Annotated in this window: 109 protein-coding genes, 1 tRNA gene and 2 riboswitches; of the genes, 52 read left to right on the top strand and 58 right to left on the bottom strand. The window is 70.7% G+C overall.

Annotated elements, in window-relative coordinates; all coding sequences use genetic code 11:
- Positions 1-24: 24 nt before the first annotated feature.
- From ACYQ77_RS34075 to ACYQ77_RS34040, 8 genes are all read right to left on the bottom strand, one after another.
- Positions 25-870, bottom strand: a complete 846-nt coding sequence (locus ACYQ77_RS34075) for a trypsin-like peptidase domain-containing protein (RefSeq protein ID WP_459718856.1) — start codon at positions 868-870, stop codon at positions 25-27.
- Positions 867-1,583, bottom strand: coding sequence for a DUF6338 family protein (locus ACYQ77_RS34070; RefSeq protein ID WP_459718854.1), 717 nt, complete (start codon positions 1,581-1,583; stop codon positions 867-869). The genes ACYQ77_RS34075 and ACYQ77_RS34070 overlap by 4 nt, the downstream gene beginning before the upstream one ends.
- A gap of 921 nt (positions 1,584-2,504) precedes the next feature.
- Positions 2,505-3,938 (bottom strand): MBOAT family O-acyltransferase, encoded by a 1,434-nt coding sequence (locus ACYQ77_RS34065; RefSeq protein ID WP_459718852.1) that lies wholly within the window; start codon positions 3,936-3,938, stop codon positions 2,505-2,507.
- Positions 3,939-3,971: 33 nt separating this feature from the next.
- Positions 3,972-4,934 (bottom strand): 23S rRNA (guanosine(2251)-2'-O)-methyltransferase RlmB, encoded by a 963-nt coding sequence (rlmB, locus tag ACYQ77_RS34060; protein WP_459718849.1) that lies wholly within the window; start codon positions 4,932-4,934, stop codon positions 3,972-3,974.
- A gap of 4 nt (positions 4,935-4,938) precedes the next feature.
- Positions 4,939-6,321 carry a cysteine--tRNA ligase gene (cysS, locus tag ACYQ77_RS34055; RefSeq protein ID WP_459718846.1) on the bottom strand — a complete coding sequence of 461 codons (1,383 nt, stop codon included), beginning with the start codon at positions 6,319-6,321 and terminating at the stop codon, positions 4,939-4,941.
- Positions 6,322-6,365: 44 nt separating this feature from the next.
- A complete protein-coding gene (ispF, locus tag ACYQ77_RS34050; RefSeq protein ID WP_459718843.1) occupies positions 6,366-6,833 on the bottom strand; it encodes a 2-C-methyl-D-erythritol 2,4-cyclodiphosphate synthase in 468 nt (155 codons plus the stop codon).
- On the bottom strand, positions 6,830-7,498 hold the full coding sequence (gene ispD / locus ACYQ77_RS34045; protein WP_459718841.1) for a 2-C-methyl-D-erythritol 4-phosphate cytidylyltransferase: 669 nt from the start codon (positions 7,496-7,498) through the stop codon (positions 6,830-6,832). The genes ispF and ispD overlap by 4 nt, the downstream gene beginning before the upstream one ends.
- 40 nt (positions 7,499-7,538) lie before the next feature.
- A complete protein-coding gene (locus ACYQ77_RS34040) occupies positions 7,539-8,030 on the bottom strand; it encodes a CarD family transcriptional regulator (protein WP_075129788.1) in 492 nt (163 codons plus the stop codon).
- A 286-nt stretch (positions 8,031-8,316) separates the two neighbouring features.
- On the opposite strand from ACYQ77_RS34040, the gene ACYQ77_RS34035 reads away from it, so the two are divergent.
- Positions 8,317-9,030, top strand: a complete 714-nt coding sequence (locus ACYQ77_RS34035) for a hypothetical protein (RefSeq protein WP_459718838.1) — start codon at positions 8,317-8,319, stop codon at positions 9,028-9,030.
- A gap of 46 nt (positions 9,031-9,076) precedes the next feature.
- Complete coding sequence (gene radA, locus ACYQ77_RS34030) at positions 9,077-10,459, top strand: DNA repair protein RadA (protein WP_459718836.1); 1,383 nt, start codon at positions 9,077-9,079, stop codon at positions 10,457-10,459.
- 6 nt (positions 10,460-10,465) lie between these two features.
- On the opposite strand, the gene ACYQ77_RS34025 is transcribed toward radA, so the two are convergent.
- From ACYQ77_RS34025 to ACYQ77_RS34005, 5 genes are all read right to left on the bottom strand, one after another.
- Positions 10,466-11,548: a CU044_5270 family protein gene (locus ACYQ77_RS34025; RefSeq protein WP_459718833.1), complete on the bottom strand. Its 1,083-nt coding sequence runs from the start codon at positions 11,546-11,548 to the stop codon at positions 10,466-10,468.
- On the bottom strand, positions 11,541-12,152 hold the full coding sequence (locus ACYQ77_RS34020) for an RNA polymerase sigma factor (RefSeq protein ID WP_459718830.1): 612 nt from the start codon (positions 12,150-12,152) through the stop codon (positions 11,541-11,543). The genes ACYQ77_RS34025 and ACYQ77_RS34020 overlap by 8 nt, the downstream gene beginning before the upstream one ends.
- A gap of 40 nt (positions 12,153-12,192) precedes the next feature.
- Positions 12,193-14,721, bottom strand: coding sequence for a trehalose-phosphatase (otsB, locus tag ACYQ77_RS34015; RefSeq protein ID WP_459718827.1), 2,529 nt, complete (start codon positions 14,719-14,721; stop codon positions 12,193-12,195).
- A gap of 147 nt (positions 14,722-14,868) precedes the next feature.
- Entirely contained in the window at positions 14,869-16,326 is a 1,458-nt protein-coding gene (locus tag ACYQ77_RS34010; protein WP_459718824.1) for an alpha,alpha-trehalose-phosphate synthase (UDP-forming), read from the bottom strand.
- Positions 16,327-16,428: 102 nt separating this feature from the next.
- Positions 16,429-16,842, bottom strand: coding sequence for an OsmC family protein (locus tag ACYQ77_RS34005; RefSeq protein WP_459718821.1), 414 nt, complete (start codon positions 16,840-16,842; stop codon positions 16,429-16,431).
- Between the two features lie 111 nt (positions 16,843-16,953).
- On the opposite strand from ACYQ77_RS34005, the gene ACYQ77_RS34000 reads away from it, so the two are divergent.
- From ACYQ77_RS34000 to ACYQ77_RS33980, 5 genes are all read left to right on the top strand, one after another.
- Complete coding sequence (locus tag ACYQ77_RS34000; RefSeq protein WP_459719410.1) at positions 16,954-18,366, top strand: threonine/serine exporter family protein; 1,413 nt, start codon at positions 16,954-16,956, stop codon at positions 18,364-18,366.
- Positions 18,367-18,405: 39 nt separating this feature from the next.
- Positions 18,406-18,478, top strand: a tRNA-Thr gene (locus tag ACYQ77_RS33995).
- Positions 18,479-19,461: 983 nt separating this feature from the next.
- Positions 19,462-20,097, top strand: a complete 636-nt coding sequence (locus ACYQ77_RS33990) for a peptidoglycan-binding domain-containing protein (protein ID WP_459718818.1) — start codon at positions 19,462-19,464, stop codon at positions 20,095-20,097.
- 111 nt (positions 20,098-20,208) lie between these two features.
- Positions 20,209-20,574 (top strand): YciI family protein, encoded by a 366-nt coding sequence (locus tag ACYQ77_RS33985; protein WP_459718815.1) that lies wholly within the window; start codon positions 20,209-20,211, stop codon positions 20,572-20,574.
- On the top strand, positions 20,571-21,779 hold the full coding sequence (locus ACYQ77_RS33980; RefSeq protein ID WP_459718812.1) for an RNA polymerase sigma factor: 1,209 nt from the start codon (positions 20,571-20,573) through the stop codon (positions 21,777-21,779). Before ACYQ77_RS33985 ends, ACYQ77_RS33980 begins: the two co-directional genes overlap by 4 nt.
- A 47-nt stretch (positions 21,780-21,826) precedes the next feature.
- On the opposite strand, the gene ACYQ77_RS33975 is transcribed toward ACYQ77_RS33980, so the two are convergent.
- Positions 21,827-22,642, bottom strand: coding sequence for a class I SAM-dependent methyltransferase (locus ACYQ77_RS33975; protein WP_459718809.1), 816 nt, complete (start codon positions 22,640-22,642; stop codon positions 21,827-21,829).
- 166 nt (positions 22,643-22,808) lie between these two features.
- Here ACYQ77_RS33975 and ACYQ77_RS33970 point away from each other — a divergent pair, with 166 nt between their 5' ends.
- Complete coding sequence (locus tag ACYQ77_RS33970) at positions 22,809-24,059, top strand: cytochrome P450 (RefSeq protein WP_459718806.1); 1,251 nt, start codon at positions 22,809-22,811, stop codon at positions 24,057-24,059.
- A 1,290-nt stretch (positions 24,060-25,349) separates the two neighbouring features.
- Here the strand turns inward: ACYQ77_RS33970 and ACYQ77_RS33965 are convergent.
- Positions 25,350-25,703 carry an ArsR/SmtB family transcription factor gene (locus tag ACYQ77_RS33965; protein ID WP_459718804.1) on the bottom strand — a complete coding sequence of 118 codons (354 nt, stop codon included), beginning with the start codon at positions 25,701-25,703 and terminating at the stop codon, positions 25,350-25,352.
- 24 nt (positions 25,704-25,727) lie between these two features.
- On the opposite strand from ACYQ77_RS33965, the gene ACYQ77_RS33960 reads away from it, so the two are divergent.
- Both ACYQ77_RS33960 and ACYQ77_RS33955 read left to right on the top strand, forming a co-directional pair.
- Positions 25,728-26,225 carry a metallophosphoesterase family protein gene (locus ACYQ77_RS33960; RefSeq protein ID WP_459718802.1) on the top strand — a complete coding sequence of 166 codons (498 nt, stop codon included), beginning with the start codon at positions 25,728-25,730 and terminating at the stop codon, positions 26,223-26,225.
- An 86-nt stretch (positions 26,226-26,311) separates the two neighbouring features.
- Entirely contained in the window at positions 26,312-27,472 is a 1,161-nt protein-coding gene (locus tag ACYQ77_RS33955) for an AMP-binding protein (protein ID WP_459718799.1), read from the top strand.
- Here the strand turns inward: ACYQ77_RS33955 and ACYQ77_RS33950 are convergent.
- The gene (locus ACYQ77_RS33950) at positions 27,469-27,852 is read right to left on the bottom strand and encodes an SSI family serine proteinase inhibitor (RefSeq protein ID WP_459718797.1); all 384 of its coding nucleotides are present in this window, start codon (positions 27,850-27,852) and stop codon (positions 27,469-27,471) included. The genes ACYQ77_RS33955 and ACYQ77_RS33950 overlap by 4 nt on opposite strands.
- A gap of 100 nt (positions 27,853-27,952) precedes the next feature.
- Between ACYQ77_RS33950 and ACYQ77_RS33945 the strand changes: the two genes are divergently transcribed.
- Both ACYQ77_RS33945 and ACYQ77_RS33940 read left to right on the top strand, forming a co-directional pair.
- Positions 27,953-28,447, top strand: a complete 495-nt coding sequence (locus ACYQ77_RS33945; RefSeq protein WP_459718794.1) for an N-acetyltransferase family protein — start codon at positions 27,953-27,955, stop codon at positions 28,445-28,447.
- On the top strand, positions 28,444-28,881 hold the full coding sequence (locus ACYQ77_RS33940) for an RpiB/LacA/LacB family sugar-phosphate isomerase (RefSeq protein ID WP_459718791.1): 438 nt from the start codon (positions 28,444-28,446) through the stop codon (positions 28,879-28,881). The genes ACYQ77_RS33945 and ACYQ77_RS33940 overlap by 4 nt, the downstream gene beginning before the upstream one ends.
- 723 nt (positions 28,882-29,604) lie before the next feature.
- Here the strand turns inward: ACYQ77_RS33940 and ACYQ77_RS33935 are convergent.
- Genes ACYQ77_RS33935 through ACYQ77_RS33925 form a run of 3 tightly spaced genes read right to left on the bottom strand, consistent with a single transcriptional unit; the run spans position 29,605 to position 31,731 of the window.
- On the bottom strand, positions 29,605-30,585 hold the full coding sequence (locus ACYQ77_RS33935; protein ID WP_459719407.1) for an aldo/keto reductase: 981 nt from the start codon (positions 30,583-30,585) through the stop codon (positions 29,605-29,607).
- A gap of 2 nt (positions 30,586-30,587) precedes the next feature.
- The gene (locus tag ACYQ77_RS33930; RefSeq protein WP_459718788.1) at positions 30,588-31,166 is read right to left on the bottom strand and encodes a DJ-1/PfpI family protein; all 579 of its coding nucleotides are present in this window, start codon (positions 31,164-31,166) and stop codon (positions 30,588-30,590) included.
- 4 nt (positions 31,167-31,170) lie between these two features.
- A complete protein-coding gene (locus tag ACYQ77_RS33925; protein WP_459718785.1) occupies positions 31,171-31,731 on the bottom strand; it encodes a TetR/AcrR family transcriptional regulator in 561 nt (186 codons plus the stop codon).
- 37 nt (positions 31,732-31,768) lie between these two features.
- On the opposite strand from ACYQ77_RS33925, the gene ACYQ77_RS33920 reads away from it, so the two are divergent.
- From ACYQ77_RS33920 to ACYQ77_RS33910, 3 genes are read left to right on the top strand one after another with little or no spacing between them, the layout of a single operon-like run.
- Positions 31,769-32,710 (top strand): DMT family transporter, encoded by a 942-nt coding sequence (locus ACYQ77_RS33920; RefSeq protein WP_459718782.1) that lies wholly within the window; start codon positions 31,769-31,771, stop codon positions 32,708-32,710.
- Positions 32,629-33,396 (top strand): 2-keto-4-pentenoate hydratase, encoded by a 768-nt coding sequence (locus ACYQ77_RS33915; RefSeq protein ID WP_459718779.1) that lies wholly within the window; start codon positions 32,629-32,631, stop codon positions 33,394-33,396. The genes ACYQ77_RS33920 and ACYQ77_RS33915 overlap by 82 nt, the downstream gene beginning before the upstream one ends.
- A 26-nt stretch (positions 33,397-33,422) precedes the next feature.
- Positions 33,423-33,815: a hypothetical protein gene (locus ACYQ77_RS33910; RefSeq protein ID WP_459718776.1), complete on the top strand. Its 393-nt coding sequence runs from the start codon at positions 33,423-33,425 to the stop codon at positions 33,813-33,815.
- Here ACYQ77_RS33910 and ACYQ77_RS33905 read toward each other — a convergent pair.
- Positions 33,812-34,207, bottom strand: a complete 396-nt coding sequence (locus tag ACYQ77_RS33905; RefSeq protein ID WP_459718773.1) for a nuclear transport factor 2 family protein — start codon at positions 34,205-34,207, stop codon at positions 33,812-33,814. The genes ACYQ77_RS33910 and ACYQ77_RS33905 overlap by 4 nt on opposite strands.
- Positions 34,208-34,265: 58 nt before the next feature.
- Here ACYQ77_RS33905 and ACYQ77_RS33900 point away from each other — a divergent pair, with 58 nt between their 5' ends.
- Positions 34,266-34,793 (top strand): TetR/AcrR family transcriptional regulator, encoded by a 528-nt coding sequence (locus ACYQ77_RS33900; RefSeq protein WP_459718770.1) that lies wholly within the window; start codon positions 34,266-34,268, stop codon positions 34,791-34,793.
- Here ACYQ77_RS33900 and ACYQ77_RS33895 read toward each other — a convergent pair.
- The gene (locus ACYQ77_RS33895; protein ID WP_459718767.1) at positions 34,782-35,186 is read right to left on the bottom strand and encodes a pyridoxamine 5'-phosphate oxidase family protein; all 405 of its coding nucleotides are present in this window, start codon (positions 35,184-35,186) and stop codon (positions 34,782-34,784) included. The genes ACYQ77_RS33900 and ACYQ77_RS33895 overlap by 12 nt on opposite strands.
- 332 nt (positions 35,187-35,518) lie before the next feature.
- Here ACYQ77_RS33895 and ACYQ77_RS33890 point away from each other — a divergent pair, with 332 nt between their 5' ends.
- Positions 35,519-37,171 carry a sensor histidine kinase gene (locus ACYQ77_RS33890; protein WP_459718764.1) on the top strand — a complete coding sequence of 551 codons (1,653 nt, stop codon included), beginning with the start codon at positions 35,519-35,521 and terminating at the stop codon, positions 37,169-37,171.
- A gap of 1,043 nt (positions 37,172-38,214) precedes the next feature.
- On the opposite strand, the gene ACYQ77_RS33885 is transcribed toward ACYQ77_RS33890, so the two are convergent.
- Complete coding sequence (locus tag ACYQ77_RS33885; protein ID WP_459718761.1) at positions 38,215-38,862, bottom strand: response regulator; 648 nt, start codon at positions 38,860-38,862, stop codon at positions 38,215-38,217.
- A 145-nt stretch (positions 38,863-39,007) separates the two neighbouring features.
- On the opposite strand from ACYQ77_RS33885, the gene ectA reads away from it, so the two are divergent.
- The 5 genes from ectA to ACYQ77_RS33860 all read left to right on the top strand — a co-directional run bounded on the left by ectA (position 39,008) and on the right by ACYQ77_RS33860 (position 44,307).
- Positions 39,008-39,496, top strand: a complete 489-nt coding sequence (gene ectA / locus ACYQ77_RS33880) for a diaminobutyrate acetyltransferase (protein WP_459718758.1) — start codon at positions 39,008-39,010, stop codon at positions 39,494-39,496.
- A gap of 38 nt (positions 39,497-39,534) precedes the next feature.
- Positions 39,535-40,785, top strand: coding sequence for a diaminobutyrate--2-oxoglutarate transaminase (gene ectB, locus ACYQ77_RS33875; RefSeq protein ID WP_459718756.1), 1,251 nt, complete (start codon positions 39,535-39,537; stop codon positions 40,783-40,785).
- A 16-nt stretch (positions 40,786-40,801) separates the two neighbouring features.
- The gene (locus ACYQ77_RS33870; protein ID WP_459718753.1) at positions 40,802-41,200 is read left to right on the top strand and encodes an ectoine synthase; all 399 of its coding nucleotides are present in this window, start codon (positions 40,802-40,804) and stop codon (positions 41,198-41,200) included.
- Positions 41,197-42,057: a phytanoyl-CoA dioxygenase family protein gene (locus ACYQ77_RS33865; RefSeq protein ID WP_459718751.1), complete on the top strand. Its 861-nt coding sequence runs from the start codon at positions 41,197-41,199 to the stop codon at positions 42,055-42,057. Before ACYQ77_RS33870 ends, ACYQ77_RS33865 begins: the two co-directional genes overlap by 4 nt.
- Before the next feature lie 132 nt (positions 42,058-42,189).
- Positions 42,190-44,307, top strand: coding sequence for an AfsR/SARP family transcriptional regulator (locus ACYQ77_RS33860; RefSeq protein ID WP_459718748.1), 2,118 nt, complete (start codon positions 42,190-42,192; stop codon positions 44,305-44,307).
- 191 nt (positions 44,308-44,498) lie between these two features.
- Here ACYQ77_RS33860 and ACYQ77_RS33855 read toward each other — a convergent pair whose 3' ends face one another.
- Entirely contained in the window at positions 44,499-45,299 is an 801-nt protein-coding gene (locus tag ACYQ77_RS33855) for an SGNH/GDSL hydrolase family protein (RefSeq protein ID WP_459718747.1), read from the bottom strand.
- 175 nt (positions 45,300-45,474) lie between these two features.
- Positions 45,475-45,969, bottom strand: a complete 495-nt coding sequence (locus tag ACYQ77_RS33850; RefSeq protein WP_459718744.1) for a hypothetical protein — start codon at positions 45,967-45,969, stop codon at positions 45,475-45,477.
- A 288-nt stretch (positions 45,970-46,257) separates the two neighbouring features.
- Between ACYQ77_RS33850 and ACYQ77_RS33845 the strand changes: the two genes are divergently transcribed.
- Positions 46,258-46,905 carry a DUF3159 domain-containing protein gene (locus tag ACYQ77_RS33845; RefSeq protein ID WP_459718741.1) on the top strand — a complete coding sequence of 216 codons (648 nt, stop codon included), beginning with the start codon at positions 46,258-46,260 and terminating at the stop codon, positions 46,903-46,905.
- A gap of 76 nt (positions 46,906-46,981) precedes the next feature.
- Here the strand turns inward: ACYQ77_RS33845 and ACYQ77_RS33840 are convergent, their stop codons facing one another.
- From ACYQ77_RS33840 to ACYQ77_RS33830, 3 genes are read right to left on the bottom strand one after another with little or no spacing between them, the layout of a single operon-like run.
- Positions 46,982-47,935, bottom strand: coding sequence for an N-acetylglucosamine kinase (locus ACYQ77_RS33840; protein WP_459718738.1), 954 nt, complete (start codon positions 47,933-47,935; stop codon positions 46,982-46,984).
- On the bottom strand, positions 47,932-48,387 hold the full coding sequence (locus tag ACYQ77_RS33835) for a winged helix-turn-helix transcriptional regulator (RefSeq protein ID WP_459718735.1): 456 nt from the start codon (positions 48,385-48,387) through the stop codon (positions 47,932-47,934). The genes ACYQ77_RS33840 and ACYQ77_RS33835 overlap by 4 nt, the downstream gene beginning before the upstream one ends.
- Before the next feature lie 32 nt (positions 48,388-48,419).
- Positions 48,420-49,448, bottom strand: a complete 1,029-nt coding sequence (locus ACYQ77_RS33830; protein ID WP_459718732.1) for an SIS domain-containing protein — start codon at positions 49,446-49,448, stop codon at positions 48,420-48,422.
- 159 nt (positions 49,449-49,607) lie between these two features.
- Here ACYQ77_RS33830 and ACYQ77_RS33825 point away from each other — a divergent pair, with 159 nt between their 5' ends.
- Both ACYQ77_RS33825 and ACYQ77_RS33820 read left to right on the top strand, forming a co-directional pair.
- Positions 49,608-50,363: a GntR family transcriptional regulator gene (locus ACYQ77_RS33825; protein ID WP_459718729.1), complete on the top strand. Its 756-nt coding sequence runs from the start codon at positions 49,608-49,610 to the stop codon at positions 50,361-50,363.
- On the top strand, positions 50,360-51,856 hold the full coding sequence (locus ACYQ77_RS33820) for an MFS transporter (RefSeq protein WP_459718726.1): 1,497 nt from the start codon (positions 50,360-50,362) through the stop codon (positions 51,854-51,856). Before ACYQ77_RS33825 ends, ACYQ77_RS33820 begins: the two co-directional genes overlap by 4 nt.
- Here ACYQ77_RS33820 and ACYQ77_RS33815 read toward each other — a convergent pair.
- Positions 51,840-52,793: a threonine ammonia-lyase gene (locus ACYQ77_RS33815; protein ID WP_459718723.1), complete on the bottom strand. Its 954-nt coding sequence runs from the start codon at positions 52,791-52,793 to the stop codon at positions 51,840-51,842. The genes ACYQ77_RS33820 and ACYQ77_RS33815 overlap by 17 nt on opposite strands.
- Positions 52,794-52,915: 122 nt before the next feature.
- Here ACYQ77_RS33815 and ACYQ77_RS33810 point away from each other — a divergent pair, with 122 nt between their 5' ends.
- The gene (locus ACYQ77_RS33810; RefSeq protein ID WP_459718720.1) at positions 52,916-53,641 is read left to right on the top strand and encodes a hypothetical protein; all 726 of its coding nucleotides are present in this window, start codon (positions 52,916-52,918) and stop codon (positions 53,639-53,641) included.
- Positions 53,642-53,861: 220 nt separating this feature from the next.
- Positions 53,862-54,992, top strand: a complete 1,131-nt coding sequence (locus ACYQ77_RS33805) for a S1 family peptidase (RefSeq protein WP_459718717.1) — start codon at positions 53,862-53,864, stop codon at positions 54,990-54,992.
- 589 nt (positions 54,993-55,581) lie between these two features.
- Here ACYQ77_RS33805 and thiE read toward each other — a convergent pair.
- Positions 55,582-56,229 carry a thiamine phosphate synthase gene (gene thiE / locus ACYQ77_RS33800; protein WP_459718714.1) on the bottom strand — a complete coding sequence of 216 codons (648 nt, stop codon included), beginning with the start codon at positions 56,227-56,229 and terminating at the stop codon, positions 55,582-55,584.
- 21 nt (positions 56,230-56,250) lie between these two features.
- A riboswitch (TPP riboswitch) is annotated at positions 56,251-56,359 on the top strand.
- Between thiE and thiO the strand changes: the two genes are divergently transcribed.
- From thiO to thiG, 3 genes are all read left to right on the top strand, one after another.
- On the top strand, positions 56,356-57,435 hold the full coding sequence (thiO, locus tag ACYQ77_RS33795; RefSeq protein ID WP_459718712.1) for a glycine oxidase ThiO: 1,080 nt from the start codon (positions 56,356-56,358) through the stop codon (positions 57,433-57,435). Its footprint overlaps the riboswitch before it by 4 nt.
- A gap of 4 nt (positions 57,436-57,439) precedes the next feature.
- Positions 57,440-57,640 carry a sulfur carrier protein ThiS gene (gene thiS / locus ACYQ77_RS33790; RefSeq protein ID WP_459718709.1) on the top strand — a complete coding sequence of 67 codons (201 nt, stop codon included), beginning with the start codon at positions 57,440-57,442 and terminating at the stop codon, positions 57,638-57,640.
- Position 57,641: 1 nt separating this feature from the next.
- Complete coding sequence (thiG, locus tag ACYQ77_RS33785; protein ID WP_459718706.1) at positions 57,642-58,397, top strand: thiazole synthase; 756 nt, start codon at positions 57,642-57,644, stop codon at positions 58,395-58,397.
- Between the two features lie 156 nt (positions 58,398-58,553).
- Here the strand turns inward: thiG and ACYQ77_RS33780 are convergent, their stop codons facing one another.
- From ACYQ77_RS33780 to thiC, 3 genes are all read right to left on the bottom strand, one after another.
- Complete coding sequence (locus ACYQ77_RS33780) at positions 58,554-59,366, bottom strand: ion transporter (protein WP_459718703.1); 813 nt, start codon at positions 59,364-59,366, stop codon at positions 58,554-58,556.
- A gap of 1 nt (position 59,367) precedes the next feature.
- Positions 59,368-60,213 (bottom strand): bifunctional hydroxymethylpyrimidine kinase/phosphomethylpyrimidine kinase, encoded by an 846-nt coding sequence (gene thiD / locus ACYQ77_RS33775; RefSeq protein WP_459718700.1) that lies wholly within the window; start codon positions 60,211-60,213, stop codon positions 59,368-59,370.
- Between the two features lies 1 nt (position 60,214).
- Positions 60,215-61,864 (bottom strand): phosphomethylpyrimidine synthase ThiC, encoded by a 1,650-nt coding sequence (gene thiC / locus ACYQ77_RS33770; protein ID WP_459718697.1) that lies wholly within the window; start codon positions 61,862-61,864, stop codon positions 60,215-60,217.
- Positions 61,856-61,985, bottom strand: a riboswitch (TPP riboswitch). It overlaps the preceding gene by 9 nt.
- A gap of 84 nt (positions 61,986-62,069) precedes the next feature.
- Between thiC and ACYQ77_RS33765 the strand changes: the two genes are divergently transcribed.
- Positions 62,070-62,636, top strand: a complete 567-nt coding sequence (locus ACYQ77_RS33765; protein WP_459718694.1) for a hypothetical protein — start codon at positions 62,070-62,072, stop codon at positions 62,634-62,636.
- Here ACYQ77_RS33765 and ACYQ77_RS33760 read toward each other — a convergent pair.
- The 4 genes from ACYQ77_RS33760 to ACYQ77_RS33745 form a co-directional block, all read right to left on the bottom strand.
- Positions 62,613-63,200: a LysE family translocator gene (locus tag ACYQ77_RS33760; protein ID WP_459718692.1), complete on the bottom strand. Its 588-nt coding sequence runs from the start codon at positions 63,198-63,200 to the stop codon at positions 62,613-62,615. The two genes, ACYQ77_RS33765 and ACYQ77_RS33760, sit on opposite strands and share 24 nt — an antisense overlap.
- Before the next feature lie 575 nt (positions 63,201-63,775).
- Positions 63,776-64,687: a S1C family serine protease gene (locus ACYQ77_RS33755; RefSeq protein ID WP_459718689.1), complete on the bottom strand. Its 912-nt coding sequence runs from the start codon at positions 64,685-64,687 to the stop codon at positions 63,776-63,778.
- Positions 64,688-64,760: 73 nt separating this feature from the next.
- The gene (locus ACYQ77_RS33750; protein WP_459718686.1) at positions 64,761-65,657 is read right to left on the bottom strand and encodes a threonine ammonia-lyase; all 897 of its coding nucleotides are present in this window, start codon (positions 65,655-65,657) and stop codon (positions 64,761-64,763) included.
- Between the two features lie 3 nt (positions 65,658-65,660).
- A complete protein-coding gene (locus ACYQ77_RS33745) occupies positions 65,661-66,230 on the bottom strand; it encodes a peptide deformylase (RefSeq protein ID WP_459718684.1) in 570 nt (189 codons plus the stop codon).
- 123 nt (positions 66,231-66,353) lie between these two features.
- Here ACYQ77_RS33745 and ACYQ77_RS33740 point away from each other — a divergent pair, with 123 nt between their 5' ends.
- Together ACYQ77_RS33740 and ACYQ77_RS33735 are read left to right on the top strand one after the other, a co-directional pair.
- Entirely contained in the window at positions 66,354-66,659 is a 306-nt protein-coding gene (locus ACYQ77_RS33740) for a DUF3263 domain-containing protein (RefSeq protein WP_459719405.1), read from the top strand.
- Entirely contained in the window at positions 66,656-67,285 is a 630-nt protein-coding gene (locus ACYQ77_RS33735) for a LytR C-terminal domain-containing protein (protein WP_459718681.1), read from the top strand. The genes ACYQ77_RS33740 and ACYQ77_RS33735 overlap by 4 nt, the downstream gene beginning before the upstream one ends.
- Before the next feature lie 107 nt (positions 67,286-67,392).
- On the opposite strand, the gene ACYQ77_RS33730 is transcribed toward ACYQ77_RS33735, so the two are convergent.
- The 5 genes from ACYQ77_RS33730 to moeA all read right to left on the bottom strand — a co-directional run bounded on the left by ACYQ77_RS33730 (position 67,393) and on the right by moeA (position 73,067).
- Entirely contained in the window at positions 67,393-69,609 is a 2,217-nt protein-coding gene (locus ACYQ77_RS33730; RefSeq protein WP_459718679.1) for an AAA family ATPase, read from the bottom strand.
- A gap of 10 nt (positions 69,610-69,619) precedes the next feature.
- On the bottom strand, positions 69,620-70,564 hold the full coding sequence (gene pssA, locus ACYQ77_RS33725; protein ID WP_459719403.1) for a CDP-diacylglycerol--serine O-phosphatidyltransferase: 945 nt from the start codon (positions 70,562-70,564) through the stop codon (positions 69,620-69,622).
- A gap of 76 nt (positions 70,565-70,640) precedes the next feature.
- Positions 70,641-71,354, bottom strand: a complete 714-nt coding sequence (locus tag ACYQ77_RS33720; RefSeq protein WP_459718676.1) for a phosphatidylserine decarboxylase — start codon at positions 71,352-71,354, stop codon at positions 70,641-70,643.
- A gap of 207 nt (positions 71,355-71,561) precedes the next feature.
- A complete protein-coding gene (locus ACYQ77_RS33715) occupies positions 71,562-71,837 on the bottom strand; it encodes a GlsB/YeaQ/YmgE family stress response membrane protein (protein WP_459718673.1) in 276 nt (91 codons plus the stop codon).
- Between the two features lie 9 nt (positions 71,838-71,846).
- Complete coding sequence (gene moeA, locus ACYQ77_RS33710) at positions 71,847-73,067, bottom strand: molybdopterin molybdotransferase MoeA (protein WP_459718670.1); 1,221 nt, start codon at positions 73,065-73,067, stop codon at positions 71,847-71,849.
- A 66-nt stretch (positions 73,068-73,133) separates the two neighbouring features.
- Between moeA and ACYQ77_RS33705 the strand changes: the two genes are divergently transcribed.
- The 3 genes from ACYQ77_RS33705 (at position 73,134) to groL (ending at position 76,919) form a co-directional block, all read left to right on the top strand.
- On the top strand, positions 73,134-73,781 hold the full coding sequence (locus ACYQ77_RS33705; protein WP_459719401.1) for an AIM24 family protein: 648 nt from the start codon (positions 73,134-73,136) through the stop codon (positions 73,779-73,781).
- Between the two features lie 77 nt (positions 73,782-73,858).
- Positions 73,859-75,121 carry a serine/threonine-protein kinase gene (locus ACYQ77_RS33700; protein ID WP_459718667.1) on the top strand — a complete coding sequence of 421 codons (1,263 nt, stop codon included), beginning with the start codon at positions 73,859-73,861 and terminating at the stop codon, positions 75,119-75,121.
- A 172-nt stretch (positions 75,122-75,293) separates the two neighbouring features.
- The gene (gene groL, locus ACYQ77_RS33695) at positions 75,294-76,919 is read left to right on the top strand and encodes a chaperonin GroEL (RefSeq protein WP_459718664.1); all 1,626 of its coding nucleotides are present in this window, start codon (positions 75,294-75,296) and stop codon (positions 76,917-76,919) included.
- A gap of 210 nt (positions 76,920-77,129) precedes the next feature.
- On the opposite strand, the gene ACYQ77_RS33690 is transcribed toward groL, so the two are convergent.
- The 8 genes from ACYQ77_RS33690 to ACYQ77_RS33655 form a co-directional block, all read right to left on the bottom strand.
- A complete protein-coding gene (locus tag ACYQ77_RS33690; protein ID WP_459718662.1) occupies positions 77,130-77,831 on the bottom strand; it encodes a DUF4393 domain-containing protein in 702 nt (233 codons plus the stop codon).
- A 1-nt stretch (position 77,832) separates the two neighbouring features.
- Positions 77,833-79,128, bottom strand: a complete 1,296-nt coding sequence (locus ACYQ77_RS33685) for a hypothetical protein (RefSeq protein WP_459718659.1) — start codon at positions 79,126-79,128, stop codon at positions 77,833-77,835.
- Between the two features lie 46 nt (positions 79,129-79,174).
- On the bottom strand, positions 79,175-81,823 hold the full coding sequence (locus ACYQ77_RS33680) for a CHAT domain-containing protein (protein ID WP_459718657.1): 2,649 nt from the start codon (positions 81,821-81,823) through the stop codon (positions 79,175-79,177).
- Between the two features lie 84 nt (positions 81,824-81,907).
- On the bottom strand, positions 81,908-82,066 hold the full coding sequence (locus tag ACYQ77_RS33675) for a hypothetical protein (protein ID WP_459718655.1): 159 nt from the start codon (positions 82,064-82,066) through the stop codon (positions 81,908-81,910).
- Between the two features lie 115 nt (positions 82,067-82,181).
- Positions 82,182-82,646 (bottom strand): carboxypeptidase regulatory-like domain-containing protein, encoded by a 465-nt coding sequence (locus ACYQ77_RS33670; protein WP_459718652.1) that lies wholly within the window; start codon positions 82,644-82,646, stop codon positions 82,182-82,184.
- The gene (locus ACYQ77_RS33665) at positions 82,643-83,245 is read right to left on the bottom strand and encodes an RNA polymerase sigma factor (protein WP_459718649.1); all 603 of its coding nucleotides are present in this window, start codon (positions 83,243-83,245) and stop codon (positions 82,643-82,645) included. Before ACYQ77_RS33665 ends, ACYQ77_RS33670 begins: the two co-directional genes overlap by 4 nt.
- 141 nt (positions 83,246-83,386) lie before the next feature.
- Positions 83,387-83,716 (bottom strand): hypothetical protein, encoded by a 330-nt coding sequence (locus tag ACYQ77_RS33660; RefSeq protein ID WP_459718646.1) that lies wholly within the window; start codon positions 83,714-83,716, stop codon positions 83,387-83,389.
- Between the two features lie 9 nt (positions 83,717-83,725).
- Positions 83,726-83,920 carry a PspC domain-containing protein gene (locus ACYQ77_RS33655; RefSeq protein WP_459718643.1) on the bottom strand — a complete coding sequence of 65 codons (195 nt, stop codon included), beginning with the start codon at positions 83,918-83,920 and terminating at the stop codon, positions 83,726-83,728.
- A gap of 79 nt (positions 83,921-83,999) precedes the next feature.
- On the opposite strand from ACYQ77_RS33655, the gene ACYQ77_RS33650 reads away from it, so the two are divergent.
- The 3 genes from ACYQ77_RS33650 to ACYQ77_RS33640 all read left to right on the top strand — a co-directional run bounded on the left by ACYQ77_RS33650 (position 84,000) and on the right by ACYQ77_RS33640 (position 87,546).
- Complete coding sequence (locus ACYQ77_RS33650; RefSeq protein WP_459718640.1) at positions 84,000-84,875, top strand: AAA family ATPase; 876 nt, start codon at positions 84,000-84,002, stop codon at positions 84,873-84,875.
- Positions 84,876-85,325: 450 nt separating this feature from the next.
- Positions 85,326-86,435 (top strand): vWA domain-containing protein, encoded by a 1,110-nt coding sequence (locus ACYQ77_RS33645; protein ID WP_459718637.1) that lies wholly within the window; start codon positions 85,326-85,328, stop codon positions 86,433-86,435.
- The gene (locus ACYQ77_RS33640) at positions 86,428-87,546 is read left to right on the top strand and encodes an XdhC family protein (RefSeq protein WP_459718634.1); all 1,119 of its coding nucleotides are present in this window, start codon (positions 86,428-86,430) and stop codon (positions 87,544-87,546) included. Before ACYQ77_RS33645 ends, ACYQ77_RS33640 begins: the two co-directional genes overlap by 8 nt.
- A 105-nt stretch (positions 87,547-87,651) precedes the next feature.
- Here ACYQ77_RS33640 and ACYQ77_RS33635 read toward each other — a convergent pair whose 3' ends face one another.
- The gene (locus ACYQ77_RS33635; protein ID WP_459718631.1) at positions 87,652-88,017 is read right to left on the bottom strand and encodes a DUF4406 domain-containing protein; all 366 of its coding nucleotides are present in this window, start codon (positions 88,015-88,017) and stop codon (positions 87,652-87,654) included.
- A gap of 48 nt (positions 88,018-88,065) precedes the next feature.
- Here ACYQ77_RS33635 and ACYQ77_RS33630 point away from each other — a divergent pair, with 48 nt between their 5' ends.
- A complete protein-coding gene (locus tag ACYQ77_RS33630) occupies positions 88,066-88,797 on the top strand; it encodes a DeoR/GlpR family DNA-binding transcription regulator (RefSeq protein WP_459718628.1) in 732 nt (243 codons plus the stop codon).
- Here ACYQ77_RS33630 and rarD read toward each other — a convergent pair.
- Positions 88,794-89,735: an EamA family transporter RarD gene (gene rarD / locus ACYQ77_RS33625; RefSeq protein ID WP_459718625.1), complete on the bottom strand. Its 942-nt coding sequence runs from the start codon at positions 89,733-89,735 to the stop codon at positions 88,794-88,796. The two genes, ACYQ77_RS33630 and rarD, sit on opposite strands and share 4 nt — an antisense overlap.
- Positions 89,736-89,922: 187 nt before the next feature.
- Here rarD and ACYQ77_RS33620 point away from each other — a divergent pair, with 187 nt between their 5' ends.
- The 7 genes from ACYQ77_RS33620 to ACYQ77_RS33590 all read left to right on the top strand — a co-directional run bounded on the left by ACYQ77_RS33620 (position 89,923) and on the right by ACYQ77_RS33590 (position 97,978).
- Positions 89,923-90,441 (top strand): (2Fe-2S)-binding protein, encoded by a 519-nt coding sequence (locus tag ACYQ77_RS33620; RefSeq protein ID WP_459718622.1) that lies wholly within the window; start codon positions 89,923-89,925, stop codon positions 90,439-90,441.
- The gene (locus tag ACYQ77_RS33615; RefSeq protein ID WP_459718619.1) at positions 90,438-92,882 is read left to right on the top strand and encodes a xanthine dehydrogenase family protein molybdopterin-binding subunit; all 2,445 of its coding nucleotides are present in this window, start codon (positions 90,438-90,440) and stop codon (positions 92,880-92,882) included. The genes ACYQ77_RS33620 and ACYQ77_RS33615 overlap by 4 nt, the downstream gene beginning before the upstream one ends.
- Positions 92,879-93,733 (top strand): FAD binding domain-containing protein, encoded by an 855-nt coding sequence (locus ACYQ77_RS33610; RefSeq protein ID WP_459718618.1) that lies wholly within the window; start codon positions 92,879-92,881, stop codon positions 93,731-93,733. The genes ACYQ77_RS33615 and ACYQ77_RS33610 overlap by 4 nt, the downstream gene beginning before the upstream one ends.
- Positions 93,734-93,796: 63 nt before the next feature.
- Positions 93,797-94,612 (top strand): SRPBCC family protein, encoded by an 816-nt coding sequence (locus ACYQ77_RS33605; RefSeq protein WP_459718615.1) that lies wholly within the window; start codon positions 93,797-93,799, stop codon positions 94,610-94,612.
- Between the two features lie 956 nt (positions 94,613-95,568).
- Positions 95,569-96,699, top strand: a complete 1,131-nt coding sequence (locus tag ACYQ77_RS33600; protein WP_459718612.1) for a CapA family protein — start codon at positions 95,569-95,571, stop codon at positions 96,697-96,699.
- An 18-nt stretch (positions 96,700-96,717) separates the two neighbouring features.
- On the top strand, positions 96,718-97,527 hold the full coding sequence (locus ACYQ77_RS33595; protein WP_459718610.1) for a serine hydrolase domain-containing protein: 810 nt from the start codon (positions 96,718-96,720) through the stop codon (positions 97,525-97,527).
- Between the two features lie 13 nt (positions 97,528-97,540).
- Positions 97,541-97,978, top strand: coding sequence for a PPOX class F420-dependent oxidoreductase (locus ACYQ77_RS33590; RefSeq protein ID WP_459718607.1), 438 nt, complete (start codon positions 97,541-97,543; stop codon positions 97,976-97,978).
- A gap of 275 nt (positions 97,979-98,253) precedes the next feature.
- On the opposite strand, the gene ACYQ77_RS33585 is transcribed toward ACYQ77_RS33590, so the two are convergent.
- On the bottom strand, positions 98,254-99,915 hold the full coding sequence (locus tag ACYQ77_RS33585) for a DNA repair helicase XPB (RefSeq protein WP_459718604.1): 1,662 nt from the start codon (positions 99,913-99,915) through the stop codon (positions 98,254-98,256).
- An 88-nt stretch (positions 99,916-100,003) separates the two neighbouring features.
- Between ACYQ77_RS33585 and ACYQ77_RS33580 the strand changes: the two genes are divergently transcribed.
- The gene (locus ACYQ77_RS33580; RefSeq protein ID WP_459718601.1) at positions 100,004-100,882 is read left to right on the top strand and encodes an LppU/SCO3897 family protein; all 879 of its coding nucleotides are present in this window, start codon (positions 100,004-100,006) and stop codon (positions 100,880-100,882) included.
- Positions 100,883-101,035: 153 nt separating this feature from the next.
- Positions 101,036-101,824: an LppU/SCO3897 family protein gene (locus tag ACYQ77_RS33575; protein WP_459718598.1), complete on the top strand. Its 789-nt coding sequence runs from the start codon at positions 101,036-101,038 to the stop codon at positions 101,822-101,824.
- A gap of 62 nt (positions 101,825-101,886) precedes the next feature.
- On the opposite strand, the gene ACYQ77_RS33570 is transcribed toward ACYQ77_RS33575, so the two are convergent.
- From ACYQ77_RS33570 to ACYQ77_RS33545, 6 genes are read right to left on the bottom strand one after another with little or no spacing between them, the layout of a single operon-like run.
- Positions 101,887-103,365: a UbiD family decarboxylase gene (locus ACYQ77_RS33570; protein WP_459718595.1), complete on the bottom strand. Its 1,479-nt coding sequence runs from the start codon at positions 103,363-103,365 to the stop codon at positions 101,887-101,889.
- Positions 103,366-103,367: 2 nt separating this feature from the next.
- On the bottom strand, positions 103,368-103,919 hold the full coding sequence (locus ACYQ77_RS33565; protein WP_459718593.1) for a UbiX family flavin prenyltransferase: 552 nt from the start codon (positions 103,917-103,919) through the stop codon (positions 103,368-103,370).
- Positions 103,920-103,943: 24 nt separating this feature from the next.
- Complete coding sequence (locus tag ACYQ77_RS33560; protein WP_459718590.1) at positions 103,944-104,768, bottom strand: ABC transporter ATP-binding protein; 825 nt, start codon at positions 104,766-104,768, stop codon at positions 103,944-103,946.
- A gap of 8 nt (positions 104,769-104,776) precedes the next feature.
- Complete coding sequence (locus ACYQ77_RS33555) at positions 104,777-105,631, bottom strand: ABC transporter permease (protein ID WP_459718587.1); 855 nt, start codon at positions 105,629-105,631, stop codon at positions 104,777-104,779.
- Positions 105,628-106,392, bottom strand: coding sequence for an ABC transporter permease (locus ACYQ77_RS33550; RefSeq protein WP_459718584.1), 765 nt, complete (start codon positions 106,390-106,392; stop codon positions 105,628-105,630). The genes ACYQ77_RS33555 and ACYQ77_RS33550 overlap by 4 nt, the downstream gene beginning before the upstream one ends.
- 12 nt (positions 106,393-106,404) lie before the next feature.
- Complete coding sequence (locus ACYQ77_RS33545) at positions 106,405-107,400, bottom strand: ABC transporter substrate-binding protein (RefSeq protein ID WP_459718582.1); 996 nt, start codon at positions 107,398-107,400, stop codon at positions 106,405-106,407.
- Positions 107,401-108,179: 779 nt separating this feature from the next.
- On the opposite strand from ACYQ77_RS33545, the gene ACYQ77_RS33540 reads away from it, so the two are divergent.
- The 3 genes from ACYQ77_RS33540 to ACYQ77_RS33530 are packed head-to-tail and all read left to right on the top strand — an operon-like array spanning position 108,180 to position 112,114.
- Positions 108,180-111,017 carry a sensor histidine kinase gene (locus ACYQ77_RS33540; RefSeq protein WP_459718579.1) on the top strand — a complete coding sequence of 946 codons (2,838 nt, stop codon included), beginning with the start codon at positions 108,180-108,182 and terminating at the stop codon, positions 111,015-111,017.
- Positions 111,014-111,439, top strand: a complete 426-nt coding sequence (locus ACYQ77_RS33535; RefSeq protein WP_324918553.1) for a roadblock/LC7 domain-containing protein — start codon at positions 111,014-111,016, stop codon at positions 111,437-111,439. The genes ACYQ77_RS33540 and ACYQ77_RS33535 overlap by 4 nt, the downstream gene beginning before the upstream one ends.
- Before the next feature lie 12 nt (positions 111,440-111,451).
- Positions 111,452-112,114 carry a DUF742 domain-containing protein gene (locus tag ACYQ77_RS33530; RefSeq protein ID WP_459718576.1) on the top strand — a complete coding sequence of 221 codons (663 nt, stop codon included), beginning with the start codon at positions 111,452-111,454 and terminating at the stop codon, positions 112,112-112,114.
- Positions 112,115-112,198 lie beyond the last annotated feature (84 nt).

Below are 112,198 nucleotides of genomic sequence, written 5' to 3'. Positions count from 1 at the left end.
GGCATCATTCACGAAGAAGTCGAACTACATTCCCCCACCAGGGGCCTTGTCGAGATCATGCAGAAATCGATCAATTGTGTCGGCCACAGCCGTCCATTTATGCACTGCTCCTAGGCTTAGCTTGTTCATAAAAGAAAACGTAGACTGGGCGTCTCCAGAGGTCATCGTTCCGGTCTCCGACACTTGGTACCCACCAGTGAGTACACCTAGGAACAGGACCCTATTGCCAATAACGCGAACTCCTCCGCGTTCGCGAAACATGCCGTCGCCAATGGTGAAAACCGGACTGCCGCTTAATCCACTTACCACCGGTGCGTTTATCAGAAACACGGGCCTGTGATGCCAATCAATCTCAATGGGAGTGGCGGCAACACCCTGCATCATTACGGGTGTGTAGTTAGCGGTGTCATAGAGCCCTGCAGGATAGCCAACAAACGTTACTTCTTCTAAAAGGTCGAGTGTGTCAACCTGCTCCTGTGTTGGGCAAAGTGAACTATCGACTAACCGGAAGAAGGGCGCATCATCTTCGCTACCTGCAGGCGGCAACAACTCGTTCAAAGCCGATTTGACAGCAATGTCCACTTCGGAATCAGGATGCTGATACCAATGGTTCTTGAAGTCTGCGTACTGACGAGTTATGGCCTGACCCAGGCGTGGCCCTCCAGAGCCATCCGAGACCATGAAGCGTATCGACCCCGTTGCGGCTTCGCTTATAACATGGCGAGCGGTGACAAGCAGAGGTATGGGCTTCTCTTGTGTGCCGACCAGGTAAGTAAAACCCGTACCGGTCACGCGGGTGCCGTCTTCCTTAAACGCCTCGATAAAGACTGTGCTGAAAAAGATGTTCCGAAGATTCGAGTTGACTTTCACGTGGATTCGCCACCGTTTACAGTTCCATGTTCCTGGGGCGGATCAGATGGAACGTCCTTCTTTTCGGTAGGAGGTTCACGAAAGTACTCCACGCTGATCACATTTATTGCATCGCCGCGCAGGATCACTCTTTGGAACCTGTCTGGAACCTTAGCCATTTCCGAGGTACCTGTTTTCGAGTACAGCGGTTTTGCTAGCACCAGTTCTCGTCCATCAACGTCCAGATTAGCTGTGAAGTGAGCGACTCGCCCGTAGTACACGATGTCATCAGCCATGCGAACTCGCGCAAAGACTTGATGACCTTGCGGGCATTCGCGTCGGAATACAGTAGTCCAGGAGCTACGCTGTCTAATGTGTGCGCCACCGGCAAGGGAGGCGAGAATTAGATGCCAGATTACCGCCAGAGTTGAAGCAAGTCCAAACTCAACTAAAATACCACGCAATCGATCATGACGTAGCTGAGAAGAGTAGTCAGACTGCGAAAGAAGTCCGCGGATGTCTAGTTCGATCCAGTTCCAGTGTTGCCCGAGGATCAAAACGGCAGTGGTCGAAAGACCTGAGAAGAAAAGACTGGCAAGTACAGTTCGTCCTATCTCTCGGAACGTAGACTCATCCAACCCAGCCCGCCTGCGAGCGCTGAGTAGATCAAATATGAGTCCTGGTGCAATGAAGATTGCAAACAGTACAATTGAAAGCCAGGTGGTCAGTGGCAACTTACTTAACCGTCATAGTCAATGGCGTTGCCAGCGGGGCTGCTGTCGGTGGCACTTGTATCGAGACTGACGGGGCCAGTGGCACCTTCCGCGAGTGTCATCGGCTCCGGGAAGGGCACATTGAGTGAGTCGAGACCCTTTTGCTCTCGACTCAATTCAATCCAGCTACCCGCAGTGCCTTGATCGTTTGCCCTGTCCCCGCTGTTTGACATACATACCTCCACAGAAGAGGAAACGATGATACACGACATTGCGGTGTCCGCGTAGGTCACGCAAATGTGTTCGATGTGTGGCACTCCGTTACAGCTCGTGAAGTACAAGTGGGATTGGGTCTACTGAGATTCTGAGGGCGTTAGCCGCGATCTGCGTCACGCACGCTGTGGCGGCATGATGAATGCAACCAGTGTCTAGTCCTACCTGCCCCAGGCTGATGCTGCCGAACTTGCCTCTATGGGATCAAGTGCGCCGCCGGTGGCGGCGCGCTGTGCCCGTCGCGTTGGCGGCGTGGCCTGCATCCATCGCGGCACGGGCGGCTTCCGCTCCGCTCACGCCGCCCGGCCTGCGCGGCGCAGCCCACGACCCGCGACGGCAGCGCCACCACCGGCGGCGCGAGGGACCACAGAGCCACAGGGGCAGCTCCCTCGGCCTCGATCGTCTAACGCCGGGGTGTCGGCATCAAGAGCGCTCCGCGTCGCTGACGCGATGGCCGCAAGCGACCACTCTTGACACCGACACCCCGGCGCTACGTGACGGCCTGTACGAGGGAGCGGGGGAGTGCAGGCAGCACGGGACCAAGATCAGGCCGTCTCCAGGCCGTCAGAGGTTGGGGAGCGGTGAGAGTCGACGAGAAACGTCGAGCAGTGTTCACGCAGGTCAGCGGCATGATCGGGCCGCGGTTCCGAGGGCTGGACAGCCCGGCAATCAGAACTGGTAGTACAGGAAGGGGCTGAAGGTGCCGGTCGCGACCAGGATGGCGGCGTACAGGAGGCCCACGGTCATCACGGTGACGCGCATGACGGTGGCCGGTTTGCTGCGGGACGACTCCAGGAGCGGTCCGGTGACCGGGTGGGCCGGCAGGAAGACGATCGCCAGGGCGAGCAGGAGGATGACCAGGCGCTGGTTGGTGAACGCGTCGCTCACGACGTCGGTCAGGCCGGTGAAGTCCGGCAGCAGCATGTGGCCGATCATCGTCAGGGCTTGGGGCATGTCGGTGGCTCGGAAGAAGACCCAGCCCACCACGACCAGCGCCAGCGTGAGGGTTCGGCGGGCCAGGCGGCGGCCGGGGGCGGTGGGGGCCTGGTCGGTGTGGAAGCCGCGTTCGATGATCAGTAGGGCGCCGTGGTACAGGCCCCACACCAGGTAGGTCCAGTTGGCGCCGTGCCAGAAGCCGGTCAGGACGAAGACGATGAACAGGTTCCGGTACGTCTTGGCGGCGCCGTGGCGGTTGCCGCCCAGGGGGATGTAGACGTAGTCGCGGAACCAGCGTGACAGGGACATGTGCCAGCGGCGCCAGAACTCGGTCACCGTGACCGACGAGTACGGTCTCGCGAAGTTCTCCGGCAGGCGGAAGCCCAGCATCCTGCCGAGGCCGATGGCCATGTCCGAGTAGCCCGAGAAGTCGAAGTACAGCTGCAGCGTGTACGTGATCGCGCCCAGCCACGCGATCGCGAACGTCATCTCGTCGCCCGGGGTCGCGAAGCACGCCTCCACCAGCGGGCTCAGGGAGTCCGCGATGATGACCTTCTTGCACAGGCCCAGCGCGAACCTCGGGAAGCCCGCCGCCACGTCGTCGAGGCGGTGGGTGCGTTCCTGCGGCAGCTGGTCGGCGATCTCGCGGTACCGGACGATGGGCCCCGCCACCAGCTGCGGGAACATCGAGATGTAGGTCACGTACGCGACCGGCTTGCGGAGCGCGGGGCGTTCACCCCGGTAGATGTCCACCACGTACGAGATGTTGTGGAACGTGTAGAAGGAGATGCCGATCGGCAGCACCAGGTGCGTGATCGGGAAGTCACCGCCGAAGAGCTGGGCGAAGCCGTTCAGCTGCGTGGTGAGGAAGCCCATGTACTTCCACACCACGAGCGACGCCACGTTGAACGTGATCACCGAGATCAGCACGATCCGCTTGCGCCGCGCCGCCAGCGCCCACTCGTCGGGTTCCAGGTTCTGGCCCGCGACGAAGTTGACGGCCATCGTGAGCAGCAGCAACAACGTGGTCGGCCCGGCGCCGACGGCGTAGAAGATCAGCGATGAGACGGCGATGATGCCGTTGCGCCAGCTCCTCGGCGCGAGCAGGACCGCACCCAGCACCAGTGGCAGGTAGATCCACAGGAACAGCGGGCTGGCGAACGACACGCCTCGACCTCCCCCGGACGAACGGCCGCGCGACTACGTGCGGCCGGCGACCCGTCGCCGCCGGGACACCTCCGCCAGCACCACGCCGGCCGCGACCGACGCGTTCAACGACTCCACACCCGCCGACATCGGGATCGACACCGTCTCGTCGCACGCCTCGCGGACCAGTCGCGACAGCCCCCTGCCCTCGCTGCCGACCACCACGACCAGCGGTGACGTCGCCAGCGACAGGTCGTCGACCGTGATCGTGCCGTCCGCGTCCAGGCCCACGACCATCAGGCCCTCGGCCGCGTACTGGCGCAGCGTCCGCGTCAGGTTCGTCGCCACCGCCACCGGGATCTTCGCCGCGGTGCCCGCCGACGTCCGCCACGCCACCGCCGTGATGCCCGCGCTGCGCCGCTGGGGGAGCAGCACGCCGTCCGCGCCGAACGCGGCCGCCGACCGGATCACCGCGCCCAGGTTGCGCGGGTCGGTCACGCCGTCCAACGCCACCAGCAGCGCGGGCTCCGACGAGTCCTGGGCCGCTTTCAGCAGGTCATCGGGGTGCGCGTACTCGAACGGCGGCATCTGCAGCGCCAGCCCCTGGTGCAGCGCACCGCCCGTGAGCCGGTCCAGTTCCGGCTTCGCGACCTCCAGCACCGAGATGCCCCGGTCCGCGGCCAGCCGCACCGCCTCGGTCACCCGCTCGTCGGCGTCCACGCCCAGCTGCACGTACAGCGCGGTTGTCGGCACCATCGCGCGCAGGCACTCGACCACCGGGTTGCGGCCGGCGACCAGCTCGGCCGTCGGCTTGTCCTTCGCTGCGGCACGGCGTTGCTGCTGCTTCTGCTGCGCCGCCGCCCGCCGTTGCGCGGGGTGGCCGGGACGCATGGTCGCGCGCGGCGTCGGGCCCTTGCCCTCCAGCCCCTTCGACTTCTGGCCGCCGGAACCGGCGACCGCGCCCTTCTTCGTCCCAGGTTTGCGCATGGCGCCTTTGCGCCGAGAGTTGCCCGCCACCGGTTCAGCCGTCCTTCAAAGTCCATTGTGGACCGTCGGGGGTGTCCTCGACGGTGATGCCCGCGGCCAGCAGGCGGTCGCGCACCGAGTCGGCGGTCGCGAAGTCCTTGGCCTTGCGTGCCCGCTGCCGCTGCTCGAGCAGGTCGCGCACCAGTGCGTCCAGCGCCGTCAGCGCGTTGGTGTCCACTGTGGACGACGTCCACGCGAGCGGGTCGAGGCCCAGCACGTTCATCTGCCCGCGCACGGTCGCGGCCGCGGCCAGCGCGCCGTCCTCGTCGCCGCCGTCCAGCGCCGTGAAGCCCTGCCGCACGGTGTTGTGCACGACCGCGAGCGCGGCAGGCGTGCCCAGGTCGTCGTCCATGGCGGCGGTGAACTCGGGGCCCGGCTCGCCGAGCGACACGGAACCGAGCCGCGAACCGACCCGCTGCACGAACGACTCGATCCGCTCGTGGGCGCGCACCGACTCGTCCAGCGCGTCCGTGGAGAACTCGATGACCGAGCGGTAGTGCGGTGCGACGAGGTGGTAGCGCAGCTCCTGCGGCCGGTACTTCTCGGTCAGCGCGGGGATCGACACGACGTTGCCGAGCGACTTCGACATCTTCTCGCCCGCCATGCCGACGAGCCCGTTGTGCATCCAGAACCGCGCGAACGGGTCACCCGCGGCGCGGGACTGGGCCAGCTCGTTCTCGTGGTGCGGGAAGACGAGGTCGTGCCCGCCGCCGTGCACGTCGAACTCCGTGCCGAGGTAGGTCAGCGCCATGGCGGAGCACTCGAGGTGCCAACCGGGACGGCCGGGACCCCACGGCGTGGGCCACGACGGCTCACCCGGGCGCGCGCCCTTCCACAGCGTGAAGTCACGCGGGTCCCGCTTGCCCTCGGCCGCGGACTCGCCCTGCTGCACCTCGTCGAGCTTCTGGCCGGACAGCGCGCCGTACTCGGGGTAGGAGCGCACGTCGAAGTACACGTCACCGGCGGCCGCGTACGCGTGGCCGCCGTCGATGAGCCGCTGCATCAGCTCGACCATCTGCGTGACGTGCCCGGTCGCGCGGGGCGCGATCGACGCCGGCAAGCAGCCGAGTGTGGCGTACGCGGCCTCGAACTCGCGCTCGTAGCGCGCCGACCACTCCCACCACGGCCGTTCGTGCTCGCCCGCCTTGCGGAGGATCTTGTCGTCGATGTCCGTGACGTTGCGCACGAGCGTGACGTCCAGGCCCTTGTGCGTGAGCCACCGGCGCAGCACGTCGTAGTTCAGCGCGCCACGCATGTGGCCGATGTGCGGCGGCCCTTGCGGTGTGGGCCCGCACACGTAGATCGACGCCGTTCCGCTGCGCACGGGGTGGAACTCCCGCACACTCCGGCTCGCGGTGTCGAACAGGTGGAGGCTCACGGCATGGCTCAGCTTTCGTGGGTAGGGGCGACCAGGGATACAGGTTAGTCGTGGGGTACGACACAGGCGGTGGCCACCGCCGCAATGCCCTCGCCCCGCCCCGTCAGCCCGAGCCCGTCGGTCGTGGTGCCGGACACCGCGACGTCGCCGCCCGCGGCCTTCGACAGCACCTCCTGCGCCTCCTCGCGGCGCTTGCTGATCTTGGGTGCGTTGCCGATGACCTGCACGACCGCGTTCCCCAGCCGGTAGCCCGCCGCCTCGACCCGCGCCCGGACCTCGGCCAGCAGCTCGACGCCGTGCGCACCGGACCAGCGCGGGTCGCCGGTGCCGAACACGGCACCGAGGTCGCCGAGCCCGACGGCGGACAGCATCGCGTCGCACAGGGCGTGCGCGGCGACGTCGCCGTCGGAGTGGCCCGCGCAGCCGTCGACGCCGTCCCAGCGCAGGCCCGCGATCCAGCACTCGCGGCCGGCCTCGATCGGGTGCACGTCCGTGCCGATGCCGACCCTCACCGCGCGAACACCGCCTCGGCCACCGCCAGGTCGAACGGGGTGGTGATCTTCATCGCGGCCACGTCCCCGGGCACCGTGTGCACCGGCACGCCGATCCGCTCGACGAGGCCGGCGTCGTCCGTCGCGACATCGGCCGCTTCGTACGCGCGGCGGAGCACGTCGACGGCGAAGCCCTGCGGGGTCTGGACCGCGCGCAGGTCGGCACGGCTGGGGGTGTCGATCACCACGCCGTCGGCGTCGACGCGTTTGACGGTGTCCGTGACCGGCAACACAGGGACGACGGCGGGCGCTCCCGCGGCGACCGCTTCGGTGACGGATCGCACAAGGGCGGGTGGGGTGAAGGCTCTGGCGGCATCGTGCACGAGGACGATCTTCGCGTCCGGCACGCGGTCGAGCGCGGCCAGGAGCGCGAGCCGGACCGACGCGGTGCGGTCCGCGCCGCCGGGCACGACCGTGACCGGCTCGAACGCCGACAGGGCCGCGGTCATCTCCGCCAGGTGGCCGGAAGGGGCCGCGACGACAACATGCCGCACGCAGCCCGCGTCGAGCAGGCCACGCACGGCATGTGCGACCAAAGGCAAGCCATGCAGGGAAACCATGGCTTTGGGTCCGGCTGAACCGAGGCGCTCACCCCGCCCCGCTGCGGGGACGAGTGCGACCGTCACAGTGGACTCGTTATCTCGTTGTGTGCTGCTGCTGTGGCGATCAGACCGACGCCGTGGCGAGGACCTCGTCGAGGATGACCTCGGCCTTGCCCTCGTCGGTGCCCTCGGCCAGCGCCAGCTCGCTGACCAGGATCTGCCGTGCCTTCGCGAGCATGCGCTTCTCACCGGCGGACAACCCGCGATCCTTCTCGCGCCGCCAGAGGTCGCGCACCACTTCGGCCACCTTGTTCACATCGCCGGAGGCGAGCTTCTCGAGGTTGGCCTTGTACCTCCTGGACCAGTTGGTCGGCTCCTCTGTGTGAGGAGCACGCAGGACATCGAAGACGCGGTTGAGACCCTCCTGACCCACGACGTCCCGAACGCCCACGATCTCGGCGTTGTCCGCGGGGACGCGTACGGTGAGGTCACCCTGCGCGACCTTGAGCACGAGGTACTTCTTCTCCTCGCCCTTGATCACACGGGTCTCGATTGCTTCGATGAGTGCGGCACCGTGGTGCGGGTAGACGACGGTCTCTCCGACCTTGAAAACCATGTGTCCTCTGCCCCTTTCGCTGACTCCATCTTAACACGAGCCGCGCTGGACCCGTAACGGACCCGGAATCGGTTACCGCAGGTCAGCGGCCACGTGCGGGCGGGACCGGGGGTTGACAAATCGGAGCGGCCCGTGCTCGACCGGGCCGCGGAGAACAATTGATCACCCCGAATTCCGTGTCGTCCGAATTGGACGGTGCGGCCGCGCGGGCGCGACCACTCGGACGTGGTCCGATGCGCTCCCGCTACCCTTCCGCGTGAGTAGGCATGCCCGAGGAAGGACCGCGATGGTGAGCCGTCAGACGACCCGACCGCTGCGCAAGCTCGTGCCCGCGGTGGCCATCGGTGCCAGCGCGCTGCTCGGAATCGTCGGCTGCGGCGCGGGCCAGGTCGCGCAGACCTCCGAGATGCCGCCCGCCGTGAACGGCAACAGCGGCCACGCGGGCGACATCATGCTGCGGAACGTGCAGGTGGCGTTCCCGGAGAGCGGCGAGCCGTACAAGCAGGGCGACGAGGCACCCCTGCTGCTCTCGATCGTCAACACCGGCGGCGAGGACGACGAGCTCGTCGGCGCCTCCAGCCCGGCCGGTGAGATCGAGCTGATCGGCAACCCGGCCATCCCGCCGGGCACGGCCCTGCAGATCGTGCTGCCGGACGAGAACACCTCGGCGTCGGCGACCACCACGACCACCACCTCGGCGTCGTCGCCGTCCTCGGAGACCTCCGGCGCGGAGGAGCCCGGTACGGAGACCTCCGGCAGCGAGACGCCGGCGTCGTCGTCCGAGACCTCCACGGAGGCCCCGTCCGAGACCGAGGCCGTGTCGCCGCCGGTCGTGGGCAGGATGAGCCTGGTGCTGACCCTGAACACGGAGCTGCCGTACGGCAAGAACGTGCCGGTGACCTTCGAGTTCGCCAAGGCGGGCAAGGTCACGATCGAGCTGCCGGTCGGCGCCCCGGCCACCCCGCGCCCGCAGCCCGAGGTCGTCGGCGAAGAGCACTAGGGAGTCGCTGCGCGTTTTTGTCGGTGGCTGCCTCTAGGTTGGCCGCGTGGCGAAGAACGTGCGATCGAAACCCGGCTGGCGCTGCGCCGAGTGCGGCAACGAGTCGGCCAAGTGGTACGGCCGTTGTCCCGAGTGCCAGGCCTGGGGCACCTTGGAAGAGGTCGGGGTGCCCAAGGCCGCGCTGGCCAAGATCGTGGCGGGCGCGCCGAGCTCACCGGCCCGGCCCATCGGCGAGGTGGACGTCGAGACGGCCAGGGCGCGGCGCACGGGGGTGTCGGAACTCGACCGCGTGCTCGGCGGGGGACTCGTGCCGGGCGCGGTGGTGCTGCTCGCAGGCGAACCCGGTGTCGGCAAGTCCACGCTCCTGCTGGAGGTCGCGTTCCGGTGGGCCGCGCGGGACGGGGCGTCGTCCCCCGCGCTGTACGTGACCGGTGAGGAGTCGGCAGGGCAGGTGCGGCTGCGTGCCGAACGCACCGGCAACGTGCACGAGGCCATGTACCTGGCCGCCGAGAGCGACGTCTCCGCCATCCTCGCCCACGTCGACCAGGTGGACCCGGGGCTGCTCGTGGTCGACTCGGTGCAGACGCTGTCCACGACCGCCGTCGAGGGCACCGCGGGCGGCGTGACGCAGGTCCGCACGGTGACCGCGGCGCTGGTGGCGCTCGCGAAGGAACGCGGGCTGCCGGTCGTGCTGGTCGGTCACGTCACCAAGGACGGGTCCATCGCCGGGCCCCGCGTGCTGGAGCACCTGGTGGACGTGGTCCTGCACTTCGAGGGGGATCGGCACTCGACGCTGCGGCTCGTGCGCGGCGTGAAGAACCGGTTCGGGCCCGCCGACGAGGTGGGCTGCTTCGAGCTGGTCGACGACGGGATCCGCGGGGTCCCCGACCCGTCGGGGCTGTTCCTGAACAAACGGGAGATGGGGGTGCCGGGCACGGCGGTCACCGTGACGGTCGAGGGGAAGCGGCCGCTGGTGGGCGAGGTGCAGGCGCTCGTGTCGCGGTCCGCGCTGCCCACACCGCGGCGCGCGGTGTCCGGGCTGGACTCGGCCCGGGTGGCGATGGCGCTGGCGGTGCTGGAGCGGCGGGGCGGGATCCGGCTGTCGGACCAGGACGTGTTCGTGGCGACCGTCGGCGGGATGCGGATCAAGGAACCGGTCGCCGACCTCGCGCTGGTGCTCGCGGTGGCGTCGGCGGCCAGTGGCCGGGCGCTGCCGCCGGACCTGGTGGTGCTCGGCGAGGTGGGGCTCGCCGGCGAGGTCCGGCGCGTGCACGGGACCAAGTCGCGGCTGGCCGAGGCGGCCCGGCTCGGGTTCGTGAAGGCGCTGATCCCGCCGGACTGCGAGGTGCCGGAGGGCGTGCGGGCCCGCGTGTGCCCGGACCTCGGGACGGCGCTGGACATCATGGAGGCGGTGGCGCAGGGGAAGTAGGCCCGGTCAGCTCCCTGGGCGGACACCCATCGCGGGCGCCACCGCGGTGGTGACCGACGTGTACCCCGTCACCGTGCCCGCCGCCAGGGCGCCGATGTCCTCGTCGGTCACCTGTCGTTCGCCGATGAACCGGCCCGTCTCCGGGTCGACGATGATGTCGTGGCGCTCACCCTTCGCGCTGATGCCGAAGGCGGTGCCGCGCACCCCGTCGAGGTTCGCCACCTTCTCGGTGATCTCGAGACCGGGCACCTTCGCCAGCGCCCGGTACAGCGCGGCACGCAGGTCGGCGGGCACCAGGCCGGTGCGCAGCACGTCCGCCACGTACACGACCATCTCCAGGTCGGGGTCCGGGCCGCGTCCCTCGGTGTCCGCGCGGAGCCGGTCGTACAGCGCACCCGGGTCCCGGGGCAGCGACGCCAGGAACGCCGCGTTCGGGGTCTGCCAGCCGCCGCGCAACGAGCACGGCGCGCGGCCCTCCTGCTCGGCGAACCAGTCACCGCACGGGGCCCGCCACTCACCTTCCGGCCAGCCGCCGTCGACGGGGAAGCCCTCCTTCCGCGCTTCCGCCTCGGTGCCCACCACCCACTTGCGTGCGCCCGTGACGTCACGGCGCCACAGCCAGTCCTGCTTCTGGTCGGCCGGGACCCACGTCTCGAGGAGGTTCTCGGCGAGGAAGGAGTACTCGTCCATGCTCGCCATCCACCACGCGTGCGTCGCGACGTAGCGGTACTCGCCGGGACCGAGCGGCTCGTCGACCGCCTCGATCCGGGCCGCCGCCCGGTTCAGCTCGTCGGCCGCCGCGTTGGGGATGTGGCCGCCGAGCTGGACGGTCTGCACCACGAGCACACTCGCCACCATCGCCGTGACCGTGCCGACGGCCGCCGCCCACCACGTCCACCGGCGGCGGCGCGGCGGCGCGGGCTCGGGTTCCGCGGCCGGCGCGCGACCGCCCGCCGCGACCAGCAGCTCGGCCTTCGCCCGCCGGAACGCGCGCTCGTCGGGGTCCTCGGCGGGACGGAGTGCGGCGAGCGCCCGGTCCAGCTCGTCCTCCGACCAGACGTCCCGCACGTTGTCGTCCTGTTCAGGCACTGCCGTCCTCCTCCCGTGTCTCCCCAGCCGGCTTCGGTGCGTTGGCGCGCAGCCACTTCCTGACCCGGTGCAGGCGGGACCGCACGGTGCCCACCGGGATGTCGAGCGCGACGGCGACCTCGGTCGAGTCGAGGCCCGCCCACGAGGTGAGGAGCAGCACGTCGCGGTCGCCTTCGGACAGCTGGGCCAGCGCGCCTGCCAGCCGGGCGGCCTGGGTGGCCGCGTCCAGCCGGTCCGCGACCCGCGACTCGTGGCTCGCCTCCTGACCCGGGGCGTGACCCGCCGACCGCGCGATCGCCTGCAGCCCGCGCACCTCCTGGCGGACCTGCCTGCGCAGCAGGTTCGTGGCGATGCCGTACAGCCACGACCGGACGGCGCCACGGCGCGGGTCGTAGCTGTGCCGCTGGTTCAGCGCGACGAGGAACGTCTCGCTGACGAGGTCGTGCGCGGTCTCCTGCCCGACGCGGCGCGCGAGGTAGCGGTGCAGCGGACGCGCGTAGACGTCGAAGAGCCGGCCGAACTCCACCGCCGGCTCTGGTCCGCCCAGGTAGGGGCGGTCCTTGTCCGCGGGCAGCGGCTCGTCGGCCGGCTCGCGGCGGGTCATCGTCCTCACGTCACGTGTTGCCCGATGACCCGGCCGACGTTCATTCGGACAGCAACTGCGCGCACCTGATCAGGCCGAGGTGCGAGTACGCCTGCGGGTGGTTGCCCAGCGAGCGCTCCGCGATCGGGTCGTACTCCTCCGGCAGCAGCCCGGTCGGACCGGCGGCGTCGACGATCTGCGCGAACAGGTCCTCCGCCTCGGTGCGCCGGCCGGTCAGCAGGTACGCCTCGATCATCCACGCGGCGCACAGGTGGAAGCCGCCCTCGTCGCCCGGCAGGCCGTCGTCGCGGTGGTAGCGGTACACCGTCGAGCCGCTGCGCAGCTCCGCCTCGGTCGCCGTGACCGTCGCGTGGAACCGCTCGTCGGTCGGGTCGAGCAGGCCGACCATGCCGATCAGCAGGGTCGCCGCGTCCAGGTCGGTGCCGTCGTAGGCGGTGGTGAACGAGCGGACCTCGTCGTTCCAGCCCTTGGTCAGCACGTCGTGCGCGATCTCGTCGCGCAGGCCCGGCCACGACGGGTCGATCTCCCGGCCGTACTCCTCGGCGAGCTTCACGGCCCGGTCGATCGTCAGCCAGCACATGACCTTCGAGTACACGTGGTGGCGCGGCCGGTGCCGCTCCTCCCAGATGCCGTGGTCCGGCTCGTGCCAGCGGCGCGCGACGGCCTCGGCCATCGCGTTCACCATGCGCCAGTCGTCGTCGGTGAGCTTGCCCCGCGCCTCGGACAGCGCCGCGACCAGGTCCACGACCGGGCCGAACACGTCCAGCTGCACCTGCTGGTTCGCCAGGTTGCCGACGCGCACCGGGCGCGAGCCCGCGTACCCGGGCAGCGTGTCGATCACGGCCTCGGCGGGCAGCGTGGTCCCGGCGATCGTGTACAGCGGGTGCAGCAGCTCGGGGCCGGGCAGCGTGGCGAGCACGCCGTGCAGCCAGCCGAGGAACTTCTCCGCCTCGGCCGTCGATCCCACCGAGACCAGCGCCTTCGCGGTCATAGCGCCGTCGCGCAGCCAGCAGTAGCGGTAGTCCCAGTTGCGGATGCCGCCGATCTCCTCCGGCAGCGACGTGGTGGCCGCGGCCATGATCGCGCCGGTCTCGCTGTGGCACAGGCCGCGCAGCGTCAGCGCCGACCGGGCCACCAGGTCCTTCTCCACCGGCGGCAGCGTCAGGCCGTCCAGCCACTCGCTCCAGTAGGCGGCCGCCCTGGCCCGGCGTTCCTCCTCCGGCACGTCGTGCGGATCCAGGTCGTTCGTACCGCAACGCAGCTCGAGCACGATCGGGGTGTCGGCGGTCGGCGTGACCACCGCGCGGGCCGTGTCGTGCATGCCGTCGGAGGTGATCTCCCAGGTCACGCCGGGTGCGCGCAGCGACACCGGGTCGGACGTGCCCAGCACGCGCAGACCGTCCGGCGACGGGATCAGCCGCACCTGCACCTGCGCGAACTCCGGCCGCGGCGCGAACTCGATCACCGTCGGCACGGTGCCGGAGATGACACGCACCAGGTCGGTGCGGTGCGCGTAGACGTAGTGGTCCAGGTAGTCCGTGACCAGCAGGCCCGACCAGCGGGTCTCGACGGTCATGGTGCCCGGCAGGTAGCGCTGCCCGAGCGGCAGGCCGCCGCGCTCCGGGGTGATCGAGAAGTGCCCCGCCGACGGGCCGCCCAGCAGGTCGGCGAACACGGCGGCCGAGTCCGGCTCCGGGTGGCACAGCCAGGTCAGGCGCGCGTCCGGGGTGAGCAGCGCGACCGAGCGCTCGCTCGCCAGCATCGTCAGGCGCTCGATCGGCGGCGCCTGCTCGCCGTACAGCCAGTTGCGGCGCTCCTCCAGCAGGAACGCGAGCACCATGCCGACCTGCACCGGGTCGCTGATGCGGAACCCGGCGAGCGTCTCGCCGTCGCCCACCTTCACCCCCAGGTCCGGGCCGGACAGCCGGGCGAACGCCTTCTCGTCGGTGACGTCGTCGCCGACGAACACCGCGGCCGTCGCGCCGACCTGGTGGCGCAGCACGTCCAGCGCGCGGCCCTTGTCGGTCTGCACGACCGCGAGCTCGATGACCGCCTTGCCCTCGGTGACCTGCACCCCATCCCAGGTGCAGGGCCCCTGGCGGACCTGCTCGTTCACCCGCTCGGCCACGTCCGGCTCGGCACGGCGGGTGTGCACGGCGATGCTGGCCGGCTTGATCTCCAGCTGGACCCCGGCGGTGTCGTCGGTGATCCGTTCCAGCTCCGTCTCGAGGCGCCGGTGCAGTGCCTTGGCCTGGTCGTCGAGCGCGTGCACGAAGCCGATGTCGAACTCCGAGCCGTGGCTGCCGACCAGGTGCACCTCGGCGGGCAGGCGGGACAGCGTCGCGAGGTCGCGCAGCGCGCGGCCCGAGATCACGGCGGTGGTGGTCTCGTGCAGGCCCGCGAGCGAGCGCAGCGCCCCGACCGACTCGGTCATGGGGCGTGCCTCGTCCGGGTTCTCCACGATCGGCGCGAGCGTGCCGTCGTAGTCGCAGGCCACCAGGAGACGCGGCGTGCGCGCGATCTGCACGATGGCCCTGCGGAGCTCGGCAGGCAGAGCTTCAGCGGTCATGGTCACGGTCGACTTCGACTCTCTGGCGAAGGGGTTGTGTGCGACTTTGCATGCAGTGTCGCGTCAGGGTGGCACACAGCGGCAGAGCCGAACTGTATCGCCCGTCAACACCGACCGGGTCCGCGTGTCCTGAGGTGGCCTTTTCCGCTAGATGATCTGTTCCTGCTGGGGCTGGAGAGCGTCCAGGAAGGACCGCGCCCAGCGGTCCACGTCATGGGTGAGGACCTGCCTGCGCAGTGCCCGCATGCGCCGCCTGCCCTCGGCCGGGTCGACCTCCAGCGCCGCCACCATGGCGTTCTTCACACCGTCCAGGTCGTGCGGGTTCACCAGGAACGCGCTGGTCAGCTCGGACGCGGCGCCCGCGAACTCGCTCAGCACCAGCGCACCGCCGAGGTCGTGGCGGCAGGCGACGTACTCCTTGCAGACCAGGTTCATGCCGTCGCGGACCGGTGTGACGAGCATGACGTCGGCCGCGGAGAAGAACGCGGACAGCTCCTTGCGGTCCACCGACTGGTGCAGGTAGTGCACGACCGGGTGGCCGACGCGGGCGAACTCACCGTTGATGCGGCTGACCACCTGCTCGATCTCGCCGCGCATCCGCTGGTAGTGCTCGACCCGCTCCCGGCTCGGGGTGGCGAGCTGCACCATCACCACCTCGGACGGGTCGATGCGGCCCTCGGCGAGCAGCTCCTGCAGCGCGTACAGGCGGACGTCGATGCCCTTGGTGTAGTCGAGCCGGTCGACGCCCAGGATGATCTTGCGTGGGTTGCCCAGGTCGGCGCGGATCTGGCGGGCCCGCTGGATGACCTCGCGGCTGCGGGCCATCGCGTCCAGGCCGGACGCGTCGATGGAGATCGGGAACGCGCCGACGCGCACCGACCGGTCACCGACCTGCACCACACCCGGCCGGGTGCGCACGCCGACCGCGCCGCGGCTGGGCTCCAGGCCGATCAGCCGCCGCGCGAGCCACAGGTAGTTCTGCGCGCCGCCGGGCCGGTGGAAGCCGACGAGGTCCGCGCCGAGCAGGCCGCGGATGATCTCCGCGCGCCACGGCAGCTGCATGAACAGCTCCGTCGGCGGGAACGGGATGTGCAGGAAGAAGCCGATGCGCAGGTCGGGGCGCTGTTCGCGGAGCATCGCGGGGACGAGCTGCAGCTGGTAGTCCTGCACCCACACGATCGCGCCGTCGGCCGCGATCTTGGCGGTCTCGTCGGCGAATCTTCGGTTCACCTTGACGTAGCTGTCCCACCACCCGCGGTCGAACACGGGCGGCGCGACCACGTCGTGGTACAGCGGCCACAGCGTGCCGTTGGAGAACCCCTCGTAGTAGTCGCGCACCTCCTCCGCGCTGAGGGTCACCGGGTGCAGCCAGATGCCGTCGTCGGAGAACTTGTCGACCACGGCGTCCGGCACACCCGGCCAGCCGACCCACGCGCCGCTGTTGCGCTGGAGGAACGGCGTGAGCGCGCTCACCAGCCCGCCAGGACTGTGCTTCCACCGCTCTGTGCCGTCCGGCAGCCGCTCGAGGTCGACCGGCAACCGGTTCGCGACCACGATGAAATCGGCTCCGCCACTGTTGGTGATCTCAGTGCTGTCACTGCTCACGCCGAGCGTGCCTCCCTCGAAACGCGTCGGCTTTCGAGATTAGTCGGCATTTGCCCGGTGTGGGTGCTGGGAAGTGCGCGGTCACACAGGGTTTTCCACCGATCAGACGAGCGTGGCCGTCACCTCGGTGCCCAGTTCGACCGTGCGGCTGACCGTGCACAGCTTGTCGTGCGACAACTTCACGGTGCGTGGCAGGAGCTTGCGCGCCTCGTCGCCCTCCGGGCCCTCGGGGAACGCGATGTCGAACGTCACGGACAGGTTCGTCATCCGGTTCCCCTCTTCGGGGTCGGTCACCTTGTCACCACTGACCGTGACCGTGAAGTGCTCCGGTTCCGCGCGCCTGCTCGTGACCGTGTCGGTGTCGATCGCCGTGCACGTGCCGATCGCGGCGAGCAGCAGCTCCACCGGCGTGAACGCGTCACCGCCGACGGGCAGCGTGCCGCCCCGCGCGTTGTGCACCACGTACTCACCGGTCGAGACGCGCTCGATCCGCACCGACCTGAAGGTGTCCGCCATGGCTGCCACGGTACGTGGTGCACGCCACCCGACCGTCGCCTAACGGCGGTCCCGAGCAGGTCGATACGCCCCGGGATAGCGTGGGAACGACCTTGGAGGTGAGTGGCGATCGTGTGGCGGAACAGGTCCGCGCGGACACGGGATCTGGGCAGGTGGGAGCGCGTCGAGGAACCTGCAGGCGGGGTCCAGGGGCCCGCACTTCCGTCGGAGTCGACTGTCCACTTCGTACTGGACCTGGCCCTGCGGATCGGCGAGGTCCAGATGTCCTCCGGCGCGGGCGCCTCCGACGCGACGGCCACGATCATCGCGGTCGCGAACGCGTACGGCATGCCGCACTGCGAGGTGGACGTGATCTTCACCTCCATCACGGTCGCCTGCCACCGCGGCGTCGACCTGCCGCCCGTCACGTCGCTCCGCGTCGTCCGTTCCCGCAGCCTCGACTACACCCGGCTCGCCCTGGTCGAGCAGCTGGTCAGGGACATCACCCGGGGCCGCATCACCGCCCGTGACGCCCACACCGAGCTCGACCGGATCACCAGCGCCCCGCACCCGTACCCGCGCTGGCTCGCCACCGCCGCCTACGCGGGCATGGCGGCCGCCATCTCGATCCTCATCGGCGGCGACGGCCTCCTGGCCCTGTTCGCGGCCATCATCACCGCGGTCATCGACCGGGTCGGCAGGCTGCTCAACAAGCGGGCCCTGCCGTTCTTCTTCCAGCAGATGGTCGGCGGCGCCCTGGCCACCGGCTTCGCGGTCGCCATCGTCGCGTCCGGCGTGCTGCCCGAATCGGTCCGCCCGACGCTCATGGTCGCCGCGGCCATCACCGTGCTGTTGTCGGGGCTGTCGTTCGTGTCCACCGTGCAGGACGCCATCACCGGCTACAACGTCACCGCCGCGGGCCGCACGGTCGAGGTGTCGCTCATGACCGCGGGCCTCATCGCGGGCGTCGTCATCGCACTGAACGTCGCCGTCCACCTGGGCCTGCCGTCGTTCCCGCTGGCCGACCCACTGCCCCCGTCCATCCTCCGGCTGCCACTGCAGACCCTGACCGGCGGCGTCGCGGCCGCTCTGTTCGCGCTGGCCAGCTACGCCACGCCCCGAGCCGTCGTGGTCGCGGGCATCGCGGGCGCCGCGGGCGCGGTCGGCTACAGCGCACTGGTACTGGCGGGCGTCGGCTCCATCACCGCGTCCGCCGTGGCCGCGACCGTCATCGGCTTCTCGGGCGGCGTCATCTCCCGGCGGTTGCGCATCCCGCCGCTGGTCATCGCCGTCGCGGGCATGGTCCCGCTGCTGCCCGGCCTCACCATCTACCGGGCCCTGTTCGAACTGGCCGTCGAACGCAGCAACGGGGGCCTGTCGACGCTCATGGTCGCGACGTCCATCGCCCTCGCACTGGCCGCGGGCGTCGTGCTCGGCGAGTACCTGGCACAGCCCGTCCGGTACGGACTGGGACGACTCGAACGCCGCATCTCCGGCCCCCGGCTGGCCGGCCCGCTGCGGCCCACCAAGCGCCGTCTCGAGTGACCGTGTCCTAGGATTGTGGCTGGTCGCTCCGGCGGCCACGCCGGTGTAGCTCAATTGGCAGAGCACTCGCCTTGTAAGCGAAAGGTTCCGGGTTCGAGTCCCGCCACCGGCTCGACACCGGGTACCCATGCTCGCGGAACGCGCTCGCCTGGGTGTCTCGCGTTTCATTGGGGGGCCGAGCCCCCCACGCCCCCCACGGTGCGGGCTGTTGCCGACCCAGGGTGGGGGCTTCTCGGTGGTTCCGCGTCGCGCTTATATACGGTGTCTCGCCTCCCGCTCCTCGGGCTGCTTGCGCGCTCCGCGCGAGGAGCTTTGCCTCGCTCTGCGCCCTCGGGCCTGCGGTTCTTCGTTCGAGCGCTGTCCAGCCCCGGGCTTGTCTCGCCTCTGGTATGCCTCGCTTCGACGGCTTGCCGCTCGGCTTTCCAGGGCTGTTCGACTTCGCCCCGGATCTGCCCCGCCGCGCTCCGCCCCTCGCTCACCTGCGTGGCGTGGCGGCTCGCCGCCCCGCCCTACCCTGTCCGCCACGCCCCGCCCCGCCGCCTCACCTCGCCGCCTGACCCGCCTGGCCGTTCACTGCTCGCCTCCAGCGTTGTCCGGCTTCGCGCCCCGCCCCGCCCCGCCTGGCGGCTTGCTCGCCTCACCGCCGCACCCGCCTCGTCCTGTCCCTCACCTCACCTCGCCCGCCACGCTCCGCTTTGCCCTGCCGGCCTCGCCGTGTCGCCTCGCCTCGTCCCGCTTTGCCTGCCCCCACCAAGCCCCGCCCGCCCCTCATCTCGCCTGGCGTCCTGCCGCTTCGTCCCGCTGCTTCGTCCCGCCGCCTCGCCTGGCGGCTCGGCGCTGGCTTCAAGCGCTGTCCGGGTTCGTGTCCCGCCCCCGCAGCCTTGCCCGGACTTCGCGCCTCACCCTCCTCCCTCGACCCGTCCCTGCCACGCGGTCCCTGTCCGTGGGCCACGCCCCGCTCTTCGCATCCCTCCCCTGCTCCCGCACCCGATCGAGACGGTTGTTATCGGGGCGTGACCAACCTTCCTTATTGGTGGCCGTCTCTTCTGGCGTGAGGATCCGGGATGGGTCCGAAAATTCTGGGGAGAGAATCCGATGAAGAAATTTGTGCTGAGTGCTGCCCTGCTCGCGGTTTTCACCGGCGGGATGACCGGAGTGGTGAACATCGCCCAGCCCGGGGTCGCGATGGCGTGTCCGTCGGAGGCGACCCGGTCGGACGCCCTGGCCGCCCGGATGCCGCAGGTCAACAAGGGTGACCAGGGCCGGCACGTGCTCGCCCTGCAGCTCCGGCTGCGCAACGAGGGTTACAAGTACCTGCAGGGCACCGGGTACTACGGCAGCCAGACGCTGCGGGCCGTGCAGGACTTCCAGCGTAGGCACGGCATCAGAGCCAGCGGCATCGTCGGCTCGAAGACCTGGCACGCGCTGGTCGGGAAGCTGCCCAAGCTGGTCACCACCAATTTCATGGGCAAGCCCGCATTCGGAATTCAGCCGGGCGAGCGCAACCAATACAAGGTGCGGCTACTCGGCGCCATGCTCGCGCGCGTTTACCCGTACTACCTCGACGAGACGCACAACGGCACCTACCGCGGTGTCTACGACGCGTCGATGCAGAAAGCCGTGCGTGATTTCCAGCGGCGCGCGGGCATCAAGGCGAGCGGGATCGTCGGCCCGAAGACGTGGGCCGCGCTGGACGAGGTCATCTCCGTCAGCGGCAACTGGGGGTGCTGACGGAGAACTTCGCCTAGATTCCTCGTCGGGGGATGTCGAGATCCCGGGCGCGGCTCCGACTCCCTGTCGAACCGCGCCCGGGACGGGCGCCCGGCACACGAGGAGCACACCGTGAAGTACTTGCTGATCATGCACGTCAACCCGGCCGTTCTGGACGCGCTCTCCGAGGAGGAGCGGTCGGCGATCATGGACGGGCACGGCGAGTTCATGAAGACCACCCAGGAGTCCGGCGAGTTCATCCTCACCCAGGCGCTCGCCGACCCGGCCAACACGAAGGTCGTCCGCGGCGGCGACGTGCCCGCGGTGACCGACGGGCCGTTCCTCGAGGCCAAGGAGTTCATGGGCGGCTTCTACCTGATCGACTGCGAGAGCGAGGAGCGCGCGGTCGAGCTCGCGAAGCTCATCCCCGACACCAGGATCAAGGGCCTCGCGATCGAGATCCGGCCGGTCATGTTCTCGGCGGGTGCCGATCTGTGACCGAGATCGAGGAACTGCTGCGTGGCCTCGCGCCGCGGGTCCTCGGCACGCTCGTCCGCAGGCACGGGCAGTTCGACGCGTGCGAGGACGCCGTTCAGGAGGCGCTCCTCGCCGCGTCGGTCCAGTGGCCTGAGCAGGGCATACCCGCCGAACCCGCCGGGTGGCTCGTCACCGTGGCCGGCCGCCGCCTCACCGACCAGTGGCGCAGTGAGGCGGCGCGGCGGCAGCGGGAGCTGACCGTCTCGACCGAGCCGGAGCCGGACGATGACCTGAACCGGCACGTCGACGACACGTTGAAACTGCTGTTCCTGTGCTGCCACCCGGAGCTGTCCGCGCCGTCGCAGGTCGCGCTCACGCTCCGGGCGGTCGGCGGCCTCACCACCGCGGAGATCGCCAGCGCGTTCTTCGTGCCGGAGGCCACGATGGCGCAGCGCATCAGCCGCGCGAAGCAGAAGATCAAGGGCAAGGGCTTCCCGGACGGCCCGGAGCGGCTGCCCGCGGTGCTGCACGTGCTGTACCTGATCTTCAACGAGGGCTACAACGCCACGTCCGGGCCCGACCTGCAGCGGGTCGAGCTGACGGCCGAGGCGATACGGCTGACCCGCGAGGTGCGCAGGCTCGTGCCGGAGGACGGCGAAGTGACCGGCCTGCTCGCGTTGATGCTGCTCACCGACGCCCGGCGGGCCACCCGCACGTCGCCGGACGGTGCGCTGGTGCCCCTCGAGGAGCAGGACCGCAGCCGCTGGGACCAGGCGCGGATCAAGGAGGGGATCGCGCTGGTCACCGAGACCCTCGCCACGTCGGCGCCCGGTCCGTACCAGCTGCAGGCCGCGATCGCCGCCATCCACGACGAGGCGCCCAGCACCGAGGAGACGGACTGGCAGCAGATCCTCGTGCTGTACAAGATCCTTGACCGGATGGCGCCGAACCCCATGGTCACGCTGAACCGCGCGATCGCGACCGCCATGGTCCACGGCGCGCAGGCCGGGCTGGACCTGCTGGCGTCGCTGGACGACGACAAGCGGATCGCCGGGCACTACCGGCTCGACGCGGTCCGCGCGCACCTGCTCGACCTCGCCGGCGAGCACGAGCAGGCCCGTGAGCACTACCGGCTGGCGGCGAAACGCACGTTCAGCATCCCCGAGCGCGAGTACCTACTGCGGAGGTCCACAGCAGACGACTGCGGAAAATCTCAGGGTAAGTAGGGGGTCTTCCTCATTACGCCCGCCCCGCGATTTCCCTACCGTCGTTGTCATGAGCCAAACCGGTAACGCAGTATCCGCCCCGTGTCCCGCAGCACCGGGATCCGCAGCATCGCGCGGTAGACCACCCGCCGCGGCGCAGGCAGGTGCTGCCAGTCCTCCTTCGGCACGAACCCCTCGGCGTTCGTGGAGGACACGAGCGTCAACCCGACCGCCTCCAGGTCCTCCGGATCGATGCCCCAGCGCAGGGTCGCCCTCGCGCGGCGCACCACGGAGTTCGTCTTCTGCAGGCGGATGCCGAGCTTGCTGTACGCGTCGATGAACACCTCGCCGGACGGGAAGTGCTCGACAGCGCGCCGGAACAGCTCGAACCCGCCATCGGGGTCGAGGTACATGGTCAGGCCCTCGGCGACGACCAGCGTCGGCCGGTCGGCGGGCACCTGCTCGAGCCAGCCGGGTTCGGTCACCGACGCGCGGAGCATCGTGGTGTTCGCCCGCTGCGGGTAGACCTGTGCGCGCAGGTCGATCACGTCGGGGAAGTCCACGTCGTACCACCGCACGGTCGGCGGCGGGTCGATCCGGAACACGCGGCTGTCCATGCCCGCACCGAGGTGCAGGACCGTGGACTCCTCGTGGGCGGCCACGAACTCGCGGACCGCCAGGTCGAACACCTTGCCCCGGCAGGCGATGCCGAACGCCTCGGCCGAGCTGATCTTGAACTTGCCGAAGTCGTAGTCGATGCGACGCACCGCGTCCTCGGCCGTCGGGTCGCCCAGCACGGGGTGCGCGGCCCGGGCGTCCAACGCTCGCCCGTACAGGGTGGCGAGGTTCGTCGACTGGTCCTCGGTGAAGCGAACGCCGGGCATCGGCATCTCCACGCGTCAGAACTTTTACAAATTTGTGAAATCGTACGCCGGGTGACGGTTCGTTTACCAGTCGGGCCGTCCCGCCGAGACGCTCAACTCGGCGGCTACTCTCGCTGGCGTACGGGAGTTAGGGGGTTTCGCCTTGGTGAGCATGCGCTCGAAGATCATGGCTTGGGCAACGCGCTGGTACCTGGCGCGACAGTCCAAGAAGGGCTTCGACCTGTCGAAAATGGCGCTGCTGCCGGACAGCGCGCTGATGCCGCTGCGGCGCAACGGCCTGGATCCGGTCGCCGAGCTCGGGGCGACCCGTGCGGCGGCGCCGGTGAGCAAGCTGCCGATCCCGTTCGGGGTGAACGTGTGGTTGGTCACTGGCTACGAGGAGGCGAAGACCGTCCTCGGCAACGCGAAGGCGTACAGCAACGACTTCGCGAACCTGGTGGGCGAGCACGGGGCGTCCGCGAGCCACAGCCCCGGCGGCCTCGGGTTCGCCGACCCGCCGGAGCACACGCGGCTGCGCAAGCTGCTGACCCCGGAGTTCACGATGCGCCGCCTGTCGCGGCTGACCCCGGGCATCCAGGAGATCATCGACCAGCAGCTGGACGCGATGGCCGCCGTCGACGGGCCGGTCGACCTGGTCGAGTACTTCGCGCTGCCGATCCCGAGCCTGGTGATCTGCGAGCTGCTGGGTGTCCCGTACGACGACCGCGACGACTTCCAGCGCCTGTCGATGGCCCGCTTCGACCTGTTCGGCGGCGCGACCGCGTCGTTCTCGGCGATCTCGGAGTCCCTCGCGTACCTGACCGAGGTCGTGAAGAAGCAGCGCGCCGAACCCGGTGACGGCCTGCTCGGCCAGCTGATCAAGGAACACGGCGACGAGATCAGCGACCAGGAACTGGCCGGCCTGGCCGACGGCGTCCTGACCGGCGGCTTCGAGACGACGGCGAGCATGCTCGCGCTGGGCGCGCTGGTGCTGCTGCAGGACCCGGACACCTTCAAACTGATCCACGACGACGACACGGCCATCCACGGCTTCGTCGAGGAGGTGCTGCGCTACCTCACCGTCGTGCAGGTCGCGTTCCCACGCTTCGCCCGCGAGGACGTCACAGTGGGCGGCGAACAGATCAACAAGGGCGACGTGGTGATCGTCTCCCTGTCCGGCGCCGACCGAGACCCAGCCCTGGGCGACGGCCTGGAACAGGTGGACCCCCACCGCACCCCGACGTCCCACCTGGCCTTCGGCCACGGCGTCCACCGCTGCATCGGCGCGGAGTTGGCCCGCATGGAACTCCGAGCCGCATACCCGGCGCTACTACGCCGCTTCCCGAACCTCCGCCTGGCCACCCCAGCCGACGACCTCACCTTCCGCAAGGTCTCAATCGTCTACGGCGTGGACACCCTCCCGGTACTGGTGCACTAGAGCCCAACCCCAAACAACGCCCACACACCATCTGCAGGGCAAGAACCCACAAGGCCTCAACCCGACGGCCCCGGCCCGACGATGAGACCCGAGAAGCACGGCCACCCCACAGCAGGTCACCCCGGACACAGAGCCCGGAGGCGACCTGCCGCTGGGGCGAGTCGCCCCCGCTGGCACGCGCAGGCCCACCCTTGCGCGGTGCGCATGCTCACCGCCTGCCCGTTCGGGGTGAGCATGACCGGAGGCGCGCCAGTCGGGGAGCTGCCTGCAGGCGTAGCCCCAGCTGGTGGAGCACCTGCGGACCTGGATACCTGCGGCCCCAGCGTGGTCGGCCGAGCTGCCGAGGGCGTGGCCGGTTGGTGGTGTGCCTGCCCGCAGACCTGGCGTGGTCGGCCGAGCTGCCGAGGACGTGGCCGGTTGGTGGTGCGCCTGCCCGCGCACCTGGCGTGGTCGTCGAGTTGGCCGAGGGCGGTGCCTCGCTAGCGGTGAGCAGGTGTGAATGCGTGCTGATCGGTGGTGCGCGCTACACGCGTGTCGATCGGTGAGGTGCCTGCAGACCTGTCCGCGTCGGCCGGGGAGCTGCTCTGCGTGCGCCTGATTGCTGATCATGGTGGCTGCGGGAGCGCCCGCTCGGCGGGGGAGCATGCCTGGTCAGCGGAGCTGCCTGCGGGCATGTCTGGATGGTGGTCCGCGTGCCTGGGCGTGCGTTGTCGGGCGGGTGCGTGCTGCGGGCCTGCCCAGTTGGTGGTGAGCGTGCTTGCGGGCGTACGTGGTTGGCGGTGAGGGTCGCTGCGGGCTGCCCGGTCGATGGTGTGCGCGCCTGCTGGCCTGCCTGGCCGAGGGAGCCGCTGCCGGGCCTGCCTGGTTGGGGATGTTGCGTGCCTGGGTGCCTGTCGATTGTGCGCGTTCTGCCTGGCCGCCGGAGCTGCCTGGGGCGTGTCCGGCCGGTGGTGCGCGTGCTTCGTTGGTGGTGCGTGCATACGGCGGGCCTGCCCGGCTGGCCGCGCTACCTGCGCGCCTGCCCAGTTAGGTAGCGAGCCTGGCTGAGGCCGCCTAATTGGCGGCGCTACCTGCGTGCTTGTCCGTCCGGTGGTGAGCGTGGCGGACCTGCCCACTCGGTGCGTTGCTTCCGCGCCTGTCTGGTCTGCGGTGATCGTCGCTGCTGGCGCGCCCGGCCGATGGGCGCACCCGGGCCATCCCCTGGCAGGCGAGAGCTGCATACCGAGCTTGCCCCTCGGCGGAGGAGCGGCTTGCGCGCGTGCCAGGGCCTGGCCGGTCCAACCAGCGCGGTCAGTCCTCCGAAGGCTGCTCGGATGCCAGGCGGCGGGCTCGTTTGCCGCGCGCCAGCTCCGTCGCGAGGGCGTTCAGGTGCGGCGTCCAGAAGCGGCGAAAGTTGGACAACCACTGGTCAGCCTCCCGCAGCGGCTCCGGGTCCACCGCGTACAGCCGCCTCGTGCCCACGGCGCGGACCTTGGCGAAGCCGTTCTCGCGGAGGACCTTCAGGTGTTGTGACACCGCGGGCTGGGTAATGCCGAACTCGTCCTGGACGACCGAGGACACCTCGCCCGCGGCGCGTTCGCCGTCGGCGAGGAGTTCCAGGATTCGGCGGCGGACCGGGTCGCCGAGGACGTCGAAGGCATGCACCCCGCCATCGTATATAAGGAAGCGGTGAAATTGAGAGTCGTCGTGCTCGCCGATACGCACGCACCGCGCCGGTGGAAGACCTGCCCGCCCGCGGTGGCCGCCCACCTCGCGGACGCGGACGTCATCCTGCACGCCGGTGATGTGTGCGTGCCCAGCGTCCTCGACGAACTGGCCGCCTTCGCGCCCGTGCACGTCGTCGCCGGCAACAACGACGGGCCCGACGTCGTCGCCTGGGGAGCGCCCGAGACGCTGGAACTGGAACTCGCCGGGCTCAAGGTCGCGATGATCCACGACAGCGGGCAGGCCGACGGGCGTCCCGCCCGCATGCGGCGCCGGTTCCCCGACGCCGACCTCGTCGTCTTCGGGCACTCGCACATCCCGATGGACGTCACGGGCGCGGGCGTTCGCATCTTCAACCCCGGGTCGCCGACCGACCGGCGCCGTCAGCCGCACGGCACGGTCGGGCTCCTCGACATCGAGGACGGGGTTCTGCTCGACGCACGCATCGTGCCCGTCACCTGACAACACCCCTTGACCGCCTCTTGAGGTCGGTTCGAGCGGACCGCGATGCCATGTTCGAGCGGAACTCGACCGAGGAGAGGTGTGACATGACGTTCGTCGACCTGCTCACCGGGGCACGGGCCGAACTCGGCACGCGTGCCCGGGCGATCGGCGCGGCACTCGTCCGGCGCGGGCTCACCGGGCACCGCGTGCTCGTCGCGTTGCCACCCGGCGCCGACTACGTGGCCCACCTGCTCGGCTGCTTCCACGCGGGCGTCGTCGCGATCCCCGTGTCACCGGAGCCCTCGGCCCGGCTGGACGACATCGTCGACGACGCGCAGCCCGACGCCGCGATCGGACGGGTGGCCGGGGTCGAGTCGCTCACCGCGCTCGACGACGACCCGCGTGACTGGCGGCGGCCCGACCTCGACGACGACTCGCTGGCGCTGCTGCAGTACGCGGCCACCGGTCCGGTCCGCGGCGTGATGCTCACCCACGGCAACCTCGTCGCAGGCGCGACACAGCTCGTCCGGCACCTCGGCATGCGGGCCGAGACCGGCGTCGTCAGCTACCTCCCGCCCTACCGCGACCTCGGGCTCGGCGGCGGCGTCCTCGCGCCCCTGCTCGTCGGGGCACCGGTCACGCTCGTGCCCTCGGACGCGTCGCCCGCCGCCTGGCTGCACACGATCTCGGCGCGGCGCGCGCGGATCGGGTTCGCGCCCGACCTCGCCTACGCCTGGCACGCCGACCGCGAGTACCCGTCGCTCGACCTGTCCACGTGGGACGTCGCGGTCACCGGGGCCGGGCCCGCGACACTCGACCGCTTCGCGAACCGCATGGCACCACACGGTTTCCGGCGGTCCGCGCTGTTCCCGGCCTACTGGTCACCCGAGGCCACGGCGCTCGTCGCGAGCAGGCCGGGGCTCGCCGTCAACGGCTTCGACGAGGACACGCTCGAACCCGGCAGGCTCGCGAAACCCGGCGCCACCGCACTCGTCGACCGCGGGCGCGCGGTGTCCGAACTGGACGTCGCGATCGTCGACCCGCTCACCGGGACCCGGTGCCCCGACGGCACGACCGGCGAGGTGTGGATCGCCGGACCGAACGTCGCGGCCGGGTACCTGGGGCGGCCCATGACCAGCGAGCAGACGTTCTGCGCGCGGCTGCGCGGGTCCACGGAGAACTACCTGCGGACGGGTGAACTCGGCTTCCTGCACAACGGCGGGCTGCACCTGGCGGAGTCGCAGCCCGTGCTCGTCACCCGTTAGAACCGGAAAACCGTGCCGGTCGCGGTGCGTAGCGTGCAGTCGTTGCCGAACTCGTGGGTCCAGTTGACCGGTTCACCGTGCCAGGTGCCGTGCGCCTGCGCGCGGACCGGCCGGTACTCCATGGTGCAGCTCGCCGGGTCCTGCAGGTCGGCCAGCGCGTCGAAGTCCCCGTGTGCGCGGTGCAGTTCCACGCACGCGGACCTGGCGTTCGGGTGCGTCCCGCCCGGCGGGTCGCACTCCAGCTCGACCGTCTCGCCGCCACCTTCCGGTGCCGCGACGGTGAGGGTGATGGACGTGTGGGTGCTCGCGCCGGCGACGCCCGTGAACGCGAACGGCAAGGCAACGGCCAGCAGCGCGCCACCGATACGGGTACGGTTCATGGTTCCACAGTGGACGTCCTGGTCGCGGAGGGGAAAGCTGACTCGTCGGTAACGCCCAATCGTGTGGACCGCGGCTACGGAACGTCTCTAGCCTGGCGCCATGGAGATCAGGGACGCGACACCCGACGACTGGCCGAAGATCTGGCCGTTCCTGCGGGACATCGTGCGTGCGGGGGAGACCTACACGTGGCCGACCGACGTGACCGAGGACGCGGCCCGCGGCATGTGGATGGCGGCGGCACGGCCGTTCCGGACGGTCGTCGCGGTGGACGGTGACGAGGTCCTCGGCACCGCGAAGTTCGGTCCGAACCACATGGGCCCCGGCTCGCACATCGCGAACGCGAGCTTCATGGTGTCGCCGGCGCACAGCGGCAAGGGCGTCGGCCGCGCCCTCGGCAGGCACGTGCTGGACGAGGCCCGCGCGGACGGGTTCCGGTCCATGCAGTTCAACGCGGTCGTGTCGACCAACACGGTCGCGGTGAAGCTGTGGGAGTCGCTGGGCTTCGAGATCATCGCGACGCTCCCGGAGGGCTACCGCCACGCGACGAAGGGCTATGTCGGGTTGCATATCATGTTCCGTAGCCTCGAGGCATGAGAATCGCTGTCGCCGCCGACGAGCTGGTCGGGGTCGCCGAGACCCTCGTCGAGGAACTGCGCAACCGCGGCCACGAGCCGGTGCTCCATGGTGCGCTGAACCCGGACGAGCGCGCGGACTGGGCGTGGGCGAGCGAGGCGGCGGCCCGCGCGGTCGCCGACGGTGAGGCCGACCAGGCCGTCGTGTGCTGCTGGACCGGCACGGGCGCGTCGATCGCCGCGAACAAGGTGGCCGGGGTGCGTGCCGCGCTGTGCACGGACGCGGAGACCGCGCGCGGCGCGAGGAAGTGGAACGACGCGAACGTGCTGGCCCTGTCGCTGCGGCTGACCAGCGCCCCGCTGCTGACGGAGATCCTCGACGGCTGGTTCGCGGGCGAACCGAGCGAGGACGAGGACGACCGCGCGAACATCGCTCACGTCGACGAGATCGCGTAGCCGGCTGCGGAAGACCTTGTGCCGGAAACGCGGCCGACCGCGGACCGATGGCGGCAGATCCCCGGCAGCGACAGGTCACCTGTGGACGGCGAGCCCATCGTCGGCGGAACTGTCGGTGGTAACGGCTAGGCTTGAATTCGGGGGCCCCCGGCCGCGCGAATGGACCGGTCGCTCGGGTTCGCACTACGAGGTTGTCCACAGCCCCTCCGAGGCCCCGGGAATTGTCGGTGCCCGCCGGTAGGCTTGAAACCGGGGGATCCCCCGGTGCGCGAATGGACCGTTCGTTCGGGCTTGTCTTGCCGGGTTGTCCACAGGCTTTGTGAAGGCCCGGCGATTGTCGGTGGCCGCCGGTAGGCTTGAATTCGGGGGACCCCCGGGCGTGGCAATGGACCGTTCGTTCGGGCTGGTGTTGCGGGATTATCCACAGCCCGTGTGAGGCGAGGGGATTGTCGGTGGTCGCCGGTAGAGTTGAATTCGGGGGACCCCCTGGCGTGTGAGTGGACCGTTCGTTCGGGTTCGTGTTGCGAGGTTGTCCACAGCCCCTGTGACGCTGCGGGGATTGTCGGTGGCCGTCGGTAGGCCCGAAATCGGGGGTCCCCCTGGAGGCGTGTGAATGGGCCGTTCGTTCGGGTTGGTTTGTTGGGGTATCCGCGGGGCCTGTGACGGGGCCGGAATTGTCGGTGCTCGCCGCTATGCTGGAAATCGGGGGCCGGAGGCCGTCCCCTAGCGCTTCGGTTGTACCTCGTGGGGCAGGTACGGCGCTTCCAGCCTCGCGCACTCCTCCTCCGACAGCCGCAGCGTGGTTGCCGCTGCCGCGTCTTCGACGTGGGCGACCTTGGTCGCGCCCATGACCGGGGACGTCACCGCCGGCCTGCTCAGCAGCCACGCCAGTGCCACCTGCGCCGGCGGCACTCCGCGTTCGCGCGCGACCGCGACCACCTCGTCCACCACGTCGAAGTCCCGCTCCGAATACAGCTCGTCGGCGAAGGGGTCGTTGTTGCCGCGGACTGTTGGGCGGCCGCCTTCGCGGGTGCGGGTTCCTGTCAGCACGCCACGGGCGAGCGGACTCCACGGCAGCACGCCGACGCCCTGGTCCTCGCACAGGGGCAGCATCTCCCGCTCCTCCTCGCGGTAGAGCAGGTTGTAATACGGCTGCATGGACACGAACTTCGTCCAGCCGCCGATCTGCGCGGTGTACTGCGCCTTCGAGAACTTCCACGCCGGCATGGTCGACGCGCCGAGGTAGCGCACCTTGCCCGCGCGGACCAGATCGTCCAGCGCCGACAGGGTTTCCTCGATCGGTGTCTCGTCGTCCCAGCGGTGGATCTGGTACAGGTCGACGTAATCCGTACCGAGCCGTCGCAGTGAGGCGTCCACCGCCGACATCACGTGCTTGCGGGACAGGCCGCGGTCGTTCGGGCCGGGGCCCGTCGGGTAGAAGAGCTTCGTCGCCAGCACGTAGTCGTCGCGGTGCGTGAACAACCCCGCCAGCAGGCGGCCGGTGATCTCCTCGGTCATGCCGTTCGAGTACATGTCGGCCGTGTCGAAGAAGTTGACGCCCAGCTCGACCGCGCGCCGCACGATCGGCTCGGCCTCCTCCTCGGACAGGAACCACGCGCGCCGGTTCTTGTCGCCGTAGCTCATCATGCCCAGGCAGATGGGCGACACCTTCAGCCCGGACTTGCCAAGTCGCCGGTATTCCATGGTCACGCCGGGTAGTACTGGATGCCGCGCCGCACCTCGCGGGCCCGGGCGTCGCCCGCGAAGCGGCCGACCAGGTGCAGTGCCATGTCGATGCCCGCGGAGATCCCCGCGGCGGTGACCACGTCGCCGTCGTCCACGAAACGGTCGTCGCGGCGGACGTCGATCGTCGGGTCGAGTGACGCCAGCCAGTCGAGTGACGCCCAGTGGGTGGTCGCCGGCCTGCCCTTCAGCAGCCCGGCCTTCGCGAAGACGAGCGCGCCCGTGCACACGCTGGCCAGCAGCGGGACGCGCGGGCGCTGGTCACGGATCCACGCGACCTCGGCATCGTCGCCGACCCTGGCCCGCGCGCCGCGGCCACCCGGGTAGAGCAGCACGTCCAGCGGCGGGACGTCGGCGAAGGAGTGGTCGGGGAGGACCCGCAGACCCTTGGCGCAGCGGACGGTCCCGCCGTCGCGGGAGAACGTGGTCACCGACCACCCGTCGTCCGGGAACCGCGCGCACCACCACGAGAACACCTCCCACGGGCCGATCGCGTCCAGTTCTTCCACGTCGTCGAACAGGAGGATGCCGATGGTCTGCACCCACTCATCCTGCCGCAGCGAGCAGCGCCCGCACCGCCGATTTCGCGTTCGCCACCGCGTCCTCCTGGCCGCCCGCCGTCAGCGCCACGATCGCGCCCTCGTGCAGCAGGTGCAGCTGCGCACCCAGCGCCGACGGCAGTCCCGCCTCCCGGGCCAGCTCCTCGTAGCGCTCGCGCATCCACCGCTTCTCGGCGCGGATCACCGCCACGCCCGGGTGGTCGGACCGGCCGATCTCCGCGTTGGCATTGACGAACGCGCAGCCGCACGTGTTGGCGGCGAGCCATTCGCCGAGCACGTCGAACGCGGCCAGCAGCCGTGCCCTGCCGGGTTCGACCGCCGCCAGCCGTTCGTCGACGAACGCCTGCCAGCGCTCGAACCGCGTCCGCAGGTACAGCGCGACCAGGTTGTCCTTGGAGCCGAACCGGTCGTACAGCGTCTTCTTCGTGGTACCCGCGCGTTCCGCGATGAGGTCGACACCCACGGCGTGGATGCCGCGGCGGTAGAACAGCTCGCTCGCGGTCGCGAGCAGGCGCTCACCGGCGGGGGTCATCGGACGGGACAGCACACTGACAGTATACCGACCTGTATGTTTACCTGAGGGCATGAGACACACAGCGATCGCCGCTTCCGGGCTCGTCGTGATGTGGAGCAGCGGGTTCGTCGGCGCACGGCTCGGCACCGCCCACGCCGCCGCGGACACGCTCCTGGCCTGGCGTTATGTCGTGGTCGCGGTACTCGTGGGGCTGATCGCGGTGGTGCGGCGGCCCCGGCTGACCGCGTTCGAGGCGCGGCGGCAGGCACTGCTCGGGTTCCTGTGCCAGGCCCTGTACCTCGCGGGTGTCGTCACGGGCGTCGGGCTCGGCGTGCCCGCCGGGATCGCGGCGCTGATCGCCGTCATGCAGCCGCTGGTCGTCGGCGCGCTGTCCGGGCCGGTGCTCGGCGCGGCGGTGCGGCCGCGGCAGTGGGCTGGGCTCGTGACCGGGCTGGCTGCCGTCGCGGTCGTGGTGGCCGGTGACATGGACGGCGGCGGGCACGTCCTCGGCTACCTGCTGGTCGTCGGCGGCATGCTGGCGCTGTCGGCGGGCACGCTGCTCGAGCGGCGGTGGGCGCTGCCGACCACGCCGTGGGACCAGCTGACGATCCACTGCCTGACCTCGTGCGGCGTGTTCGTGGCCGCCGCCGCGGTCACCGGCAGGCTCGCGCCGCCGATGACGCCGGGCTTCTGGTGGGCGGTGGTGTGGGTGGTCGTGCTGTCCACGTTCGGCGGCTACGGCTGCTACCTGCTCACCCTGCGCGCGCTCGGCGCGACCGGCGCCAGCACGTTGCTCTTCCTGACGCCGCCCACCACGATGGTGTGGGCGCTGCTGATGTTCGGCGAGCCGATCGCGTGGACCACCGTGGTCGGGCTGGCGGGCTGCGCGGCGGCCGTGTGGCTGGTACTCGCCCGACCGGGGAAGGTGAGATGGATCCGCTCGTCACGGCACGACAGCTCTACGAGGCGCGGCGAAGCCGGGTCCCCATCCCGCCCTTCGGCGAAGGTCTGACCGCCGCCGACGGCTACGCCGTCCAGCAGGAGCTGGTGCGACTCCTGCTCGCGGACGGCGACCGGATCGTGGGGCACAAGGTCGGGCTCACGTCCAAGCCCATGCAGCGGCTGATCGGCATGGACTCGCCGGACTACGGTCCCGTCCTGGCGTCCACCGTGTACGCGTCGGGCGCCGCGGTGCCGATGAGCCGGTACATCCAGCCGAAGATCGAGGCGGAGATCGTGTTCGTGCTCGGCGAGCCGTTGCGCGGGCCGGGAGTGAGCGTCCTCGACGCGGCGCGGGCCGTCGCCGGGGTGGCCGCCGCGGTCGAGATCGTCGACTCACGCATCGAGGACTGGCGGATCGGGCTCGCCGACACGATCGGCGACCTCGCGTCCAACGGCGCGGTCGCGACGTCCGGCAGGCTGGTCCCGCTGTCCGATGTGGACGCGCGGATGGTCGGGATGGTGTTGTCCCGCAACGGTTCCGTCATCGACACGGGCGCCGGCGCGGCCGCGCTGGGGGACCCGCTGCTCGTGGTGGCGTGGCTCGCGAACACGCTCGGCGAGGTCGGGGTGGGGCTGGAGCCGGGGCACCTGATCATGACCGGGGCGCTGCACGCGGCCGTGCCGATGGTCGCCGGGGACGTGTTCCGGGCGGAGTTCGACGAGCTGGGTGCGGTGACGGTGCGGGTGGTGGCGTGATGGACGCGGCACGGTTTTCCCCTGGTGTGCTTGGCCAAGGCCCCGCGGCCGCGGCGATCGCGTTCGTGCTCGGCTCCGATGTGGACGGTGGGTCGGTGTGGGACGTCCTCGCCGCGACGCGGGCGTTGTGCCCGGCGCTCGTGGCGGGGGACCGGCACGTGCTCGGCAGTCCCGTGCCGGTCCCGGCCGCCGACCTGCGGTTGCTCGGGGTGGTGCTCGAACGCGGCGGCGAGGTGGTCGCGACCGCCGCGGGTGGGGTGCACGGGCACCCGGCGGCCGCGGTCGCCGCGCTCGGACCGCTGCGGGCGGGCGATGTCGTGGTGACGCCACCGCTCGCCTCGGTCGGTGAGGTGCGCTCCGGGGACGTGCTCGTCGCGAGCATCGGCAGGATCGGCAGCGTGGAAGCGGTCGTAGGCTAGCGACTGCCCAGCTTCTCGGCCATCAGCGCGGTGTTCTGGTACTCGCGCCAGCGCGTCATCAGGCCGTCCCGCACCTCCATGACCGCGATGAACGGCGCGCTCGCCTTCTCGCCAGTGGGCAGGATCGTGCCCGCCAGCGTGTACTCGACGATGATCTTGTCCGGGTCGGTCGTGTCGTGGATGACCACGTCCCGCATCTCCTCGAAGCGCACGGGGAGCGCTTCGCGGCTGCCCTTGGTCTTCTCGAGGAAGGTGTCGCGGCCCTCGATGCGGGACGGGCCGCCCGCCGCGAAGGGCAACTCGATCACGACGTCCGGCGCCCACAGTTCGTGCGGCACCGCGCCGAGGACGTACTCGCGGAAGCGGTCGAACACGTCGCGTGCGGTGGTCATGCGCTGCCTCCTAAGATGAGTGGCGACTCATCTTCAGCATCATGAGTGGAGACTCACTTTGTCAAGCAAGCCCTTGCGGGCCGATGCGCGGCGCAACCGCGCCAAGATCCTCGAGGCGGCCGCCGAGGTGTTCGCGGAGCGCGGCGCCGCCGCGTCGACGGAGGAGGTCGCCGCACGCGCCGGCGTCGCGATCGGCACGGTGTTCCGGCACTTCCCGGCCAAGAAGGACCTGCTCGGCGCCATCCTCAAGGACCTGCTGGAGGACCTGACCGCCGACGACGACGGTGACCTGTTCGCGTTCTTCACCCGTGTGGTCACCGCGGCCGCCGAGAAGAAGGTCGTCGTCGAGCTGCTCGCGCAGGAGGGCGTCGCGGTCGGGGTGGAGGGCCCGGTCGCCGCGCTCGCGGACACGGTCGACGCGCTGCTCGCGGCGGCGAAGGTCATGGGCACGGTCCACGCGGACGTGCGCCTCGACGAGGTGCTGGCGCTGCTGACCGCGACCGCCCAGGGCGCGCTGCGCGGCGGCTGGCCGCCGGACCTGCGGGACCGGGTGCTGGCGCGCGTGTTCGCCGGGCTAGTCCCCTGACGTGAGCCGGTAGCCGGTGACGATCTCCGGGAAGATGCGGATGACCTCGACGTTCCCCATCTCGACGAGCGGGGTGAGCGCCGACTCGTAGTGCTGGATCTCCTCGGCGTCGACGATCCGCCTGGCCACGCCGGTGACGGTGACGCTCCAGCCGAGCAGGTGCTCCTGCTCCGGGCCGGTGCCGTCGGCCTGGAACGCGACGACCGAGCCCGCGCAGTCGCCGCTGACGTGGCTGCGCACGACGACCATGCCGTTCTCGACCAGGTGCCGGACGGGCACGATCGCGGGCAGGGCGCGAACGGTGTACACGATCCGGCCGAATGGCGCGGCGCCGAGCAGGCGCAACGACTCCGCGCGTGTCATCTCGGCAAGCCGCGGCTGCTGGTCAGCCACGAGTGCACCTCCTCGGCCCCCTCAGGCCGGAAGCATCGGGCCGCCAGGCCCGCGGCGCAAGAGCCCAAGCACCTGAAAGCCATAGGGACTTTCGCCCCTGTTGCCCAGCGGCCGTTTGCGAGAATCCACGGGTGGCAGGTCGACGCGCACCGTCCCGGGTGGACACGCTGAGTGGCTGGCCGGTGGCCGGAACGGACGTGGCGGGTGCCCGTCGGGCAAGATCGCCCAGGTGGCCTACCCCGCGTGGAGGAGGCGGGAAATACAGTGAGTAACACACCGTCGAATCCGACCGATAGCCCGTTTGCCGATCCAACGGACCTGCCGGGGTTGCCATGTCAGCTGAGCAGGCGCGCTCATCCGCCCGCGCGCACCAGCCTGCCGACGCGACCACGCCCGCCGAGGCACGCCCGCTCGACGGCCTGTTCGACCTGCAGGCGCGGTTGACCGAGACGGCGAAGTCGCGGGACCGGCTCCAGGGCCTGCTCGACGCGGTGGTCGCGGTCGGGGCCGGACTGGAGCTCGAAGGCACGCTGAACCGTATCGTGCGGACGGCGGTCGAGCTGGTCGACGCCCGGTACGGCGCGCTCGGCGTCGTGGGCCCCGACCAGCAGGAGTTGCTGACGGAGTTCGTGTACGTCGGCGCCGAGGACGACCCACGTTCGGGTGTCGTGCTGGAGAACCCGCACCCGACCGGTCAGCCGGCCGACCAGCCGCGGCGCCGGGTGCTCGGCGAACCGATCCGGGTGCGCGGCGAGGTGTTCGGCAACCTGTACCTGACCGAGAAGCGCGCCGGTGGCGAGTTCACCAAGGACGACGAGATCGTGCTGAAGAGCCTCGCCGCGGCGGCGGGCGTCGCGGTGGAGAACGCGCGGCTGTTCGAGGAGTCGCTGCTGCGCGAGCGGTTCATGGCGGCGTCGCGGGAGGTCAACTCGCACCTGCTGGGCGGCGGTTCCAGCCAGGACGCGCTGTCGCTGATCGCGGCGCGGGCGTGTGAGCTGTCGGCCGCGGACTGCGCGCTGCTGCTGCTGTCCGACGGCGCGCGCGTGGTCGTCCGCGCGGCCGCCGGCGACGGCGGCGCGGAGATGGTCGGCACGGCGTTACCGGTGAACGAGCCGCTGGTCGCGGACATGTTCCAGATGCAGGGGCCGGAGATGATCCCGGACCTGTCGGCGATCGTGCCCGCCACGTGGGGGCTCCCGTTCGGCCCGGCCGTGGCCGTCCCGCTGCGCGCAGGCAACGTGGTGACCGGCGCGCTGCTGGCGATGCGCGTGCGCCGTGGGCAGCGGTTCCCGCGCGAACACGTACCGCTGCTGGCGTCGTTCGCCGACCAGGCCGCGTTCGCGCTGGAGCTGGCGGAGAAGCACCGCGCGCAGCGGCAGTTGGACGTGCTCGCGGACCGGGACCGCATCGCCGGTGACCTGCACGACCACGTGATCCAGCGCCTGTTCGCGACGGGGATGAGTCTGCAGGGGACGGTGCGGCGGATCACCGACCCGACCGTGCGGCGGCGCGTCAGCCGGGCGGTCGAGCAGCTCGACGAGACCGTCCGCGAGATCCGGACGTCCATCTTCGACCTGCACACCACGGGCACCGACGGCTCGGCCAGCCTGCGGCGGCGGATGCTCGACATCGTGGAGGAGCTGTCGGCGAACTCGGACGTCACGCCGTCGGTGCGGATCTCGGGCGCGGTCGACACCCTGGTCCCGGAGGCACTGGCCGCCCACGCGACGGCCGTGCTCAGGGAGGCGGTCAGCAACGCGGTGCGCCACTCGCACGCCGCGTCGATCGTGGTGACAGTCGAGGCGGGGGCGGACCTCATCATCGACGTCGTCGACGACGGGGTGGGGATGCCGCCGGGCGTCGCGCGCAGCGGGTTGCTGGGGGTGGAACGGCGAGCGGGCAAGTGCGGCGGGATGGCCGTGGTCGTGCCCGGGCCGGAAGGCGGGACGCGGTTGACGTGGCGTGCGCCGCTGGCGGGTGCCTGAGGGCGGCCGCCGGCCCCCTCGAACCACGCTACCGGAGGGCACCGACATTTCCGGGCCGGTCGGGCGCGGTGAGGCGGGGTTGTCCACAGGTCGGGCGGTTGTCCACAGGGCCCTGGTGAGCTGGGCTTTTGTGTCGTACCCCTGCCGTAGGCTGGATACCGGGGGCCGGAGGCCGACCGGGCTTGCCGGGCGGGGTGCGGCGGACGGTCGGGTTTGCGGACGGCCGGTGGTCAGTCTGGGCTTGCGGTGGCTGCGTGGGCGGTTGGCCGCAGCCTCGGGACGGTCGGGTTCGTGGCGGGTCGGGGCTGACCGGGCCTGAAGAGGCCGGGGGTCGCCGGGCGTCGGGCTGCGCCAGTGCTGTGCGGCAGTTCGGGTTGGCGGATGGCTGGTCGGGCCCGGGGTTCGCTCCGATGTCGGGTGTGTGCGGGAGTCGCGAAGATCGGGTTTGCGGACGGCGGGGTTCGTGGGGTGTGGCGGAAGTTCGGGGTTGGGGGACGGTCGGTGGTCGACCCGGCTTGAGTGGGGTCGGTGGGTGTTGGGTCTGCGTGAGCGGGGTGTGGCGGGAGCTGCGGAAGTTCGGGGTTGGGGGACGGTCGGTGGTCAACCCGGCTTGAGTGGGGTCGGTGGGTGTTGGGTCTGCGTGAGCGGGGTGCGGCGGGAGCAGCGGAAGTTCGGGTTGCGGATGGCCGGTGGGGCTGGGGCTTGAGTGGGTTCGCTCCGGTGCCGGGCTTGCGTGGGCGATGGGACGGTCGGTGGCCGACCCCGCTTGCCGGGCTGGGGTTCGCGAGGCGTCGGCCTGCGTGGAGCCGCGGACGAGGGGGTGCGCGGGTGGGTGGTCAGTCCGGCTTGAGGGGCTGGGGTTCCCGAGGGGCGGGCTCGTGAGCGAGGGTGCGGCTTGCATGAGCCGGGGTCAGGACTGTGCTCACCTCGCGAAGGTGCGGGCACGCGGAGTTGTCCACAGGCGAGGACGCCGGAGCGCAGAAACTGTCGGTGGCCGGTGGGAGAATGGTGATCGGGGGCCGGAGGCCGGGCCCCGACCGCCCTCACAGCTCCGGTTTGCGGGACTTCAGTTCCGCCGCCAGCACGGCCGCCTGCGTGCGGCGCTGCATGCCGAGCTTCGCGAGGATGTGCGACACGTAGTTCTTGACCGTCTTCTCCGCGAGGAACAGGCGCGACGCGATCTGGCGGTTGGTCAGGCCCTCGCCGACCAGGTCGAACACCGCTCGCTCCTGGTCCGTCAAGCCCGCGAGCGGACCGTCCGACTCGCCCTGGCGGATGCGCTTCATCAGCGCCTCGGTGGTCTTCGCGTCCAGAAGGGACTCGCCGGCGCCTACCTTGCGGACCGCGGTGATGAGGTCGTTGCCCAGCACCTGCTTCAGCACGAAACCCGACGCGCCTGCCATGATCGCGTTCAGCAGGGCCTCGTCGTCGGAGTACGACGTCAGGATCAGGCACCTGAGATCCGGTAACTGCGAGCGCAGGTCCCTGCACAGCTCGACCCCGTTGCCGTCCGGCATGCGGACGTCCAGCACGGCCACGTCGACGTCGTGGGACGGGATGCGGCGTAACGCGTCCGTGACGGTCGCGGCCTCGCCGACGATCTCCAGGTCCGGCTCGTCCTCGAAGAGGTCGGCCACGCCACGGCGGACGATCTCGTGGTCGTCGACCAGGAAGATCCTGATGCTGCTCACCAGGCGCTATATATCAGAAATAACGGCATGATCGCAACGTTACGGTGGATCTTGTCACAGGGAAAATCGCGATTCCCCAGGTGAGCCATGAGTGTTGCATTCGTTCATCTGAACTCGGGAAAATTCTCTGTTACGTTCCATGAGTATGTCGGAACGAGTCATCGACAGTCCGTCCAAAAAGGACGGAGCGGCAATCTGGCGAATCGCACGTGATTCCGGAAAGCTCGATCTGAACTCATCCTACGCGTATCTGTTGTGGTGCCACGATTTCGCGGACACCTCGGCTGTCGCACGGGTCGGTGACGACGTGGTGGGCTTCGTCATCGGGTACCGTCGGCCATCGGCGCCCGACACCGTCGTCGTGTGGCAGATCGCGGTCGATGCCGGTCAGCGCGGCAGAGGCACCGCCGCCGCCCTGCTCGACGCCCTGGTGCGCAGAACCGGCGCCCGCCGCGTCGAGACGACCATCACGCCGGACAACGCACCGTCCAACGCGTTGTTCCGCTCGCTCGCCGACCGGTGGGGCGCCGAGATGAGCGTCGCCGGTGAGTTCACGGACAGCGAGTTCCCGGACGATCACGAAACCGAAGTCCGGTACCGGATCGGGCCGTTCCAGGACGCTCGCGCGGCATAACCCGCGGCGAACACAAAATTCGGGGAAACAGGAGAACAGTGAACGTATTCGAGACCGTCGAATCCGAGGTGCGCAGCTACTGCCGCGGCTGGCCGGTGGTGTTCGATCGGGCCACCGGATCGTGGCTGCACGACGAGGACGGCAACGCGTACCTCGACTTCTTCGCCGGCGCGGGGGCACTGAACTACGGGCACAACAACCCGGTCCTCAAGCAGGCCGTCATCGACTACCTCCAGCGCGACGGCGTCGTCCACGCGCTGGACATGCAGACCGTCGCCAAGCGGGAGTTCCTCGAGACCTTCACCGAGGTCGTGATGAAGCCGAGGGACCTGGACTACAAGATCATGTTCCCCGGGCCGGCAGGCGCGAACGCCGTCGAGGCCGCGCTCAAGCTGGCCCGCAAGGTCACCGGCCGCGAGTCGATCATCAACTTCACCAACGCCTTCCACGGCATGACGCTCGGCGCCCTGTCGGTCACCGGCAACTCGATGAAGCGCGGCGGCGCGGGCGTCCCGCTGGTCCACGCCACGCCGATGCCCTACGACAACTACCTCGACGGCCAGGTCGAGGACTTCCTGTGGTTCGAGCGGCTGCTCGACGACCCCGGCTCCGGCCTCAACGAGCCCGCCGCGGTGATCGTCGAGACCGTGCAGGGCGAGGGTGGCATCAACGCGGCCCGCGACGAGTGGCTGCGCGGCCTCGCCGACCTGTGCACACGCCACGACATGCTGCTGATCGTCGACGACGTGCAGATGGGCTGCGGCCGCACCGGCCCGTTCTTCAGCTTCGAGTCGGCGGGCATCGAGCCGGACATCGTGTGCCTGTCCAAGTCGATCGGCGCGTTCGGGCTGCCGCTCGCCATGACGCTCCTCAAGCCGGAGCTGGACGTGTGGGAGCCGGGCGAGCACAACGGCACGTTCCGCGGCATCAGCCCCGCGTTCGTCGCCGCGAGCGAGGCGATCCGCACCTACTGGACCGACGACAAGCTCGAGAAGAGCACCCTCGCCAAGGGCGAGCTGATCGGCCGCGTCTTCACCGAGCTGGCCGAGCAGCACCCGGGCACGCCGATGCGGGCCAAGGGCCGCGGCCTGGCGCGCGGGCTCGCGTTCGAGTCCGGGGACATCGCGGGCAAGGTCTGCCGGGCCGCGTTCGAGCGCGGGCTGCTGATGGAGACCTCCGGCCCGGACGGCGAGGTCGTGAAGGCCATGCCGCCGCTCACGATCACCGACGACGAACTGGCCAAGGGGCTCGACCTGCTGTCCGACGCGGTCGGCGCGGTGTGCGAATAGGGGAGGCACGGAACACATGATCGTCAGGAACGTCGGGGACCTGGACGACACGGATCGCGACATCAAGACACCCAACTGGAGAAGCAAGCGGATCGTCCTCGCGAAGGAGGGCGTCGGCTTCTCCGTCCACGAGACCACGCTGTACGCGGGCACGGTCAACGACTTCTGGTACGCCAACCACATCGAGGCGGTGTTCGTCGTCGAGGGCGAGGGCGAGCTGCTGGACAAGGGCACCGGTGAGACCCACCAGCTGCGGCCCGGCAGCCTCTACCTGCTGAACGACCACGACCACCACCAGCTGCGCCCGAAGACCGACATGCGCACCGTCTGCGTGTTCAACCCGCCGGTGACCGGCCGCGAGGTGCACGACGAGAACGGTGTCTACCCGCTGATCGTGGAGGAGAAGAGCGCATGACGCTCACCGCCACCGCGGTCGTCGACCGGTACCCCACGAGGATCGACGGCGACCCGGACCTGATCGACCGCACCGACCCCAGCGTGTGGGACTTCACCGGCGCGGGGCCCATCGACCGCGCCACCGTGGCCGCCCACCACGCCAAGGGCTTCTCGGTCCACCGCGACCTGTTCAGCCCGGCCGAGGTGGCCGCGTACCGCGACGAGCTGGCCAGGCTCGCGGCCGACCCCGCGCTCGCCGGCGACGACCGCACCGAGCTCACCGACGACGGCGACGTCGGCGTGATCTACGAGGTGCACGCGATCAGCGAGCTGGTCGCCGAACTGGTCGTGGACCCGAGGGTGCTCGACCGGGCCCGCCAGCTCCTCGGCTCCGACGTCTACATCCACCAGTCCCGCATCGAGTACCTGCCCGCGTTCCGCGGCAAGGGCGCGTACTGGCACTCGCCGTTCGAGACGTGGCACGCCGAGGACGGCATGCCGTGCCCGCGTGCGGTGAGCGTCGCGATCCCGCTGTCCGGGCAGCAGGAGCTGACCGGCGAGCTGATGGCCATGCCGGGCAGCCACCGCACGTTCGTCCCCACCCCGCTCGGGTCCGGTGGCGTGCCGGGCAAGGAGCACCTGGAGTCGCTCGGCACGGCGTACGGCATCGAGCGGTTCACCGACACCGAGGGCTCGGTGCTGGTGTTCGACGCGAACCTCATGCAGGGGTCCGCCGACAACATCACGCCGTTCCCGCGGACCAACATCCACGTCGTGTTCTCCTCCGTGGAGAACCGGCTGTGCGCGCCGTTCGCGGGCGGGGAGCCCCGGCCGGCGTACCTCGCCAACCGTGACGCGGCGGCGTTGCACCGCTAGCCTGCGACGAGCACTAGACCATCCGGGTGGCGGGCGTGACGGGGAGGTCCCGTCCGTCACCCTGAGGTCGTACCTTGTGCACCAAGCGGAACCCCGGCGGGTGACGCCGGGGGACAACTGGGGGGTGGTCCGATGGCAGCGGAGCATCCGTCCGTCGCACGGTTCTGCCTGCTCGGACCCGTGCAGCTGGTGGTCGGCGAACGGGCGGTGCCGCTGGGCGGCGCAGGCATGCGTGGTGTGCTCGCCATGCTGCTGCTCGAACCCAACCAGGTCGTGCCACTGGACCGGATCGTGGACGTCCTGTGGGCGCACGAACCACCCGCGAGCGCGCGGACGATGGTGCAGGGCTACGTGTCGCGGCTGCGCCAGCGGATCGCGGAGGCCGACGTCAACGCGCTCATCGTGACCACGCCGCCCGGCTACCGGCTGGTCGTGGACGAGTCGCTGATCGACGTGACCATCGCGCGGTCGCTGCTCGCGCGGGCGCGGGAGCAGCCCGCGGCGCGCCGGGCCGAGCTGCTGCGGCAGGCGAACGCGCTGTGGCGCGGGCCCGCGCTCGCCGACCTCGGCGGGCGGGTGACGGCGCCGGAGCTGACCGAGCTGCGCCTCGCGATCCTCGAGGCGCTCTACGACGCGCAGCTGGAGCTGGGCCGCCACCACGAGGTGGTCGGCGAGCTGACGCAGCTGATCGACGCGCAGCCGTTCCGCGAACGGCTGGTCGCGCAGCTCATGCTGGCCCTGTACCGGGCGAACCGGCGCGCGACCGCGCTCGACGTGTACCAGAAGTTCGCGCACCGGGCAGCCGAGGAGCTGGGCATGGACCCCGGTCCGCAGCTGCGTGAGCTGCACGCACGGGTGCTGCGGGACGACTCGAGCCTGCTGGAGCCGTCGCCGGAACCGGTGCTGACCCCGAAGGTCGGCGTGCTGGTGCCCGCGCAGCTGCCGAGGGCGCCGTCCGGGTTCGCGGGCCGCGACGAGGAACTCGACTGGCTGAGCGGGCTCCTGCCACCGGATGAGACGGCGGCGATCGGCGTGCTCGCCGGGCCCGCGGGGGTCGGGAAGACCGCGCTCGCCGTGCTGTGGGCGCACCGGGTGGCGGCGGCGTTCCCGGACGGGCAGCTGTTCGCGAGCCTGCGCGGCTTCGACCCGCAGCACACGCCGGTGCGGGCCGCGGACGTGCTCACCCAGTTCCTGCTCGCGCTCGGCGTCGGCGTCGACGACGTGCCGTTCGAACTGGACGACCGGGCCGCGCTGTACCGGTCGATCCTGGCCGACCGCCGGGTGCTGGTGGTGCTCGACGACGCGCGCGACGCCGAGCAGGTCCACCCGCTGCTGCCCGCCGCGTCGTCGTCGTTCGTGCTGGTGACGTCCCGGATCCGGCTCGATGGGCTGGTCGCGCGGACCGGCGCGAAGATGCTGTCGCTCGGCACGCTCGGGGCCGACGCCGCGGAGCGGTTGATCGAGCACATGGCGGGCACGCCAGCGCACAGCAGGGACCGCGAGCAGCGCCGCAAGCTCGCCCGGCTGTGCGGGCACCTGCCGCTCGCGCTGCGCATCGCGGCCGCGCGACTCGCCGGTAATCCACAGTGGACGGTCACGGACCTGGTGGCGGAGCTGGCCGACGAACGGTCCCGGCTCGCCGCGCTGGACACCGAGGACGTGGACACGAGCGTGCGCGCCGCGCTCGACGTCACCTACCGCAGCCTGCGGCCCGAACTGGCCGACACCGTGCGCCACCTGGGGCTCTTCCCCGGCACGCGGATCGGGCCGGGACCGGTCGCCGCGCTGTGCGACGGGGACGTCGATGGCTGCAGGCGCGTCCTGCGCGCGCTCGCCGCGTCGTTCGTGGTCACCGAGACCAGCCGCGACGTGTTCCTCATGCACGACCTGGTCCGGCTGCACGCGTCCGAGCGCGCGGAGGCCGAGATGTCCGAAGTGGACAGGGCGGCGGCGGTGCGCAGGCTGCGGCGGTACTACCTGGCGGGTGCGCGGACCGCGCGGGAGTTGCTGCGGCCGGACGGCGGACCGCTGCCGGACGGCGCGGGCCCGGTGATGACCACCGCCGAGGAGGCCGTCGACTGGATCGACAAGGAGTGGGCGAACCTGCTCGCCGTGGTCGAGGCGGGCGCGGACGGTGGCGACGGCGACGACGAACTGGTCGCGCTCGCGCGCCTGGCCGCGGAGTTCTCCGAGGGCACGCGGGCGCTCGGGCCCGCGGCGCTGAGCCGGTTGGTCCGTTTGGTCGTCTAGGTGCCGCCCGCGTTTAGCGAACAGTTAGTCGTTTCGGGCGATCAAGTGGCAGGCTGCCCGCCGAGTGCTCGACGTCCCGGAGCCTGACCATGAGCACTCGGGCGGCGCTACCAACGTGGGGGTGTGCTGCCCAAGCGAACCGGCCGGCGCTGTTGGGGGACAGTGCCGGCCGGTCTGTTTCTCGCACACGACTACACGCGTGCGCTGTCCTTGCTGGTGCCGGTCGGCAGGGGGAGCGGCGTCAACTCCGGCCGCTTGGGCGCGAGCCCGTCCCCCATGGACTCACCGCGCAGGTGCCTGCGCACCCACGGCAGCAGGTGCGTGCGCGTCCACGCGAGGTCGGCCTGCCGCGACCGCAGCCACGGCATCGGCTCGACCGGCGGCCACGGCTCGCGCCAGTCCTCGGCCACGGGCACGCCGAGCACCTCGGCCGTGCGCAGTGCGATCCTGCGGTGCCCCTCCGGGGAGAAGTGCAGCCGGTCGTCGCTCCACGCCCTGCCGTCCACGAGCGGCCGCATGGCCCACAGGTCGACGATCATCGTGCCGTGCCGGTCGGCGATGGCACGCAGGTTCGCGTTGTAGATGGCGACCTTGGGCCGCACCCGCCGCACCACCGGCTGGCTGCGCGGGTCCGGTCCGGTGAAGATGACGACCTCGCAGCCCGCGGCCCGCAGGTCCACGACGGCCTGTTCGAACTCCTCCGCGAGCGCGTCGACGTCGCTGCCCGGCACGATCAGGTCGTTGCCGCCCGCGCAGATCGTTACCAGATCGGGTCGCTCCTCGATGGCGATCGGCACCTGCTCGTCGATGATCTCCCGCAGCATCTTGCCGCGCAGTGCCAGGTTCGCGTACCGGAAATCCGGCGTGCGTGCCGCGAGCGTCGCGGCCAGCCGGTCGGCCCACCCCACGTAGCTGCCGTCCGGCGCCTCGTCGCTCAGTCCTTCGGTAAAGCTGTCCCCGACAGCGACCCAGCTCTTCCACTCCCGCCCCATGACGATCACCCCTCCCTAGTGCGCGCCCTCGTTATATCTCCTAATCCGCCAGAATGCCGCTTGATTCCCGACCTACGCCACCGTCGGTTTGGCCTGTCCGCACGCGGGTGCGCAGCGTGATCGGATACGCGGGGGAATCGTCCGGTTCCGCGCGTGCGACTGTCTGATGTGGACGTCACGGTGCCGGCAGGAGGAACAGGCCTGCCACCGCGCCGTCGTCGTCGAACGACACCCGGCCGGTCAGCTCGCCCGTCGCACAGTACAGCGGCACGTCGACCACTGTGTATCCGCCGACGCGCAACGTCGTCGGCTCGCCCGTCCGCTCGCAGGCGCCGACCGTGCCGGCCACCCGCGCCCACGCGCCGGCGACCTCGTCCACGGTCAGGTCGGCCGCCATGTGCGCGCCGACCTCGGTCCACCGGCCCGCCACGAGCGCGGTGAGCAGGGCGGTCGCCTTGCCCGCCGCGCCGGGCAGCAGCTCGTCGTCGGCGGGCAGGTCCGCGCGCGTGCGTGCGTCGGCCTGCCTGCCGAAGCGCTGGAAGGCGGCCTGGCGGGAGGTGCCGAGCACGTCGCCGATCTCCTGCCAGGTGCGGCCCGACGCCCTGGCCTCGTCCACCGCGCGGCGCAGCGCGTCCTCCGCGGCGCGGGCGTGGCCGAGGGCCTCGGCCACCGCCGTCAGCGCGTCGTCAACGTAACCTTGACGGGTCTGGAGCGTCAGGCCCTGTCTCGCGCGCTGCCGTCGCGCCGCGCTGCGGCACGTGGCGTCGCAGTACCGCTTGACGCGGCCTTTGCCCTGTTGTTTCGGAAGTGGACGGCCACAGTTGCGGCAGGTGTGCGTTCCGTCGACGTTGGCCATGGTTCATTTCCGTGCCGTGCCATCCGTGCACGCAATGCTAAAGCGTGCCGTCAACTGAGGTTAGGGTGGCCTAAGCAATCCGGGATGAGGCAGGCTTGAGACGTGACAGACCAGCCCACCGAGACGCGCGACCAGTCGCTCCGGGACCTGCTGGGTGGGCGCCGCGGCGCTCTCGACGCGAGCATCCCGCCGGCGGTGTTCGTCGTCGCCTGGCTCGTGAGCGGCCGCTCGATCGGCTGGGCGGCCGCGGCGGCGATCGCGGCGGGCGTGGCCGTCGGGATCTGGCGCCTGGCCCGCGGCAGGCGCGTGACCGCGTCGGTGGCGAGCGTGGCGGCGGTGTCGCTGGCCGCGTTCGTGGCATTGCAGACCGGCCGCGCGGAGGACTTCTTCCTCGTCCAGCTGCTGTCGAACGTGGCGAGCGCGCTGGCGTGGGCGCTGAGCATCCTCATCCGGTGGCCGCTGCTCGGCGTCGTGGTCGGCCTCGTGCTGGGGCAGAAGACGAAGTGGCGGCGCGACCCGGACCTGGTGCGTGCCTACGGCAACGCGAGCTGGGTGTGGGTGCTCGGCCAGTACACCGTGCGCGTCGTCGTGTTCGGCCTGCTGTGGTGGTCGGGCTGGGTCGTCGCCCTGGGCGTGGCGCGGGTCGCGCTGAGCTGGCCACTGGTCGCCGCGGTCCTGGCCGCGAGCGCGGTGGTCCTCCGCAAGTCCCTCCCGGCAGGCCACCCCGGCCTCCGCCACCCCCGCGCCTGAACCTCGCGAGTCGCGCTCTCGCGCACACCGAGTTGCCGGTTTCGTGCAGGCGCGTGTGCACGAAACCGACAACTCGCTATGCCTGAGAGCGTGACTCGCGGGGGTCGGGGTGGGGGGTGTGGGGGCCCCACGCTGTCAGGGCCGCCAGCCACGCCGCGCCTGCGGCGCCGTCGCTCGCGTACCGGACCTCCGCCTCGCCTGACAGGCGTTTCCGCAGTTCCGTCCCCACCGGACTGGACGGGCCGATGACGCTGCCCGCCAGTACCACCGGGGTCGTCTCGCCGGGGGTGCGGGTCATCGCCGCCTGCTCCGCCAGCAGCCGGGCCGCCTCCGCGACGATGTCCGCCGCCGCCGGGTCCGCCGTCGCCAGGTCGCTCACCAGCGACGCGAACCGGGCCAGCCGGATCGGCGGCTCCGCGTTCGCCGACGTGATCAGCCTGCTCAGCGCGAGCCGCCGGTCCGCGACGTCGCCGACCGTCTCCTTCAGCACCGCCTCCGCGAGCGGGCCCAGCGGCGCCGTGCTCTGCAGCACCGACAGCGTCGACCGGACCGCCTGCCTGCCGATCCAGAACGCCGAGCCCTCGTCGCCGAGCAGCCAGCCCCAGCCGCCGCGCCAGGACTCCTTGCGGCGGCCGACGATCCGGGCCGCGACCGAACCCGTGCCGCCGATCAGCACCGTCCCGTCCGGCGACGCGGTCGCCGACGCGAACGCCACCTCCGCGTCCGACACCACGTCGATCCGGCACGGCACGCCCACCCCGCGCAGCGCGGCCTCGAAGATCGCCAGGATCGCCGGGTCGGAGAACTTGCTCTCCCCGGCGAGCCCCAGCAGGCAGCTCACCACGGCCGCACCCGGTGGCACGGCCGCCGCCACCGCCGCCGCCACGCGCCCCGCCGCCACCTCGGGCGGGTGCGAGTTCGGGTTGCCGCCGCCGGACGAGCCACGCCCGGCCACGCGCCCGTCGGCGTGCACGGCCAGTGCCCTGCTCGACGTGCCGCCGATGTCCACGCCGACCGCGACGTCCGTCATGAGGTCAACCCCGGTCCCGGTTCCATGGTCACGCGGTCGGCCGTCATCGGGCCGCCGCAGTCCGCGCACGTCACGTTCGCCGTCGTCGCGGCGCCGCAGTCGTGGTGGCGCAGCAGCCGCGGCGGGCCGGCCGGGTCGGCGAGCCACTCGTCGCCCCAGCGGATGATCGCCGCCAGCACGGGGAAGAAGTCCTCGCCCATCGCGGTCAGCGGGTACTCGTACCTCGCGGGCCGGTCCTGGTAGCGGACGCGCGCCAGCAGCCCGGCGCCGGTCAGCCGGTCGAGCCGCTCGGTCAGCGTGTTCCGCGCGATGCCCAGCTCGGCCTGGAAGCGGTCGAAGCGGCGGACGCCGTTGAACGCCTCACGCAGCACCAGCAGTGTCCACTGATCCCCCAGCAGGTCCATGGTTCTTGCGATGGAACACGGCCAGCGGGCGAACGACGTCCTTCGCACGGGAGAAGTCTAGGGGTCCGGCTCTCGCGGAACTACAGAGTGCGAGTGACCTTGTTCAGACCGCGAGGGTTGTCGGGGTCGCCGCCACGCGCGAGCGACAGCGCCAGCGCGAGCCGCTGCAGCGGCAGGATCTCGAGGATGGGCGCGACCTCCTCGAACGTGTCCGGCACCGCGATCCGCAGGTCCGCGGCCATGTCCGGTGCGGAGGAGCCGACCGCGAGCACGGACGCGCCGCGGTCGCGGACGGTGTCGACGACGTCACGCATCGCCGTGGCGCCGAGGCCCTTGCTGGTCACCGCCACCACGCCGGTGCGGTCGTCGATCGCCGCGACCGGACCGTGCAGCAGGTCCGCGCCGCTGTAGGAGCGGGCGCCGAGGTAACTGGTCTCCGCGAGTTTCAGCGCGGCCTCCGCCGCTGTGGCCGACGAGTAACCGCGGCCCGTCGTGACCACCCGGTCGATGTCGCGGAAGCGCTCGACCGCGTCGTCGATCGGGGCGGCGAGGGCGGTCGCGGACAGCTCCCCGATGTCCGCGACCGCCGCTCCCTTGCCCCCTCGGATGGCATCCACCAGCAGGTACAGCGACAACAGGGTCGCCGTGTAGGTCTTCGTGGCCGCGACGGCCAGCTCCTCGCCCGCCTTGATGTCGACGGAGTGCTCCGCGGCGTCCGACAGCGGCGACGACGGCGTGTTGGTCACCGCGACCGTCAGCGCGCCCTGTGCCCTGGCCGCCTCGGTCGCCGCCACCAGATCGGGTGAACCACCGCTCTGGCTGACCGACAGGTACAGGACGTCGGTGAAGTCCGGGCGGGCGCCGTAGAGGGTGGTGGTCGACGGGGACACCAGCCCGGCGGGCAGCTCCAGCAGTACCTCGATCAGGTACTTCGCGTACAGGGCCGCGTGGTCGCTCGAGCCGCGGGCCGCGAGCAGCGCGAACCTCGGCCTGCGCGCCGCGACCAGTTCCGCCACGGCCGCGATCTCCTCGCGCCGTGCGACCAGCGAGGAGAACACCGCCGGCTGCTCGGCGACCTCCGCGGCCATCCGGGCACCTGCTGCCGCCATCGTCCCTCCTCGTTCATTAAGGTCTAGACCAATGATGGTAGCGCTGTAGGGTGTGCGTTCGCCACGGGTGTCACGGTATTCCCAAAAACCGAGCGGCGTGATCGCGTCGACGGCTTCGGGAAGGCATGCTGTAGCAGGGAAGTCGTTGGAGGAGGAGCCATGCTCGATACGTCGGCCGCGCAGGAGCCCGACGCCGGTACCCGCGCCATGCGCGAACCCAAGTACTGGGGTCTCAAGAGGCATCTGCTCGACCTGCTCGCCTCCCTGCCGCCGGGGTCGCCCATCCCCACTGAACGTTCACTCGCCGCCGAGTTCGACGTGTCGCGCACGACCGTGCGCCAGGCTCTCGCTGACCTGACAGTGGAAGGCCGACTACTGCGCGTACAGGGCAAGGGCACGTTCGCGGCCGAACCCAAGGTGGCACAGCGGTTGCAGCTGTCTTCGTACACAGAGGACATGCGGGCGCAGGGCCGCGAGCCGTCGTCGCAGCTGATCGACATCGCGGAGATCCCGGCGGAAGGCGAGCTGACCACCCTGCTCGGCATCCGGTCCGGCGCGAAGGTGCTCCGCATGCAGCGCCTCCGCCTCGCCGACAACGAGCCGATGGCGATCGAGACCACGCACCTGCCGCTCGGCAGGTTCCGCGGGCTGCGCAAGTACCTGACCCCGGGCGGCTCGCTGTACCAGGTGCTGCGCGAGCGGTTCGACGTCGAGATGGGGCACGCGGAGGAGACCATCGAGACCGCGCTCGCCGGTCCCCACGAGGCCGAACTGCTCGGCGCGGACGTCGGCATGCCGATGCTGCTGCTGTCGCGGCACTCGTTCGACACCACCGAACGGCCCGTGGAGTGGGTGCGGTCGGTCTACCGCGGCGACCGGTACAAGTTCGTCGCCGAACTGAACAGGCCCTCATGACGCTCGGTGAGGTTCGCTGGGGGAGCGGCACCGCGCGGGGGATCCTCGCCGCGACCATCCTCGGCTCCGGCATGGCGTTCCTGGACGGCACGGTCGTCAACATCGCGCTGCCGCACATCGGCGCCGAGTTCGACGCCGGTGTCGCCGGGCTGCAGTGGATCATCAACGGCTACCTGCTGACGCTCGCCGCGCTGATCCTCGTCGCGGGCTCGCTCGGCGACCGGTACGGCCGCCGCCGCGTCTACCTGGTCGGGGTCGCCTGGTTCGCGCTGTCGTCCTTGCTCTGCGGCGTCGCCCAGAACACGGAGATGCTGGTCGCCGCGCGCATCCTGCAGGGCATCGGCGGGGCGCTGCTCACTCCCGGCGCGCTCGCGATCATCCAGTCGTCGTTCCACCGCGAGGACCGGGCCCGCGCGATCGGCGCGTGGTCCGGGCTCGGCGGCATCGCGGGCGCGGTCGGCCCGCTGGTCGGCGGGCTGCTCGTGCAGGCGTGGTCGTGGCGGCTCGCGTTCCTGATCAACCTGCCGCTCGGGCTCGCCGTGATCTGGCTGACCAGGAAGTACGTGCCCGAGTCCGAGGACACGTCGATGACCGGGCACCCGGACGTGTGGGGTTCCGTGCTCGGCGCGCTGGGCCTCGCCGGGGTCACCACCGCGCTCGTCGAGGGGCCGGAGCGGGGCGCGTCCGATCCGTTCGTGCTGGTCGGCGCCGTGGTCGGGGTGGCGGCGCTCGTCGGGTTCGTCGTGCTGCAGATGCGGCAGCGCAACCCGCTGGTGCCCCCGGACATCTTCGCGAACCGGACATTCGTCGTCGCCAACCTGCTGACGTTCGTGGTCTACGCGGCGCTCGGCGGCGTGATGATGCTGTTCGTCCTGCAGCTGCAGGTCTCGCTGCACTACTCGCCGACGGCCGCGGGCCTGGCGAGCGTGCCGATCTCGATCATCATGCTCGTGCTGTCCGCGCGTTCGGGGAAGCTCGCGCAGCGGTTCGGGCCGCGGCCGTTCCTGGTGGCCGGGCCGCTGGTGATCGCCATCGCCATGATCATGTACACCATGGTGACGCCGGGCGCGTCGTACCTGTTCACGGTGCTGCCCGCGGTGGTCGTGTTCGGGCTCGGGCTCACCGCCGTGGTCGCGCCGGTGACCGCGACCGTGCTCGCCGCGGCCGAGGACCGGCACGCAGGCGTGGCGTCCGGGGTGAACAACGCGATCGCCCGGACCGGCGGCCTGCTCGCGGTCGCGATCCTGCCCGCGGCGGCCGGGCTGACCGGCGAGTCGTACGCCGACCCGGCCGCGATGACGTCCGGCTGGCAGATGGCGATGTGGCTGTGCGCCGGGTTGTGCGTGGTCGGCGGCGTGCTGGCGCTGGGGGTCCGCAACGACGTGCTGGCCCCGGCTCCGGAGCCCGAGGACGAGCTGCCGGAACCGGGGAAGTGCTTCAGCTGCGGTGTCACGGGTCCGCCGACCCACCTCGGCGCTACCCGCGGGTCGTGAGCACCTCGGCGAACAGCGCGGGATCGATGTTGCCGCCGGACACGACCGCGACGGTCCTGCCCCGCGGCAGGTCCGCGTGCAGGTAGGCGGCCGTGGTGACCGCGCCGCTCGGCTCCGCCACCACCTGTGACTTGACGGCCAGCAGCGCGATCGCGTCCTTGATCTGGTCCTCGGTCACCGTGACCACGTCGTCGACGAACTTGCGGACGTGCTCGAACGTCAGCTCGGACGGCGTGGAGCGCAGCCCGTCGGCGATCGTGCGGGCCCGGTCGTCGGTCGACCAGTTCGGGCGCTGACCGGTGCGGAAGCCCTCCGCGGTGTCACCAGCCAGCTCCGGCTCGACGCCGACGACGCGTGCGTGCGGCGCCTTCGCCTTGATCGCGGCGGCCACCCCGGAGATCAGCCCGGCGCCGCTCACCGGCACCAGCACGACCTCGACGTCCGGCAGGTCGGCGGCGATCTCCAGGCCGATCGTGCCCTGACCGGCGATGACGTCCGGGTGGTCGAACGGCGGGATCAGCGTGCCGCCGTTGCGCGCGACGACCTCCTCGGCCGCCGACTCGCGGTCCGCGGGTGGCACGATCAGCACCTCCGCGCCGTGCCGCCGGGTCGCATCCACCTTGACCTGGGGCGTGTTGGTCGTCACCACGATGGTCGCGGGCACGCCGTACAGCTTGGCGACGTAGGCCACGGCCTGCGCGTGGTTCCCGCTCGAATAAGCGACCACGCCGCGGGTACGCACCTCGTCGGGCAGCCGTCCGATCGCGTTCGCGGCGCCGCGCATCTTGAACGCGCCGATCGGTTGCAGCTGCTCGGGTTTGAGCCACAAGGGACGGTCGGGCGGCGCCCAAAGGCAGGGCAGCAAAGGAGTTCGCACGATGCGGTCGCCGATGCGCGCGGCGGCGGCCTCGATGTCGTCGATGGTGGTCAGTCGCACGACACCAAGTATGCACTGTCCACAATGGACTGTGGTGGTGCTCACCATCGGCCAACCAGGGGAGTGGCACGTCCGTCCCAGCCGTTGGACAAGTGGGAGCGGTCGTCAACAGACGAAGGATCATGAGCGACAAGGAAGAGACGGACAGAGTAAGGATCAGCCAGGTCCTGGCCGGGGCGCTGGCGGCGGTCACCGCTGCGCTGATCGGCTCCACCATGGGGGTCGCGGGCACCGTGGTCGGCGCCGGGCTGGCGAGCATCGTGTCGACCATCGGCGGTGCCCTGTACCTGCGGTCCATCGAGCGGACCACCGAGGGCGTGCGCACCGTCCGCGCCAAGGTCGTCGGCAAGTCCGGCGGCACCACGGTGCTGGTCTCCGACGAGGACCCGGACAAGGAACCCGAACCGCCGGGCGAGGAGGTCGAGGCGGAACCGGTGCCCGGTGACCGGCCGCCCGCGGACCGGCGGCGGCTGCGCTGGCCGATGCTGGTCGTCGCCAGCCTCGCGGCGTTCGCGCTGGGCATGCTGGCCGTGACCGGCGTCGAGTGGCTGCGCGGCGAGACGCTGTCCGGCGGCAACGGGACCACGTTCGGCAGCATCGTCGACCCCAAGAGCGACAACGGTGAGCAGCGGCAGCAGCCGTCCGGCCCGACGACGTCCACCACGACGCCGACGGCGCCGGAGAGCGGGTCGGAGCAGCCGACCTCCACCACGACCGGTCCGACCAGCAGCACCACCACGACGACCCCGCCGAGCGACTCGTCGACCACCACGACCACGACTACACCGCCCGAGACCACGACCACCGAGGTGGAGCCGCCGGGCGGCAGTGTCATCCCGACAAACTGACACTGGGTAGCAAACCGGGCGCGCACATGGCAACTGTTGTCCCCGAACGGCCGATCGCCGGACGCTGCGTAAGCAAATAGTTTCAGAAGGCCATCCATCCCGGATGGTGAGAACCGTCTCCGTTGTTGCCCGGGAGCTTTATCGATCCCCTGCTCGCTCCCGGGTTCCCCCTGCAAGAGACGAGGGAGCAAACCTGATGAAACGCACAACCCTTGTGCGCATGGGCAGCACCGCACTGCTCGCCGTGGGTCTGGCACTGACCGTCACCATGCCCGCGAACGGCGCGCCGGTGACGTCGGACTCCAGCGAGATCCAGGCGGCGCTGCAGCGTGACCTCGGCCTGACCCCGCAACAGGCTGAGGCCCGCTACCAGCAGGAAAAGGTGGCGTGGTCGAAGGACAAGACCCTGCGTATCGCCTTGGGCAGCGACTACGCGGGCAGCCGCTTCGACGCCGCGTCCGGCAAGCTGGTCGTCAACGTCGCCGACGCGTCCCGCGCCGCCGAGGTCACGGCGGCCGGTGCGCTCGCTCGCGTGGTCGAGCACAGCGCGGCCGAACTCAGCGCCACCAAGGCCAAGCTCGACCGGGCCACCGCGGCCAGGCCGAGCTCGGTCACCGGCTGGCACGTCGACGACGCCACGAACGCCGTGGTCGTGTCGGTGTACGGCAACGAGTCGACGGCGGCGACGTGGGCGAAGAGCCTCGGCGCCGACGTGCGGTTCGAGCACGTCGCCGAGCGCCCGCAGACGTTCTGGAACCTCATCGGCGGTCAGGCGATCCGGACCAGCAGCGGCTCCCGCTGCTCGCTCGGCTTCAACGCCCGCAGCTCGAGCGGTGCCCGGTACGTCATCACCGCCGGTCACTGCACCAACCTCGGCGGCACCTGGTCCGGCTCCGGCGGCACCATCGGCACCGTCTCCGGTTCGTCGTTCCCGACCAACGACTACGGCCGCATCACCGTGAGCTCCAGCTCGGCCGTGTCGACGCCGTACGTCGACCGGTACAGCGCGGGCAGCGACGTGACCGTCGCCGGTTCGCAGCTCGTCGGTGCCGGTGGCGCGGTGTGCCGTTCCGGTTCCACCACCGGCTGGCACTGCGGCAGCGTCGCGTCCACCAGCGCGACGGTGTGCTACTCCCAGGGGTGCGTCTACGACACGATCCGCACCAACGTGTGCGCCGAGCCGGGTGACTCCGGCGGGTCCCTCGTGTCCAACCCCGGCTCCGGCACGCGCGTCCAGGCCCAGGGCATGACCTCGGGTGGTTCCGGCAACTGCAGCTCCGGCGGGACCACGTACTTCCAGAAGGTCAACGAAGCCTTGAGCGCGTACGGGCTGTCCCTGTACACCGGCTGACGCCCACCATGCCAGCGGACGGGCCGAACCCTGCCGGCCCGTCCGCTGGTTCCTTTCTGTCCACAGGTGGGGTGGTTGTCCACAGCCAAGATCGACTTCCGTCCCCCTGTCGGTGGACACCGGTAGACTGGACAGCGGGGTGCCCCCGGGAGTGGTGGGGGCTGTCCGTACGTACTGGGGCTGCGGTTTTCTTTCGGTTTTCGCTGGTCAGCGGCGTTTGTGGCTGTGTCGCTCGGTGTGGTTGCTTCGTGTTCGGTCCGGCTTGATGGTTTCCTGTTGGTGGGTTTTTCCCTCCGGGGGGTCCTCGCCGGACGGGCTGGTCTCCGGGATGGCGGGGGTCTTGCACGGGGCTGGTTTGGCAAGGACTGGTGTCCGTGGCTGCCTGCCATCCCGTCGACCTCCCACGGGCTATCACACCGCGTCAAGGGGGCCCGGGCGGTTTGGTCTTCGGGTTGCGTCGTGCATCCGGGCCCCCTTGACACAGTGTGATCGGGCTTCGCCAGGTCGACGGGATGGCAGGCAGGCAGCTCCTCTGGTGGTGGGCTAGCGCCCGTTCGGGGCGGTCCTGGGTGGCCCTGTCCTTCGTTCGTCAGGGGCGTAGTGCTGCTGCCAGGCGGGACGCCGCTGCTCGGGGGTCTTCCGCTTCCGTGATGGCGCGGACCACCACCACCCGGGTCGCGCCCGCGGCCAGTACCTCCGGCAGCCGGGCCTCGTCGATGCCGCCGATCGCGAACCACGGGCGGTCCGGTTTTGCCTCCGCCGTTGCGCGCACCAGGTCCAGGCCCGGTGCCGGGCGGCCCGGCTTCGTCGGGGTTGGCCAGCACGGGCCCGTGCAGAAGTAGTCCACGCCCGGTTCGTCGAACGCCGCCTTCGCCTGGGCCTCGTCGTGGGTTGAGCGGCCGAGCACCACGTCGTCGCCGAGGAGTTTGCGGGCCCAATGCACTGGCAGGTCGTCCTGGCCGAGGTGCAGGATGTCCGCGCCGGCGGCCAGTGCCACGTCCGCGCGGTCGTTCACCGACAGCAGTGCGCCATGCCGGGCGCACGCCTCCGCCAGCACCTCCAGCGCGGCCAGCTCCTCCCGCGCCTCGATGCCCTTCTCCCGCAGCTGGATCGCGTCGACCCCGCCCGCGAGTGCCGCGTCCGCGAACTCCGCCAGGTCCGGGCGGTTTCCCGTGCACAGGTACAGCCGCGCGTCCGCCAGTCGCCGTCGAATCTGGTCTCCGTCTAGTCCAGGCACCCTTGCACGCTATACGGTGGAGGTGGTCCGCACGGGAGTCCAGAGGACTGGGCTGAGAGGGGATCTGCCGATCCCGACCGTCGAACCTGATCCGGATCATGCCGGCGCAGGGAGCGTGAGGGTGCTGTGAATCACACTGTGGTCGTCGTCGGTGGTGGCGTTGTCGGGTTGGCCGTTGCCTGGCGGCTCGCTGCCGACAACGACGTGACGCTCGTTGATCCGGCGCCCGCTCGCGGGGCGTCGTGGGTGGCCGGGGGGATGCTCGCGCCTGTCACCGAGGCGTGGCCCGGGGAGGAGGAACTCCTCGACGTCGGGACCGCATCGCTCGCCTCCTGGCCCGGGTTCGCGGCCGATCTCGGCGTCGAGCTGTTCAGGGAAGGCACCGTCGTCGCCGGGTTCGACGCTGCCGACGCCGCACAGCTCGACATCGTCGCCGACTTCCTCGCCCGGCAGGGGCGGGCCGTCGAGCGGTTGTCCCGGCGGGAGTTGCGGCGGGTCGAGCCGACCATCGGGCCCAGTGTCCGCAGTGGACTCAAGGTGTCCGGGGATCTCGCCGTCGACAACCGGGAGTTGTTGCGGCGCTTGACTTCCCACGCCTACGAGGCCGGGGTTCAGTTCGTCCGGGAGTCCGCTCGCGCGGTGCGCGGCGGTGCGGTGGAGCTGGCCGGGTCCGTGCTGCGGTGCGACACCGCCGTGATCGCCGCCGGGGCGTGGAGTGGTGCGCTGCACCCGGCGCTCGCTTCCGCGGTGCGACCGGTGAAGGGGGAGATCCTGCGGCTGCGTGCCCGGGACGGGACGTTGCCGCCGCCGCGGCACACCGTGCGGGCGCTCGTCGAGTCCCGGCCCATCTACCTGGTGCCTCGGTCCGACGGCGAACTGGTGCTCGGCGCGACGCAGTACGAGGCCGGTTTCGACACCGCGGTGACCGCCGCCGGGGTGCGTGACCTGCTCATGTACGCCGAACGCGTGGTGCCCGCGATCGCGGAGTACGAGCTGGTGGAAACCGCGGCGGGACTGCGTGCCGGCAGCCGGGACAACCTCCCGCTGGTCGGCGCGCTCGAACCGGGGGTGCTGGTCGCGGCCGGGCACCACCGCAACGGCCTGCTGCTCGCCCCGATCACGGCGGACGCGATCCGCGCCATGGTCGCCGGTGCCGAGCCGCCCGCCGAGATCAAGTCAGCGGACCCCGCCCGACTGGAGAGGTGACGTGATGTACGTACGGGTCAACGGCACGGAACGCGAGGTGCCGGACGGCGCGACGGTGACGGAGATGCTCGCGGCCCTCGGCGTGCCTGCCAAGGGGGTCGCGGTCGCGGTCGACAACCAGGTCGTCGCGCGCACCGAGCACGACACGACGGTGGTGCCGGACGGCGCCGACGTCGAGGTCCTGACCGCGGTGCAGGGAGGCTGACATGGACGACCCACTGGTCATCGGCGACCGGCAGTACTCGTCGCGCCTGATCATGGGCACCGGCGGCGCCGCGAACCTCGCGGTGCTGGAGCGCGCGCTGAAGGCGTCGGGCACCGAGCTGACCACGGTGTCCATCCGCCGCGTCGACACCCAGGGCGGCACCGGTGTGCTGGAGGTGCTGGAACGGCTGGGCATCGACCCGCTGCCGAACACCGCGGGCTGCCGCACCGCCGCGGAGGCCGTGCTCACCGCGCGGATGGCCCGCGAGGCGCTGGGCACGTCCTGGGTGAAGCTGGAGGTCGTCGCCGACGACCGCACGCTCCTCCCGGACCCGGTCGAACTGCTGGAAGCCGCGGCGACACTCGTCGACGACGGGTTCACCGTCCTGCCCTACACGAACGACGACCCGGTGCTCGCGCTGCGGCTGGAGGAACTGGGCTGCGTCGCGGTGATGCCGCTGGGCTCGCCGATCGGCACGGGGCTCGGCATCCGCAACCCGCACAACATCGAGCTGATCGTGAAACGCGCGGGCGTCCCGGTGATCCTGGACGCGGGCATCGGCACGGCCTCCGACGCGGCTCTCGCCATGGAACTGGGCTGCTCGGCGGTCCTGCTGGCCACCGCGGTCACCAGGGCAACGGATCCGGAGGCGATGGCAGCGGCCATGCGCCACGGCGTCATGGCGGGCCGCCTGGCCCACAGCGCGGGCCGCGTCCCCCAACGCTTCTGGGCCCAAGCCTCAAGCCCCCCACGCTGACCCCCGAACACCGCGAGTCGCGCTCTCACACATACCGAGTTGTACGTTTCGTGCAGGCCCGATGTGCACGAAACGTACAACTCGATGTGCACGAGAGCGTGACTCGCGGTGTCTGAGAGCGTGACTCGCGGGGCGTGCCGGTGGTCGGCCGGTTTCTCACGCCCGTTCCCGCTGCTGCTCCCGCAGCTCGGCCACTTCCCGCCGCAACGCCCTGACCTCCTCCAGGATCAGCGCGTCCGACGCCGCCTGGTCGGCCGCGTGCCGGTCCTCGGCCTCGACGAGGTCGTTCGCCACCGTCTTCTCCATCCCGCTCACGATCACCGCGATGAACAGGTTCAGCACCGCGAAGCTGGAGATCAGGATGTAGATCACGAAGAAGATCCACGCCAGGGGCGCTTCGGCCATCACCTCGCGCGCGATGTCCGGCCACGCCTCGCCGGTCATGGTCTGGAACAGCGTGAACAGCGTGGTGCCCAGGTCACCGAAGTACTCCGGCGAGATCGTGCCGAACAGCTTCGTCGCCATCACCGCGGCCACGTAGATGATCAACGCCAGCAGCGCGCCGATCGACGCCATGCCGGGCACCGCCGCCAGCAGCCCCGACACCACCCGCCGCATCGCGGGCACCGCCGAGACCAGCCGCAGCGCACGCAGGATCCGCAGCGCGCGCAGCACGGAGAACGGGCCGGACGCCGGGATCAGCGAGATCGCGACGATCACGAAGTCGAAGACGTTCCACGAGTCGCGGAAGAACCGCCAGCCGTGCGCGTACAGGCGCAGCGCCAGCTCCACCGTGAAGATGTAGAGCATCACGTGGTCGGCGACGTGCAGCAGGCCGCCGACCTCGCGCAGCACCACGGGCGACGTCTCGAGCCCCAGTGTGATCGCGTTCACGACGATCACCCAGATGATGAAGTGCTGGAAGCGCTTGTGCTCGACGAACGCACGCACGCGGTCCCTGGGTTTCACGTCAGGAGACTGTAAACGTCCCGTCCTCGGGCAGCCGCCAGAACGCCGAGACTGGTCCCACCCCGCCACCCAGCGGGTACGCGTGCTGCACCGCGTTGGTGACGAACCACTTGCCGAACCGCACGGCGTCCGGGACCGACATGCCACGCGCGAGCGCGGAGGAGATCGACGACGCCATGGTGTCGCCGCCGCCGTGCGTGTGGATCGTGTCGATCCTGGTCGCGGGCAGTTCGAGGAAGTCGTCGCCGTCGTACAGCACGTCCACGCACTGCGGGTCGTCGTGCATGTGACCGCCCTTGACGAGTGCCCACTGTGGACCGAGCGCGTGCAGCGCCTTCGCCGCCTCGCGCGCGTCGGCGTGGGTGCGCACGTCGTGGCCGACCAGCAGGCGCACCTCGTCCAGGTTCGGTGTGACGAGCGTCGCACGCGGGAAGAGCTCGGTGCGCAGCGCTTCCATCGCGTCGTCCAGCAGCAGCGGGTCGCCGTGCATGGACGCCGCGACCGGGTCCACGACGAACGGGATCGTGCCGTCCCGTCCGATGTGGACCCGGTCACACGCCTTGGCCACCGCCTCGATGATCTCGGCGGTGGCGAGCATGCCGGTCTTCGCGGCCTGCACCCCGATGTCGTCGGCGACCGTCTCGATCTGCGCGGCGACGACGTCGGGCGGGATCACCGAGACACCGCTGACGCCGAGCGAGTTCTGCACGGTGACCGCCGTGATCGCGGTCATGCCGTGGACCCCGCACGCGAAGAGCGTGCGGAGGTCGGCCTGCAGCCCCGCACCACCGCCGGAGTCGGACCCGGCGATGGTGAGGACGCGGGGCGGGGTCTCGTTGGGGGTCATGTCAGGAGTCCACCACAGGCAGGTAGACGTGGCGACCGTGCTCGTGGAAACGGTCGGACATCTCCGCCATGCCCGCGTCGATCGCGGCCATGTCGGTGAGCCCGTGCTCCTCCGCGTACTTGCGGACGTCCTGCGTGATGCGCATGGAGCAGAACTTGGGGCCGCACATGGAGCAGAAGTGTGCCGTCTTCGCCGGTTCCGCGGGAAGGGTCTCGTCGTGGAAGTCCCGTGCCGTGTCCGGGTCGAGCGACAGGTTGAACTGGTCGGTCCACCGGAACTCGAACCGGGCCTTGGACAGCGCGTCGTCCCACTCCTGCGCCCGCGGGTGGCCCTTGGCGAGGTCCGCGGAGTGCGCCGCGATCTTGTACGTGATCACGCCGGTCTTCACGTCGTCGCGGTTGGGCAGGCCCAGGTGCTCCTTGGGCGTGACGTAGCAGAGCATCGCGGTACCGAGCCAGCCGATCTGCGCGGCGCCGATCGCGGACGTGATGTGGTCGTAGGCGGGCGCGATGTCCGTCGCGAGTGGACCGAGCGTGTAGAAGGGCGCCTCGCCGCACAGCTCCTCTTCGAGGCGGACGTTCTCGGCGATCTTGTGCATCGGCACGTGGCCGGGGCCCTCGATCATCACCTGCACGTCGTGCTCGCGGGCGATGTGCGTCAGCTCGCCGAGGGTGCGCAGCTCCGCGAACTGGGCCTCGTCGTTGGCGTCGGCGATGGAGCCGGGCCGCAGGCCGTCGCCGAGCGAGAACGTCACGTCGTAGGCGCGGAGGATCTCGCACAGCTCGACGAAGTTGGTGTACAGGAACGACTCCCGGTGGTGCGCGAGGCACCAGGCGGCCATGATCGACCCGCCGCGCGACACGATGCCGGTGACCCGCTTCGCGGTCAGCGGCACGTAGCGCAGCAACACCCCCGCGTGGACGGTCATGTAGTCGACGCCCTGCTCGCACTGCTCGATCACGGTGTCGCGGTAGACCTCCCACGACAGCTGCGTCGGGTCGCCGCCGACCTTCTCGAGGGCCTGGTAGATCGGCACGGTCCCGATCGGCACCGGCGAGTTGCGGATGATCCACTCACGCGTCTCGTGGATCCGTTTGCCGGTCGACAGGTCCATCACGGTGTCGGCGCCCCACCTGGTCGCCCACACCATCTTGTCCACCTCGTCCTCGATGGACGAGGACACGGCCGAGTTGCCGATGTTCGCGTTGATCTTGACGAGGAACTTCTTGCCGATGATCGCCGGCTCGACCTCGGGGTGGTTGCGGTTCACGGGGATGACCGCGCGCCCGATCGCCACCTCCTCGCGGACGAACTCCGGGTCGACCCCCTCGCGCGCGGCGACGAACCGCATCTCCTTGGTGATGATCCCGGCTTTCGCGTACGCCAGCTGGGAAACCGCGCCGTTCAGCGGTTCCCGCTCGGCGATCCAGTCCGCCCGCAGCGGTGTGAGTCCACTATGGACGTCGATGGTCGCGGCGTCGTCGGTGTACGGCCCCGACGTGTCGTACAGCTCGACGTGCTCGCCGTTGGTCAGGTCCACCCGCCGGAACGGGACGCGCAGGCCGTCGACCTCGCGGTACACCTTGCGCGAGCCGGTGATGGGGCCGGTGGTCACGCTGGGGCGCACGGAACGGTCGTCAAGAGCGGTCATGATGGATCTCCCTACGCCGGCATTACCCGGTCAGGTTCGAGCGGTCGGCAGAACCGGGTCCGTGACTGGACACCATCTGCCCTCTCAGCCCGCCAAGGCGCGAGCTCCCGCGTTGATTGAGTTGTCGTTCTCGCCTCCCGACCATAACCAGCCATTCGGGGCACTGCCAAGGGCGAGATCGGCCGGACGGCGATAGCGTGCACGCGTGCACGCCCACCCGGTGGCAGCCAAACCCTGCGCGACCTGCGGAGACCTGACGGGCCGCGGCTACCCGTCATGCGCTGGTTGCGCCGCGGAGGTCGACCGGCCGTGGCTGACGGCGTGGGCGGAACTGCCGGACGCCGACCCCGAACGGGTGGCTGACGCCCCCACCGGTGACTACCCGTGGGCATGCGTCGACTGGGCACTGCGGCAGCTGCGGTGCGCGGGCTGCGGCGGCGAACTCGCCGCGGGCGCCCCCGACTGCGTCGGCTGCGCGACGGCGGACGCGGCCCGCTGGGAACTCGTCCCGCCGACACCCCTCGAACGCGCGCTGCGGACGGCGGTCGTCGCGTTGCGCGCGCCGGCCTGGCGGCGGCAGGCGGTGGCGTCGACGTGGCGGCTGCTGCTGCCGTTCGTGGTCGCGGGTGCCGTGCCGACCGGGGACGAGGTGCGCGCGGTCAGGACCCAGGTGATCGCGGGCCGGTACGAGGAGCTGGCCGCGCTCGAGACGCTGCCGCTCGAGGTGCCGCCGCTGCCGTGGCGCCGGTCAACGGTCCAACGCGAGCCGTAAGCCGAGCCCGATCAGCACCGCGCCGGACAGTCGTTCGATCGTGCGCTGGTGCCGCCGCAGCCAGCCGAGGACGGTGGTGATCAGCCCGGCGATGATCAGATACCAGACGGTGTCGATCACGACCCAGAGCGCGGCGAGGGCGACCAGCGCCCAGCGTCCGGCGCCGGGCGGGACGAACTGCGGCAGGAACGAGATCGCGAACACGGCGAGCTTCGGGTTGGCGAGGTTGACGAGCAACCCGGCCCGGAAGCCGCCGCCGGCCGGTGCGCCGGATTCGCGGTGCTTGCCGAACAGCGCTCGCGCGCCGAACCAGAGCAGGACGACGACGCCTGCGATCCGGAGGGCCTGGTAGGCCATCTCCGATGCGACCAGCAGGACGGACAGGCCGAGGCCCGCGGCCAGCGCCCAGAACGCGACGCCGGTCTCGAGGCCGGCGACGGTCACGAAGGCGGCGCGTCTGCCGCCTCGGACGGATTGTTTGACGAGCATGGCGGTCCCGACGCCGGGGACGATGGCGAGCAGGAAGGAGGCCAGGAGGAAGGCGAGCAGCCCGGTGACGGTCATGCGGCCATGGTGACGTCGAGGACCGACAACGCCCAAGCGAATTGGCTTGGTTGTCCACAGGTGGGGTGGTTGTCCACAGGTGGGGTTTGTGGCCCGGGGGTTGTCGGTGGGTGCCGGTAGACTGGACAGCGGGGTGCCCCCGGGAGTGGTGGGGGCTGCCGTATGTACTGGGGGCTGCGTTTTCGCAGGTCAGCGGCTTTATGGCTGTGTCGCTCGGTGTGGTTGCTTCGTGTTCGGTCCGGCTTGATGGTTTCCTGTTGGTGGGTTTTTCCCTCCGGGGGGGTCCTCGCCGGACGGGCTGGTCTCCGGGATGGCAGCGGGTCGGGCACGGGGCTGGTTTGGCAAGAACTGGTGTCCGGGGGTCTGCCTGCCATCCCGTCGACCTCCCACGGGCTATCACACCGCGTCAAGGGGGCCCGGGCGGTTTGGTCAGCTGGTTGCGTCGTGCGTCCGGGCCCCCTTGACACAGTGTGATCGGGCTTCGCCAGGTCGACGGGATGGCAGGCAGCAGCGCCGTGGTGTGGTGGGCTTGCGCCCTGTTCGGTGCCGTGCGGTTGGTCCGCGCGAGGGGTTGGTCAGCCGACTGTCAGTTCTGTTGGGCGGGCGTAGACGTCGACCATCGCGCCGTTGCGTAGCACGGTGATCGCCAGGTCGGTGCCGATGACCTCCGCGAACAGTTTGCGTTGGATGCCTTGTGCGTCCTGGACCTGTTCGCGGGCTACGGTCAGCACCACGTCGCCCTTGCGTAGTCCTGCTCGGTCCGCCGGGCCGCCGGTCACTACCTCGATCACTCGCAGGCCTGCCTTTTGGCCGTGTCGTTCCGCCACGTCGTCCGGTAGGGGCGTCGGGACGCCGACCACGCCGAGGTAGGCCCTGCGCACGCGTCCTTCGACCATCAGTGTGTCGATGATCCGCCGGGTCGTCGCGTTGATCGGGACTGCCAGGCCCAGGCCGAAGCCCGCCACCGCCGTGTTGATGCCGACCACGCGGCCGTGGGAGTCCGCCAGTGCGCCGCCCGAGTTGCCTGGGTTCAGCGCCGCGTCGGTCTGGATCACGTCCTCGATCACGCGGGCCGCCTGGCCCTGCCGTACCGGCAGCGACCTGCCCAGTGCGCTCACCACGCCCGCCGTCACCGAGCCGGACAGGCCCAGTGGGGAGCCGACCGCCACCACCAGCTGGCCGACGACCAGGTCGTCGGCGTTGCCCAGGTCGGCCGGGGTCGGGGCGGTCCGCGCCTTCAGCACCGCCAGGTCCGACAGCGGGTCCGCGCCGATCACGTCGAAGCCGGACTCCTCGCCGTCCGCGTACGTCGCCTCGCCTCTCGACGAGCCGCCGACCACGTGGGCGTTTGTCAGCAGGTGGCCCTCGTCGGTGAACACCACCGCGGAACCGCCGCCGCGGCGCAGCGTCACGCTCGCCACGTGCGGCGTCAGCGTCCTCGCCACCTCGCTCACCGTGCGCGAGTAGGCGTCCAGCTCGTCGGACATCGCACTCACCGCCAATTACACCGTTGCACCCAATACAAATGTGCGCCGGTGAGTGTTTGTTCCGCGTTCGCCTTCAGCGGACGTCCGCGTTGGCGCCGGTGAGGACCGTCGCGACCGACTCGGTGTCGAGCTTCGGGATCGCCGCGAGGCCCGCCGCGCCGGCCGGTTCCAGCAGCAGGCCCAGCGTGTCCGCGGCCAGTGCCATGGCCGCGCGCAGCTCGTCGTCGGTCACGAGCACCATGTCGTCCACCAGTGCGCGGAGGCGGGTCACCGCCACGGGTTCCGGGCGGCTGATCGCGATCCCCGCCGCGAACGCGTTCTCCTGCTGGACCGTCACCACGGTGCCCCGCCGCCAGCTCTCGGCCAGTGCCGGGGCCGCCTTCGCCGCGACGCCGACGACCCGCACGTCCGGTCGCTTCTCCTTGAGCCAGCACGCGATCCCGCTGATCAGCGCGCCGTCGCCGACCGGGACCACGACCGTGTCGAACGGCTCGGCCGCCAGCTCGACGCCGATCGAGCCCGCGCCCTCCGCGATCGCCGGGTGCAGGCCGTCGCTCAGGTACACGCGGCCCGGGCCCGCCGCCGCGACCGCGGCTTCCTTCGCGTCACCGTCGACCCGGTGCACGGTCGCGCCGGTCGCGGTCATCCGCGCCAGCTTCACCGGGGACGTGCCCGCGGGCACGAACACCTCGGCCCGCAACCCGTGCCGCCGTGCCGCGTACCCGACGGCCTGCCCGAAGTTGCCGCCCGTCGACGAGCACACGACCGTCGAACCGGCGGGCAGCTCGGCGATCGCGAAGTCGGCGCCGCGGCCCTTGAAGCTGCGCAACGGGTTCAGCGTCTCGACCTTCGTCAGCACGCGCCTGCCGAGCCGCGTGCTCAGCTGGTCGTCCACGTACTGCGGGGTGTGCAGGAAGACCGGGTCGATCTCCCGCGCCGCCCTGGCGATGCGGTCGAGGTCGAGGTCCACGCGCTAGACCTCCGGCTCGTCCTCCTCGGCCGGGTTCCACGACAGGCCCGGCTTGCCCCAGCCGTTGCGCTTGAGCATGCGCTTCGACTCCCTGTTGTAGCGGCCGACGAGGCGGTTCAGGTACAGCAGCCCGTCGAGGTGGTCGGTCTCGTGCTGCAGGCAGCGCGCGAAGTAGCCGGTGCCCTCGACCTCGATGGGCTCGCCGTCGAGGTCCTGCCCGGTGACCTTCGCCCACTGCGCGCGGCCGGTCGGGAACGACTCGCCCGGCACGGACAGGCAGCCCTCGAGGTCGTTGTCGGGGTCCGGCATGGTCTCGGGCCGCTCGGACGTCTCGAGCACCGGGTTCACGACCACGCCGCGGTGCCGCACGCCCTCGTCGTCAGGGCAGTCGTACACGAACACGCGCAGGTCGACGCCGATCTGGTTGGCCGCGAGGCCGACGCCGCGAGCGGCCGCCATGGTCTCGAACATGTCGTCGACCAGCGTGCGAAGTTCGTCGTCGAACTTGTCGATCTTGCGCACGGGGGTGTGCAGCACGGGGTCGCCTGCGATCCGGATCGGGTGAACGGCCATGCGCGGAACTGTAGTCAACCGGGTGCGTTGTCCCGGCGGGGACGGCGGTAGCGTGATGTAATGGCACCCGGAAATCACATGCGTGTGATTCCCTTCGGACCCGACCTGGTGGCGAGGAGCCAGATGGACGCCGCGGAGTTGCCGGCAGAGCCCGAGGGTGGCCTGCCCGCAGCCGGTGAGCTGACGCAGCGCGAACGCGAGATCCTGGCGTTCGAGCGCCAGTGGTGGAAGTACGCGGGCGCCAAGGAGCAGGCGATCCGTGAACTGTTCGACATGTCGCCGACGCGGTACTACCAGCTGGTCAACCGGCTGATCGACAAGAGCGACGCGCTCGCCGCCGACCCGATGCTGGTCAAGCGGCTGCGCCGGTTGCGGACCACCCGTCAGCGCGCCCGGATGGCGCCGAGGCTGGGTGCCGAGCGGCAATGACCTCGCCCGATTCCGGTTCGACGCGGCCACTGCGGGTCGCGGGCGTCGCGCTGCTCGGCGTGGCGGCGGTGGCGCTCGTCATCGGGCTGATCACCATGTTCGGCGGCAACGGTGACGGCCGCGCCGACGGCAACGGCGAGGAACGGCCGCCGGAGCCGACGTCCTCGGAGTCGTCGACCCTGCCGGGCAACCCGCCGTCGTCGCGGACCACGTCGAAGTCCGTGCCGCCCACGACGACGAAGTCCGAGGCCCCGACCACGACGACGACCACGACCACGGGCACGGTCCCGCCCGGCGACGGCAACGGCGAGCCGGAGAAGACGGTGCCCGTTCGGGTGCTGAACAACAGCAAGATCAAGGGCCTGGCCGCGACCGCGAGCGACGACCTGAAGGCCGACGGCTGGCAGGTCGTGTCGATCGGCAACTACTCGGCGACGAACCTGCCCGAGACGACGGTGTTCTTCCGCCCGGGCACCTCCGAGGAGGAGGCGGCGCGCGCGCTGGCGACGGCGTTCGGGCTGGCGGTCGCGCCCAGGATCGAGACGCTCGCCGACCAGCCGGCCGGGGTGATCGTCGTGGTGACGAACGACTACGCCGACACGGGCGGCGGCAAGAACGAGGGCTGACGCCCCGCGAGTCGCGTTCTCACGCATACCGAGTTGTACGTTTCATGCAGGTGCCGCCTGCACGAAACGTACAACTCGTTGTGCACGAGAGCGTGACTCGCGAGGGGTCAGCGGGACTTGGCGTAGGACTCCAGGGCTGCCAGTTGGGCTGGATCCAGGCTTGCTTTCACCGACTCGCGGGCCCTCGTGACGTGGGTGGAGGTCACTTCCGTGGCTTCCAGGGACTCGCGCATCGCCGTCAGGGCAGCTTCCCGGATCAGCGCCGCGCAGTCCGCTGCCGAGTAGCCCTCGAGCGACGCCGCCAGTTCCGCCAGGTCCACGTCGGACGCCAGCGGCGTGTTGCGGGCCGCGGCCTTCAGGATCTCCGTGCGGGCGTCCGCGTCCGGCGGCGGGACGTAGATCAGGCGCTCCAGCCGGCCGGGCCGCAGGAGCGCCGGGTCGATCAGCTCAGGACGGTTCGTCGCGCCCAGGACCACCACGTCCCGCAGCGGTTCCACGCCGTCCAGTTCCGTCAGCAGCGCGGCCACCACGCGGTCGGCCACGCCCGAGTCCGACGACTGGCCACGCCTCGGCGCCAGCGCGTCCACCTCGTCCAGGAACACCATCGCGGGCGCCGCCTCCGCCGCGCGGCGGAACAGCTCGCGCACCGCGCGCTCCGACTCGCCGACCCACTTGTCCATCAGCTCGGCGCCCTTGACCGCGATCACGTTCAACCGGCCCGTGCCCGCCAGCGCACGCACCAGGAACGTCTTCCCGCAGCCGGGCGGCCCGTACAGCAGCACCCCGCGCGGCGGCTCGACGCCCAGGCGCGCGAACGAGTCCGGGTACCGCAGCGGCCACAGCACGGTCTCCGTCAGCGACTGCTTGACCTCCTTCATGTCGCCGACCTGCGCCAGCGTCAGCCCGCCCGTCTGCAGGCTGTCCGAAGTGGACAGCGCGGTGGGCCGGACCGTGGACAGCGCGCCGGTGAGGTCGTCCGCGGTGATGGCCGACGCCGAGCGGACCGCGGCGCGCACCGCGGCCTCCCTGCGCAGCGCGACCAGGTCCGCCGCGACGAAGCCGGGGGTGCGTTCCGCCAGCGCCCCGAAGTCCACATCGGACTCCACGGGCACGTCCCGCAGCAGCACGCGCAGCAGCTCGGTCCGCGCCCGCGCGTCGGGCAGCGGCACCGACACCGAACGGTCCAGCAGGTCGACGGACCGGGCCCGCGGGTCGACGGCCTCCGGGTGCGCCGACGTCGCCACCACCGCGAACCCCGGGTTCCGCACCGCCGCGCGCAGCGTCTCGATCACCACGGTCGCGATCGGCGGGGGACTGGTCGCGGGGAGCAGCGCGTCGATGTCGGTGATCAGCAGCACCGACGGGGTGCGCGCGACCGCCGACTCGATCGCCGCCGACAGCTTCGCCGCGCCCGCGTTCGGTTCCAGCGCCGCGAGTGTCGGCGCGGCCAGCTCGACGACCTCCGCCTCCGCCGCGTGCGCCACCGACCGCACCACGGTCGCCTTGCCGACGCCCTCCGGGCCGGTCAGCAGCACCCCCAGCTGTGCGGTCGCCCCGAGCGCGGTCAGCAGCTCCGGCCGTTTGAACGCCAGGTCGAACCACTCGGTGAGCCGGTCCGCCGCCTCCTTGGCGCCGATGAGGTCCGACACGGGCGGCGGGGGCGCGGACGGCACGACCACCGGCTCGACGTCCACCTGCCGCGGCTCCTCCGTCACCACCGAACCACCCGGGCCCGCCAGGACCGCGGCGGCGGCGCGCTCACCGGTGCGGGCGCCGTCCCGCCAACCGACCACAGTGGACGGGTGGACGGCGACCGCGCCGGCGGGCTCGGTGGCGGTGACGGTCAGCAGCTCGTTCGTCCAGGTCGTGCCGATGGCGCGGGACAGCTTGCCGCGCACGGCGTTCACGTCGGAGCCCGGTGCGGGCGCGAGGTCCTGGGGCAGCAGCGACACGGCGTCGCCGACCGTGAGGATCTTGCCGATCAACGCCAGCCGCACGGTCTCCGGCGTCAGCGACGCGGCCGCCAGCCGGGAGCCGGCGAGCGTCAGCGTCCTGGCCGGCTGCACGTCGGCGGGGGACACGACGACCTCGCCGCCCTCGGTCACGCCGATGTTCGACATGGTGATGTCGTCCAGCAGCACGACGCCGGGCGGGCCGTCGCCCTCGGCGGCCAGCGCCGCGCTGACCCGGGCGCCGGTCAGCTTGACCCCGTCCCACGGCTCGAGGCCCAGCGCGTCGAGCACCTCGGGGTGCAGCCGCACCAGTCCGCGCCGCGAGTCGAGCGCGGACGGGGACAGCCGGACGGTCAGCGTGATCTCTGGCATGCCGCCGACCCTACTGGTCGTCGCCTCGCGAAGTGGTTGGTCTGGACTGGTTGCGCCGCAGGCCGATGCGCCGCCAGTTGCGGCCGCGCACCGCGCCGCGGCGCATGCGGGTCGCGTCGGGCGGCAGGGCCACCGCACGCACGTGGTCACCGCCGCGGCGCGACAACGCCGCACGGGCGGCGCCCGCGACGCGCCGCATCGGCGGCCGCAGCCCGAGTCGCCGTCCCGCCCCGTGCGCACGGCGGATGGCGCGCCGCTCCTTGGGCGGCACGTCCCACGCCTCGGGGTGGTTGGCGAGCCAGTGGTTGCGGCGCACCGCGTACGGGATGTGCGCCAGGTAGACCAGCAGGGCGGTGGCCAGCGCCAGCAACGGGTAGGTGATCACGGCCGCGGCCAGCAGGCCGGTGAGCACCAGCAGCGGCGCGACCGCCTTCGCGGGCACCTTGATCGTCTTGAGCGACAGCGTCGGGATGCGGCTGATCAGCAGCGCCGCGATGCCGACGGTCCACGCCATCACCACGACGTCGGTGTTCCACCAGCCGTCGCCGCCGATCTGCAGCGTCAGGATCAGCGGCAGCAGCGCCGACAGGCCACCCGCGGGCGCGGGCACGCCGACGAAGAACTCCTTGGCGTACGGCGGTTGCTCGGTGTCGTCGAGCAGCGTGTTGAACCGCGCGAGCCGGAGAATTATGCAGACGGCGAACACCAGCGCGACGACCCAGCCGACCCGGTTGCCCTGGAACTGCCACACGTACAGCACCAGTGCGGGCGCGACGCCGAAGGAGATGGCGTCGGCGAGCGAGTCCAGCTCGGCGCCCATCTTGCTGGTGGCGTCGAGCAGCCGCGCGATGCGGCCGTCGAGGCTGTCGAGCACCGCGGCGACCGCGATCGCCGCGATCGCCGCCTGGAACTGCTTGGCCAGCGCGAACTGCACCGCGGAGAGGCCTGCGCACATGGCCAGCACGGTGATGGCGTTCGGCAGCACCCGAACGCCCGCGGACGCGCGGCCCACGACCCGGCCTGCCACTGTCTCAGGCCTCCGGCAGTTCGGCGAGCACGGTCTCGCCGCCGATGGTGCGCTGGCCCGGCTCGACCAGCACCTTCGAGTCGACCGGGACGTAGATGTCCACCCGGGAGCCGAAGCGGATCAGCCCGTAGGTGTCGCCGACGGCGACCTTGTCACCCTCCGCGACCTGGCACACGATCCGCCGGGCGATCAGGCCCGCGATCTGCACGACCACGATGTCGGTGCCGTTCTCCGTGGTCAGCAGCAGCGAGTTGCGCTCGTTGTCCTCGCTGGCCTTGTCCAGGTCGGCCGACAGGAACTTGCCCGGCTTGTACACCGCGCGGGTGACGACGCCGGACACCGGCGCGCGCTGGACGTGCACGTCGAACACGGACAGGAACACCGAGATCCGCAGGCGCTCGCCCGCGGGCAGGCCCAGCTCGGCGGGCGGCTCGGCCAGCACGACGTGCGACACCGCGCCGTCGGCCGCGGAGACGACCAGGCCGGAGCGGGTCGGGGCGACGCGCTTGGGCTCGCGGAAGAACCAGGCGACCGCACCCGCCAGCACGAAACCGACGACGCCGAGCCGTCGGGACACGCGGCGCAGCAGCAGCGCCACACCGGCGGCGCCGAGCGCGAACGGGCGCCCCGCCGGGTGCATGGGCGGCACGACGCTCCTGGTCAGGGCGATGATGTGGGCGAGACGGCCCGAGTCGGGGCCCTCGTGGGATTCGGTCATCAACCGGGACATTCCTCGCAAACGGGTGCGGCTCTCTACGCACCACGCTACGCCGGTCGCGGAGGGTGACGTCACGGGAGACCCGAACCGGCCGACCGTGCACCCCCCGACGACGTGCACGTGCCGGCCGGTTGGGCCGAAAAACACTGAGCGCACAGTGTATGCGCACACACGAGTCGTGAGCAATAGCCGAAAGTAGGTCAGTGACTACGGGCGGTTACGCGCGATCGCCTGGATCAGCTGCAGCACCGCCAGCAGCACGATCGCGCCGAGCACCGCGACACCGAGGCTCGGGAAGTCGAACTCCCACGTCTTCTCCTCGCCCGTGAAGGCCCGGTAGAGCAGCCCGCCGAGGGCCGCGCCGACCACCCCGACGAGGATGCTGACCAGGCAACCCTGCCGCCTGCGGTACTTGCCGCCCACGACGACGTTCGCCACCCAGCCTGCGATGGCCCCGAACACGACCCACGCGATGAACCCCACGTGATCAGCCTACGTCGCACCGCCGATGAGCAGGACGTCCACGACGTCACCCGCCGCGATCACCTCGGCGTGCTCCGGCACCTCGATGAGGCAGTTCGACGCCGCGAAGGACGCGAGCAGGTGAGAGCCGGGGCCGCCGACCGGAGTAACCACGTCCCCCGCGAGGCGGCCGCGCCGGTACTGCCGCCGCGCCGACGGCGACCGCAGCTCCGCCGCCGACCGCGCCTTCACGCGCGGCCGGTGGATCACCGCGTGGCCCATGGCGGCGAGCAGCGCGGGCCGCAGGAACAGCTCGAACGACAGCGCCGCGCTCACCGGGTTGCCCGGCAGCGTCACGACCGGCAGGCCCTTGAACGTGCCGGACCCCTGCGGCCCGCCCGGCTGCACGGCGACCCGCAGGAACTCCACGCCCTGCCCGGTCAGCGCGTCCTTGACCACCTCGTACGCGCCCGCGCTCACCCCGCCCGAGGTGACCAGCAGGTCGACCCGGCCGAGGTGCTCGGCGATGGCCGCGTGGAACGCGTCGACGTCGTCCGGCACGAACCGCAGCACGGTCGCCTCGCCGCCGATCTCGCGCACGGCGGCCGCCAGCAGCACGCTGTTCGACTCGTAGATCTGCCCGTGCAGCAGCGGGTTGCCCGGCGCGACCAGCTCCGACCCGGTCGACAGGACCAGCACCCGGACCGGCCGGTGCACGGGCAGCTCGGCCAGCCCGATCGCGGCCGCGAGCCCCAGCTGCGGCGACCCGAGCACGGTGCCCGCGCGCAGGACCCTGTCACCGGCCGTGACGTCCTCGCCCGCCCGCCGGATGTGCGTGCCCGGCGCGACCGGCGCGCGCACCGCGACCCGCTGCACGCCGCCGTCGGTGTCCTCGACCTTCACCACCGCGTCCGCGCCGGGCGGGATCGCCGCGCCCGTCATGATCCGGTGCGCGGTGCCGGGCAGCAGCGGCACGATGTCCGTCCTGCCCGCCGGGATGTCCACCGGCACCGGCAGGGCGACCGCGGCGTGCCGTTCCGCGTCCGCAACGTCGGCCGACTGGACCGCGTAGCCGTCCATCGCCGAGTTGTCGAACGGCGGCAGCGACACCGCGGACACCAGGTCCTCGGCGAGCACCAGGCCGACGCAGTCCAGTGCGGGCCGGAGCGTCACCGGGGTCGGCCGGATGAGCGCGGCGATCCGCGCGCGGTAGTCGTCGACGGAGATCGGTGTCTTGGCCACGTACCGCATCCTGCCGGTTCACTGATCGTGCGTGCCAGACTGCACCCCGACCGGAACACGATCACGGAGGGCACGGTGCAGGTCCGCACTCGGCACACCCCGGCGTTCGGCGTCGCCCGGCTGCTGCTGGCGCCAGGAGAGGCGGTCCAGGCCGACTACGCCTCGATGCTCGCCACGAGCTACGGCGTCGTGGTCGACGTCAGGGCCAAGGGCGGCTCGCGGAGCAGATCCGTGCGGGCGGTGTTCACCGCGCCCGCGGAGGGCGGCTGGGTGGACGTGGCGCCCGCGCTGCCCGGCGACATCTACACGCTCGAACTGGACGGCGTGAACGGCTGGTGCGTGTCGCGGGGCTGCTGGCTCGCCGCGCCCGGGACCGTGCGCACCGACCCGAACTGGGCGGGGTTCCGCAACCTCTTCGGCGCCGAGGCGGGCTTCGTCGAGCACGTCTCCGGCGTCGGCACCCTGGTGATCGCCGCGTGCGGCTCGCTCGACGTGGTGACCCTCGACCAGGGCGAGTTGATCACCGTCGACCCCGCCTACCTGCTGGCGTACTCGGAGATGACGCAGTCGCGGCTGCGCGCGGTGAGCCAGTCGATGCACCAGTCCGTGCGCACCGGGGAGGGGCTGCTGCTGGACTTCGCCGGACCTGGTCAGTTGCTGATTCAGACGCGCAACGCACGGGCGGTGGCGGCACAGCTCGGCGGATCCGGTAACGGTCGATGACGGATAGGCCCAACCCTGCGCGGGCCACACACGCCGGACGTTAGGCTTTGTCACGACGACGAATGAATGGATGAGTGGTGGCGGAGGACCTCACCGGGCGTCGCCTGGGGCATTACCGGATCGACGGTGTGCTCGGCAAGGGCGGCATGAGCGTGATGTACCGCGCCACGGACATCCGCCTCGGCCGCAAGGTGGCGCTGAAGGTCATCGCGGAACACCTCACCGAGGACCCCGAGTTCCGGGAGCGGTTCGTCGACGAGGCACGCAACACCTCGGCCATCGACCACGCGAACGTGGTGCCGCTGTACGACTTCGGTGAGGTCGACGGCCTGCTCTACATCGCGATGCGGCTCGTCGACGGGTCCGACCTCGCGTCGCTGATCAAGAACCGGCCGCTGGAGCCGGAACGGGCGGTCGCCCTGCTGTCGCAGGTCGCGGAGGCGCTCGACAACCTGCACGAGCGCGGGCTCGTGCACCTCGACGTCAAGCCGGCGAACGTGCTGGTCACCAGCCGCGAGTCGACCGCGGAACACGTCTACGTCGCCGACTTCGGGCTGACCCGCCGCGGCGCGACCGGGCACCGCACGCGCGGTGGCGACTTCCTCGGCTCGCCCACCTACGCGGCGCCGGAACACCTGCGCGGCGAGCCGGTGGACGCGCGCACCGACGCGTACTCGCTGGCGTGCGTGCTGTTCGCGTGCCTCGCGGGCCGGCCGCCGTTCCAGGGCGCGGTGCCCGAGGTCATCCAGGGGCACCTCAACCGCGAACCACCGTCGCTGACCGAGGTGGCGCCGTCGCTGCCGCCCGCCATCGACGAGGTCATCCGGCGCGGCATGGCGAAGAGCCCGGCCAACCGGTACGCGTCCTGCCGCGAGCTGATCGCCGCCGCGAAGCAGGCGCTGGCGCAGCCGGTGCGCAGGCCGCCCGCCGTGCCCGTCGGGCAGCGGCCAGGGCCGCAGCAGACCACGCCGTTCCGGCCGCAGCAGCCGCAGGCGACGCCGCCCAGCGGGTACCAGCGCCCGCCCATGTCGTCGTCGGAGCCGGTGCGGCTGCGCCCGCCCGTGCCCGTCGGCGCGAGCACGGCGTTCACGTCGTCGGACTCCTCCGGCGGCAACCGGTGGCTCGCGCCGGTGCTCGTCGGCGTCGTGGCGATCGGCCTGATCGTGGCGGCGATCTTCTTCTTCAACTCCGGTGACCAGCCGTCCGGCCCGGGCGGCGGCGAGCAGGAGACCACGACCACCACGACGAAGAGCGTGCCGTCCATCAAGGTGGGCGGCGACTCCGGTGACTCGGGTGGCTCCTCCGACGACGAGGACCCGTCCGAGACGTCCGGTCGCTGACCTGGTCTTCTTGCACTCTCGCGGGGAGAGTGCTAAACACGGGGTTGGCACTCGATACGTCGGAGTGCCAAGTTGAGGTCGGGACGGTGAGGCCGGGGGTCCCCGGTCGTCCGTCGCGGGCACCGAGCCTGGCCACGCAACGTGAACTTCCGACCGGAGGACTTACACCGCAATGGCCAAGTTGATCGCGTTCGACGAGGACGCGCGCCGCGGTCTCGAGCGGGGCCTGAACACCCTCGCCGATGCCGTCAAGGTGACGCTCGGCCCCCGTGGCCGCAACGTCGTGCTCGAGAAGAAGTGGGGCGCGCCCACCATCACCAACGATGGTGTCTCCATCGCCAAGGAGATCGAGCTCGAGGACCCGTGGGAGAAGATCGGGGCCGAGCTCGTCAAAGAGGTCGCCAAGAAGACCGACGACGTCGCGGGTGACGGCACCACCACCGCCACCGTGCTCGCCCAGGCGCTGGTCCGCGAGGGCCTGCGCAACGTGGCCGCCGGTGCGGACCCGCTGTCGCTGAAGCGCGGCATCGAGCAGGCCGTCGAGGCCATCACCGAGCAGCTCCACAAGGCCTCCCGTGAGGTCGAGACCAAGGAGCAGATCGCCGCGACCGCGTCGATCTCCGCCGCTGACACCACGATCGGCGAGCTCATCGCCGAGGCGCTGGACAAGGTCGGCAAGGAGGGCGTCGTCACCGTCGAGGAGAGCAACGCGCTCGGCATGGAGCTGGAGCTCACCGAGGGCATGCGCTTCGACAAGGGCTACCTGGCCGGTTACTTCGTGACCGACCCGGAGCGCCAGGAGGCCGTCCTCGAGGACCCGTACATCCTCCTGTACGGCTCGAAGATCTCCGCCGTCAAGGACCTGCTCCCGGTGCTGGAGAAGGTCATGCAGGCGTCGAAGCCGCTGCTGATCATCGCTGAGGACGTCGAGGGCGAGGCCCTGGCGACCCTGGTGGTCAACAAGATCCGCGGCACCTTCAAGTCCGTCGCCGTCAAGGCCCCGGGCTTCGGCGACCGCCGCAAGGCGATCCTGCAGGACATCGCCACCCTGACCGGTGGCCAGGTCATCTCCGAGGACGTGGGCCTCAAGCTGGAGAACGCCGACATCTCGCTGCTGGGCCGCGCCCGCAAGGTCGTCGTGACCAAGGACGAGACCACGATCGTCGAGGGTGCCGGTGACGCGGAGCAGATCCAGGGCCGCGTGAACCAGATCCGCAACGACATCGCGAACTCCGACTCGGACTACGACCGCGAGAAGCTGCAGGAGCGCCTGGCCAAGCTGGCCGGCGGCGTGGCCGTCATCAAGGCCGGTGCCGCGACCGAGGTCGAGCTCAAGGAGCGCAAGCACCGCATCGAGGACGCGGTGCGCAACGCCAAGGCCGCCGTCGAGGAGGGCATCGTCGCCGGTGGTGGCGTCGCGCTGCTCCAGGCCGCCGAGGAGGCCTTCGCGGGCCTCAAGCTCACGGGCGACGAGGCGACCGGCGCCAACATCGTCAAGGTGGCCGTCGAGGCCCCGCTGAAGCAGATCGCTGTGAACGCGGGCCACGAAGGTGGCGTCGTCGTGGAGCGCGTGAAGGGCCTGCCGCAGGGCCACGGCCTGAACGCCGCCACGGGCGAGTACGAGGACCTGCTCGCGGCCGGCGTGCCGGACCCGACCAAGGTCACCCGCTCGGCGCTGCAGAACGCCGCGTCGATCGCCGCGCTGTTCCTGACGACGGAGGCCGTCGTCGCGGACAAGCCGGAGAAGGCAGCCGCCCCCGCGGGCGGCGGCGACCCGACCGGCGGCATGGACTTCTGATCCAGCCGTAGCTCAACGGAACGGCCCCGAGTGCTCAAGCACCCGGGGCCGTTCCCTTGTGTCCCCGCGAGTCTCGCGCTCACACACCGCGAGTCGCGCTCTCGCGCATACCGAGTTGCGCATTTCGTGCCGATCTTGAGGTGCACGAAACCGACAACTCGGTGTGGTGGAGAGCGTGACTCGCGCTGTGTGAGGGCGTGACTCGCGGGGTCAGGTGTCCAGCGGGAGGCAGGTGCGGCAGAAGTCCTCGCCGAAGGGCGTCAGGTGGATGCTGCGCCGGATGGTTTTCGGGGCTCGGCCCGCTTTCGCCATGGCGGCCTGGACTTCCGGTTGGACCTCGACCACCTGGTAGCGCGACGGTTCGACCTCCTCGCGGGAGAACCACACCAGGCCGAGCCGGAAGAGGTTGTTCAGGTACGCGTTGGTGCGTTCCAGGTTCCGCACCCCGGCCTGCCGCCCGATCATCGACAGGCCGGCCTCGATCAGTTCCGAGCCGATCCCCAGTGGCCGGTTGGTCCGCACGTCGACCGTCGGTTGTGGACCCTCGCGGTACAGGAACCGCAGGACGCGGGCCTCGTCCGGGGTGAGTTCGCCCAGTATGCGTTCGAACGCCGGGTGTGTGTCCTCCACGAAGTGCACGTCCGAGGACCGGCGCAGCAGCTCGGCGCCGCGGGCGCGCAGCTCGTCGGTGGACGCGTTGTGCTCGACCGGCGCGGGCCGCACGCCCAGCACCGACTGGGCGGCGGACCGCAGCTCCGCGCCCAGGTCCTGCGCGATCTTCACCGGCGGCTCGCCTGCCGCGAGCCCGCGCACGACCCGCTGTCCGGTCTGGACGGTCGTGTGCACCACCCACTGCGCCGTCGACAGGCCCGCGTTCGCCGCGATGCGCAGCAGTCCCCATGAAGATGCCATCTCACACCCCGAAGATCGCCAGATGGATGAGCCCCGCGCCGACGCCGAGTACCCCGCCGTGCACGAACAACAACCACTCGTCCTGCTTGATCGCCGACCGCAGCAGCTCGTTGAACTCGTCGGACCGCAGCTGCCGCATCTGCCGCGCCACGAACGTTCTGATCTTGCCCGCCTGCTGCCTGCCGAACTCCGTGTCCCCGAACACCGACGCGAACTCGACGGCCTCGTGCGCCACCGCGTCGCGGATCCGGTCGTACCGCTCGGTGCCGATGCCGACCCGCACCGCCGACCGCGCGAACCCGACCGCGTCGTCCACCGCGGGCCGCAGGGACGTCTCCAGCATCTGCCGCGTGCGGTCGGAGCGCGGGCCGAACAGCAGCTCGTCGCCGATGTTCTTCATGTTGATGATGTCCTCGGAGATGATCTTCGCCATCACGTCGCTCACCTCCGGCTGCCGCCGCAGGAACAGCCCGTGGAACGTGAACGGGCCGACCCGCCTCGGGAACACCGGCTCGAAGATCAGCTTGATGCCGATCCAGTTCGCGACCCAGCCGATCACCGCGCCGCCGACCGGCAGCACCCACCAGTACGGGAACGCCTCCAGCAGGAACACCAGCCCGATGCCCGCGGGGAAACCGAAGTAGAAGCCGAAGTTCTGCATGAACCGCAGCTCCTTGCGGCCCACCTCGCGGAGCATGTCGTTCATCAGCTCCGGGTGCTCCTCGAAGTGCCGGATCACCAGCAGCTTCGCGTCGATGAGCTGCTCGATGTACTCGCCGAGCTGGTCGGTCAGCCCCCGCACGATCACCGGCAGCCGCTGCTGGATCCTGGCGTGCACGGCCGACTTGATCAGCGGCGGCAGGTCGTGCCACAGACGCGGGTGCTCGCGCTCCATGATCCGCTCGACCACGTCGCGGATCTCGCCGCGTGCGGTGGCCGCGATGTGGTCGGCGATCTTGTCCGGCTCGAACTCGCGGTAGAAGTCGCCGATGCTGCCCACCTTGAGCAGCGCCTTGTCGACGGAGATCGAGGCCATCTTGGACACCCGCGACGGGATGATGCCCTGCCAGCCGAACCGGCCGTCGTGCGTGATCGCGGGGATGACCTGCACGCGCCGCGGCAGGTAGGAGTACAGGAACCGCAGCCCCGGCAGCCGCACGCCGTGGAACCTCATCGGCTGGAACAGCATGATCACGCCGGTCCAGTTGGTGACGTAGCCGATGATCCCGGTGAACAGCGGCACGGAGATCAGGTGCGTGAGGAAGCGCGAGTCCGCCCAGTCGATCGCCAGAATCATCGTCGCCCCCTCGAAAGCTGATGATCCGCGATCATCGCGCACTGACTCAACCCGCGCCCAGCAGGATAAACGGCCGCCGCAGGGGGTCGACGACCGTCGCCTCGGCCAGCGCGCGGGCCGGGCGCACGCCCGACGCGACGCGCCGGTGGTAGTCGGTCATGGTGTCGGCGAGGTCGGCGGCCGGCTGGTTGGCGAGGCGGCGGTGGTAGTCGGTCATCGTCAGCGCGGCCGACCGGTGCCCCACCCGGTTCACCGCCGCGACCACGGTGCGCGACCCGCTCGCGAGCATCGCGCCGGCGAACCCGAGCGGCTCGTCACCGGGCCGGATGTGCGAGAGCGCCAGCTCGCAGGCGGCGAGCACGATGTGCGTCGGCGGCCTGCGCAGCCGTGCGACCTCGTGCGCGAGCAGCCCGCCGTCGTGCAGTTCGAGGCGGGAGAACATGGCGTTCGCGGCTTCGTGCGTGCCGTGCGCGGCGATGTGGACGAGCTTGGCGCCGTCCATCGCGGACAGCACCGCGTCGGTCGTCGCGTCGGCGCCCTGCAGCACGATCGCGTCCGGGTACACCTCGCACAGCTGGTCCAGCTCGGTCGCCGACGTCGGCAGGTCCGGCCCGCGCACCAGCACGACCGGCCCGTCCTCGGGCTTGACCTCCTCCGCGCTGACCCACGCGGTCGCCGACGGCGCCACCGACACCGCCCGGCCGCGCAGCGACGGCAGCGACTCCCACGGCACCGAGTACAGCCCGCCGAACGGGACGACGACCAGCTCGCGGTCCCCGATCAGCTCCCCGGGGATCCCGTCCGGGCCGAACAGCAGGTCGTCGAGCCGCTTGATCCGCCGCTCCGCCGACTGCGACACCGCCGCGACGAGCGGCGCCACCAGCTCGTCCGGCGCGAGCGCGTCCAGGTCGGCGTGCAGCTGGCGGGCGGTCTCCAGGATGTTCTCCTTGAGCCCGAGCCGGACCAGCCGGGTCCGCCCGCCTGCCACGACCACGGCCGCGAGGTCGTCGCCGGGGCCCGCGAAGCTGATCAGGGCCCGGTCGCCGAGGCGCTCGATGATCTCCGACGGCGCGGACACCGGCCGCGGCTTGCCCCAGTGCGACGTGTGCCAGCCCAGGCGGCTGACCTCCCGCTGCAGCGCGGCGGACCGGCGTTCGAGGTGCGCGACCGGCCTGCGTTCCAGTCGCGCCTGCTGCAGGGTGCGGAGCACGGTGCGCAGCTCGGCGACGGCGTTCGCCAGCTCCGGTTCGTCGATGGCGGGCAGCGGCTCGTAGCGGTACACCTGGGCGCGGGTCCGCTCCTGCCACGCCAGCAGGCGGCGGGCGTCGGCGTCGGTCCTGGCGCCGTCGAGCACGATGCCGATCGCGAGCCGCCCCAGCTCGATGCCGTGCACGGCGGTGCCGCACACCAGGTCGAGGCCGCCCATCCGGTCGCGGGCCGCGCCGAGCTCGTCGAAGCCGGCCTTGGCCTGCGCGAGCGCCTTGCGGTTCTCCCCGCGCGCGAGCGCGACCTCGGCACGGCACAGCCGCAGCAGCATCTTGTGGTCGATCGGGGTGATCTTCTTCGGCGGCGGCACCTGCGCCAGCAGCGCCTCGGCGTGGTCGACGTCGCCCGCCCGCACGTCGAAGCGGACGGTGAGCATGGTGGCCATCGCGGCCTCGTCGGTGAGGCCGACCGCGGCCAGCCGCTTGGCGAGCGTGGCCGCCCTGCCGCGCGCCATCCGGCCGCCGGGCGTCGCGAGCGCGTCGCTGGCCTCGGCACGCACCTTGGTGAGCGCGGCGACCTCGGCCCACGACTCGCTCTCCCGCTTGACGAACTTGCGCCGCGCGGACTCGGCGAGCGTCTTCGCGAGGGTGTGGTCACCCTGCAGCAGCGCGGCCGCGGCCCGCGTCAGCTCCGCCTCGGCGAGGTCCTGGCTGATCCGGTGCTCGCGGAGCTCGGGCAGCGCGTCGTCGAGGAAGCGGGCCGCCTCGTCGGCGACACCCGCGGCGAGCAGCGCCCGCGCGCGGTCGATCTGGGTGCGCGCGACCAGTCCCGGTGCGATGCGGCGGAACGCCCGTTCGGCGTGCTCGTAGTGCGCGAGCGCGCCGGGCACGTCCCCGACGAGCTGCGCGATGTCGCCCAGGTTGCTCTGGGCCTTGGCGTTGAGCCGTTCCCAGCCGTGTTCCTCGGCCAGCGCGATGCACCGCCGCATGTCGGCCTCGGCGGGGCCCGGCTTGCCGATGGAGATGTAGGCGAGGCCGCGGTTCATCAGCGTCCTGGCGAGCATCTCCGGGTCCGCGGCCTGCGTGTCCATGACCTGTTCGAGCAGGAGGATCGCCTGGTCGAAGCGGTCGAGTGCGGCCGCGGTGTGCCCGGTCCTGAGCAGGACGATCGCGTGCTGGTTCTCGGCGCGCCCCAGCAGCGCGACCCGTTGCGGGCTGTCCGGCAGGCCGATGACGAGATCACGTGCCGTGCCGAGGTGGATCAGACCGTCGCCGACGGCGCCGGTCTCGGCCTCCGCGAGCGCGAGCGTCAGCAGCACCCGCGTCCGCATGGTGACGACGTCGAGGCGCTCGGAGATCACCGGCAGTGTGCGCAACGCCTGGTGCAGCAACTTCACCGCGTCGGCGGGACGGGCCGCCGCGGCCACCTCGACTGCTCTGCGCTGCAACTGGTCGGCCGTCTCGAGCCGGCCGACCAGATCGCTGTCCACAGCGGCTATCGCGGAAGTCGGGCGCAAACGAGGCACATGCTCAATAGCAACACATCCCGGTGGGAAGTGGTGCCTCGGCCTCGGCTAGTTTTCGGTGCCCTTCGGCGCGGAGCCACCCTCGAAATGACCGGCCGGGCTGCTGCCGCCCTCGAAGTGACCGCTGGTGGTGTGCTCGGTCGAGTCGCACTCCTCGCAGGGCAGGAAGTCCTTCTCGCCAGGCTTGACCGTGGTGGTGTCGGTCATGGTGCTTGCTCCCCTCAAACAGGTTCTCCTGGTTGCTCACCAACAAAAGAGGCGTACAACCACGGTGAGATACAGGAGACTATCTGCCGATTGGGGGAGATGGGCTCTATTCGGGTTACAAATCAACCGTGGGGGTGACTACGGTGCGTGACTGCTCGGCGTTCATGCGTACAAGCAGCTGGGTAGTGCCCCTGGGGACCTCGGTGAGCACGAACCGGCCGCCCTCGTCCGCGGTGGTGACCGACGAGCCGTGGTCGGCGACGCGGACCTCGACGCCGTGCGCGCCCGCGGGCACGAGCCAGCCGTCGATGCGCTGACGCTCGCCCGTACGGGTGACGTTGACCATGACGGTCAGGTCGCCGACGAAGAACGTGATCGTGCCCGGCAGGCCGCCGCGCACCCCGGCCAGCGGCCGGTCGTCCGCCCACTGCGCGATCTCGAGCTGGACGTGGTGGTCGATGTCGTCGAGCGCCACGGCGAACTGGGCGCGCTCGACCAGGCCCGGCGGCGGTGGGTCCAGCTCGTCCACGAGCCGCGCCACTTCGGCCATCAGGTCGTCGTCAGTGTGGTTCGTTCTCATGATCCACTGTCCCCGTTGTACAGCGAGCGCAGGTTGTTCAGGCAGCGCCCTCGTGTCGGTCCGATACTCCCGTGCGGCATGTGCAGGGCCTCCGCTACCGCGCGGTACTCGGCTCGGCCTGCGATCACGGTCAGCCGCAGCAGCTCCTGGCAGCGCTGCGAAAGCTTGTGGAACGCGGACCACAGCTGGCGGTCCCGCTCGGTCCGGAGCACCTCGTGCTCCGGCGACGGATCGGACGTCGGCGTGCGCTCGGCCATCTCCTGGGACAGCTCCACCGTCCCGCCGGACCGGTGCTGCACCCGGTTGGCCTCGCGACGGGTGGTGGTGATCAGCCAGCCTGCGAGCGCACGAGGCTCGGTCAGCCGGTCGAGGTGCCGCAGCAGCGCGAGCCAGACCGTCTGGACCACGTCCTCCGCGGTCGTGCGGTCGAGGCCGCTGCCGCGGGCGACGTGCCACACCAACGGTGACAGGTCGGCGATCAGCGCGTCGAACGCCTCCTTGTCGCCGTCCCGCGCAGCCAGCATGCATGCCGCGTGCCGGTCCCGTCCCTCGAGCTCAGCCCAAGGTTTGACCATGCTTGCGGTCTGCAGTTCCGTCACCGCTTCCCACCCCGCTTCGAGGGTCGCTCTGCTCGTGGCACCCGCTTATGGTGCCAATCCGTCCCGATCCACGTCACCCCGTGTGGGGTCTTACGTTCAAGAGCGCCGGTAGGTGCCGTAGATACCGACCATTCGGGTGGTTCAGGCAGCTTTCGAGATCACGAACAGACACGCTCCGAGACCGACCAGGGTGCCGGCGAGCAGCGTGCCGCACCCGACGCCGACGATACCCCGGACCGAGCCGGAGCGGATGGCGAGCAGGTTCGCCACGAGCGCGCTGACCAGCACGGTCCCGGCGAAGATCGCGGTACCCGCCAGCACGCCGCCCGCCAGGCCGCTCGACCGCAGCGACGAGCCGAACACGATGGCGAGCAGGAAGACCAGGACGGCTCCCGCCAGCGCGAGCGCGGAGGCGAGCAGCACGAGCGCCCGCGCGGTGCCCGGCTGGGAGAACGTCCGCTTCTGCGTCACGCCCGCGGATTATTCCTCCGGTACCACCGCCCAGGCGACCAGGTAGAGGATCGCGCCGGTGCCGAAGCCGAGCAGCGTCGCGGCCACCAGCAGGATGCGGACCAGCGCCGCGTCCATGCCGAACATCTTGGCGATGCCACCGCACACCCCGGCGACCATGCGGTCGTTCCGGCTGCGGCGGAGCTTGATGGTTGTCGTGTTCATGACTCCAGAGTGGCCGCTGTGGCCGCCTCCGCCATCAGGGATCGCCCCTGACCGGACCCTGACGTTTACGCTCGGGGACGTGGTGACTTCCCCTGAAGAGCTGTCCTCGGCGCTCGAGTCGGTCGGGTACCTGCCGGACGAGGGCATCGCGACGGCCGCCTTCCTCGCCCAGCGGCTCGGCCGCCCGCTGTTCTGCGAGGGCGAGCCCGGCACCGGCAAGACGTCGCTCGCGGTGGCGCTCTCGCAGGCGCTGGACGTGCCGTTGATCAAGCTGCAGTGCCACGAGGGGATCGACTTCACCCAAGCGCTGTACGACTGGGACTTCCCCCGGCAGCTGCTGCACCTGCGTGCGCTCGAGGCGGCGTCCGGCGGTGCGCTCGACTCGGACCTCGCGGAGAAGTCGCTCTACTCGCGACGGTTCCTGCTGGCCAGGCCGCTGCTGCGGGCGCTGGAGGAGGCGCCGTGCGTGCTGCTCGTCGACGAGGTCGACCGCGCGGACGACGAGTTCGAGGCGTTCCTGCTGGAGATCCTCGGCGAGAACGCGGTGACCGTGCCGGAGCTGGGCGAGGTCCGCGCCACCGTGCCGCCGCTGGTGATCCTGACGTCGAACCGCACCCGCGAGGTGCACGACGCGCTGAAGCGGCGCTGCCTCTACCACTGGCTGGAGCACCCGGCGCTGGGCCGCGAGGTGGCGATCCTGCGGCGGCGGCTGCCCGGCCTGTCGGAACGGCTGGCCACGCAGGTGGCGTCCGCCGTGCGGCGGCTGCGGGAGCTGGAGCTGCTCAAGCCGCCCGGGGTGGCGGAGTCGCTGGACTGGGCGTCCGCGTTGACCGCGCTGGGGCGCACCGAACTGGACGCCGCGTCGGCCGCCGCCACGCTGGGCGCGGTGCTGAAGTACCGCGAGGACTCGCAGCGGGTCGTCGCCGTCGGGCTGGACGCGATCCTCGCCGGGTGAGCGGAATATTCGGTCGCGTTTCCCGTTGTGGTGGGCGATAGTTGTGCCCGGCATGCCACACCGGAGGAGGGCGACATGAGTACTGACCGCAGGGGGAGCGAGCAGTAGTCCTCGTCCCGACTCCCGGCAGTTGCCTGCGCGGTGGACCGGTCGCGGTGTCCACCTGGCGCGGCCACTGCGGCGGCCGTCCCGTCCGCCTTCAGTCTGATGTGGACGGCCGCCCTCCGACCACCCACCGGTTCCCCGCGCCCGGCCCGCTACCTGGCCATGGTCGCGGCGGGGGACCCACCCTGGCGCCGGCCGACCATCACACGGCCGGCGCCAGGTCGTCCACGTGGCGGCCGCACCCGGGCCCGCCGTGCCCTACGCCAGCACCGCCGCCCCGGCGGGCGGCCGCCGCGTGGACCTGCGTGCACAGGGCAGCCGCCCGCATGGGTACACAATGGCTGTGTGGACACCGCGGATCCCCTCACCGGTCTGGCCGGCTTCGCCGCCGCCCTGCGGGTGGCCGGGTTGCCCGCGGACGCCCAGCGCGTGCAGGCCTACCTCGCGGCCGTGGGGGAACTCGACATCGCGGATCCGGGTCAGCTGTACTGGGCGGGTCGGCTGACGCTCTGTGCCGAACCGGACGACCTGCCCCGTTACGACGAGGCCTTCGCCGCCTGGTTCACCGCCGGCGAACCGCGGCGGCGCAAGCCCGGTGCGACCAAGCCCAGGGTGGTGACCATGGCCGCGCTCACCGACACCACCGCGGGCGACGGGCAGGGCGAGCGGGACACCGAGGAGCTGAAGGTCGCCGCAAGCGACACGGAAGTGTTGCGGCACAGGGACATTTCCGAACTCACCGCCGTCGAGCGGGAGCACCTGCGTGAGCTGATGGCCACACTCCACCTCGCCCCGCCGCTGCGGCGGTCCATGCGCCTCCGTCCACACCGCACCGGCAGGCTCGACTCGGCGCGCATCCTGCGTGCCATGCGGGCGGCCGGTGGCGAGACCGTCCGCCTGCACCACAAGGACCGCACGCGACGGCCGCGCCGCGTGGTCCTGCTGCTCGACATCTCCGGGTCCATGGCGCCCTACGCCGACGCGCTGATGCGGTTCGCGCACGCCGTCGTGCGGGCCGCGCCCACCACGACCGAGGTGTTCACGGTCGGCACGCGGCTGACCCGGCTGTCGCGGCAGCTGCGCAAGCGGGACCCGCGGGAGGCGCTGTCCGCGGCATCACGGGCGGTGCCGGACTTTGCCGGGGGCACCCGGCTGGGTGAGACCGTTCGGGTGTTTCTCGATCGCTGGGGGCAGCGAGGGCTCGCGCGGCGGGCGGTGGTCGTGGTGTTCTCCGACGGCTGGGAACGCGGCGACGCGGCCCTGCTCGGTGAGCAGCTCGCCCGGCTGCGGCGGCTCGCGCACAAGGTGCTGTGGGTCAACCCGCACGCCGGCAGGGACGGGTACGCGCCCGTCCAGTCCGGCATCGCGGTGGCCATGCCGCACCTCGACCGGCTGCTGGCCGGCCACAGCCTTGCCACGCTCGAGGAACTACTTGTGGAGGTACGCCGTGCGTGACGTGCTCGACGAACTGTTGCGCCGCTACTCGGCGGGGGAGAAGGTCGCGCTCGGCACCGTGGTGGCGACGTTCTCCTCGGCGCCGCGCGCACCCGGCGCGGCGATGCTCGTCGCGGAGGACGGGACCGTGTCGGGCAGCGTGTCCGGCGGGTGCGTCGAGGGCGCGGTGTACGAGCTGGGCACGCAGGTGCTGCAGGACGGCACGCCGGTGCTGCAGCGCTACGGCGTGAGCGACGACGACGCGTTCGCGGTCGGCCTGACCTGCGGCGGGATCATCGACATCTACGTGGAGTCGATCTCCGCGCCCACGTTCCCGGAGTTCGCCGAGCTGGCCAAGTCGATCCAGTCCGAGGAGCCGGTGGCGCTCGCGACGATCGTGGCGCACCCGGACCCGTCCCGGATCGGGCGACACCTGGTCGTGTGGCCGGACCGGACCGCGGGCGACCTCGGCTCGTCCCGCGCGGAGGCGGCGGTCGCCGACGACGCGCGCGGCATGCTCGGCACGGGCCGCACCGGCACGCTGCACTACGGCGCGGAAGGCCAGCGCCGGGGCGAGGGCATGTCGGTGTTCGTGAACTCGTTCGAGCCGCCGCCGCGCATGCTGGTGTTCGGCGCCATCGACTTCGCGACCGCCATGGCCCGGCTGGGTTCGTACCTCGGGTATCGGGTGACCGTGTGCGACGCCCGGCCGATCTTCGCGACGAAGAGCCGCTTCCCGGACGCCGACGAGGTGGTCGTGAACTGGCCGCACCGGTACCTCGCCGCCGAGGTGGAGGCGGGGCGGATCGACCAGCGGACCGTGATCGCGGTGCTGACCCACGACCCGAAGTTCGACGTGCCGGTGCTGGAGGTCGCACTGCGCTGCGACGCGGGCTACATCGGCGCGATGGGCTCCCGCCGCACCCACGAGGACCGCATGGCGCGGCTGCGCGAGGCGGGCGTGACGGAGGCCGAGCTGGCGCGGCTGTCGTCGCCGATCGGCCTCGACCTGGGCGCCCGCACCCCGGAGGAGACAGCGGTCTCGATCGCGGCGGAGATCATCTCGCTGCGGTGGGGCGGCGCGGGCAAGCGGCTGACCGAGGTGAGCGGCCGGATCCACCGGGAGCCGTGAGGGCCGGGTTCGCGGCCCGGCCTGGCCTCCGGCCCCCTCGAACCACGCTACCCGTGACCACCGACAGTTCCGGGCCGTCGTGGGTGAGTTGTCCACAGGGTGTGGTCACGCGGGCACGGTGGCGTCCGGGACGTCCTCGATCCGGTAGTACACCGGCAGTCCGCGTTCCCGGGCGATGGCCACGTCCTGGTCCGCGCCCGTCGACTCGCCCGGCAGCCGCAGCACGGCGTCGCAGTGCCGGAGCAGGCGTTCCGCCGTCGGGTACATGATCCGCGCCGCCACCGGGTCGGTCACGCTGGTGCCGCCCGCGCCGCGCAGCACCGGCAGCGCCACCCACTCGCCGATCATCGGCACGTGTCCCGCCTGGAACAGCGGCCACGCCGCCTCCTCCAGTCTCGCGAGGTTCGCCGCCATCAACTCCGGGTCGTCGCCGGTGCCGGAGCGGTAGGGGCCTGCGATCAGAATGAGCATGACCCGAACATAACGTGCAACAATCGGAAAGAACAAGGAGGAACGTGCATGCTTGCTGCCGAGAGGCGTGATCTGCTGCTCGCCCGGCTCCGGACCGACGGCAAGGTGATCGCGAAGGAACTGGCCGCCGAGCTGGGGCTTTCCGAGGACAGCGTGCGCCGGGACCTGCGGGAGCTGGCCGCCGCCGGGCTGTGCCAGCGGGTCTACGGCGGCGCCCTGCCGGTCTCGCCCGCGGTCGCCGACTACGCGACCCGCACCGCCGTCAGCCTCGACAGCAAGGACCGCGTCGCCCGCCGTGCCGCCGAGCTGGTCCGGCCCGGCTCGACCGTGATCCTCGACGGCGGCACCACCGCGCTCGCGGTCACCAGGGCCCTGCCCGCCGACCTCGCGGCCACGGTCGTCACCCACAGCCCCACCGTCGCCGCCGCGCTCGTCGAGCACCCGACCGTAGAGGTCTTCCTCATCGGCGGCCGCCTGTTCAAGCACTCCGCGGTCACGTCCGGCGCCGCCGCGGCCGAGGCGGCGGAGCGCGTGCAGGCGGACCTGTTCCTCCTCGGCGTCACCGGCGTGCACCCCGAGGCCGGGCTCACCACCGCCGACGCGGACGAAGCCGCCATGAAACGCCTGCTCGCCCGCCGTGCGGCGGACACGTACGTGCTCGCCAGCGAGGAGAAGATCGGCGCGGCGTCACCGTTCGAGGTGCTGCCGTGGGACGCGGTGGCGGGCGTGATCACCGACGCGGACGTCGACCTGCCCGTCCCCGTCCTGCACGCCGGTTAGGGCACCGGCTCCGGTTCGATCGCGGGCCTGCCGCGCCTGCGCAGCCCGTCGAACGTCAGGACGGCCAGCGCGAGCCACACGATCCCGAAGCCCAGCCACCGCTCGGGCGGCATCTGCTCGTGGAACACCAGCACGCCGAACGTGAACTGCATGCTCGGCGTCAGGTACTGCAGCAACCCGATCACCGACAGCGGGATCCGCACGGCCGCCGCGCCGAACGCCAGCAGCGGCACCATCGTGACGAAACCGCCGCCGACGAGCAGCAGCGTGTGGCCGATCCCCAGCGACGTGAACGTGCCGTCCCCGGACGACTCCAGGAACACCACGTACGCCAGCGCGGGCAGCAGCGTCACGGTCGTCTCCACGGCCATCGACTCGACCGCGCCGACGTTCGCGAGCTTCTTGACCAGGCCGTACGTGGAGAAGCTGAACGCGAGCACCAGCGCGATCCACGGCACCTGCCCGTACCCGACGGCCAGCACCACGACCGCGGTCACGCCCAGCCCGACCGCCGTCCACTGCGCCTTGCGCAGCCGCTCCTTGAGCAGCACCACGCCCAGCAGCACCGACACGAGCGGGCCGATGAAGTACCCCAGTGCGGTCTCCACGACGTGCCCGTTGGTGACCCCCCAGATGTACGCGCCCCAGTTCGCCGAGATCAGCACCGCCGCCGCGGTGAGCAGGAGCAGCTGCCGCCGGTCGCGCAGGACGGCGCGGAACGACCCGAGCCGCCGCGTCCACAGCAGCACACCCGTGACGACCACGAGCGACCAGATCATCCGGTGCGCGAGCGTCTCCAGCGCGCCCGCCGACTTGAGCAGCGACCAGTAGAGCGGGAACAGGCCCCACAGCCCGTACGCGGTGACGCCGAAGGCGATGCCACGACGGTGCTCGATCTCCTGATCGGTGCGCTGACCAGCGACGGAAGGGGATGCCACCCCGAGATCCTAAGCTATGCGAACGATCGACTTCGAACGATAAAACGAGGATCACACGGCCCGTTTTTGCCGCCAGGTCCACTTTGGCGTTCCCGGACTTGTCCTCAGGTCCCGGCGGGGTGAGGATCTGTGGATGTGAGCCCGCTCACGCGACCCGAGCTGACCACCCACCCGGCAGGGAGGCCGTATGCGCATCACCGTGACCGTTGACGGAACGAAGTTCACCGACGATGTCGAACCTCGCCAGCTGCTCGTGCACTACCTCCGAGAGCGGCTCGGCAAGGTGGGCACGGTCGTGGGGTGCGACACGAGCAACTGCGGCGCGTGCACCGTCCACCTCGACGGGCACAGCGTGAAGTCCTGTTCCGTGCTCGCCGTGCAGGCCGACGGCTGTGAGGTCACCACCATCGAGGGCCTCGCCCGCGACGGCAACCTCCACCCGGTGCAGCAGGCGTTCCACGACAACCACGCCCTCCAGTGCGGCTTCTGCACCCCGGGCATGATCATGCAGTCGATCGACCTGCTCGCCGACAACCCCGACCCCGACGAGAAGGCCGTGCGCGAAGGCCTCGAGGGCAACCTCTGCCGCTGCACCGGCTACCAGAACATCGTCCGCGCCGTGCGCGACGCGGCCGCCCACATGTCCGGCGGCGCCGGGCCGGAAGCCGAGCAGGTCAGCCAGGTCACCACCGGAGGCACGCAGTGACCGCCACCATGGAGCCGGAGGTCGGCAAGTCCCGCCGCCGGAAGGAAGACGCGCGCCTGATCACCGGGCGCACCCGCTGGACCGACAACCTGACGCTGCCCGGCCTGCTGCACATGGCCGTGCTGCGCAGCCCCATGGCCCACGCGCGGATCACGAACGTCGACGCGTCGGCGGCGAAGGAGATGCCGGGCGTCGTCGGCGTGTTCACCGGCCGCGACCTCGCCGACGAACAGGGCAGCCTGCCGTGCGCGTGGCCGATCACCGAGGACATGAAGGCCCCGACCGCGCCCTCGATCGCCGTCGACAAGGTCAACTTCGCGGGTGAGGTCGTGGCCGTCGTGGTCGCGCGCAGCGCCTACGAGGCCGCCGACGCGCTCGAGGCCATCGACGTCGACTACGACGACCTGCCGGTCGTGCTCGACATGGAAGCCGCGGTCGCCGACGGCGCCGACCTGGTGCACGAGGACCTCGGCACCAACAAGAGCGCCACATGGGTCTTCGACTCGGGCGAGGCGGGCACCGGCGGCGACGTCGAGGCCGCGATCGCCGACGGCGAGGTCGTCATCGAACGCACCTTCCGCCAGCAGCGGCTGATCCCCGCGTTCATGGAACCCCGCTCGGTCGTCGTCGACCCGACCGGCGAGCAGATGACCATGTGGTCCGCCACGCAGATCCCGCACATCCTGCGCGTCATGCTCGCCATGACGTTGTCCGTGCCCGAGCACAAGGTCCGCGTGATCGCACCGGACGTCGGTGGCGGGTTCGGCGGCAAGCTGCAGGTCACGCCCGAGGAGATCCTGACCTTCCTGGTGGCGCGGCGGCTCGGCAAGCCCGTCAAGTGGACCGAGTCCCGCAGCGAGAGCCTGCTGTCCGCGCACCACGGCCGCGACCAGATCCAGAAGCTGACCCTCTCCGCCCGCCGCGACGGCACGGTCACCGGCCTCAAGGTCGAACTGCTCGCCGACATGGGCGCCTACCTGCGGCTCGTCACCCCCGGCGTGCCGATCCTGGGCGCGTTCATGTTCAACGCGATCTACAAGTTCCCGGCCTACCGGTTCGTGTGCACCAACGTCTTCACGAACAAGACACCCACCGACGCCTACCGCGGCGCGGGCCGTCCCGAGGCGACCTTCGCCATCGAGCGGCTCATGGACGAGCTGGCCGCCGAGCTCGGCATGGACCCGATGACGGTCCGCGAGAAGAACTGGATCTCCCACGAGGAGTTCCCGTTCACCACGGTCTGCGGGCTCACCTACGACTCCGGCAACTACGAGGCCGCCACCGACAAGGCCAAGGAGCTGTTCGGGTACGACGCGCTGCGCGCCGAGCAGAAGGAACGCCGCGACCGCGGTGACACCGTCCAGCTCGGCATCGGCATCTCCACGTTCACCGAGATGTGCGGCCTCGCGCCGTCCCGGGTGCTGGGCTCGCTGTCCTACGGCGCGGGCGGCTGGGAGCACGCGGCGATCCGCATGCTGCCGACCGGCAAGGTCGAGGTCGTCACCGGCTCGTCGCCGCACGGCCAGGGCCACGAGACGGCGTGGAGCCAGATCGTCGCCGACCAGCTGGGCGTGCCGTTCGAGGACGTCGAGGTCCTGCACGGCGACACCCAGTCCTCGCACAAGGGCATGGACACCTACGGGTCGCGGTCGCTGACCGTCGGCGCGATGGCCGTCGTGCAGGCCGCGGACAAGGTGAAGGCCAAGGCCGCCAAGATCGCCGCCCACATGCTGGAGGCGAGCGAGGACGACGTCGAGTTCCAGGCCGGTTCGTTCCGCGTGCGCGGCACCGGCGCGGAGTCGAAGGGCGTGTCCATCCAGGACGTCGCGCTGGCCGTGTTCGCGGCGCACGACCTGCCCGACGGGGTGGAACCGAGCCTCGACTCGGAGGCCACGTTCGACCCGGAGAACTTCTCGTTCCCGCACGGCACGCACCTGTGCGCGGTCGAGGTGGATACCGAGACGGGCCGGACGTCGATCCGCAAGTACGTGTGCGTCGACGACATCGGCAAGGTGGTCAACCCGCTGATCGTCGAGGGCCAGGTGCACGGCGGGCTCGCGCAGGGCATCGCGCAGGCGCTGTTCGAGGAGGCCGTGCACGACGAGTCGGGCACGCTCACCACGGGCACGCTCGCCGACTACCTCGTCCCGTCGGCGGCCGACCTGCCGTCGTTCGTCACCGACCGCACCGAGACCCCGGCGACGTCGAACGTGCTGGGTGTCAAGGGTGTCGGCGAGGCGGGCACGATCGCGTCCACCCCGGCCGTGGTCAACGCGGTGGTCGACGCGATCCGGCACTTCGGCGTGAACGACGTGCAGATGCCGTGCACGCCGATGCGGGTCTGGCAGGCCATCCACACCGGGCGCACGGACGCGGGCGGGCTCGGCAACGAGGCCGGCGGCGGTCTCGGTTCGATCGACACCACGGGAGGCGCGCAGTGATTCCGGCCGCGTTCGACTACGTCGCACCGACCACAGTGGACGACGCGGTGCGCGCGTTGTCCGAGGCGGGCGAGGACGCGAAGGTCATCGCCGGCGGGCAGAGCCTGCTGCCCGTGCTTCGGATGCGCCTCGCGACCCCGTCGAAGCTGATCGACCTCGGCCGGGTGCCGGAGCTGCGCGGCGTGCGCGAGGACGGCGACCACCTGGTGATCGGCGCGATGACCACGCACTACGAGGTGCAGCGCGACCCGCTGATCGCCGAGCACGCGTCGCTGCTTGCGCTGACGACCGACTCGGTGGCGGACCCGCAGGTGCGGCACCGGGGCACGTTGGGTGGTTCGCTGGCCCACGCAGACCCGGCCGGTGACCTGCCCGCGCCGGTGCTCGCGCTGGACGCCGAGATGGTGGTGCGCGGCATGGACGGCACCAGGACCATCCCGGCCGCGGAGTTCTTCACCGACTTCTTCACCACCGCGCTGCGGCCGGGCGAGATCCTGGTCGAGGTGCGCGTGCCGAAGACGACGGGGTGGCGCGCGCACTACGAGAAGTTCAACCGCGTGGCACAGGCGTGGTCGATCGTCGCGGTCGCGGCGACCGTCCGCGTCGACGGCGGCTCGATCGCCGAGGCCCGCGTCGCGCTGACGAACATGGGCGCCACGCCGGTGCGTGCCACGTCGGTCGAGCAGGCGCTGGTCGGCCAGTCCGCGACGGCCGAGACGATCCGTGCCGCGGCGGAGCACGCCGCGGAAGGCACGTCACCGCCCACGGACGGCAACGCGGACGCCGAGTACCGGCAGCACCTGGCCCGCGTGCTCACGTCTCGTGCGGTGAGCGCGGCCGTCGGCGCATAGGGTGGGACAAGGGCGGCGCCTCCGTCCCGGGGGCGCCGCCCTTGCTGTCTTTCGGGAGGAACAGTGAAGCTGGAGCACTCGTTCACCGTGCCGGCCGACATCGACACCGTCTGGGAGGCGGTGCTCGACCCGGAGCGCGTGGCGCCGTGCATGCCCGGCGCCACCCTCACGGAAGTGGACGGCGACAACTTCAAGGGCTCCGTCAAGGTCAAACTCGGCCCGATTTCGTTGCTGTACAAGGGCACCGGCGAGTTCCTGTCCAAGGACGCCGAGGCCAGGACGGTCGTGATCAAGGCGTCCGGCAAGGACGCCAGGGGCAACGGCACCGCCGCCGCGACCGTGACGGTGTCGCTGACCGCCGACGGCGCCGCCACCCGCGGTGCCGTGCAGACCGACCTGTCGATCACCGGCAAACCGGCCCAGTTCGGCCGAGGGCTCATCTCCGAGGTCGGCGGCAAGATCCTGGACTCCTTCGCCACCTGCCTGGCGTCGAAACTGGCCGCGTCGACCACCCCGGCGGAGGCCGCCGAGACCCCGAAGCTGTCGGTGGTGGAGAAGGAACGCCCGGAGGCCCCGTCGGCGGCGGAAGCGGCACCCACGGCCCAACTCCCGACAGCGGAGGGCGGCGCACCGGCCCCACTCCCGTCCGCCGCGGCGGCGGACGCGGTCGCCACAGGCCGCGAAGCGGGAGAAGCGGCAGCGGAACACGCCCCGGCCCGCCCCAAGCTGACCGCCGTCCCCGAACCGGCGACCCCCGAAAACGAGCCGATCGACCTGCTCGCGTTCGCGGGCCCGTCGGTGCTCAAGAGAGCGGTGCCACTGGCGGTGATCCTCGCCGCGGTGCTGGGCTTCCTGGCCGCCCGCCGCCGCCGTCGCTGACGGCGTGGCCTCCGGCCCCCGGTTCGACGCTACGGCATGGCACCGACAGTGCCCGCTGCTTCGGCGGGAGCTGTGGTTCGTAGGCGTGGGTTCGGGTGTGGTCGCCGTTCCTGTCGCCGATTGACGCGTCTCGCCGGATGTCGCGTGGCCTCCGGCCCCCTCGAACCACGCTACGGCATGGCACCGACAGTTCCTGCGGCTTCGTGGGCAGCTGTCCACAGGCTGGGGTTCGGCTCGGTGCAGGGCGCTGTTCCGGGACGGAGGTCGCGGGTTGGGTGTGACCCCCGGTTGTCGCGGTGAGCCCGGCGTGGCCTCCGCCCTTGAACACGGGGTTCAGCCAGGGCTGTGGCAGATGCCCGGATGCGCCAATGGCCGCCGTTGATGCCGCGCGCCGGTTCCCATGGTGAGCCCGGCTTCGCCTCCGGCCCTGGTACGCGGCGTCAGCCAGTTCCGTGGCTACGCGTCGCGGCGGTGGTCACGGTGCCGGTGGTCTGCGGCGGCCGTGGGTGCGGCAGAGCTGTGCGTGGTGCGGGTGATCGTTCCGGGTGCGCCGAGAGATGCCGCGCGCCGGTTGCCGTGTGAGCCGAACGTGGTTTCCGGCCCTGTGAACGCGGGTCTGTTGGCCTTGGGGCAGGCCGCTGTTCCGTGGCGCGGACGTCACGGTGGATGCCGACGCTGGTGCGGCATCCGGCTGCTTGAACACGGGTTCCGGCAGGTCGGCTGTGCTCTCGATGCTGGTCGGCGTGGCCTCCGGCCCCCTCGAACCACGCTACGGCATGGCACCGACAGCAACCGGCTGGATCGCGTCGATCCGCCGAGGTTGTCCACAGGTCGGTCAGTTGTCCACAGCAGGGCCCTGACCAGCAGAAACTGTCGGTGCTCGCCGGTAGGCTGGTGATCGGGGGCCGGCGGCCGCCCCGCCCGCAGGCTTGAGCCCCGACCCGTGGCCCGGCACTATGGCGCGGGTGCGGCGGATGGTCGGGATCTGCGGGGTGGCGCTCGTCGTCGCCGGGTGTGCTGGTGCGCCTGCTCGGGCCGGCGAACCCGTGCCGCCCTTTCACCCCGCGACCGTCACCCCGCGGGAGCACCCCGCGGCGAAACCGGCCAACAGCTTCACCGTCGTCGCGACCGGGGACGTGTTGATCCACCCGGCGCTCACCGCGCAGGCCGAGGAGGACGGGGGCGGGGCGCGCGACTTCAAGCCGCTCTTCGCGGGTATCAAGCCCGTCATCGAGGCCGCTGACCTCGCGATCTGCCACATGGAGGTGCCGCTGGCGACCGCCGACGGGCCCTTCCAGGGGTACCCCCTGTTCTACGCGCCGCCCGAGGTCGCCGAGGCCGTCGCCGCCACCGGGTACGACACGTGCTCCACCGCCTCCAACCACACCTTCGACCACGGTGCCGACGGTGCGCGCACCACGCTCGACGCGCTCGACGCCGCCAAGATCGGGCACACCGGGTCCGCTCGCACCCAGGAGGAGGCGGCGCGGCCGCTGATCACCGAGGTCAACGGGGTCAAGGTCGGCCAGGTCTCGTTCACCTTCGACTACAACCAGGGCACCGAGGAGCCCGAGCCGTGGATGGGGAACGAGATCTCCGTCGACGGTGTGCTCGACGCGGCGCGGAAGGCGCGGGCCGCGGGCGCCGAGGTGGTGATCGCCAGCCTGCACTGGGGCATCGAGGACCAGCACGAACCCACCGCCGACCAGCGGTCGATCGCCGAGCAGGTGCTCGCCGACCCGGCCGTCGACCTGATCGTCGGGCACCACGCGCACGTGGTGCAGCCGTTCGAGAAGTTCGGCGGCAAGTGGGTCGCCTACGGGCTCGGCAACTCCGTCGCCAAGCACGAGGAACCGCGCGGCACCACCGAGGAGGGCCTGATCGCGCGCTTCCGGTTCACCAAGTCCGGCGGCGGCTGGCACGTCGACAAGGCCGAGTACATCCCCACGCTCGTCGACCTCGGGCCGCCCATCCGCCTGGTCGACCTGACGACCGCCGACGTCGACCCCGGCCGCAAGCAGGAGGCGCTCGAGCGCACCGACGGCGTGGTGATGTCGCTCGACCCGCCGGGACTCACGCGGCCGTGAGGTCGTAACGTCGATCCCATGGAGAGTGTGCGTGCGGTCGCCGACTGGCCGGTCGACAACGCGGCGGTCGCGGTGGTGTCCGCGTCGGGTGACGTGCTGGGTTCCGCCGGCCCGCAGGAACGCGAGTTCAGACTGGCGTCGGTGACGAAGCTGCTCACGGCGTACGCGACGCTGGTGGCCGTCGAGGAGGGCGCGGTCGAGTGGGACCAGCCCGCCGGGCCGGAGGGTTCGACGGTGCGGCACCTGATCGCGCACACTTCGGGGCTCGCGTTCGACGAGCACAAGGTGATGGCCAAGCCGGGCACCCGGCGGATGTACTCGAACTCGGGCTTCGAGGTGCTGGCCGACGCCATCCACGAGGCGTCCGGCATCCCGTTCGCCGAGTACCTCACCGAGGCGGTGCTCGCCCCGCTCGGCATGGAGTCGTCGCGGCTCGCGGGCGGCGCGGGCGCGGGCGGCGTGTCCACGTGCGCCGACCTGGCGCGGTTCGCCGCGGAACTCCAGTCGCCGACGCTCGTCTCCCGCTCCACTGTGGACGAGGCGACCTCGGTCGCGTTCCCCGGGCTGTCCGGCGTGCTGCCGGGCTACGGCTACCAGAAGGACAACGACTGGGGGCTCGGCTTCGAGATCCGCGACCACAAGGATCCACACTGGACGGGGAAGAACAGCTCCCCGGCCACCTTCGGCCACTTCGGACAGTCCGGCACGTTCCTGTGGGTCGACCCGGACGCCGGTGCCGCGTGCGTTGCCCTGGCGGACCGCGACTTCGGCCAGTGGGCCATCGACACGTGGCCGGACTTCACGGACGCGGTGCTCGCCGAGCTGTAGCAGGATGTGGTCCATGTACCACATGGACAGAGACGAGTGGCTCGCCTTCGTCATGCACGGCACGCGGACCGGCAAGCTCGCGACGGTGCGCAAGGACGGCTCACCGCACGTGGCGCCGATCTGGTTCCTGATCGACACCGCCGACGACGGGGACCACATCGTGTTCACGACGGGCGCCGACACCGTCAAGGGGTACGCGATCAAACGGGACCCGCGCCTGTCGATGGTCGTGGACGTCGAGGAGCCACCGTTCTCGTTCGTGCAGTTCCAGGCGGAGGCGACGATCTCCGAGGACCTCGACGAGATGCTCGGCTGGGCCACCCGCCTCGGCGGCCGCTACATGGGCGCCGACGCGGCGGAGGCGTTCGGGAAGCGCAACGCCGTGCCCGGCGAGCTGCTGATCCGCGCCCGCATCACGAAGGTCGTCGCCCTGGCCGAGATCGCCGACTGACGGCATGGCTCGCGGTGGTCACCAGCAGGCAGGCGCAGTCATGCTGCCGCGGAGTTGTCCACAGCCCGGTGAGTTGTCCACAGGCAAGATCGACAACACCGGGTTTGTCGGTACCCCCTGGTAGACTGGCAAGGCGGGTGGCCCCCGGGATCGGGTGGGGTTTGCCATCCGGCGGTTTCGGTGGCGGGTGCCCCGGGATCGGGTGGGGTTGCGATCCGGCGGTTGGTGAGCAGGGCGAGGGTGCGCCGCCGCGGCTGCGGCGGTGACGAGCGCGGTCAGCCCACCGACGGGAGTTGCGGGCCGAGGAAGTCGTCCGCGTCCTGGATCGTGTACGCGTAGCCCTGTTCGGCCAGGAAGCGCTGGCGGTGCGCCGCGTAGTCGGTGTCCAGGGTGTCGCGGGACACCACCGAGTAGAAGTGGGCCTGGCGGCCGTCCTCCTTCGGGCGCAGGATGCGGCCCAGCCGCTGCGCCTCCTCCTGCCGCGACCCGAACGTCCCCGACACCTGCACCGCGACCGTGGCCTCCGGCAGGTCGATGGAGAAGTTCGCGACCTTCGACACCACGAGCGTGCGCAGCTCCCCGCTGCGGAACCGGTCGAAGAGGCGTTCGCGTTCCGCGTTGCGGGTCGAGCCCTGGATGACCGGGGCGTCCAGCTCGGCGCCGAGCATCTCGAGCTGGTCCAGGTACGCGCCGATGACCAGCGTCGGCTCGTCCGGGTGCTTCTCCAGGATCTTCTTCACCACCGGGATCTTCGTGTCCACAGTGGAGCAGAGCTTGTACCGCTCCTCCGGCTCGGCGGTGGCGTACGACAGCCGTTCCGCGTCGGTCAGCGTCACGCGGACCTCGATGCACTCCGCGGGCGCGATCCAGCCCTGCGCCTCGATGTCGCGCCACGGCACGTCGTAGCGCTTCGGGCCGATCAGCGAGAACACGTCACCCTCGCGGCCGTCCTCGCGCACCAGCGTGGCCGTCAGGCCGAGGCGGCGGCGGGACTGCAGGTCGGCGGTCATGCGGAACACCGGCGCCGGCAGCAGGTGCACCTCGTCGTACACGACGAGACCCCAGTCGCGCGAGTCGAACAGGTCCAGGTGCCGGTACTCGCCCTTCGACTTGCGGGTCATCACCTGGTACGTGGCGATGGTGACCGGGCGGATCTCCTTGCGCTCACCGGAGTACTCGCCGATCTCCTCCTCGGTCAGCGACGTCCGCGCGATCAGCTCACGCTTCCACTGCCTGCCCGCGACCGTGTTCGTGACGAGGATCAGCGTCGTCGCCTTCGCGTGCGCCATCGCCGCGGCGCCGACGAGCGTCTTGCCCGCGCCGCACGGCAGCACGACCACGCCGGAACCACCGGCCCAGAACGCCTCCGCGGCCTTGCGCTGGTAGTCCCGCAGCGCCCAGCCGTTCTCCGCCAGCTCGATCGGGTGGTGCTCACCGTCGACGTACCCGGCGAGGTCCTCTGCCGGCCAGCCGACCTTCAGCAGCATCTGCTTGAGCCTGCCGCGTTCCGACGGGTGCACGATCACCGTGTCGTCGTCGATGCGGGCGCCGAGCATCGGCGCGATCTTCTTGTGCCGCAGCACTTCCTCGAGCACCGCGCGGTCGATCGTGGTCATCACGAGACCGTGCGCGGGGTGGTTGGTGATCTGCAGCCTGCCGAACCGGCCCATCGTGTCGACGATGTCGATGAGCAGCGGCTGCGGCACCGGGTACCGCGAGTACACGGTGAGGGCGTCGACGACCTGCTCGGCGTCGTGCCCCGCGGCGCGGGCGTTCCACAGCGCGAGCGGGGTGACACGGTACGTGTGCACGTGTTCCGGCGCGCGTTCCAGCTCGGCGAACGGCGCGATGGCGATCCGCGCGTCGTCCGCCCGCGGGTGGTCGACCTCGAGCAGCAGCGTCTTGTCGGACTGGACGATCAGTGGGCCGTCGGTCACTTCTCGGAATTTCCCCTCGGCTTCGGCATCGCAAATGTCACAACAACCGGCTCGTCGCATTCAATCCCGCAACGCTAGATTGCGGTGCATGACGACGCCTCCCTACCAGCCGGGGCCGTACGGGCAGCCCAGCCAGAACCCCTATGGGCAGGGAGGCTACGGCCAGCAGAGACCGCAGGGCCAACCGCAGTACGGACAGCCACAGTACGGCGGTCAGTTCCCCGGCGCCAACGAACAGACCCAGCAGTTCGGCGGCGCCCAGCAGAACCCGTACGGCGGCCAGTGGGGCGCCACCCAGCAGTGGCCGGGTGCGGGCGGCTTCGGCGGGCCGCCGCCCGAACCGCCGAAGAAGAACACCGGCGTGGTCGTCGCCATCGTCGCGATCGCGCTGCTGGTCCTGGGCGGCTCCGGCGTCGGCCTGTACCTCGCCACGAAGGACGACGGCGGCAACAACAGCGCGGGCGGTGGCACGTCCACCTCGGCACCGGACAAAACGGACTCCTCAGAAGGGGAGACCACCGCGGTCGAGGAAACCGCCACCGAGGAGACGGTCGAGCCCGGCGAGGCCATCGACGCCCAGCCCGGGGACTGCATCAAGGTCAACGTCGCCAGCGCCACCAACGCGGACGTGGAGACCGTCGACTGCTCGCTCCCGGATGCGATGTACAAGGTCGCGACGCGTGAGGAGACGGACACCGAGTCCTGCCCGAACGACCAGTACGTCTCCTACACCGAAGAAGGCAAGCTGCTGCTGTGCCTCCAGCTGAACGTGGCCAAGGGCGACTGCCTCGCGGTGACCGACACCGAGGACACACGCGTGGCGTGCACCGCGGCCGACGCCACCTACAAGGTGGTCGACGTGCTCGACGGTGTGGACGACGAAACGAAGTGCGCCGACCCGACCACGGACGTCATCACCTACCCCCGGCCGCCGCTCACGATCTGCCTCGGATCGCCTACCGGGTAAGGCGTTCGGCATCCTTCCGCGACCGTTCGATGACGGACGGTGCTTCCCCGCAAGAGTTTGCCGGGGTGGCACACGAGTGCCGGTGGAGTCGCGTAGATTGCTGCTCTCGAACCGAGACTTCCTTTTTGTCGGCACTTTGTGCGAGGGGTGCACATGAACTCTCCGAACTACCCGCCGCCGGGTGGTCCACAGGGGCCATACGGTCCGCCGCAGGGACAGCCGTACGGTGGCCCGCCGCCCCACACCCCGCCCGGTGGGCAGCCCTACGGCGGCCCGCCCCCGCAGGGGCAGCCGTTCGGTGGTCCGCCGCCGCAGGGGCAGCCGTTCGGCGCCCCGCCGCCGCAGGGCCCCGGTGGTCCCGCCGGTCCCGGTGGTGCGCCGCCGGTCGGCTACGCGACGCCGCCCCCGCCGCCGTCCGCCGCGAAGCCCAGCAACAAGGGCAAGTTCATCAAGATCGGCATCGGTGTCGTGGTCATCGCGGTCGTCGCGGTGTTCGCGATCATCAACTGGGGCAAGTCGGCCTCCAGCGCCGCCGTCGGTGACTGCATCAAGGTCAACAACGCCAGCTCGGTGAACGCGGACGTCGAGAAGATCGACTGCAACGACCCGAACGCGGCGTACAAGGTGGCCGCCACGTTCGACGACAGCACGGCGACCTGCCCCGACGCGGACAACAGCAACTACGTGTCCTACACGGAGTCCGGCCGCGGCGACCTGACGCTGTGCCTGATCCTGAACGCCAAGGAGGGCGACTGCTTCGCCCAGGGCGACGCCGACAAGAAGGTCGACTGCGGCAGCTCGGAGGCGACCTTCAAGGTCACCAAGGTGCTCACCGGCACCACCGACCCCGCGGGGTGCCCGGAGGGCACCGAGGACGGCTACGTCTACGCGGAGCCCCCGACCGTGCAGTGCTTCGGTCCGCCGCAGGAGGGCCAGGCCTGAGCGCCACCAACGAAAGCGGGGCTCCCGGATTCGATCCGGGAGCCCCGCTTCCGTTGCGGGGTCTACATGATCGCGCCGCTGCTGCGTCGCGCGGGCGTACCGTGCTCGGCCCGCTCCGCCGCGGTCCACTTGTCGACCGCGGACGGCCGCGACACCTGCGGCTCCGGGACGTCGATGTCCAGGCCGTCGATGGAGAACTCCTTCAGCCGCACCCGCTCGTAGGCGTAGGTCTTCGGGAACGGGTGGGTGGCGTTGAAGCCGATCTTCGCGCCGAAGTAGTCGGGGAAGCTCGGGTTCAGGCCGTGGCCGAACGCGTCCGGCACGGTGATCACGCCGGTGGTCGGGTTGAGGCGGGTGGTGAGCGCCCACTCGACGTCGGAGGCGTCCCGGATGTTCACGTCCTCGTCCACCACGGTGACCATCTTCAGCGGCGGGAACGCCGCGAACGCGGACATCACCGCGAGCTGCGCCCAGCCGGCCCGCTTCTGCTGGATCTGCACGACCGCGTGGTAGAAACCGCAGCCACCGTGCGGGAAGTAGACGTCGAGGATGCCCGGCACCTGCTTCTTCACCGACGACAGCACGGAGGCCTCGCCGAGCACGCCCGCCGAGTTCCACACCTCCTTGCCGCAGATGATGGTCTGGAAGATCGGGTTGGCGCGGTGGTGGACGGCCTTCACGTGCACGACCGGCCGCGGCGCGACCCGCGCGTAGTAGCCGGTGACCTCCGCGAACGGGCCCTCGTCGGCAACCTCGCCGGGCACGATCTCGCACTCCAGCGAGTACATGGCGTGCGCGATCATCTCGACGCCGGGCAGGTCACCGCGCACCAGCTCGACCGGGTCGCCGTGGAACACCGACGCGATGCCGAGCTCGTCGGTGTCCGGCGGGGCCGCCTCGGCCGGCGTGACCGCCGCGAAGTGCACGCCCGGGCCGACGCCGATGTTCAGCGAGAACTTGAGCGTCTCGCCGCGTTCCTTCGCGTGCTCCAGCGCCATCTGCAGGTGGCGGCCGGCGTCGATGTTGATGTGCAGCCGGTCGGCGTCCACCAGCATGAACCGCTGGATGGAGGCGTTGCGCACGCCGGTCTCGGGGTCGGTCACCACGACCACGCCCGCGTCGATGTACGGGCCGCCGTCCAGTTCCGCGTGCGTGGGGATCGGCAGCTTGAACAGGTCGACGACCGGCTGCGTGTACTCCTTCACCGGCCCGGTCTCGACCACCAGCGGCTCGACCGCCTTGTCGAACGGGTCGTTCTGCCACTGCTGGACCTTGCCGGCGATGTGGGTCGCGAGCTTCTTCTCCTCGGTGCCGATCAGCTTCGCGAGCAGCTCCCTCGACCAGTACAGGCCGGTGAACACCGGGTGTTCCTGCCCGCGCACCTTCTCGAAGAGCACGGCCTGCGCCTTGCCCTCGAAGTGGGCCGCGACGCTGGCCAGCTGGTGCACCGGGTCGACCTCGGACCGCACCCTGATCAGCTGCCCGGCCTTGTCGAGCGTCTCGATGATGACGCCCAGGTCGTGCAGAGGGCTAACCGGCATGTTCAGTCTTCTCCCCATCTACGGACGAGGTCCGTCTCGATGTCGAAGTAGTCCAGCACCCGTCCAATGGTGTGGTCGATGATGTCGTCGAGCGACTCGGGCCGCGTGTAGAACGCGGGCACCGGCGGCATGATCAGCGCGCCGTCCTCGGCCGCGGCCTGCATGGCCTTGAGGTGCGCGATCCGCAGCGGGGTCTCGCGGCACATCAGGACCACCTTGCGGCGTTCCTTCAGCGCGACGTCCACGGCCCTGGTCAGCAGGCTGGTGGTGTTGCCGTACGCGATCTCCGACAGCGAGCGGATCGAGCACGGCGCGACGACCATCCCCATCGTCCGGAACGACCCGGACGAGATGGCGGCGCCGATGTCGTCGCTGGGGTAGTACACGTCCGCGAGCGAGCGCACGTCCTCGAGCTTGAGGTTCGTCTCCTCGAAGATGGTCCGCTTGCCGCTGCGGCTGATCACCAGGTGGGTCTCGACGTCGACCTTCCGCAGCGCCTCCAGCAGCCTGATGCCGTAGACCGAACCGGACGCGCCGGAGATGCCGACGACCATGCGTCTCGAGGATATGGACATGGCTTACTCCGCAGCTGCTTCTACCGGCACCGCTTCTTCGGGCTCTTCGACTTCGTCGTGTTCGCCAGCGGTGCCGTAACGCAGCAAACGGGCCACTTCGCCGCGCAGGTGGACGAACTCGTCGGTCTCCTTGGTCGTGATCTGGTCGCGTTCCGCGCCGAGCGGCACGGGCAACGTGGACACGACGGTGCTGGGTGCCTTGGACAGCACCAGCACCCGGTCGGACAGGTAGACGCTCTCGTCGATGTCGTGGGTGACCAGCAGAACCGTGGTGTCGTACTCGCGGCGCACCCGCAGCAGCAGGTCCTCGAGCTCGGCCCTGGTCTGGGCGTCCACGGACGCGAACGGCTCGTCCATCATGAGCAGCGCGGGCTGGCAGACCAGCGCGCGGGCGATCGCCACGCGCTGCTGCATGCCGCCCGACAGCTGCCAGGGGTACTTCTCGACGGCGTCGGCGAGCCCCACCCAGCCCAGGGCCTCGTCGACGACCTGGTCCCGCTTCTTGCGGGGCATGCCCTGCGCCTTCAGCGGGAAGGCCACGTTGCCGCGCACGGTGAGCCACGGGAACAGTGACTTGCTGTATTCCTGGAACACGAACGCCAGCTCGTGGGGGACGGCCTTGATGACCTGGCCCATGAACCGCGACTCGCCCTCGGTGGGCGTGAGCAGGCCGGACACGGCCCGCAGGAGGGTCGACTTCCCGCAGCCGGACGGCCCGACGATGCAGACGATCTCACCCTTCTCCACGGAGAAGGTGATGTCGCCGAGCGCGGTGTGTGCCTTCGCGCCCGACCCGTAGGTGTGGCTGATGCCGGTCACGTCCAGCATGGGACGGTCTACCTCCCGGTGAGACTCTTCGACCTGGTGTGCCAGCCGATCACCCGGTTCTGCACGGCGAGCAGCAGTACATTCAGGACATATCCGAGTATGCCAAGCAGAACGATTGCGGCCCACATCTCGGTGAACGCGAAGTCCCGTTGGTCGCTGATCATCTGGTATCCGATGCCGTTGGTCGAGCCGACCAGCTCCGAGATGACCATCAGGATCAGCGCGAGCGACAAGCTCACCCGCAGGCCGGCGAAGATCTTCGGCAACGCTGCCGGGAGCACCACGGTGGCGAGGAACCGAGGCTTCGACAGCCGCATGCTCCTGGTCGTCTCGACAACCGTCTCGTCCAGCGTATGCGCACCGTCAATGGTGTTGAGCAGCACCGGCCAGATCACGCCGAAGACGATGGTGGCGAGCTGCATGGGGGTGCCGATGGGGAACAGCACCAGGAACACCGGCAGCAGCGCCGGTGGCGGGATCGACCGCAGGAACGAGATGGTCGGCGAGAAGTAGTCGTGCAGCTTGTCCGACCGGCCCAGCATGAGGCCGAGCACGATGCCGGCGATCCCGGCCGCCGCCCAGCCGCTGAGCAGGCGCAACACGCTGGGGACGACGTCGTTGAACACCGCGTCGGACAGCCACAGCTGCGACGCGGGCCCCGAGAGCCACAGGTCGACCATGGTCCTGCCGATGGTCGCGGGCGGCGGGAAGAACGGGTCCTCCGCGAGCACCGTGGCGACCTGCCACACCGCGACGAAGCAGGCGAACACGACCCACTTGCCGAGCGCCCCGAGCGCCCTGCGGCGCCGTCCGGGGGGCCTCGGTGTGACCTTCTTCTCCGTGGTTTCGGCTGTGACGGTCATCGTGTGCGGTCCCCGTCCGACCAGTTGACCCAGCGCCGCTGGACCCACTCGAAGATCATGTTGATCACGAACCCGATCACGCCCGCGACGAAGGTGCCCGCGATCGCGAGGTCCATCTGGGCGCCGCCCGTGCCGGTCTCGGTGATGAAGCTGCCGAGGCCGCCCGCGCTGCCCGCGAGCACCTCGGTGCTCACCACGAGGATCAGGGCGATCGCCGCCGAGATCCGCACGCCGGTGAGCACGAACGGAGCGATGGCGGGCAGCTTGACCTGCGTCAACATCTGCCGTCGCGTCAGGTTGAACGCCTTCGCCGTGTTGATCTGCACCGGGTCGATGTCGCCGATCGCGTGCACGGTGTTGAACAGGATCGGCCACACGGCGCCGAACACGGCCAGCGCGATCTTGGCGTCCCCGGAGTCGCCGAACGCGATCAGCGCCAGCGGGATCAGCGCGACCGACGGGATCGGCCGCAGGAACTCGACGATGGCGCTGGTGGCGGAGCCGATGATCGGCACGCTGCCGAACAGGATGCCGAGCGGGACCGCGATGAGCGTCGCGATGACGATCGCGATCGCCCAGCTGGAGACCGTCTCGACCACGTCGACGGAGAACTCGTAGTCGTTGAACATCTCGACCAGCCGCGTGCCGATCACCGATGGTGGCGGCAGCTGGTCGGGGTCGACCAAGCCGGAACGGCCGACGAGCTCGCACACCGCGAGCACGCCGACCGTTCCGAGGGTGTTTCTGACCAGGCGTGACATCCGGATCGGTGACTAACCGTTCTCGGACGGCATCGGCACGACCATGGGCTCGACGTCGAGCTTCTTCGGCATCATCTTGTACGTCACCAGCAGGTCGGCGACGCGCTGGATGCGCTTCGGGTCGATCGTGGTCGGGAACTGGCCGATCTTGACGATGGCCGCGGTCTGCGGGTCCATCTTGGCGTACTTCGGCAGCGCCTCCTCGACCTTGCTGCGGTCAGCGGCCAGCTGCTGGCCCTTGAGCAGCGCCCGCTGGAAGGCGGCGACGGTGTTCGGGTTCTTGTCCGCGAACTCCTTGGTCACGGCGAAGCCGGACAGCGGGAAGTTCTCGGTCGGGCCCGCACCGGTCATGTCGAAGACGATCTTCGCGCCGATGTCCTTCTGCGCCGCGGTGACGAACGGGTCGATGGTCGCCGCCGCGTCGATCTGGCCGTTCTGGATCGCGGACGCCATGTTCGGGAACGGCATCTCGACCAGGTTGTCCTTGATCTTGTTGAAGTCCACGTCGTTCGCGTCGAGCACGGCGCGGAGCAGCAGCTCGTTGATGTTGCCCTTCGCGTTGACCGCGATCTTCTTGCCCTCGAGGTCCTTCGGGCTGTCGATCTGCGAGTCCTTGCCCGCGATGACGGCGAAGTTGCTGTTGGGGGTCGACAGGTACGACTCGCTGATGAACTTCATGTCGACGGCGCCGGCGGCCTGGGCCTTGATGAAGGAGACCCAGTTGCCGAAGGTGATGTCGAGGTCGCCCGCGGCGAGCTGCGGGATCGCGATCGCACCACTCTGCACGGTCTGGGCCTCGATCTTGAGGCCCTCGTCGGCGAAGGCGTCGTTGAGGAGCGCGAGCTGAGGACCCGCGCAGTCGATGCCGACCATGACACCGACCTTGAGGGTGGTCTGCTCCAGTGGCCCCTTGGCCGCGGTCGTGTTGTCGCCGGAGCCCTCCGCCTCGTCGGAACCACCGAAGAGGCCACAGCCTGCCGTGAGGGAGGCCGCGAGGAGGGTCGCCAACAGCCCGACCGCGCGGACGGACCCGCGCCTGGTCCGTCCGACTCTGCCTGGACGATTCATTGTCTTGCCGTCTCCTGCCTTGAATTTGTGCGGCGATCAGAGCGTGGGAAATGTCCCTCTTCCACGGGCTGCCCCTGCACCGTGTTAAAGGGCGACCTGTTGTATACCCGCCCGGAGGTATAGCCACCCGTTCGGGTACTGTCAACAACTGGCAATCACAAAGAGTGACTGTCTCGTCGCTATGGCCCGGTAGTCTAGGAGCAGCGGCGAGCATCCGGTATGAGTGTGTCGTCTGCCACTTTGCAAGCGTCAAGAGTTTGGACTGGTCCAGTCCATCCCGGACGGGGTGGTGGATCTTCGGCCGGACGGGCGCTCGTGCCGGCACAAAAGGCGCCACCTGCAGGTTCGTTGTACCTCGCGGTGATGGTCCGAGGTGAGGGGTTGTCGGGGCCCGTCACGCCGTGCTGAACGGGCTCCCGTGGTCCGTTCTGTACGGCGGTGGTGGTACTCGTCCCCTTGACCGGTGCTTCCTATACGGGAAAGCTGTGCGCCGCAGTGTCAGCCACACGGGTGAGATTGCTATAGAAGTGTGTGCGATTGACTGACGGCGTCTTGGGAGTGTGTCCGGAGTGGCCAGGGACAGTGCGTTGGGCGGTGACAGTACGACCGACAGCGCCGTACGGCGAGCCAACGCAGCAATTCGCGCCGAGCAGGCGTCGGGTCGGCCGGGCAAGCGCAGGCGGTTCCGCCTGAGTGAGTGGCGGCTGCCTACGAAGCTGATGGTCGTGCTGCTGGTGCCGACGCTTGCGGCGCTCGCGTTCGCCGGTCTGCGTGTGTACACGCAGATCAAGCAGGCGAACGACCTCGACTACCTGCTCCAGCAGGTGGAGCTGCATTCGAAGGTCTACGTCGCGGCCGACCAGATCCAGAAGGAAGGCCAGGTCGTCGCCCGGTTCGCCGCGGCGAGCAAGGCCGGGGACCGGGCTCCCATCGACGCCCAGCAGCAGGCCACGGACGACGCGGTCGCCGACGTGCGCAGCGCGGCGGAGGCGTTCTTCAGCGAGTCCGAGCCGAACGTCCGCACCGAGTACGAGAAGATCTTCTTCCGGCTCGAAAGCCTCGAGCCGCTGCGCGGCGTGGCGACCTCCTCGGAGTTCGACGGCATCGCCGTCGCCTCGATCTACGCGGACATCGTGTCCAGCATCCTGCAGGTCGGCCAGCTCGCCCGCACCGACGTCGGTGGCGGCCAGCTGACCCCGCGCCTGACCGCGCTGAACTCGATCGCGACCGCCAAGGCGCAGATCGCCCAGCAGGTCTCCTACCTCGCGGTCGCCGCCCAGCAGAACACCATCCAGACGAACGACCTGAACGAGATCCAGGCGGCCGTCGCCCGACACGACTCGGCCCTCGCGACGTTCAACAACGTCGCGACGCCCGCCGAACTCCAGCGCCTGAACGACACGCTGGTGGGCCCCGCGGTCGACCAGCTGAAGCAGAACCGCCAGCAGATCCTCGTCCGCGGTGAGTCCGGTCAGAGCCTGGGCGCCGACCCGAACACGGTCGTGCAGGCGGGCACGAGCACGCTCGGCCTGTACCGCACGATCGAGCTCGGCGAGCTGTCCGACCTGCGGGACTCGATCGCGACCCTGCGCAACGACCAGCAGGAGGCGACCCTCCGCGACGCGGCGATCGTCCTCGCGTTCCTGCTCCTCGCGGTCCTCCTGGCGCTGCTGGTGGCGCGCTCGCTGCTCCGGCCGCTGCGCGTGCTGCGGTCCAACGCGCTGGACGTCGCGTACTCGCGCCTGCCGCAGACGGTCCGCCGGATCCTCGCCGACCCGGACCCCGTCGCCGCGTCCAAGAACGCCGTCGAACCCGTGCCCGTGTTCACCAGGGAGGAAACGGGTCAGCTGGCCCGCTCCTTCGACGCGGTGCAGGAGCAGGCGGTCCTGATGGCGACCGAGCAGGCGCTCCTGCGCGACAACATCAACTCCATCTTCGTCAACCTCTCCCGCCGGTCCCAGGCGCTGGTCGAACGCCAGCTCGCCCTGATCGACCGCCTCGAGCAGGACGAGCAGGACCCCGACCAGCTGGCCTCGCTGTTCGAGCTGGACCACCTCGCCACCCGCATGCGGCGGAACTCGGAGTCCCTCCTGGTGCTCTCCGGCACCGGCCTCTCGCGGCAGCTGTCGCGGCCGGTGCCCGCCTCCGACGTGGTCGGCGCGGCCGTGTCCGAGGTCGAGCACTACGCCCGCATCGAGGTCGCCTCCGCGCCCGACGTCGCGGTCCAGGGCCGCGCGGTCTCCGACCTCGTGCACGTCATCGCCGAGCTGCTGGACAACGCCACCTTCTTCTCCCCGGCGGACAAGAAGGTCATCGTCCGGATGGCCATGACCCGCAAGAAGGAACTCGCCATCCAGATCACCGACCAGGGCGTCGGCATGTCGGAGGACGAGATCGCGGCCACCAACGCCCGCCTCGCCGACCCACCGGACCTCGACGTCGCGGTGACCAGGCGAATGGGTCTGTACGTGGTCGCGCGGCTGGCCAAGCGGCACAACATCACCGTGCGGCTGCGGGACAACGAGGACATCGAGGGCGGCCTCATCGCCCGCATCAACGTCCCGGCCGAGCTGGTGCAGCCGATCGGCGCGAGCCCCAGGTCGATGGCGGCGCCGTCCACCACCGGCTCGCTGGCCGCCATCGCGGACCAGCCCAGCACGGAGGCCCAGCTCAACCCGCCGACGAACACCCCGACCCGCAACAGCGGCATCGCGGGCGCGTTCACCGGCGGCATGCCGAGGATCCGCCCCGAGGGCGCGCCGGTCCCCGGCGACACGGCGCAGGACCGCACGCCCGCCGAGCTGTCGAGCTACCCGCCGTTCAACCCCGGGTACGAGGGCGGCGCCGAGGCGACCACGGCCAACGGCGTGCCCGCGGCGGAACCGCCCGTCCAGCAGAACGGCCGCCACGACATCGAGGACACCGGCACCGCCCTGTTCGGGGCGCCGCTGCCGGAGCCCCCGACGGACGAGCCGACGACCTACCAGCCCTACGCCGGCAGCACCCCGCCCGCGCCCGAGGCCGAGCTGAACGTGGACGCGCCGACCGAGCGCCTGCCCATCTACGAGGCCGTCCTGTCGCAGTGGTTCGAGGCCGCCGACACCGGGTCCGCCCAGCCGCGGGAGACCGAGTCGGCTGCCGAGACCGCCGTGAACGGCAACGGGCACAATGGGAGCGCCAACGGCCACGCGCAGCGTGAGGCCGAGCAGGCCGAGCCCACCCCGTGGACCTCGCCGGGTGACGACGGCTGGCTCGCCGCACAGGCGCTGCTCGAGGACAAGGCTCCGGACACCACCACCAACGCCGGCCTGCCCAAGCGGGTGCCGAAGGCGCACCTGGTGCCCGGGTCGGCCGCGCCGAGACACGAGGCGAAGGAGACGACCGGGCCGCAGCAGCCCACGGCGCCGCCGCTTCCGCTACGTTCCGCTGACGCCGTGAGGGGCCGCATGTCAAGCTTCCAGCAGGGCGTACGGCGGGGGCGCCACGCGCTCATCGAGGCATACGCTGGTGACCAATCCGGTTCGGAGCAGAGCCGTCAAGACGAGGAGCAGGAGTGACGACCGCGTCCGCACAGCAGCCCGGCAGCTTCGGGTGGCTTATCACAGATTTCGTCCGTCAGGTTCCTGGCGTGGCGCACGCCGTGGTCGTGTCAGCAGACGGCCTGTTGCTGGCCGGTTCCCAGGGACTGCCACGTGACCGCGCCGAACAGCTGTCCGCCGTCTCGTCCGGCCTGGTCAGCCTCACGCAGGGCGCCGCGAGGTGCTTCGAGGCGGGAGGCGTCAACCAGACCGTGGTCGAGATGGACCGCGGGTACCTGTTCCTGATGTCGATCTCCGACGGTTCGTGCCTCTCCGTGCTGGCGGCGCCGAACTGCGACATCGGGCTGGTGGCGTACGAGATGACGTTGCTGGTCGAGAGGGTCGGCCAGCAGATGACCCCGGAGCTGCGAGCACAGCTTCAGGGCGCGCAGCGCAGGTAACGGGGAGTAGACATGCCGGAGAAAGGTTGGGAGGACCTCCCCGAGCACGACGTCGGCGAAGCGCCCAACAGGTTCGACGTCGACGGCTTCCGGGCCAGGCTTTTCGGTGGCCCGGGGGCGACGCTGTACGGGGACTCCGGGATTCCGGCGCAGTCGACATGGGACAGCAAGGAGATTCCCACGGTCGGCCGGGACGGGATCTCCGACAGCGGGGTTCGCCACAGTGGGGCGCACAACAACCTCTACAACAGCGGTGTGCACAACAGCGGGGCCTGGGGCGCCGAGGAGTTCCTCGGCGCCGAGGCGAGGAGCGCAGGCGGTCCCGCGCCGCACGAGACCGGTTCGCTGGTCCGTCCGTACACCAGGACGGGCGGCCGCACCCGGTCCGATTATGATCTTGCGATCGAGGCGCTGGTGTCCACCAGTGAGCGGGGGAAGTCGCCGGACGCGGCGGTGCTGCCGGAGCACAGGTCCATCTGCGGCCTGTGCCTGGACACCAGGTCCGTCGCGGAGGTGGCCGCCCACCTGCGGCTCCCGCTCGGCGTCGCCAGAGTGCTGATTGGAGACATGGCCGGTATGGGACTGGTCCTGATCCATCAGAGCGGCATGGTCGTCGGCGACCGGCCGTCGATCGAATTCATGGAAAGGGTGCTCAGTGGTCTCCGCAGGCTCTAGTCCCCTCGGCCAGCGTGGCGGGTCCGCACCGCAGCCGACGACCTCGGCGAAGATCGTGGTCGCTGGTGGTTTCGGGGTGGGTAA

Source organism: Actinophytocola sp. KF-1, from assembly GCF_054661535.1.
Note: the sequence above shows the minus strand (reverse complement) of the source record. Positions and strands in the feature narration are given on the sequence as shown.

Bases quoted from the DNA above. Each gene is read 5' to 3' on its own strand.
- ACYQ77_RS34040 (WP_075129788.1), bottom strand. From the start codon at position 8,030: ATGGTTTTCAAGGTCGGAGAGACCGTCGTCTACCCGCACCACGGTGCC.
- ACYQ77_RS34035 (WP_459718838.1), top strand. From the start codon at position 8,317: ATGGTGAGCCGTCAGACGACCCGACCGCTGCGCAAGCTCGTGCCCGCG.
- ACYQ77_RS34020 (WP_459718830.1), bottom strand. From the start codon at position 12,152: ATGACCCGCCGCGAGCCGGCCGACGAGCCGCTGCCCGCGGACAAGGAC.
- otsB (WP_459718827.1), bottom strand. From the start codon at position 14,721: ATGACCGCTGAAGCTCTGCCTGCCGAGCTCCGCAGGGCCATCGTGCAG.
- ACYQ77_RS34005 (WP_459718821.1), bottom strand. From the start codon at position 16,842: ATGGCGGACACCTTCAGGTCGGTGCGGATCGAGCGCGTCTCGACCGGT.
- ACYQ77_RS33990 (WP_459718818.1), top strand. From the start codon at position 19,462: ATGAAGAAATTTGTGCTGAGTGCTGCCCTGCTCGCGGTTTTCACCGGC.
- ACYQ77_RS33975 (WP_459718809.1), bottom strand. From the start codon at position 22,642: ATGCCCGGCGTTCGCTTCACCGAGGACCAGTCGACGAACCTCGCCACC.
- ACYQ77_RS33970 (WP_459718806.1), top strand. From the start codon at position 22,809: ATGGCTTGGGCAACGCGCTGGTACCTGGCGCGACAGTCCAAGAAGGGC.
- ACYQ77_RS33955 (WP_459718799.1), top strand. From the start codon at position 26,312: ATGACGTTCGTCGACCTGCTCACCGGGGCACGGGCCGAACTCGGCACG.
- ACYQ77_RS33950 (WP_459718797.1), bottom strand. From the start codon at position 27,852: ATGAACCGTACCCGTATCGGTGGCGCGCTGCTGGCCGTTGCCTTGCCG.
- ACYQ77_RS33945 (WP_459718794.1), top strand. From the start codon at position 27,953: ATGGAGATCAGGGACGCGACACCCGACGACTGGCCGAAGATCTGGCCG.
- ACYQ77_RS33940 (WP_459718791.1), top strand. From the start codon at position 28,444: ATGAGAATCGCTGTCGCCGCCGACGAGCTGGTCGGGGTCGCCGAGACC.
- ACYQ77_RS33935 (WP_459719407.1), bottom strand. From the start codon at position 30,585: ATGGAATACCGGCGACTTGGCAAGTCCGGGCTGAAGGTGTCGCCCATC.
- ACYQ77_RS33920 (WP_459718782.1), top strand. From the start codon at position 31,769: ATGAGACACACAGCGATCGCCGCTTCCGGGCTCGTCGTGATGTGGAGC.
- ACYQ77_RS33915 (WP_459718779.1), top strand. From the start codon at position 32,629: ATGGATCCGCTCGTCACGGCACGACAGCTCTACGAGGCGCGGCGAAGC.
- ACYQ77_RS33905 (WP_459718773.1), bottom strand. From the start codon at position 34,207: ATGACCACCGCACGCGACGTGTTCGACCGCTTCCGCGAGTACGTCCTC.
- ACYQ77_RS33890 (WP_459718764.1), top strand. From the start codon at position 35,519: ATGTCAGCTGAGCAGGCGCGCTCATCCGCCCGCGCGCACCAGCCTGCC.
- ectA (WP_459718758.1), top strand. From the start codon at position 39,008: ATGTCGGAACGAGTCATCGACAGTCCGTCCAAAAAGGACGGAGCGGCA.
- ACYQ77_RS33870 (WP_459718753.1), top strand. From the start codon at position 40,802: ATGATCGTCAGGAACGTCGGGGACCTGGACGACACGGATCGCGACATC.
- ACYQ77_RS33865 (WP_459718751.1), top strand. From the start codon at position 41,197: ATGACGCTCACCGCCACCGCGGTCGTCGACCGGTACCCCACGAGGATC.
- ACYQ77_RS33860 (WP_459718748.1), top strand. From the start codon at position 42,190: ATGGCAGCGGAGCATCCGTCCGTCGCACGGTTCTGCCTGCTCGGACCC.
- ACYQ77_RS33855 (WP_459718747.1), bottom strand. From the start codon at position 45,299: ATGGGGCGGGAGTGGAAGAGCTGGGTCGCTGTCGGGGACAGCTTTACC.
- ACYQ77_RS33840 (WP_459718738.1), bottom strand. From the start codon at position 47,935: ATGACGGACGTCGCGGTCGGCGTGGACATCGGCGGCACGTCGAGCAGG.
- ACYQ77_RS33830 (WP_459718732.1), bottom strand. From the start codon at position 49,448: ATGGCGGCAGCAGGTGCCCGGATGGCCGCGGAGGTCGCCGAGCAGCCG.
- ACYQ77_RS33825 (WP_459718729.1), top strand. From the start codon at position 49,608: ATGCTCGATACGTCGGCCGCGCAGGAGCCCGACGCCGGTACCCGCGCC.
- ACYQ77_RS33820 (WP_459718726.1), top strand. From the start codon at position 50,360: ATGACGCTCGGTGAGGTTCGCTGGGGGAGCGGCACCGCGCGGGGGATC.
- ACYQ77_RS33810 (WP_459718720.1), top strand. From the start codon at position 52,916: ATGAGCGACAAGGAAGAGACGGACAGAGTAAGGATCAGCCAGGTCCTG.
- ACYQ77_RS33805 (WP_459718717.1), top strand. From the start codon at position 53,862: ATGGGCAGCACCGCACTGCTCGCCGTGGGTCTGGCACTGACCGTCACC.
- thiS (WP_459718709.1), top strand. From the start codon at position 57,440: ATGTACGTACGGGTCAACGGCACGGAACGCGAGGTGCCGGACGGCGCG.
- thiG (WP_459718706.1), top strand. From the start codon at position 57,642: ATGGACGACCCACTGGTCATCGGCGACCGGCAGTACTCGTCGCGCCTG.
- thiD (WP_459718700.1), bottom strand. From the start codon at position 60,213: ATGACCCCCAACGAGACCCCGCCCCGCGTCCTCACCATCGCCGGGTCC.
- thiC (WP_459718697.1), bottom strand. From the start codon at position 61,864: ATGACCGCTCTTGACGACCGTTCCGTGCGCCCCAGCGTGACCACCGGC.
- ACYQ77_RS33760 (WP_459718692.1), bottom strand. From the start codon at position 63,200: ATGACCGTCACCGGGCTGCTCGCCTTCCTCCTGGCCTCCTTCCTGCTC.
- ACYQ77_RS33755 (WP_459718689.1), bottom strand. From the start codon at position 64,687: ATGTCCGACGAGCTGGACGCCTACTCGCGCACGGTGAGCGAGGTGGCG.
- ACYQ77_RS33745 (WP_459718684.1), bottom strand. From the start codon at position 66,230: ATGGCCGTTCACCCGATCCGGATCGCAGGCGACCCCGTGCTGCACACC.
- ACYQ77_RS33740 (WP_459719405.1), top strand. From the start codon at position 66,354: ATGGACGCCGCGGAGTTGCCGGCAGAGCCCGAGGGTGGCCTGCCCGCA.
- ACYQ77_RS33735 (WP_459718681.1), top strand. From the start codon at position 66,656: ATGACCTCGCCCGATTCCGGTTCGACGCGGCCACTGCGGGTCGCGGGC.
- ACYQ77_RS33730 (WP_459718679.1), bottom strand. From the start codon at position 69,609: ATGCCAGAGATCACGCTGACCGTCCGGCTGTCCCCGTCCGCGCTCGAC.
- pssA (WP_459719403.1), bottom strand. From the start codon at position 70,564: ATGTGCGCAGGCCTCTCCGCGGTGCAGTTCGCGCTGGCCAAGCAGTTC.
- ACYQ77_RS33720 (WP_459718676.1), bottom strand. From the start codon at position 71,354: ATGACCGAATCCCACGAGGGCCCCGACTCGGGCCGTCTCGCCCACATC.
- moeA (WP_459718670.1), bottom strand. From the start codon at position 73,067: ATGCGGTACGTGGCCAAGACACCGATCTCCGTCGACGACTACCGCGCG.
- groL (WP_459718664.1), top strand. From the start codon at position 75,294: ATGGCCAAGTTGATCGCGTTCGACGAGGACGCGCGCCGCGGTCTCGAG.
- ACYQ77_RS33690 (WP_459718662.1), bottom strand. From the start codon at position 77,831: ATGGCATCTTCATGGGGACTGCTGCGCATCGCGGCGAACGCGGGCCTG.
- ACYQ77_RS33685 (WP_459718659.1), bottom strand. From the start codon at position 79,128: ATGATTCTGGCGATCGACTGGGCGGACTCGCGCTTCCTCACGCACCTG.
- ACYQ77_RS33675 (WP_459718655.1), bottom strand. From the start codon at position 82,066: ATGACCGACACCACCACGGTCAAGCCTGGCGAGAAGGACTTCCTGCCC.
- ACYQ77_RS33670 (WP_459718652.1), bottom strand. From the start codon at position 82,646: ATGAGAACGAACCACACTGACGACGACCTGATGGCCGAAGTGGCGCGG.
- ACYQ77_RS33655 (WP_459718643.1), bottom strand. From the start codon at position 83,920: ATGAACACGACAACCATCAAGCTCCGCCGCAGCCGGAACGACCGCATG.
- ACYQ77_RS33635 (WP_459718631.1), bottom strand. From the start codon at position 88,017: ATGCTCATTCTGATCGCAGGCCCCTACCGCTCCGGCACCGGCGACGAC.
- ACYQ77_RS33630 (WP_459718628.1), top strand. From the start codon at position 88,066: ATGCTTGCTGCCGAGAGGCGTGATCTGCTGCTCGCCCGGCTCCGGACC.
- ACYQ77_RS33620 (WP_459718622.1), top strand. From the start codon at position 89,923: ATGCGCATCACCGTGACCGTTGACGGAACGAAGTTCACCGACGATGTC.
- ACYQ77_RS33600 (WP_459718612.1), top strand. From the start codon at position 95,569: ATGGCGCGGGTGCGGCGGATGGTCGGGATCTGCGGGGTGGCGCTCGTC.
- ACYQ77_RS33595 (WP_459718610.1), top strand. From the start codon at position 96,718: ATGGAGAGTGTGCGTGCGGTCGCCGACTGGCCGGTCGACAACGCGGCG.
- ACYQ77_RS33590 (WP_459718607.1), top strand. From the start codon at position 97,541: ATGTACCACATGGACAGAGACGAGTGGCTCGCCTTCGTCATGCACGGC.
- ACYQ77_RS33580 (WP_459718601.1), top strand. From the start codon at position 100,004: ATGACGACGCCTCCCTACCAGCCGGGGCCGTACGGGCAGCCCAGCCAG.
- ACYQ77_RS33575 (WP_459718598.1), top strand. From the start codon at position 101,036: ATGAACTCTCCGAACTACCCGCCGCCGGGTGGTCCACAGGGGCCATAC.
- ACYQ77_RS33570 (WP_459718595.1), bottom strand. From the start codon at position 103,365: ATGCCGGTTAGCCCTCTGCACGACCTGGGCGTCATCATCGAGACGCTC.
- ACYQ77_RS33565 (WP_459718593.1), bottom strand. From the start codon at position 103,919: ATGGTCGTCGGCATCTCCGGCGCGTCCGGTTCGGTCTACGGCATCAGG.
- ACYQ77_RS33560 (WP_459718590.1), bottom strand. From the start codon at position 104,768: ATGCTGGACGTGACCGGCATCAGCCACACCTACGGGTCGGGCGCGAAG.
- ACYQ77_RS33555 (WP_459718587.1), bottom strand. From the start codon at position 105,631: ATGACCGTCACAGCCGAAACCACGGAGAAGAAGGTCACACCGAGGCCC.
- ACYQ77_RS33550 (WP_459718584.1), bottom strand. From the start codon at position 106,392: ATGTCACGCCTGGTCAGAAACACCCTCGGAACGGTCGGCGTGCTCGCG.
- ACYQ77_RS33540 (WP_459718579.1), top strand. From the start codon at position 108,180: ATGGTCGTGCTGCTGGTGCCGACGCTTGCGGCGCTCGCGTTCGCCGGT.
- ACYQ77_RS33530 (WP_459718576.1), top strand. From the start codon at position 111,452: ATGCCGGAGAAAGGTTGGGAGGACCTCCCCGAGCACGACGTCGGCGAA.